At 73.4% G+C, this 109589-nt stretch carries 113 protein-coding genes, 3 pseudogenes and 1 riboswitch (2 of these 117 cut by a window edge); of the genes and pseudogenes, 83 read left to right on the top strand and 33 right to left on the bottom strand.

What is annotated here, in order from left to right:
* Window positions 1-1577, bottom strand: the 5' portion of a protein-coding gene (locus ACIA6B_RS22130; RefSeq protein WP_396775864.1) for a hypothetical protein. Its footprint begins 370 nt before the window's first position; only the first 1577 of its 1947 coding nucleotides appear in the window; its start codon is at window positions 1575-1577; its stop codon lies off the left edge, out of view.
* 211 nt (window positions 1578-1788) lie between these two features.
* Here ACIA6B_RS22130 and ACIA6B_RS22125 point away from each other — a divergent pair, with 211 nt between their 5' ends.
* From ACIA6B_RS22125 to ACIA6B_RS22075, 11 genes are all read left to right on the top strand, one after another.
* The gene (locus tag ACIA6B_RS22125) at window positions 1789-3774 is read left to right on the top strand and encodes a TIGR03960 family B12-binding radical SAM protein (RefSeq protein ID WP_396775861.1); all 1986 of its coding nucleotides are present in this window, start codon (window positions 1789-1791) and stop codon (window positions 3772-3774) included.
* A 167-nt stretch (window positions 3775-3941) separates the two neighbouring features.
* Window positions 3942-4379, top strand: a complete 438-nt coding sequence (locus tag ACIA6B_RS22120) for a hypothetical protein (RefSeq protein WP_396775858.1) — start codon at window positions 3942-3944, stop codon at window positions 4377-4379.
* A gap of 13 nt (window positions 4380-4392) precedes the next feature.
* Window positions 4393-5823, top strand: coding sequence for a hypothetical protein (locus ACIA6B_RS22115; protein ID WP_396775855.1), 1431 nt, complete (start codon window positions 4393-4395; stop codon window positions 5821-5823).
* A gap of 10 nt (window positions 5824-5833) precedes the next feature.
* Window positions 5834-7075 carry a type VII secretion-associated serine protease mycosin gene (gene mycP / locus ACIA6B_RS22110; protein WP_396775853.1) on the top strand — a complete coding sequence of 414 codons (1242 nt, stop codon included), beginning with the start codon at window positions 5834-5836 and terminating at the stop codon, window positions 7073-7075.
* 98 nt (window positions 7076-7173) lie between these two features.
* Window positions 7174-7953: a TIGR03936 family radical SAM-associated protein gene (locus ACIA6B_RS22105; protein WP_396775852.1), complete on the top strand. Its 780-nt coding sequence runs from the start codon at window positions 7174-7176 to the stop codon at window positions 7951-7953.
* Window positions 7954-8083: 130 nt separating this feature from the next.
* On the top strand, window positions 8084-11281 hold the full coding sequence (locus ACIA6B_RS22100; protein WP_396775850.1) for an Rne/Rng family ribonuclease: 3198 nt from the start codon (window positions 8084-8086) through the stop codon (window positions 11279-11281).
* 121 nt (window positions 11282-11402) lie between these two features.
* Entirely contained in the window at window positions 11403-11873 is a 471-nt protein-coding gene (locus tag ACIA6B_RS22095; RefSeq protein ID WP_396775848.1) for a hypothetical protein, read from the top strand.
* 186 nt (window positions 11874-12059) lie between these two features.
* The gene (gene rplU / locus ACIA6B_RS22090) at window positions 12060-12377 is read left to right on the top strand and encodes a 50S ribosomal protein L21 (RefSeq protein WP_091072401.1); all 318 of its coding nucleotides are present in this window, start codon (window positions 12060-12062) and stop codon (window positions 12375-12377) included.
* Window positions 12378-12387: 10 nt separating this feature from the next.
* Entirely contained in the window at window positions 12388-12642 is a 255-nt protein-coding gene (rpmA, locus tag ACIA6B_RS22085; protein ID WP_091072397.1) for a 50S ribosomal protein L27, read from the top strand.
* An 89-nt stretch (window positions 12643-12731) separates the two neighbouring features.
* Window positions 12732-14186 (top strand): GTPase ObgE, encoded by a 1455-nt coding sequence (gene obgE / locus ACIA6B_RS22080; RefSeq protein WP_396775845.1) that lies wholly within the window; start codon window positions 12732-12734, stop codon window positions 14184-14186.
* Window positions 14187-14256: 70 nt separating this feature from the next.
* Entirely contained in the window at window positions 14257-14706 is a 450-nt protein-coding gene (locus tag ACIA6B_RS22075; protein ID WP_396775843.1) for a GNAT family N-acetyltransferase, read from the top strand.
* A 28-nt stretch (window positions 14707-14734) separates the two neighbouring features.
* Here the strand turns inward: ACIA6B_RS22075 and ACIA6B_RS22070 are convergent, their stop codons facing one another.
* Window positions 14735-15394, bottom strand: coding sequence for a DUF6766 family protein (locus ACIA6B_RS22070; protein ID WP_396775842.1), 660 nt, complete (start codon window positions 15392-15394; stop codon window positions 14735-14737).
* 97 nt (window positions 15395-15491) lie between these two features.
* Window positions 15492-15968, bottom strand: a complete 477-nt coding sequence (locus ACIA6B_RS22065) for a DUF4383 domain-containing protein (protein WP_396775840.1) — start codon at window positions 15966-15968, stop codon at window positions 15492-15494.
* Between the two features lie 196 nt (window positions 15969-16164).
* Here ACIA6B_RS22065 and ACIA6B_RS22060 point away from each other — a divergent pair, with 196 nt between their 5' ends.
* From ACIA6B_RS22060 to ACIA6B_RS22050, 3 genes are read left to right on the top strand one after another with little or no spacing between them, the layout of a single operon-like run.
* A complete protein-coding gene (locus ACIA6B_RS22060) occupies window positions 16165-16947 on the top strand; it encodes a hypothetical protein (protein WP_396775839.1) in 783 nt (260 codons plus the stop codon).
* A gap of 31 nt (window positions 16948-16978) precedes the next feature.
* Window positions 16979-17431 (top strand): phage holin family protein, encoded by a 453-nt coding sequence (locus tag ACIA6B_RS22055; protein ID WP_107155680.1) that lies wholly within the window; start codon window positions 16979-16981, stop codon window positions 17429-17431.
* Complete coding sequence (locus ACIA6B_RS22050) at window positions 17428-18066, top strand: DUF3618 domain-containing protein (RefSeq protein WP_396775837.1); 639 nt, start codon at window positions 17428-17430, stop codon at window positions 18064-18066. The genes ACIA6B_RS22055 and ACIA6B_RS22050 overlap by 4 nt, the downstream gene beginning before the upstream one ends.
* A 42-nt stretch (window positions 18067-18108) precedes the next feature.
* Here the strand turns inward: ACIA6B_RS22050 and ACIA6B_RS22045 are convergent, their stop codons facing one another.
* On the bottom strand, window positions 18109-19191 hold the full coding sequence (locus ACIA6B_RS22045) for a glycosyltransferase (protein WP_396775835.1): 1083 nt from the start codon (window positions 19189-19191) through the stop codon (window positions 18109-18111).
* Between the two features lie 128 nt (window positions 19192-19319).
* Here ACIA6B_RS22045 and ACIA6B_RS22040 point away from each other — a divergent pair, with 128 nt between their 5' ends.
* The 5 genes from ACIA6B_RS22040 to ACIA6B_RS22020 are packed head-to-tail and all read left to right on the top strand — an operon-like array spanning window position 19320 to window position 24620.
* Window positions 19320-19958, top strand: coding sequence for a cyclase (locus ACIA6B_RS22040; protein WP_396775833.1), 639 nt, complete (start codon window positions 19320-19322; stop codon window positions 19956-19958).
* Window positions 19955-21133, top strand: coding sequence for a zinc-dependent alcohol dehydrogenase (locus tag ACIA6B_RS22035; RefSeq protein WP_396775831.1), 1179 nt, complete (start codon window positions 19955-19957; stop codon window positions 21131-21133). Before ACIA6B_RS22040 ends, ACIA6B_RS22035 begins: the two co-directional genes overlap by 4 nt.
* Before the next feature lie 48 nt (window positions 21134-21181).
* On the top strand, window positions 21182-21709 hold the full coding sequence (locus tag ACIA6B_RS22030; protein WP_396775829.1) for an HPP family protein: 528 nt from the start codon (window positions 21182-21184) through the stop codon (window positions 21707-21709).
* 3 nt (window positions 21710-21712) lie between these two features.
* Window positions 21713-24160, top strand: coding sequence for a molybdopterin oxidoreductase family protein (locus tag ACIA6B_RS22025; RefSeq protein WP_396775827.1), 2448 nt, complete (start codon window positions 21713-21715; stop codon window positions 24158-24160).
* Between the two features lies 1 nt (window position 24161).
* Entirely contained in the window at window positions 24162-24620 is a 459-nt protein-coding gene (locus tag ACIA6B_RS22020; RefSeq protein WP_396775826.1) for a hypothetical protein, read from the top strand.
* Between the two features lie 49 nt (window positions 24621-24669).
* Here the strand turns inward: ACIA6B_RS22020 and ACIA6B_RS22015 are convergent, their stop codons facing one another.
* Window positions 24670-25917: a cytochrome P450 gene (locus ACIA6B_RS22015; RefSeq protein WP_396775824.1), complete on the bottom strand. Its 1248-nt coding sequence runs from the start codon at window positions 25915-25917 to the stop codon at window positions 24670-24672.
* 271 nt (window positions 25918-26188) lie between these two features.
* Here ACIA6B_RS22015 and ACIA6B_RS22010 point away from each other — a divergent pair, with 271 nt between their 5' ends.
* Window positions 26189-26578 (top strand): hypothetical protein, encoded by a 390-nt coding sequence (locus tag ACIA6B_RS22010; protein ID WP_396775822.1) that lies wholly within the window; start codon window positions 26189-26191, stop codon window positions 26576-26578.
* Window positions 26579-26588: 10 nt separating this feature from the next.
* Here ACIA6B_RS22010 and ACIA6B_RS22005 read toward each other — a convergent pair whose 3' ends face one another.
* The gene (locus ACIA6B_RS22005; RefSeq protein ID WP_013287999.1) at window positions 26589-26807 is read right to left on the bottom strand and encodes a DUF397 domain-containing protein; all 219 of its coding nucleotides are present in this window, start codon (window positions 26805-26807) and stop codon (window positions 26589-26591) included.
* 66 nt (window positions 26808-26873) lie between these two features.
* Here ACIA6B_RS22005 and pepN point away from each other — a divergent pair, with 66 nt between their 5' ends.
* The 11 genes from pepN (at window position 26874) to ACIA6B_RS21950 (ending at window position 39159) form a co-directional block, all read left to right on the top strand.
* A complete protein-coding gene (pepN, locus tag ACIA6B_RS22000) occupies window positions 26874-29390 on the top strand; it encodes an aminopeptidase N (protein ID WP_396775820.1) in 2517 nt (838 codons plus the stop codon).
* A 105-nt stretch (window positions 29391-29495) separates the two neighbouring features.
* Window positions 29496-30092, top strand: a complete 597-nt coding sequence (gene nadD / locus ACIA6B_RS21995) for a nicotinate-nucleotide adenylyltransferase (RefSeq protein ID WP_107155686.1) — start codon at window positions 29496-29498, stop codon at window positions 30090-30092.
* 146 nt (window positions 30093-30238) lie between these two features.
* Window positions 30239-30610, top strand: coding sequence for a ribosome silencing factor (gene rsfS, locus ACIA6B_RS21990; RefSeq protein WP_107155880.1), 372 nt, complete (start codon window positions 30239-30241; stop codon window positions 30608-30610).
* Window positions 30607-31236 carry a histidine phosphatase family protein gene (locus tag ACIA6B_RS21985; protein WP_396775818.1) on the top strand — a complete coding sequence of 210 codons (630 nt, stop codon included), beginning with the start codon at window positions 30607-30609 and terminating at the stop codon, window positions 31234-31236. Before rsfS ends, ACIA6B_RS21985 begins: the two co-directional genes overlap by 4 nt.
* Before the next feature lie 48 nt (window positions 31237-31284).
* Window positions 31285-32136, top strand: coding sequence for a DegV family protein (locus tag ACIA6B_RS21980; protein ID WP_396775816.1), 852 nt, complete (start codon window positions 31285-31287; stop codon window positions 32134-32136).
* Between the two features lie 61 nt (window positions 32137-32197).
* Window positions 32198-32986, top strand: a complete 789-nt coding sequence (locus ACIA6B_RS21975; protein ID WP_396775815.1) for an SDR family NAD(P)-dependent oxidoreductase — start codon at window positions 32198-32200, stop codon at window positions 32984-32986.
* A 265-nt stretch (window positions 32987-33251) separates the two neighbouring features.
* The gene (locus ACIA6B_RS21970; protein ID WP_396775813.1) at window positions 33252-34265 is read left to right on the top strand and encodes a helix-hairpin-helix domain-containing protein; all 1014 of its coding nucleotides are present in this window, start codon (window positions 33252-33254) and stop codon (window positions 34263-34265) included.
* Window positions 34262-36637: a ComEC/Rec2 family competence protein gene (locus tag ACIA6B_RS21965; RefSeq protein ID WP_396775811.1), complete on the top strand. Its 2376-nt coding sequence runs from the start codon at window positions 34262-34264 to the stop codon at window positions 36635-36637. Before ACIA6B_RS21970 ends, ACIA6B_RS21965 begins: the two co-directional genes overlap by 4 nt.
* A 261-nt stretch (window positions 36638-36898) precedes the next feature.
* Window positions 36899-37261 (top strand): hypothetical protein, encoded by a 363-nt coding sequence (locus ACIA6B_RS21960; RefSeq protein WP_396775810.1) that lies wholly within the window; start codon window positions 36899-36901, stop codon window positions 37259-37261.
* 420 nt (window positions 37262-37681) lie between these two features.
* A complete protein-coding gene (holA, locus tag ACIA6B_RS21955; protein WP_396775808.1) occupies window positions 37682-38662 on the top strand; it encodes a DNA polymerase III subunit delta in 981 nt (326 codons plus the stop codon).
* Window positions 38659-39159, top strand: coding sequence for a hypothetical protein (locus ACIA6B_RS21950; RefSeq protein ID WP_396775806.1), 501 nt, complete (start codon window positions 38659-38661; stop codon window positions 39157-39159). Before holA ends, ACIA6B_RS21950 begins: the two co-directional genes overlap by 4 nt.
* A 274-nt stretch (window positions 39160-39433) precedes the next feature.
* Here the strand turns inward: ACIA6B_RS21950 and rpsT are convergent, their stop codons facing one another.
* Window positions 39434-39700, bottom strand: a complete 267-nt coding sequence (gene rpsT, locus ACIA6B_RS21945; RefSeq protein WP_089158054.1) for a 30S ribosomal protein S20 — start codon at window positions 39698-39700, stop codon at window positions 39434-39436.
* Window positions 39701-39867: 167 nt separating this feature from the next.
* Window positions 39868-40872, bottom strand: a complete 1005-nt coding sequence (locus ACIA6B_RS21940; RefSeq protein WP_396775805.1) for a phosphotransferase family protein — start codon at window positions 40870-40872, stop codon at window positions 39868-39870.
* A gap of 74 nt (window positions 40873-40946) precedes the next feature.
* Here ACIA6B_RS21940 and ACIA6B_RS21935 point away from each other — a divergent pair, with 74 nt between their 5' ends.
* The 7 genes from ACIA6B_RS21935 to ACIA6B_RS21905 all read left to right on the top strand — a co-directional run bounded on the left by ACIA6B_RS21935 (window position 40947) and on the right by ACIA6B_RS21905 (window position 47921).
* Window positions 40947-41483 (top strand): DUF4240 domain-containing protein, encoded by a 537-nt coding sequence (locus tag ACIA6B_RS21935; RefSeq protein WP_396775803.1) that lies wholly within the window; start codon window positions 40947-40949, stop codon window positions 41481-41483.
* A 173-nt stretch (window positions 41484-41656) separates the two neighbouring features.
* Window positions 41657-43534: a translation elongation factor 4 gene (lepA, locus tag ACIA6B_RS21930; RefSeq protein WP_281937223.1), complete on the top strand. Its 1878-nt coding sequence runs from the start codon at window positions 41657-41659 to the stop codon at window positions 43532-43534.
* Window positions 43535-43767: 233 nt separating this feature from the next.
* A complete protein-coding gene (locus ACIA6B_RS21925; RefSeq protein WP_396775800.1) occupies window positions 43768-44052 on the top strand; it encodes a GlsB/YeaQ/YmgE family stress response membrane protein in 285 nt (94 codons plus the stop codon).
* 259 nt (window positions 44053-44311) lie between these two features.
* A complete protein-coding gene (locus ACIA6B_RS21920; protein ID WP_107155698.1) occupies window positions 44312-44596 on the top strand; it encodes a GlsB/YeaQ/YmgE family stress response membrane protein in 285 nt (94 codons plus the stop codon).
* A gap of 219 nt (window positions 44597-44815) precedes the next feature.
* Entirely contained in the window at window positions 44816-46108 is a 1293-nt protein-coding gene (locus ACIA6B_RS21915; protein WP_396775797.1) for a sugar ABC transporter substrate-binding protein, read from the top strand.
* Window positions 46105-47094: a carbohydrate ABC transporter permease gene (locus tag ACIA6B_RS21910; RefSeq protein WP_396775795.1), complete on the top strand. Its 990-nt coding sequence runs from the start codon at window positions 46105-46107 to the stop codon at window positions 47092-47094. The genes ACIA6B_RS21915 and ACIA6B_RS21910 overlap by 4 nt, the downstream gene beginning before the upstream one ends.
* Complete coding sequence (locus ACIA6B_RS21905; RefSeq protein WP_396775794.1) at window positions 47091-47921, top strand: carbohydrate ABC transporter permease; 831 nt, start codon at window positions 47091-47093, stop codon at window positions 47919-47921. Before ACIA6B_RS21910 ends, ACIA6B_RS21905 begins: the two co-directional genes overlap by 4 nt.
* 122 nt (window positions 47922-48043) lie before the next feature.
* On the opposite strand, the gene ACIA6B_RS21900 is transcribed toward ACIA6B_RS21905, so the two are convergent.
* Complete coding sequence (locus tag ACIA6B_RS21900; RefSeq protein ID WP_396775793.1) at window positions 48044-48904, bottom strand: hypothetical protein; 861 nt, start codon at window positions 48902-48904, stop codon at window positions 48044-48046.
* 153 nt (window positions 48905-49057) lie between these two features.
* Window positions 49058-49843 (bottom strand): enoyl-CoA hydratase-related protein, encoded by a 786-nt coding sequence (locus tag ACIA6B_RS21895; protein WP_396775791.1) that lies wholly within the window; start codon window positions 49841-49843, stop codon window positions 49058-49060.
* Between the two features lie 19 nt (window positions 49844-49862).
* Between ACIA6B_RS21895 and hemW the strand changes: the two genes are divergently transcribed.
* A complete protein-coding gene (hemW, locus tag ACIA6B_RS21890) occupies window positions 49863-51086 on the top strand; it encodes a radical SAM family heme chaperone HemW (protein ID WP_396775906.1) in 1224 nt (407 codons plus the stop codon).
* Window positions 51087-51128: 42 nt separating this feature from the next.
* Here hemW and ACIA6B_RS21885 read toward each other — a convergent pair whose 3' ends face one another.
* Window positions 51129-51776 (bottom strand): DUF4870 domain-containing protein, encoded by a 648-nt coding sequence (locus ACIA6B_RS21885; protein WP_396775790.1) that lies wholly within the window; start codon window positions 51774-51776, stop codon window positions 51129-51131.
* 208 nt (window positions 51777-51984) lie between these two features.
* Here ACIA6B_RS21885 and hrcA point away from each other — a divergent pair, with 208 nt between their 5' ends.
* From hrcA to ACIA6B_RS21870, 3 genes are all read left to right on the top strand, one after another.
* Window positions 51985-53010, top strand: coding sequence for a heat-inducible transcriptional repressor HrcA (hrcA, locus tag ACIA6B_RS21880; protein ID WP_107155704.1), 1026 nt, complete (start codon window positions 51985-51987; stop codon window positions 53008-53010).
* A gap of 71 nt (window positions 53011-53081) precedes the next feature.
* On the top strand, window positions 53082-54224 hold the full coding sequence (gene dnaJ / locus ACIA6B_RS21875) for a molecular chaperone DnaJ (RefSeq protein ID WP_199199573.1): 1143 nt from the start codon (window positions 53082-53084) through the stop codon (window positions 54222-54224).
* Window position 54225: 1 nt separating this feature from the next.
* Window positions 54226-54960, top strand: a complete 735-nt coding sequence (locus ACIA6B_RS21870) for a 16S rRNA (uracil(1498)-N(3))-methyltransferase (protein WP_396775788.1) — start codon at window positions 54226-54228, stop codon at window positions 54958-54960.
* A 142-nt stretch (window positions 54961-55102) separates the two neighbouring features.
* Here ACIA6B_RS21870 and ACIA6B_RS21865 read toward each other — a convergent pair whose 3' ends face one another.
* Entirely contained in the window at window positions 55103-55864 is a 762-nt protein-coding gene (locus tag ACIA6B_RS21865) for an SDR family NAD(P)-dependent oxidoreductase (protein ID WP_396775786.1), read from the bottom strand.
* A gap of 37 nt (window positions 55865-55901) precedes the next feature.
* On the opposite strand from ACIA6B_RS21865, the gene ACIA6B_RS21860 reads away from it, so the two are divergent.
* From ACIA6B_RS21860 to ACIA6B_RS21815, 10 genes and pseudogenes are all read left to right on the top strand, one after another.
* Entirely contained in the window at window positions 55902-56246 is a 345-nt protein-coding gene (locus tag ACIA6B_RS21860) for a histidine triad nucleotide-binding protein (RefSeq protein WP_107155707.1), read from the top strand.
* A 3-nt stretch (window positions 56247-56249) separates the two neighbouring features.
* Window positions 56250-57626 (top strand): serine hydrolase domain-containing protein, encoded by a 1377-nt coding sequence (locus ACIA6B_RS21855; RefSeq protein ID WP_396775785.1) that lies wholly within the window; start codon window positions 56250-56252, stop codon window positions 57624-57626.
* Window positions 57627-57759: 133 nt separating this feature from the next.
* A pseudogene (locus tag ACIA6B_RS21850) lies at window positions 57760-58455 on the top strand (PhoH family protein); the annotation flags it as partial.
* Window positions 58444-59217 (top strand): annotated as a pseudogene (locus ACIA6B_RS21845) (LAGLIDADG family homing endonuclease); the annotation flags it as partial. The pseudogenes ACIA6B_RS21850 and ACIA6B_RS21845, both read left to right, overlap by 12 nt.
* Before the next feature lie 309 nt (window positions 59218-59526).
* Window positions 59527-59889: pseudogene (locus tag ACIA6B_RS21840) on the top strand (PhoH family protein); the annotation flags it as partial.
* A 17-nt stretch (window positions 59890-59906) separates the two neighbouring features.
* Window positions 59907-60380, top strand: a complete 474-nt coding sequence (gene ybeY, locus ACIA6B_RS21835) for an rRNA maturation RNase YbeY (protein WP_396775783.1) — start codon at window positions 59907-59909, stop codon at window positions 60378-60380.
* Window positions 60356-61762 (top strand): hemolysin family protein, encoded by a 1407-nt coding sequence (locus ACIA6B_RS21830; protein WP_396775904.1) that lies wholly within the window; start codon window positions 60356-60358, stop codon window positions 61760-61762. The genes ybeY and ACIA6B_RS21830 overlap by 25 nt, the downstream gene beginning before the upstream one ends.
* A complete protein-coding gene (locus tag ACIA6B_RS21825; protein ID WP_281937199.1) occupies window positions 61755-62141 on the top strand; it encodes a cytidine deaminase in 387 nt (128 codons plus the stop codon). Before ACIA6B_RS21830 ends, ACIA6B_RS21825 begins: the two co-directional genes overlap by 8 nt.
* Window positions 62138-63034 carry a GTPase Era gene (gene era, locus ACIA6B_RS21820; RefSeq protein WP_396775780.1) on the top strand — a complete coding sequence of 299 codons (897 nt, stop codon included), beginning with the start codon at window positions 62138-62140 and terminating at the stop codon, window positions 63032-63034. Before ACIA6B_RS21825 ends, era begins: the two co-directional genes overlap by 4 nt.
* A 120-nt stretch (window positions 63035-63154) precedes the next feature.
* The gene (locus tag ACIA6B_RS21815; protein WP_396775779.1) at window positions 63155-64387 is read left to right on the top strand and encodes an acyltransferase; all 1233 of its coding nucleotides are present in this window, start codon (window positions 63155-63157) and stop codon (window positions 64385-64387) included.
* Between the two features lie 81 nt (window positions 64388-64468).
* Here ACIA6B_RS21815 and ACIA6B_RS21810 read toward each other — a convergent pair whose 3' ends face one another.
* Complete coding sequence (locus ACIA6B_RS21810; protein ID WP_396775777.1) at window positions 64469-65272, bottom strand: DUF4097 family beta strand repeat-containing protein; 804 nt, start codon at window positions 65270-65272, stop codon at window positions 64469-64471.
* Window positions 65273-65374: 102 nt separating this feature from the next.
* On the opposite strand from ACIA6B_RS21810, the gene recO reads away from it, so the two are divergent.
* From recO to ACIA6B_RS21790, 4 genes are all read left to right on the top strand, one after another.
* Window positions 65375-66250 (top strand): DNA repair protein RecO, encoded by an 876-nt coding sequence (gene recO, locus ACIA6B_RS21805; protein WP_396775775.1) that lies wholly within the window; start codon window positions 65375-65377, stop codon window positions 66248-66250.
* A 32-nt stretch (window positions 66251-66282) separates the two neighbouring features.
* Window positions 66283-67059, top strand: coding sequence for an isoprenyl transferase (locus ACIA6B_RS21800; RefSeq protein ID WP_396775902.1), 777 nt, complete (start codon window positions 66283-66285; stop codon window positions 67057-67059).
* Window positions 67060-67126: 67 nt separating this feature from the next.
* A complete protein-coding gene (locus ACIA6B_RS21795; RefSeq protein ID WP_107155717.1) occupies window positions 67127-67312 on the top strand; it encodes a hypothetical protein in 186 nt (61 codons plus the stop codon).
* A 113-nt stretch (window positions 67313-67425) separates the two neighbouring features.
* Complete coding sequence (locus ACIA6B_RS21790; protein ID WP_396775774.1) at window positions 67426-67626, top strand: thioredoxin reductase; 201 nt, start codon at window positions 67426-67428, stop codon at window positions 67624-67626.
* A 78-nt stretch (window positions 67627-67704) separates the two neighbouring features.
* On the opposite strand, the gene gndA is transcribed toward ACIA6B_RS21790, so the two are convergent.
* Entirely contained in the window at window positions 67705-69147 is a 1443-nt protein-coding gene (gene gndA / locus ACIA6B_RS21785) for an NADP-dependent phosphogluconate dehydrogenase (protein WP_396775772.1), read from the bottom strand.
* A gap of 128 nt (window positions 69148-69275) precedes the next feature.
* Window positions 69276-69572 (bottom strand): MTH1187 family thiamine-binding protein, encoded by a 297-nt coding sequence (locus ACIA6B_RS21780; protein WP_107155720.1) that lies wholly within the window; start codon window positions 69570-69572, stop codon window positions 69276-69278.
* Window positions 69573-69847: 275 nt separating this feature from the next.
* Here ACIA6B_RS21780 and ACIA6B_RS21775 point away from each other — a divergent pair, with 275 nt between their 5' ends.
* Entirely contained in the window at window positions 69848-70186 is a 339-nt protein-coding gene (locus ACIA6B_RS21775; RefSeq protein WP_396775770.1) for a hypothetical protein, read from the top strand.
* 238 nt (window positions 70187-70424) lie between these two features.
* Here the strand turns inward: ACIA6B_RS21775 and ACIA6B_RS21770 are convergent, their stop codons facing one another.
* From ACIA6B_RS21770 to ACIA6B_RS21760, 3 genes are all read right to left on the bottom strand, one after another.
* Window positions 70425-71225 (bottom strand): energy-coupling factor transporter transmembrane component T family protein, encoded by an 801-nt coding sequence (locus ACIA6B_RS21770; protein ID WP_396775768.1) that lies wholly within the window; start codon window positions 71223-71225, stop codon window positions 70425-70427.
* Entirely contained in the window at window positions 71222-72820 is a 1599-nt protein-coding gene (locus ACIA6B_RS21765; RefSeq protein WP_396775766.1) for an ATP-binding cassette domain-containing protein, read from the bottom strand. Before ACIA6B_RS21765 ends, ACIA6B_RS21770 begins: the two co-directional genes overlap by 4 nt.
* A gap of 100 nt (window positions 72821-72920) precedes the next feature.
* Entirely contained in the window at window positions 72921-73511 is a 591-nt protein-coding gene (locus ACIA6B_RS21760; protein ID WP_396775764.1) for an ECF transporter S component, read from the bottom strand.
* 72 nt (window positions 73512-73583) lie between these two features.
* A riboswitch (TPP riboswitch) is annotated at window positions 73584-73690 on the bottom strand.
* Between the two features lie 76 nt (window positions 73691-73766).
* Between ACIA6B_RS21760 and ACIA6B_RS21755 the strand changes: the two genes are divergently transcribed.
* The 4 genes from ACIA6B_RS21755 (at window position 73767) to ACIA6B_RS21740 (ending at window position 78007) form a co-directional block, all read left to right on the top strand.
* Window positions 73767-74603, top strand: coding sequence for an alpha/beta fold hydrolase (locus tag ACIA6B_RS21755; protein ID WP_396775762.1), 837 nt, complete (start codon window positions 73767-73769; stop codon window positions 74601-74603).
* Complete coding sequence (locus tag ACIA6B_RS21750; protein WP_396775760.1) at window positions 74600-75349, top strand: sugar isomerase domain-containing protein; 750 nt, start codon at window positions 74600-74602, stop codon at window positions 75347-75349. The genes ACIA6B_RS21755 and ACIA6B_RS21750 overlap by 4 nt, the downstream gene beginning before the upstream one ends.
* A gap of 91 nt (window positions 75350-75440) precedes the next feature.
* Window positions 75441-75944, top strand: a complete 504-nt coding sequence (locus tag ACIA6B_RS21745) for a DUF6328 family protein (protein WP_107155726.1) — start codon at window positions 75441-75443, stop codon at window positions 75942-75944.
* 113 nt (window positions 75945-76057) lie between these two features.
* Window positions 76058-78007 (top strand): acyl-CoA dehydrogenase family protein, encoded by a 1950-nt coding sequence (locus tag ACIA6B_RS21740; RefSeq protein ID WP_396775758.1) that lies wholly within the window; start codon window positions 76058-76060, stop codon window positions 78005-78007.
* 58 nt (window positions 78008-78065) lie between these two features.
* Here ACIA6B_RS21740 and ACIA6B_RS21735 read toward each other — a convergent pair whose 3' ends face one another.
* The 8 genes from ACIA6B_RS21735 to ACIA6B_RS21700 all read right to left on the bottom strand — a co-directional run bounded on the left by ACIA6B_RS21735 (window position 78066) and on the right by ACIA6B_RS21700 (window position 82579).
* Window positions 78066-78236, bottom strand: a complete 171-nt coding sequence (locus tag ACIA6B_RS21735; RefSeq protein ID WP_199199561.1) for a hypothetical protein — start codon at window positions 78234-78236, stop codon at window positions 78066-78068.
* Window positions 78237-78245: 9 nt separating this feature from the next.
* A complete protein-coding gene (locus tag ACIA6B_RS21730; RefSeq protein ID WP_107155728.1) occupies window positions 78246-78851 on the bottom strand; it encodes a hypothetical protein in 606 nt (201 codons plus the stop codon).
* Window positions 78852-78896: 45 nt separating this feature from the next.
* The gene (locus ACIA6B_RS21725; RefSeq protein ID WP_107155729.1) at window positions 78897-79295 is read right to left on the bottom strand and encodes a Fur family transcriptional regulator; all 399 of its coding nucleotides are present in this window, start codon (window positions 79293-79295) and stop codon (window positions 78897-78899) included.
* Window positions 79292-79594 carry a metalloregulator ArsR/SmtB family transcription factor gene (locus ACIA6B_RS21720; RefSeq protein ID WP_107155730.1) on the bottom strand — a complete coding sequence of 101 codons (303 nt, stop codon included), beginning with the start codon at window positions 79592-79594 and terminating at the stop codon, window positions 79292-79294. The genes ACIA6B_RS21725 and ACIA6B_RS21720 overlap by 4 nt, the downstream gene beginning before the upstream one ends.
* Window positions 79595-79628: 34 nt before the next feature.
* Entirely contained in the window at window positions 79629-80507 is an 879-nt protein-coding gene (locus ACIA6B_RS21715) for a metal ABC transporter permease (protein WP_396775755.1), read from the bottom strand.
* A 1-nt stretch (window position 80508) separates the two neighbouring features.
* Window positions 80509-81276, bottom strand: coding sequence for a metal ABC transporter ATP-binding protein (locus tag ACIA6B_RS21710; protein WP_396775754.1), 768 nt, complete (start codon window positions 81274-81276; stop codon window positions 80509-80511).
* Window positions 81273-82232, bottom strand: a complete 960-nt coding sequence (locus ACIA6B_RS21705; RefSeq protein WP_396775752.1) for a metal ABC transporter substrate-binding protein — start codon at window positions 82230-82232, stop codon at window positions 81273-81275. The genes ACIA6B_RS21710 and ACIA6B_RS21705 overlap by 4 nt, the downstream gene beginning before the upstream one ends.
* 83 nt (window positions 82233-82315) lie before the next feature.
* A complete protein-coding gene (locus ACIA6B_RS21700; RefSeq protein ID WP_396775750.1) occupies window positions 82316-82579 on the bottom strand; it encodes a DUF6703 family protein in 264 nt (87 codons plus the stop codon).
* Between the two features lie 27 nt (window positions 82580-82606).
* Between ACIA6B_RS21700 and ACIA6B_RS21695 the strand changes: the two genes are divergently transcribed.
* From ACIA6B_RS21695 to dusB, 4 genes are all read left to right on the top strand, one after another.
* Window positions 82607-82948, top strand: a complete 342-nt coding sequence (locus ACIA6B_RS21695; protein WP_107155735.1) for an antibiotic biosynthesis monooxygenase — start codon at window positions 82607-82609, stop codon at window positions 82946-82948.
* A gap of 106 nt (window positions 82949-83054) precedes the next feature.
* Window positions 83055-83528, top strand: coding sequence for a hypothetical protein (locus tag ACIA6B_RS21690; protein WP_281938539.1), 474 nt, complete (start codon window positions 83055-83057; stop codon window positions 83526-83528).
* A 113-nt stretch (window positions 83529-83641) separates the two neighbouring features.
* Window positions 83642-85021, top strand: coding sequence for a glycine--tRNA ligase (locus ACIA6B_RS21685; RefSeq protein ID WP_396775749.1), 1380 nt, complete (start codon window positions 83642-83644; stop codon window positions 85019-85021).
* Between the two features lie 35 nt (window positions 85022-85056).
* Window positions 85057-86205, top strand: a complete 1149-nt coding sequence (gene dusB, locus ACIA6B_RS21680) for a tRNA dihydrouridine synthase DusB (protein ID WP_396775747.1) — start codon at window positions 85057-85059, stop codon at window positions 86203-86205.
* A 60-nt stretch (window positions 86206-86265) separates the two neighbouring features.
* Here the strand turns inward: dusB and ACIA6B_RS21675 are convergent, their stop codons facing one another.
* Together ACIA6B_RS21675 and ACIA6B_RS21670 are read right to left on the bottom strand one after the other, a co-directional pair.
* Window positions 86266-86910 (bottom strand): C39 family peptidase, encoded by a 645-nt coding sequence (locus ACIA6B_RS21675; RefSeq protein WP_396775746.1) that lies wholly within the window; start codon window positions 86908-86910, stop codon window positions 86266-86268.
* 438 nt (window positions 86911-87348) lie between these two features.
* A complete protein-coding gene (locus ACIA6B_RS21670; RefSeq protein ID WP_396775744.1) occupies window positions 87349-89115 on the bottom strand; it encodes a beta-N-acetylhexosaminidase in 1767 nt (588 codons plus the stop codon).
* A gap of 311 nt (window positions 89116-89426) precedes the next feature.
* Between ACIA6B_RS21670 and ppdK the strand changes: the two genes are divergently transcribed.
* The 9 genes from ppdK to ACIA6B_RS21625 all read left to right on the top strand — a co-directional run bounded on the left by ppdK (window position 89427) and on the right by ACIA6B_RS21625 (window position 99410).
* Complete coding sequence (ppdK, locus tag ACIA6B_RS21665; RefSeq protein ID WP_396775743.1) at window positions 89427-92162, top strand: pyruvate, phosphate dikinase; 2736 nt, start codon at window positions 89427-89429, stop codon at window positions 92160-92162.
* 114 nt (window positions 92163-92276) lie between these two features.
* Entirely contained in the window at window positions 92277-92624 is a 348-nt protein-coding gene (locus ACIA6B_RS21660) for a VOC family protein (RefSeq protein WP_357300882.1), read from the top strand.
* Window positions 92621-93850 (top strand): deoxyguanosinetriphosphate triphosphohydrolase, encoded by a 1230-nt coding sequence (locus tag ACIA6B_RS21655; RefSeq protein ID WP_396775742.1) that lies wholly within the window; start codon window positions 92621-92623, stop codon window positions 93848-93850. Before ACIA6B_RS21660 ends, ACIA6B_RS21655 begins: the two co-directional genes overlap by 4 nt.
* Before the next feature lie 44 nt (window positions 93851-93894).
* Window positions 93895-94728, top strand: a complete 834-nt coding sequence (locus ACIA6B_RS21650) for a siderophore-interacting protein (RefSeq protein ID WP_396775740.1) — start codon at window positions 93895-93897, stop codon at window positions 94726-94728.
* Between the two features lie 96 nt (window positions 94729-94824).
* Window positions 94825-95799 (top strand): ABC transporter ATP-binding protein, encoded by a 975-nt coding sequence (locus ACIA6B_RS21645; RefSeq protein WP_396775738.1) that lies wholly within the window; start codon window positions 94825-94827, stop codon window positions 95797-95799.
* The gene (locus ACIA6B_RS21640) at window positions 95796-96647 is read left to right on the top strand and encodes an ABC transporter permease (protein WP_396775737.1); all 852 of its coding nucleotides are present in this window, start codon (window positions 95796-95798) and stop codon (window positions 96645-96647) included. The genes ACIA6B_RS21645 and ACIA6B_RS21640 overlap by 4 nt, the downstream gene beginning before the upstream one ends.
* A 10-nt stretch (window positions 96648-96657) precedes the next feature.
* Window positions 96658-96909 carry a helix-turn-helix transcriptional regulator gene (locus tag ACIA6B_RS21635; RefSeq protein WP_091071236.1) on the top strand — a complete coding sequence of 84 codons (252 nt, stop codon included), beginning with the start codon at window positions 96658-96660 and terminating at the stop codon, window positions 96907-96909.
* A gap of 72 nt (window positions 96910-96981) precedes the next feature.
* Window positions 96982-98874: a DNA primase gene (dnaG, locus tag ACIA6B_RS21630; protein WP_396775901.1), complete on the top strand. Its 1893-nt coding sequence runs from the start codon at window positions 96982-96984 to the stop codon at window positions 98872-98874.
* On the top strand, window positions 98874-99410 hold the full coding sequence (locus ACIA6B_RS21625) for a hypothetical protein (protein WP_396775736.1): 537 nt from the start codon (window positions 98874-98876) through the stop codon (window positions 99408-99410). The genes dnaG and ACIA6B_RS21625 overlap by 1 nt, the downstream gene beginning before the upstream one ends.
* Window positions 99411-99482: 72 nt before the next feature.
* Here ACIA6B_RS21625 and ACIA6B_RS21620 read toward each other — a convergent pair whose 3' ends face one another.
* Both ACIA6B_RS21620 and ACIA6B_RS21615 read right to left on the bottom strand, forming a co-directional pair.
* Window positions 99483-99857: a type II toxin-antitoxin system VapC family toxin gene (locus ACIA6B_RS21620; protein WP_396775735.1), complete on the bottom strand. Its 375-nt coding sequence runs from the start codon at window positions 99855-99857 to the stop codon at window positions 99483-99485.
* On the bottom strand, window positions 99854-100108 hold the full coding sequence (locus ACIA6B_RS21615) for a type II toxin-antitoxin system Phd/YefM family antitoxin (RefSeq protein WP_396775734.1): 255 nt from the start codon (window positions 100106-100108) through the stop codon (window positions 99854-99856). Before ACIA6B_RS21615 ends, ACIA6B_RS21620 begins: the two co-directional genes overlap by 4 nt.
* A gap of 129 nt (window positions 100109-100237) precedes the next feature.
* Between ACIA6B_RS21615 and ACIA6B_RS21610 the strand changes: the two genes are divergently transcribed.
* Window positions 100238-100777, top strand: coding sequence for a GNAT family N-acetyltransferase (locus tag ACIA6B_RS21610; protein ID WP_396775733.1), 540 nt, complete (start codon window positions 100238-100240; stop codon window positions 100775-100777).
* 48 nt (window positions 100778-100825) lie between these two features.
* Here ACIA6B_RS21610 and ACIA6B_RS21605 read toward each other — a convergent pair whose 3' ends face one another.
* Genes ACIA6B_RS21605 through ACIA6B_RS21595 form a run of 3 tightly spaced genes read right to left on the bottom strand, consistent with a single transcriptional unit; the run spans window position 100826 to window position 101758 of the window.
* The gene (locus ACIA6B_RS21605; protein ID WP_396775732.1) at window positions 100826-101224 is read right to left on the bottom strand and encodes a PIN domain-containing protein; all 399 of its coding nucleotides are present in this window, start codon (window positions 101222-101224) and stop codon (window positions 100826-100828) included.
* Window positions 101209-101466, bottom strand: a complete 258-nt coding sequence (locus ACIA6B_RS21600) for a type II toxin-antitoxin system Phd/YefM family antitoxin (protein ID WP_396775730.1) — start codon at window positions 101464-101466, stop codon at window positions 101209-101211. The genes ACIA6B_RS21605 and ACIA6B_RS21600 overlap by 16 nt, the downstream gene beginning before the upstream one ends.
* A 46-nt stretch (window positions 101467-101512) precedes the next feature.
* Complete coding sequence (locus tag ACIA6B_RS21595) at window positions 101513-101758, bottom strand: flavin reductase (RefSeq protein ID WP_396775728.1); 246 nt, start codon at window positions 101756-101758, stop codon at window positions 101513-101515.
* 214 nt (window positions 101759-101972) lie between these two features.
* Between ACIA6B_RS21595 and ACIA6B_RS21590 the strand changes: the two genes are divergently transcribed.
* From ACIA6B_RS21590 to ACIA6B_RS21555, 8 genes are all read left to right on the top strand, one after another.
* The gene (locus ACIA6B_RS21590) at window positions 101973-102776 is read left to right on the top strand and encodes a Scr1 family TA system antitoxin-like transcriptional regulator (protein WP_396775726.1); all 804 of its coding nucleotides are present in this window, start codon (window positions 101973-101975) and stop codon (window positions 102774-102776) included.
* Window positions 102767-102955 (top strand): DUF397 domain-containing protein, encoded by a 189-nt coding sequence (locus ACIA6B_RS21585; RefSeq protein WP_396775725.1) that lies wholly within the window; start codon window positions 102767-102769, stop codon window positions 102953-102955. The genes ACIA6B_RS21590 and ACIA6B_RS21585 overlap by 10 nt, the downstream gene beginning before the upstream one ends.
* A gap of 165 nt (window positions 102956-103120) precedes the next feature.
* Window positions 103121-104137 carry a YihY/virulence factor BrkB family protein gene (locus ACIA6B_RS21580; RefSeq protein WP_396775724.1) on the top strand — a complete coding sequence of 339 codons (1017 nt, stop codon included), beginning with the start codon at window positions 103121-103123 and terminating at the stop codon, window positions 104135-104137.
* A 205-nt stretch (window positions 104138-104342) separates the two neighbouring features.
* Window positions 104343-105521, top strand: coding sequence for an ROK family protein (locus tag ACIA6B_RS21575; RefSeq protein WP_107155761.1), 1179 nt, complete (start codon window positions 104343-104345; stop codon window positions 105519-105521).
* Between the two features lie 71 nt (window positions 105522-105592).
* A complete protein-coding gene (locus tag ACIA6B_RS21570) occupies window positions 105593-107158 on the top strand; it encodes a sugar ABC transporter ATP-binding protein (RefSeq protein ID WP_396775899.1) in 1566 nt (521 codons plus the stop codon).
* On the top strand, window positions 107155-108240 hold the full coding sequence (locus ACIA6B_RS21565) for an ABC transporter permease (RefSeq protein WP_396775723.1): 1086 nt from the start codon (window positions 107155-107157) through the stop codon (window positions 108238-108240). The genes ACIA6B_RS21570 and ACIA6B_RS21565 overlap by 4 nt, the downstream gene beginning before the upstream one ends.
* An 89-nt stretch (window positions 108241-108329) precedes the next feature.
* Window positions 108330-109373 carry a substrate-binding domain-containing protein gene (locus ACIA6B_RS21560; protein WP_107155763.1) on the top strand — a complete coding sequence of 348 codons (1044 nt, stop codon included), beginning with the start codon at window positions 108330-108332 and terminating at the stop codon, window positions 109371-109373.
* Between the two features lie 56 nt (window positions 109374-109429).
* Window positions 109430-109589, top strand: partial view of a Gfo/Idh/MocA family protein gene (locus ACIA6B_RS21555; protein ID WP_396775898.1) — the beginning only. Its footprint extends 1037 nt past the window's final position; only the first 160 of its 1197 coding nucleotides appear in the window; it begins with the start codon at window positions 109430-109432; the stop codon falls past the right edge of the window.

The raw sequence follows: 109589 nt of genomic DNA, 5'->3' as shown, positions 1-109589 counted from the left end.
CTCTTCAGCTCCTCGGCGGCGGCCCGGCTGCGCTCGTCCTGACGCAACTGCATCGAGTCGAGCTGGTCCGGGAGGCTGGCGCTGGCCGGATACTGGCTGGACAGCGGCTGGACCCACCACAGCGGGACGCCGCAGCAGCAGGCCACGGAGAGCAGCAGCACCCAGGGCCAGCGGCGCCGCCGGCGTCGCGGAGCGTACCCCTTGGGCGCCTGCCACCCGGGCGGCGGCGCGACCGGCGGCGGAGTCCCGCCCCGACGTTGCTTCGGCGGCCGGGCCTGCTTCGGCGCCCGGGGGGCGACCACCGGGGCCGGCGGCGGGGTGTGCGCCGGCGGTGACACCGGGCGGGCGGCGGGTGACGCCGGGTACGGCGGCGTGTGCGCGGGTGGCGAGACCGGCCGGGCGGCCGGCGGCCCCGGGTACGGCGGGGCGGGCGCCGGCGGTGACACCGGCCGCGCGCCCGGCGGCGGGGCGGGGTGCGGCGCCGGGTGCGCCGGCCAGGGCGCGGTGTACGGCATGGTCGCCGGCGGTGCCGGCAGATCGGCCGAGTGGAGGTCCCAGCCGGTGGTGTCCACGCCCGCCCACGGATCGACCGGGGTGGCGTGCTCGGGGGAGGCGACCGGCGGTACCGGGGTCGGCTCGGCCGACTCGCCCCAGCCGCGCCGGCGCGGTTGCGGGGGCGGAACAGCGGCGGAGCCGCTCCAGCGCGGCGCGGGGGGCGGCTCGACGCGGGTCGGCGGTGGCCCGTTCTCGATCCGGGTGGCGTTCGGGCCGGTCTCCATGCGGGCGGCGTCCAGCCCGTTCTCGACCCGGGTCGCGTTCGGCCCCGTCTCGATGCGGGTGGCGTTCGGGCCGGTCTCGATGCGGGTGGCGTTCGGGCCGGTCTCCATGGGGACGGCGTCCGGCGCACTCTCGACGCGGGTGGGATGCGGCCCGTTCTCGACCCGGGTGGGGGGCGGTGCGGTGGCGCGGCCGGGCACGGCCGCGGAGCCGCGGGCCCGGCCGACCGGTACGACCGGTACGACCGGGGTGGCGTCGGCGCTGGTGTCGGTGTCGGTGGTCGGCGGCGCGTCGGGCTCCACCTCGGTCCCGACGGCGCTGGTTCCGACGGCGCTGGTTCCGACGACGCTGGTTCCGGCGGCGCTGGTTCCGACGACGCTGGTTCCGACGACGCTGGTTCCGGCGGCGCTGGTTCCGGCGGCGCTGGTTCCGGCGGCGTCGTTGTCGGCCGAGGCGTCCGAGGTTGCCGAGGCGCTCGATGCCTCCGACGGCGTCGAGGCGCCCGACGGGTCGGGGACCTGCGGGGTGGCTTCCGCGGTGACCGGCTCCCCGGCCTCGTCGGTGGGGGCCTCGTCGGATGCCGCCACCCGCGGCACTCCGGTCTCCGGCAGCCCGGTCTCCGGCACCCGGGTCTCCGGCACCCGGGTCTCCGACGCGACGGTCTCCGGCGCATCGGGTGGGGACGGCGGGCTGGTGGCCTCGGCGTCGGCCGGCGTCGGTACGGCGGTCGGCGGCTCGGTGACGGCTGGCCCATCGGCCCCGTCGGCCGGCCGGCCCGCCTCCGGCTGCGGCTGCGACATCGCGGCAATCTCCTCTCGCGCCCGTTGCGAGGTTAGTACCGCCCCGCCACCCCCGACGAATCCCCGCCTCCGCCCGCCAGCCCGTTGATCAAGGAGTTTGCGTCGGCCGGGGCCCGGATTCGCGCGCAAACTCCTTGATCAACAGGGTGGGGGCGGGGGAACCGTGCCGGTGGGGGAGGGCGGGGTGGGGCACGGCGTATCCTTGGGCATCATGAGTGCCCCGTCGACGACGCCGCGCCCGGTCGCGGCCAATTCCGTGTGGCCCCGGCTGGAGCCGCTGCTGCCCCAGGTGACCAAGCCCATCCAGTACGTCGGGGGCGAGTTGGGCGCGGTGGTCAAGGACTGGGACGCGGCGACCGTCCGCTGGGCGCTGATGTACCCGGACGCCTACGAGGTGGGCCTGCCCAACCAGGGCGTGCAGATCCTCTACGAGGTGCTCAACGAGCTGCCCGACGTGCTCGCCGAGCGGACGTACGCGGTCTGGCCGGACCTGGAGGCGCTGATGCGCGCCCACGGCGTCCCGCAGTTCACCGTCGACGCGCACCGCGCGGTACGCGACTTCGACGTGTTCGGCGTCTCGTTCTCCACCGAGCTGGGCTACACCAACCTGCTCACCGCGATCGACCTGGCCGGCATTCCGCTGCTCGCCGCCGACCGCACCGACGCCGACCCGGTGATCGTGGCCGGTGGGCACGCCGCGTTCAACCCGGAGCCGATCGCCGACTTCGTCGACGCCGCGGTGCTCGGCGACGGCGAGGAGGCGGTGCTGGAGATCACCGCCATCGTCCGGGAGTGGAAGGCCGAGGGCTCCCCGGGTGGCCGGGACGAGCTGCTGCTGCGGCTGGCCCGCACCGAGAGCGTCTACGTGCCGCGCTTCTACGACGTCGACTACCTGCCCGACGGCCGGATCCAGCGGGTCGTGCCGAACCGCCCGGACGTGCCGTTCCGGGTGCACAAGCGCACCACCATGGATCTGGACGCGTGGCCGTACCCGAAGAAGCCGCTGGTCCCGCTCGCCGAGACGGTCCACGAGCGGTACGCGGTGGAGATCTTCCGGGGCTGCACGCGCGGTTGCCGGTTCTGCCAGGCCGGCATGATCACCCGGCCGGTGCGGGAGCGCTCGATCACCACTGTCGGCCAGATGGTGCAGCAGGGGCTGGAGTTCTCCGGCTTCCACGAGGTGGGCCTGCTGTCGCTGTCGTCGGCCGACCACTCCGAGATCGGTGACATGTGCTCCGGCCTGGCCGAGCAGTACGCCGGCACCAACGTCTCGCTGTCGCTGCCGTCGACCCGGGTGGACGCGTTCAACATCGACCTCGCCCAGGAGTTGTCCCGTAACGGGCGGCGGACCGGCCTGACCTTCGCCCCGGAGGGCGGGTCGGAGCGGATCCGCAAGGTGATCAACAAGATGGTGTCGAAGGAAGACCTCATCCGCACCGTGGTCACCGCGTACACCAACGGCTGGCGGCAGGTGAAGCTCTACTTCATGTGCGGCCTGCCCACCGAGACGGACGAGGACGTCCTGGAGATCGCCGACATGGCGCACGAGGTGATCCGGGCCGGCCGTGCGGCCACCGGGTCCAAGGACATCCGCTGCACGGTCTCCATCGGCGGTTTCGTGCCGAAGCCGCACACCCCGTTCCAGTGGGCCTCGATGTCCACGCCCGAGGTCATCGACGGCCGGCTCAAGCTGCTCAAGCAGGCGATCAACAGTGACCGTTCGCTGGGCCGGGCGATCGGCTTCCGCTACCACGACGGCGAGCCGTCGCTGATCGAGGGCCTGCTGTCCCGGGGCGACCGCCGGGTCGGCGCGGTGATCCGCAGGGTCTGGGAGAACGGCGGCCGGTTCGACGGCTGGAGCGAGCACTTCTCGTACCAGCGCTGGGTGGACGCGGCGGCCGAGACGCTGCCGGCGTTCGGGGTGGACCTCGACTGGTACACCACCCGGGAACGTGAGGAGTTGGAGGTCCTGCCCTGGGACCACCTCGACTCCGGCCTGGACAAGGACTGGCTCTGGCAGGACTGGCAGGACTCGCTGTCCGAGTACGAGCAGGACGACTGCCGCTGGACGCCCTGCTTCGACTGCGGCGTGTGCCCGTCCATGGACACCGAGATCCAGATCGGCCCGACCGGGCGCAAGCTGCTGCCGCTGACGCCGGTCGGCGGGATGCGGTTGCCCGCGGCGGCCCAGGGCTGAGCCCACCGACACGTACCGGAGCGCGGGAACCCCTCGGGGCGCCCGCGCTCCGTCGTGTCGGGTGTCGACCGTCGGGTGGTCGGGGCGGGGCTGCCCCGGCTGGTGTTTCCTCGATACGCTGCGTCCGTATTGGACCGGCCGGGCCGGTAGCGGGGGAGGACAGCAACATGGGCATCACGCCGCCGGACACCGGCGACCTGCACGTCAGCGTCGAGGACCTGGACGCCGCCGCCGACTACGTCGAGCGCCTCAAGCAGTACGTCGACGACACCATCGGCTACGAGATGGAACGCATCAAGGAGCGGATGAAGGGCGACAGCAACAACGCCCAGGCGGTGCCCAACGGCACGCCGTTCGGCGCGTACGAGGACGCGCGGATGCAGTGGGCGGCGCTGACCCGGTCGACGGCCAACATGGAGGCCCACCTCAAGGCCATCTCCAGCAAGCTGGCCGGGCTGAAGAAGGGCACCGAGGACATCGCGAAGGCGTTCCGCGACGCCGAGGCCCGCAACGCCGCCAACGGCAAGCAGATCGAACGGCTGCTGGAGTCCGCGGCGCCGCCACCCGAGACGGGGCAGCAGCCCACGTACCCGTACCCGGCCTGAGGGAGAGGCGATCATGGCTGGAGGCACCTGGGAGCGCTGCGTCCGGGAGGTGACGCTCGCCGCGGATCCGGAGACGGTCGGGTCGGTCGGCGTCGGCTGGAGCAACCTCTCCGCCGGGCTCGGCCACCTGCGCGACGCGCTTGTCGGGCGCTCGTTCGTCGGCCCGATCGCGTCCGGTCAGGAACGCCCGCACAGCGGCGGTCTCCCCGGGCTGCTGGCCGGCTGGACGGGCAGCGGCGGTGACGCGTACCGCGAGCACCTGAGCGGCATCGGCAAGGACATCGAGGAGCTGATCATCCACGCCAGCGACGTCAGCGGCGCGCTGTCGCGGATCGAGGGTGACATCCGCAAGGCGGTGGCCAGCATCCCGATCCCGCTGATGGACGACTTCGGCTGGAACGAGTGGAGCCTGCCCGGCGGCACCGAGCTCGACGACGCCCGCGACGGCGAGAGCCAGTCCGGCTTCCTCGCCTCGCTGCGCAGCGACTACCAGCAGAACCAGTCGCTCTACGCCGACGGCGCGTTCCGCGACAAGGCCGACGACCTCGAGGCGACGATGAGGGTCGACGGCAACGCCGAAGACCAGAAGCGTGGCGGCTGGTGGGACACCAAGTCGCACCTGGACAACTGGTACCGGGACAACCAGGAGGCGGCCAACAGGGCGATGTCGCCGCTGCCCGCCGCGGTGGAGACCGAACGCCCGAAGCTGGTCGTGCCCCAGCCCTCGGCCACTGACACGCGTGACGGCTACACGCCCGACAACCGGGTCCCGCCGTCCGGTGTGCCCGACACCGGGTTGCCCGGCGGTGGTGGTGGCGGCGGTGGCAAGGTGCCCTCGCTGGGCAGCACCGGCATCGGTGGTGGCGGCGGTGGCTCGTACGGTGGCGGTTCGTTCTCACCGCCGCCCACCACGGGCGGCGTCGATCTCGGCGGCGGCCACACCGGCGGCGGGTCGTACGTCCCGCCGGTCACCGGTGGCGGCTACCCGGGCTCGGGTGACCACGACTACGGCACCGGCCTGGCCGGCGCGGGCGGGCCGGGCACGATCACGACCGGCGGTCCGGGCAGCGCGTTCGGTGGCGGCGGCGGTGGACCGGGCGCCGTCGGTGGTGGTGGCGGGTTCGGCGGCGGTGGCGGCGGCCTGGGCGCCGGTGGTGGTCTCGGCGGCGGTGGTCTCGGCGCGGCCGGCGGGATGGGCGTGGGTGCGCTGCCCGGCCTGGTCGGCGGCGGCAACGGCAAGGTCCCGCCGCTGACCAGCGCCGCCAGCGCGCTCCGCAACGCGACCGGCGCGGGTGCCGGCGGGGGCATGATGGGCGGCGGGATGATGGGCGGGCACGGCGGCGCCGGGCACGGCGGCGGCGGTGCCGAGCACTCGTCGTGGTTGACTGAGGACGACGATCCGTGGGGCGCCGGTGACAGTGCGTCCCCGGGCGTCCTGCGATGAGGACGGACGGATGAGGGTGCACGTCGCCGCGCTCCGGCCGGTGGCGGCCGGACTGCTGGCCGGCCTGATGGTGCTGGGCGCGGCCCAGCCGGCGCCGGCCGCGCCGCGCCGGGCCGAGCAGTGGTACCTCGACGAGCTGGGCATCGACCGGGCGCATCGGATCTCCACCGGGCGCGGGGTGGTGGTCGGCGTGGTGGACACCGGCGTCGACGCCACCCATCCGGCGCTGCGCGGTCGCGTGCTGCCCGGCGACCGCAGCTACGGCGCCCGGGGCGACGGCCGGGAGGACCCGGACGGTCACGGCACGCACATGGCCGGCATCATCTCGGCGGTGAACGTCGGCGACGGCGTGGACGGCATCGCGCCGGACGCCCGGATCCTGCCCATCAAGCAGGAGCCCGGCCCGGGAACCGTGCCCGACGGCGCGTCCGCCCTCGGCATCCGGATGGCGGTCGACGGTGGCGCGACGGTGCTCAACCTCTCCTTCGGCCGGGCCGGCGCGCCCGACCCGGACGAGGAGGAGGCGATCCGGTACGCGCTGGCGCGCGACGTCGTCGTGGTCGCCGCCGGCGGCAACCGCAAGGCGGGCGACGTGGACATCGCCTCGCCGGCCCGGATCCCCGGCGTGCTCGCGGTGACCGGCACCACCCGGGGCGGCGGCTTCTGGTCCGGCTCCGCCCAGGGCCCGGAGGCGGTCGTCGCCGCGCCGGCGGACGGGATCTACAACGCCGGCCGCGGCCACGGCTACGGCTGGGGTGACGGCACCTCCGACTCCAGCGCCATCGTCTCCGGCGTCGCGGCGTTGATCCGTGCGAAGTATCCGCAGCTCTCCGCGTCCGACGTGATCAACCGGATCATCCGCACCGCCCGGGACGCCGGCCCGTCCGGCCGGGACCCGCAGTTCGGCTTCGGCCTGATCGACCCGGTGGCGGCGCTCACCGCGGACGTGCCGTCGGTCCCGGCGAACCCGCTGCTCGACCCGGCCTCGGCGAGCGCGGCTGCGCCGCGGGCGGCCGAGGACGACGACTTCGACGTGACGAGGTACGGCGACCGTGGCGGCCCCACCGACCAGCAGGTGCTGGTGATCGGGGTCGGCATCGCGGTGGCCCTGGTGGTGCTGCTGGCGCTCGTGGTGTTCCTGATCTGGAACCGGCGCCGGCACCGACGTGAGCTGGCCCGGGTGGCGCAGCTCCCGGACGACGCGCTCGACCGGTTGGGCGGCCCCTCCCCGGCCGGCGACCGCCGCCCCTGACCCACCCCGCCGTAGCGGGGGTGGTGGGGGCGGGTGTGGGAGGCGGTGCGGGCTGCGCCAGGATGGGACGGACACGCGCAGGCACAGCCGAGGAGTTCATGATCGCCAGAAAGCCTCAACCCGAGGGCGGCCAGGCGCCCGTCGTCCAGCGGGTCCGCATCCGGTACGCCAAGCGTGGACCGCTGCGGTTCACCTCGCACCGGGACTTCGCCCGGGCCTTCGAGCGCGCGTTGCGCCGCGCCGGCGTGCCGATCGCGTTCTCCCAGGGCTTCACCCCGCACCCCAAGATCTCCTACGCCTCCGCGGCGCCGACCGGCGTGGCCAGCGAGGCCGAGTACCTGGAGATCGGCCTGCGTGAGCCGGTCGACCCGGAGCGCCTCCGCGCCGCTCTGGACGCCGCGCTCTCGCCCGGGCTCGACGTGCTCGACGCGGTCGAGGCGTCCGGCGGCAGCCTGGCCGACCGGATCGAGGCGTCGCACTGGCGGATCGAGCTGCCCGAGGTCGATCCGGCCGTGCTCCGGGCCGCCGTGGCGGCGTTCACCGCCGCCGAGGAGATCCAGGTCGAGCGGATGACCAAGCAGGGCCGGCGGACGTTCGACGCCCGTGCCGCCGTGATCGCCATCGATGCGCTGGTGCCGGCTGAGACGCCTTCCGGAGCGGCGACCGTACCGTGTGCGATACTCGAACTGGTCGTGCGGCAGGTCACCCCGTCCGTGCGACCCGATGACGTCCTTTCCGGCCTCCGCGTGGTGGCCGACCTGGAGCCGCCGGTCACCCCGAAGGTGATCCGGCTGGCGCAGGGCACGCTGACCGCGCAGGGCGAGATCGTCGATCCGTTGGACGCGGATCGCGACGGGGCAGCCATCGGAGGGCACTGACCGACGGTCAGCGCTCTGGCAGGCAGACTTCGGCGGTCGCGCACCTGCGCGCCCGGCGGAAACACCTTTGCGGCAACCCTGCGTGGCAGCGCTCAACCGCGCCCGGGGCAGCCAGAACTGGAGAACGTCCATGCTCGAGAACGAGCCCGAGGGCGGCGAACGGACCGGCGCCGAGCCGGCCGACGCGACCGCCACCAGCACCGACGGCGTCGCCGAGGTGAAGCCGCCGCCCCGTAAGCGGGCCAGCCGGCGCAAGGCCGCGCCGCTCAACCAGCCGGAGCAGACCGACGCGCCGGTCGAGGCGTCCGCCGCGGCCACCGGCAGCGGCGAGTCGCCGCAGGCCGAGGTGTTCGCGCCGGTGGCCGGTGAGTTGGAGGCCGCGCCGAAGACCACCCGCCGGCGCCGGAAGGCGACCCCGGCGAAGGCGGTCGAGGAGCCGGTGGCCGCTGCCGAGGTGCAGGCCACCTCGGACGAGGTGGTGCCGCCGGTCAAGGTCACCCGGACCCGCCGCCGCAAGGCCACCCCACCCGCCGCCGAGCCGATGCCGGCCGCCGAGCCGCCGACCGAGGCGCCCGCCGAGGCCGCCGGGCCGCCGACCGCGTCGACCGAGGCGCCCACCGGGCCGTCGGCCGCGCCGGTCGAGGCCACCGGGCTGTCGGGCGAGCCGGCCGCCGGGACCGGGACCGTGCCGTCGGGCGGTGCCGTGGTCGACGGACCGGTCTCGGTTCCGGGCGGCGCGGGCGAGATCGCCGAGGGTCGGGCCCCGCTCGACGAGGACGCGGTCGGCGAGGACGCCGTGGACGAGCCCACCCCGGGCGAGGGCGCCACCCGCTCCCGTGCCCGCGGGACCGCTGCCGAGGGTGGTGCGCGGTCGCGTGCCGGCGGGCGGCGCGCGTCCCGGCGTACCGACGAGGTCGACCTGGCCCGGGCCGGTGGGCCGGCGGACGCCACCGGCGTGGTGTCGACCGGCGCCGCGGTGCCGGGTGTGGCGGACGAGCCGGCGGACGAGGAGCGGCCGGCCACCGGCCGCCGGCGTCGCGCGGCGCTCTCCGCGCCCACCGTCCTGTTCATGCCCCCGCAGCCCGAGGAGGCCCCGGCGGTCCGGGTCACCTACCCGGCCGTCGAGGAGGCGGCGGAGGAGCCGGTCGAGACCGGCCGCCGTCGCCGTCGCGGCCGGCGGGAGGCCGAGCCGGTGGCGACCGAGGTCGAGCCCGAGGCCGTCGAGGAGGAGGAGCCGGCCGCCGAGGCGGACGAGTCCGCCGACGCCGAGGACGACGACGACACCGCCGAGGGCCGTCGCCGTCGCCGTCGTGGTCGCCGGGGCCGTGGCCGGGGCAAGGGCGGCGCGGACGAGGCCGACGAGGACGAGACCGGTACGGCCGAGCCGGCCGACGCGGAGGCCGAGGAGAGCGACGAGGAGGCCGAGGGCGACGGGATGACCCGTCGCCGCCGTCGGCGTCGTCGCCGGGGCGCGGGTGAGGCGGAGACCACCGCCGAGGACGGCGTGCCCACCGTCGTCAAGATCCGAGAGCCGCGCAAGGCGGTCGACGAGGTGCAGGGCGTCTCCGGATCGACCCGGCTGGAGGCCAAGCGGCAGCGCCGCCGGGACGGCCGCGAGCAGCGGCGCACCCGGCCGCCGATCCTGAGCGAGTCGGAGTTCCTGGCCCGCCGCGAGGCGGTCGACCGGACGATGGTGGTGCGCCAGCGCGGCGACCGTACCCAGATCGCGGTGCTCGAGGACGGCGTGCTGGTCGAGCACTACGTGACCCGCAACTCGTCCGGCACCATGGCCGGCAACGTCTACCTCGGCAAGGTGCAGAACGTCCTGCCGAGCATGGAGGCGGCCTTCGTCGACATCGGGCGCGGGCGCAACGCCGTCCTGTACGCCGGCGAGGTCAACTGGGACGCCACCGGGCTGGAGGGCCGGGCCCGCTCGATCGAGCAGGCGCTGCGCTCCGGCGACCCGGTGCTGGTGCAGGTCACCAAGGACCCGATCGGGCACAAGGGCGCGCGGCTCACCAGCCACGTCGCGCTCTCCGGCCGGCACCTGGTCTACGTGCCCAACGGCAACGCCTCCGGGATCAGCCGCAAGCTGCCGGACACCGAGCGCAAGCGGCTGCGGGACATCCTCAAGAAGCTGGTGCCGGACGGCGCCGGGGTGATCGTCCGGACCGCGGCGGAGGGCGCCAGCGAGGACGAGCTGGCCCGGGACGTCAAGCGGCTCCAGGCGCAGTGGGACGACATCCAGGCCAAGGCCGCCTCCGGCGGTGCCCCGGTGCTGCTCTACGAGGAGCCGGACCTGGTTATCCGGGTGGTCCGGGACCTCTTCAACGAAGACTTCCGCGAGCTGGTCATCGAGGGCGAGTCGGCGTACGACGTGGTCGAGTCGTACCTGTCGCACGTCTCGCCGGACCTGGTGGCGCGGCTGCGCCGGCACGCCGGCGTCACCGACGTGTTCGCCGAGTACCGGATCGACGAGCAGATCCTCAAGGGGCTGGACCGGAAGGTCTTCCTGCCCTCCGGCGGGTCGCTGGTGATCGACCGGACCGAGGCGATGACCGTCGTCGACGTCAACACCGGCAAGTACACCGGCTCCGGCGGCAACCTGGAGGAGACGGTCACCCGCAACAACCTGGAGGCGGCCGAGGAGATCGTGCGCCAGTTGCGGCTGCGCGACCTCGGCGGCATCGTGGTGATCGACTTCATCGACATGGTGTTGGAGTCGAACCGGGAGCTGGTGCTGCGCCGGCTCACCGAGTGCCTGGGTCGGGACCGCACCAAGCACCAGGTCACCGAGATCACCTCGCTGGGCCTGGTGCAGATGACCCGCAAGCGGATCGGCGCGGGCCTGCTGGAGGCGTTCAGCGAGACCTGCGAGTGCTGCAAGGGCCGGGGCGTGGTGATCCACACCGAGCCGGTGCCGGAGAAGCCGCGTGCCGGCGGCGCGGGGGAGAAGGTCAAGGCGGTCGCCTCGGCGGTCGCGCCGGCCGAGGAGAAGAGCCGTCGCCGGGGTCGCAAGGCCGCGGCGGAGAAGCCCGCCGTGGAGGCCGCGGCGGAGCCGCCGGCCGCCGCGCCGGAGCGGACCGTCGTCGAGGTGGCCGAGTCCGCCGACGACTACTACGACACCCAGGGCTATGACCTCTCCCGGTTCGAGACCGAGACGCCGGCCGCCCCGGCGGTCGCGGACAGCCAGGAGGGCGACTCGGCCCGACTCGCCGCGGCCGACGACCCGGACGCGATCGGCGACGGCGACGACGAGGGCGCCGACGGCGGCTCGTCGCGGCGGCGGTCCCGCCGTGGCGGCGCCCGGCGGCGTACCCGGCCGTGAGCCGCTGACCTGCGTGGCGTTTGACAGGGCCCCTGGTCCGGCAACAGAGTGCCGGGAGCAGGGGCCCTGCCGTTTCCCGTCGACCCCCGGTCGGGCCGGCCGCGCCCCGGAGGGAGGAGACATGCGCCGGGTGTTCGCGGTCACCGCGTTGACCGGACTGCTGCTGGCCGGGTCGGGCTGCGCCGAGCGGACCGACCCGTTCTCGGTGGGCTTCGCCTCACCGGCCCCGGCGGCCACGTCGCCCACGCCCGCCCCGACCGTCACCGGCGACGCGGGCGTCTGTGCCCGCGCGAAGCAGGCCGGATCCGTGGCCGTCCAGACGTACGTGCAGAAGCTGGCGGAGATGCTGCGGGCGGGCGGCACGGGGGACCGGGGCGCGGAGAAGGCCGCCCGGCGGGACGCGGAGGCCGCGCTGGCGGGCTGGCGGGACGTGCTGCGGGAGCAGTCCGGGCGGGCCACCGACCCGCGCCTGCGGACGCTGCTGGCGGACCTGGCCACCGAGGTGGGCGGGCTCGGCACCGACGTGCGGGCGATCGACGAGACCGCGTTCGACCGGCTCCAGCAGCGGCTCGACCAGCTCTGCCCGGCGTGACCGGCAGCCCGGTTTGGGCGGCGGACCGGGTATGGCGTACTCTTGCCTGCGGCGCACTTTGGTGTGCCTAGTTCCCGCGCGCCCGCGCCGCCGGTGTCACGGCTCCCGGCGAGACGCCGTGGGAACGACCCGCCGGCAACGGTGGGAAAGACGCCAGCAGCCTCAACGACAGGGAGTGCGCCTCCGATGTACGCGATCGTCAAGACCGGCGGCAAGCAGTACAAGGTCGCCGAGGGCGACGTGATCGAGGTCGAGAAGCTCACCGGTGCCCCCGGTGACGCGGTGAAGCTCACCGCGGTGCTCCTCGTCGACGGTGACGACCTGGTGACCGACGCGGCGAAGCTCGCCAAGGTCGCGGTGTCCGGCGAGATCGCCGCGCACACCAAGGGCCCGAAGATCCGGATCCACAAGTTCAAGAACAAGACCGGCTACCACAAGCGTCAGGGTCACCGGCAGCCGCTGACCCAGATCAAGGTGACCGGCATCTCCAACAGCGGGAAGTAGGTCGTCGGAAATGGCTCACAAAAAGGGTGCGTCCAGCTCGCGTAACGGTCGCGACTCCGCGGCCCAGCGGCTCGGCGTGAAGCGCTTCGGTGGTCAGGTCGTCAGCGCGGGTGAGATCCTCATCCGTCAGCGTGGCACCAAGTTCCACCCCGGTGACCTGGTCGGCCGTGGCGGCGACGACACGCTGTTCGCGCTGTCCGCCGGTTCGGTGCAGTTCGGCACCAAGCGCGGTCGCAAGACCGTCAGCATCGTGCCTCAGCAGTAGTTCGAAGCCGAAGCGGGCCGCGGACCTCGGGTCCCGGCCCGCTTCGGCTTTCCACGTGCGGGGCGGACCCCGCTGGAAGGATTGGCGTCGTGACGACGTTCGTTGACCGGGTCGTCCTGCACATGCAGGCCGGCGACGGCGGGCACGGCTGTGTCTCGATCCACCGGGAGAAGTTCAAGCCCTTCGGTGGCCCGGACGGCGGCAACGGCGGCCATGGCGGCAGCGTGTCGCTGGTGGTCGACCCGCAGGTCACCACGCTGCTCGACTTCCACTTCCGGCCGCACCTGAAGGCCGAGAACGGCAAGGGCGGGGCCGGCTCGAACCGGGACGGCGCCAACGGTCGCGACCTGGTGATCAAGGTGCCGAACGGCACCGTGGTGCAGACCCTGGACGGCGAGGTGCTGGCCGACCTGGTCGGGGTGGGCACCACCTTCGAGGCGGCCCGCGGTGGCCGGGCCGGTCGGGGCAACGCCTCGCTGGCCAACGCCCGCCGCAAGGCGCCCGGCTTCGCCGAACTGGGTGAGCCCGGCGACAAGCTCGACGTGGTGCTGGAGCTGAAGAGCGTCGCCGACGTCGGCCTGGTCGGGTTCCCGTCCGCCGGGAAGTCCTCGCTGATCTCGGTGATCTCGGCCGCCAAGCCGAAGATCGCCGACTACCCGTTCACCACGCTGGTGCCCAACCTGGGCGTGGTCCGGGTGGACAACCACACCTTCACCGTCGCGGACGTGCCCGGCCTGATCCCGGGCGCCGCCACCGGCAAGGGGCTGGGCCTGGAGTTCCTCCGCCACGTCGAGCGGTGTGCCGTGCTGGTGCACGTGGTCGACACCGCGACGCTGGAGCCGGGCCGCGACCCGCTCGCCGACATCGACGCCATCGAGTCGGAGCTGGCCCAGTACGGCGGGCTGGCCGACCGGCCCCGGCTGGTCGCGCTGAACAAGGTCGACGTGCCGGACGGGAAGGACCTCGCCGACATCGTCCGCCCCGACCTGGAGGCCCGTGGCTTCCGCGTCTTCGACGTCTCCAGCGCCACCCGCGAGGGCCTGCGCGAGCTGACGTACGCGATGGCCCAGTTGGTCGACGAGGGCCGCCGCGCCGTGCCGGAGGTGGAGCCGACCCGGATCGTGCTCCGCCCGAAGGCGGTCGACGACGCCGGGTTCACCATCGAGGCCGAGCCGGACGGGTCCTACACCGTCCGGGGCAGCCGACCGGAGCGCTGGGTGAAGCAGACGAACTTCGACAACGACGAGGCGGTGGGCTTCCTGGCCGACCGGCTGGCCCGGCTGGGCGTCGAGGAGAAGCTGGCCAAGGCCGGCGCGCAGGCCGGCGACCTGGTCCGGATCGGCGAGCGCGAGTTCGACTGGCAGCCGACGCTCTATGCGGGCGTCGACTTCGTGCCCGGCAACCGGGGCACCGACGTGCGGCTGGAGGACAAGTCGACACGCCCCTCCGCCGCCGACCGGCTGGAGGCCCGCAAGGCCCGCCGGCAGCGCCCGGAGGACGAGATCGAGGCGGGTCCGACGGCCGAGGACACGGACGACGACTAGTCCGGTCGTGTCCGTGTCGGGGACCTCGGCCGGAAACCTTCGCGAAATCCGGTCGACCTACCGTGACGGGATGCTGATCGAATGCCGGCCCGCCACCGATCCGGAGGTCGCCGCGCTCGTCGTGGCCCAGCAGCGTGAGCTGCGGGACGCCGACGGTGGGCTGGACGGGCAGGTCACCGTCACCCACTCCGACATTCGTTACCTGGCGGCCGTGGTCGGCGGCCGGGCGGTCGGCTGCGGCGGCCTCCAGGCGCTCGACGCCGACACCGGCGAGCTGAAGCGGATGTACGTCCGGCCGGCGTACCGGGGGCGCGGCATCGCCCGGCAGTTGCTGCTCGCGCTTGAGGAACTGGCCTTCCGGCAGGGGCACCGGACGGTGTGCCTGGAGACCGGCACCTACCTGCCGGCCGCCATCGGGCTCTACCGGTCCAGCGGCTACCAGCCGATCCCGGTGTACGGCGAGTACGTCGACAATCCGTACAGCGTCTGCTTCGCCAAACAGCTCCCGGTGGCAGCGTAGGGAGGGGCCCCTTCTCACCACACCCCGCTCAGGCGCTCGTCTGCGCGTGCGGGGCGGTCACCGGCTTGGACTCGGGGCTGGCGTGCTGGCGCAGCACGATGCTGAGCAGGATCAGCACGCCCACGGCGAGGAACTCGCTCTGCCAGTTCTGCATGGACTGGAACCAGAAGTCGCTGGTGCCGAGGAACTGCCAGGCGCTGATCGGGGCGGCGCCGCTCTCCAGCGCCTGCTCCTGGTTGTAGGCGGCGACGCCGCCGAAGAGGTGCCCCAGGAACGACCCGGCGAAGATCATCAGCAGCGCGATGGAGAGGCTGTTGCGGTAGACCACCAGCGGCAGCCCGCCGGCCCGTACCGGCCAGGGCGCGTCCGGGCCGGCGTGGTCGCGGTTGTCGTCGGGGCGGTCCGTCTCCCCCTCGGGCTTGGACTCGGCCGAACCCTTCTGCACCAGGTACGCGGTGAGCAGCACATAGCCGCCCATCTGGAGGAACTCGGACTCCCAGTTCTCGAACACCGCCTCGGCGAAGTGCCCGGTCCCCAGGTAGGCCCACCAGCTCAGCGGCGCGGCGCCGTACTGGCTGAGCTCCTCGTTGTGCACCTGCCAGCCGAACACGCTCTGCAGCAGCAGGAAGACCAGAAACGCGCCGAGCATGGCGACCGAGAGCGCGTTGCCCCGCAAAAACCGTGACATAGCCGGACCTCCTCGTCCCGCCCCGTTCACTGTGCGTACCGAGGGCTCCTGCCCCCGGGCACCCCGGGGCAAACGCCGCCCGGCGTGTCGTGGCTGGTCAGGGCCGGTCGATCGGGATGTCCGGTCGGCCGCCGGCGCCCACCTCGTTGTTCAGCAGCAGGCCCGCGGCGAGCATGCCGAAGCCGAGGAACAGGTGCAGCCAGTTGTCGGCGTCGTTGACCGGCACGAAGTTCGCCGTGCTCTCCCGGTCGATGGCGAAGCCGTACAGCCAGAGGACCAGGTAGAGCGCGCCGCCGCCGGCCAGGAACACCCGGGCGCCGGCCAGCCGCCGCGCGGCCAGCAGCCCGACCAGCCCGAAGAGCAGGTGCACCAGGTTGTGCAGCACCGACACCTGGAACACCCCGAGCAGCTTCGCCCCCGAGTGGTGCCCGGCGAACGCCAGCTCGCCGTAGTGGGTGGTGACACCGGGGACGAAGCCGAGCACGCCGATCAGGACGAAGACGGCCGCGACCGCGAGCGCGACCTTCTGCACCGTGGGCCGGGCGGACGGGCGTCCGCGCACCTCACGTGCCATCGCTGTCACCCCCCGTGGAGCCCACCCGGGGCGGGCCGGCCTCCCCATTCTGTGATCGGGACGGGCCGCTTCCGCAGAGAAATGACGAATCAGGCATGGACCCGACGGCCGAGGGTAGGGCAGTTGTCACGCGGAAAGCATTCGCGTGAACCCCCCCGAACACAACCGCTGGGAACGCACGAGCGGAAGGGACACCATGACTCAGGACTTTTCCTCCACGACCGCCACGTACGAGTCGACGAACGGCGGCGGCGTACGCGATCAGGCCCGCCAGGTCGGCTCCGACGCGGCAAGCGCGGGCGGCGCGGTCGCGCAGACCGCCAAGGAGCAGGGCCGGGAGGTGGTGGGCGAGGCCAAGCGGCAGGCCCGCGACCTCTACGGCGAGACCCGCAACCAGGTCACCGCGCAGGCCGGCCAGCAGCAGCAGCGGGCCGCCAGCGGCCTGCGGTCGCTGGCCGACGAGATGCGGTCGATGGCGCAGCAGGGTGGCGGCTCCGGGCCGGTCACCGAGCTGGCCCACCAGGCGGCCGAGCGGGTGCACGGCGTGGCCGGCTGGCTGGAGCAGCGCGAGCCGGGCGACCTGCTCAACGAGGTGAAGAGCTACGCCCGCCGTAACCCCGGCACGTTCCTGGTCGGCGCCGCCCTGCTGGGCGTGGTCGCCGGCCGGCTGACCCGGAACATCGCCGCCGTGGGCAACGACGACAGCGGCGTCCGCCCGGCCTACGACCCGGACCGGACCGCGGTCATCCCGACCACGCCGGCGGTGCCGACCCAGCCGGCCGGTGGCTACCTCGACCCGACGCCGGGCACCTACGCCGAGCCGGACCCGGGCTACTCCGCGCCGGGCGCGACCTACCCGGCCGGCGGCGCCCCGAACACCTGGGCCGACCCGGCCGGCGGCACCGGCCAGCCGCTGCCGCCGCCGAGCCAGACCGACCCGCTGCCGGGCGTGCCGTCGACCGGCGCTCCGCGCCCGTGAGCGGCCGGACCGGCAGAAGGGAGACCACGGCATGACCGTGCCGACGCAGGACCCCGGCTACCAGGCCGCGGGCGCGCCGCACCACGCCGACGAGGTACGCGGCAGCTCGATCGGGCAGTTGATGAGCCAGGTCACCGGCGACCTCTCCACGCTGATGCGCCAGGAGGTCGAGCTGGCCAAGGCCGAGATCCGCCAGGAGGGCAAGAAGGCGGGCAAGGCCGCCGGCCTCTACGGCGGCGCCGGCTTCGGCGGCTACATGGTGGCGCTCTTCGTCTCCGTCGCGGTGTGGCAGTTCCTCGACAACGTCATGGACTCCGGCCTGGCCGCGCTCATCGTGGCGGTGGTGTGGGCCGCGATCGCGGCGGTCCTCTACTCGAAGGCCAAGAAGAACGCCGAGCAGATCCGTGGCCTGAAGCAGACCAACGACAGCGTCCAGCGCATCCCGGACGCACTCAAGCCGCACCCGGAGGGAGTCACCCGATGAGCACCGATCCCGACCAGATCCGCCGGGAGATCGAAGCCACCCGCAACAACCTCAGCTCGGACGTGGACGCCCTGGCGTACAAGGTCAGCCCGAGCCGCATCGTCGACGACCGCAAGCAGCGCGTCCGCAGCGCGCTGACCAACGTGAAGGACAAGGTGATGGGAACCGCTTCCGACCTCGGCCACAGCACCGGCCACGCCGCGCACTCGGTGGGCGACCACGCCTCCTCGGCCGCGTCCACGGTGAGTGACAAGGCGCACTCCGCCGCCGCCACCGTGGGCGACGCCGCGCACCGGGCGCCGCAGGTCGTGCGGCAGAAGTCCCAGGGCAACCCGATCGCCGCCGGCGTGATCGCGTTCGGCGTCGGCATGCTGGTCTCCTCGCTGATCCCGGCCACCCGCCGCGAGCAGGAACTCGCCGCGCAGGTCAAGGAGAAGGCGACCGAGCACAGCGGCGTGGTGAAGGAGAAGCTGGGCGAGGTCGCGAACGAGCTGAAGGACGAGCTGCGCGAGCCGGCCCAGCACGCCGCCGAGTCGGTGCGCTCCACCGCGCAGGACGCCGTGCACGCGGTCAAGGACGACGGCCGCAGCGCCGCCCAGGACGTGCGGGAGAGCGCCCACCAGGCGCGCTCCTGACCGCGATCTGTCAGGCGGGGGCCCGCTGCTAACGCTCCGGCGTCAGCACGGGCCCCCGCCGTCGCATGTCTCGACCCAGCGGGTCAGCTCGTCGGGGCGGTGGCGGGTGGCCAGCCGCCGCAGGGCACGGGTGCTGTGGGCCGCCGTCCGCAGGCGGCTGCCCGCGTACGGCACCCCGCCGCGCAGTCGCCGGCCCACCGCCAGCCAGGCGCACACGCCGCGCTCCAGCACCCAGGCGGGCGCCGCGAGCGTGGTGTGCGCCGGGAAGACCCGGGCCCCGCCGGCCCGTCGCCGGCCCAGCTCCGCCACCGCGACCGTGACCAGTCCGGCCCGCACCAGCAGCCCCGGACGGCGGGCGACGAGCGCGACCGCCGTCGCCGGTAGCACCGCCAGCGCGGCCAGCAGCCACGCCGGCCGGGCCGTCTCGTCGTACGCCTGGCGCACCCGCTGCCCGAGGAAGTGCCCGGTGGTGGGCGGCAGTCGCCGCACGTACAGCCAGGCCGGGGTGGCCGTGCTGCCGCCGTACGCGCGGACGGTCCGGACCAGCTCCAGGTTCTCGAAGAGCACGTCCGGGTCGTAGCCGCCCATCGCCAGGAAGGTGCTCCGGCGCAGCGCCAGCGTGCCCGGCCAGTCCCCGCCGAACACCCGGGCGAGCAGCGTCCGTCCGGTGTCCCACCAGGCGTGCCAGGGCAGCGGGGCGAAGTGGTTCTGCGGCCGGACCAGGTCCACCCGGTCGAGCAGCTCGTGCACCGCGCGCAACCCCGACAGGTCGTACCGGACGTCGTCGTCGGCGATCACCACGTGCTCGTGCCGCGCCAGCGCGACGCCGGTGAGCACCCCGAGCACCTTGCCGTTGCGCCCGCGCAGCGCGGGATCCGGCGGGACGTGCCGGACCAGTCCCCGCCAGGCGTCCGCGTGCCGGGCGAACAGCTCCGGCGGCGAGCCGTCCACCACCACCACGTCCACCCAGCGGCGCAGCTCGCGCAGGTAGCCGGTCAGCTCGTCGAGACCGTGGTCGTCGGCGGCGCGCAGCGGCAGGACGTACGCCATCGGAAGCCGGTCCGGCGCGGGCGCCGCGACGGACCGGCCGGGGTGCGGCAGCGGTGGAACGGTCGCTCGGGTCACGTCGCCTCCGGTCGGCTCGGGTCCCGCGACTTGCCCGGAATGCGGCCCCTGAAACCGTTTCGGCCGCCGTGACCCGGGTAGCGCAGCCGAATACGGACGGGCCGAGCCGTCCGGCTGGAGGAGACGTGATGAGCAGCAACGGAACGAGGTGGGCGCTGGCCGGCGCCGCCGCGGTGACCGCGCTCGGGATCACCCGCACGGTGGCCCGGCGCCGGCGCCGGCACCAACCCGACCGGGAGGACGGCTGGTACGTGGTGCACCGCGGGATCACCGTGGACCGGCCGGTCGACGCGGTGATCGGCTTCTGGACCGACCGGGAGCGGCTCGACCGGGGCCTGGCCGAGTGGGCCACGCTGGAACAGCTCGACGACAACCGGTGGCGCTGCGTGGCCGCCGACCCGGCCGGCGGCGGCACCGGATGGCGGGCCGAGATCACCGTCGACGGTCCGGGCCGGCTGAGCTGGCGCACCACCGACGGGCCGGTGGCCCAGCGGGGCCGCGTCGAGCTGGTCGCCGCGCCGCAGGGCCGGGGCACCGAGATCCGCGCCGAGCTGCGCTGGCGTTCCGGCCCGCTGCGCCGGGCGGTCGGCCTGGCCGGCGGCGACGACCCGGACCTGGCGCTGCGGACCGCGCTGCGCCGGATCAAGTCGCTGATCGAGACCGGGCAGGTGCTGGACACCCGGCACGACCCGTCCGGCCGCAGCCCGCGCCAGGAACGGGCCACCGACAAGGTACGCGAGAAGCTGATCGTGGGAGGACGGCCGTGAGGGCGTTGTGCTGGGAGGGCGTCGGCAAGCTCGCCGTGCGCGACGTGCCGGAGCCGACCATCAGGTCGGCCGGCGACATCATCGTCAAGGTACGCGCGAGCAGCGTCTGCGGTTCCGACCTGCACCTGATCAACGGCTATCTGCCGGCGATGCGCGAGGGGGACGTGCTCGGCCACGAGTTCATGGGCGAGGTGGTGGAGACCGGCCCGGACGTCCGGCGGATCTCGGTCGGCGACCGGGTGGTGGTCGGCTCGGTGGTGGCCTGCGGCTCCTGCTGGTACTGCCGCACCGAGCAGTTCTCGCTCTGCGACAACTCCAACCCGCAGCCGGTCTTCACCGAGAAGCTGTGGGGCCACTCGCCGGCCGGCATCCTCGGCTACTCGCACGCGGCCGGCGGCTACTCCGGCAGCCACGCCGAGTACATCCGGGTGCCGTTCGGCGACGTCGGCGCGTTCACCGTGCCGGACGGCGTGCCGGACGACTCGGTGGTGTTCGCCTCCGACGCGATGCCGACCGGGTGGATGGCGGCCGACTTCTGCGCCCTGAAGGGCGGCGAGGTGGTGGCGGTCTGGGGCGCCGGTGGCGTCGGGCAGATGGCCGCCCGCTCCGCGCAGCTCCTCGGCGCCGAGCGGGTCGTGGTCATCGACCGGCTGCCGGACCGGCTCGCCACCGCGGCCGAGCGGCTCGGCGTGGAGACGATCAACTACGCGGAGACCGACGTGCTGGAGGCGCTGCGCGAACTGACCGCCGGGCGCGGCCCGGACGCCTGCATCGAGGCGGTCGGCATGGAGTCGCACGACGTCGGGCCGACCTACGCGTACGACAGGGCGAAGCAGAGCGTCCGGTTGCAGAGCGACCGGCCGACCTCGGTCCGGCAGGCGATCATGGCGTGCCGCAAGGGCGGCACGGTCAGCATCGTCGGCGTGTACGGCGGCCTGGTGGACAAGTTCCCGCTCGGCGCCGCCATGAACAAGGCGCTCGTGCTGCGGATGGGGCAGATGCACGCCCAGCGCTACATCCCGATGCTGCTGGACCGCGTCGCGGCCGGCGAGATCGACCCCGGCTACCTGGCCACCCACCCGATGTCGCTGGAGCAGGGCGCCCGGGGCTACGAGATCTTCGAGAAGAAGGAGGACGGCTGCCTGCGTACCGTGCTGCACCCGCAGGCGGTCTGACCGGGCCGGCGTCGGGTTCGGGGCGGTGGATCGGGGTAGGTCCAAGAGATGACCGCCGATACCGAACCGCCGCTGCGGCCCGCCGCCCGCGCCTTCGCCGGCAGCGCGGTGGCGCTGGTCGTGGCCGGCGCGATCGCGATGCTGACCCGGCAGCCCTGGCTGTTCCCCAGCCTCGGGCCGGCGATCATGCTGCACGTCGAGCGGCCCGACCGGCCGGAGTCCTCGCCCCGCAACACGGTGGTCGGGCATCTGGTGGCGTTGCTCGCCGGGTACGCCTTCCTGCTGGTCACCGGCCTCGCCGACCAGCCGTCGGCGGTGCAGGAGGGGGTGTCCGGAGCCCGAATCGCCGCCGCCGCCGGCTCGCTCGCGGTCACCGCGGCGGCGCTGGTGCTGCTGAACGCCCCGCACCCGCCGGCCGGCGCGACCACACTGATCGTGAGCCTCGGGTTACTGCACACCCCGGCCCAGCTCGTCGTCGCGTTCGCCTCGGTGCTGCTGGTGACCGCGCTGGACCTGCTGTTCAACCGGGCCACCGGACGGCCGATGCCGCTCTGGTCGGCGCCGAAGAAGGGATGAGCGATGGTGGACCGGATCGCCGACCCGTGGGGGCCGCGCACGCCGTACGGGCCGGGGGAGCGCTGGCCGGTGCGGGTGGACACGTTCCTCGCCGACGGGCACACCGCGGCGGACGTGCAGCGCTGGGTGCCGACCGCCTCGATCCTGCACTCCAACGGCGACGCGATGGACATCGCGGTGGTCGACGACCGGATCGTCGGCGTGCGCGGCCGGGCCGGGGACCGGGTCAACCACGGCCGGGTCGACCCGAAGGACCTGTACGGCTGGCAGGCCAACCACAGCCCGGACCGGCTGCGCCGCCCGCTGGTGCGTGACGGCGACCGGCTGGTGGAGACGGACTGGGACACCGCGATGGGGCGGATCGTGGCCCGCTCCCAGGAGCTGCGGGAGGGCCCCGGCGGGTGGGGGCACTTCGGCTTCTACACCAGCGGCCAGCTCTTCCTGGAGGAGTACTACACGCTCGGCGTGATCGGCAAGGCCGGGCTGGGCACGCCGCACATGGACGGCAACACCCGGCTCTGCACGGCCACCGCCGCGGCGGCGCTGAAGGCGTCCTTCGGCACCGACGGGCAGCCCGGCTCGTACACCGACGTGGACCACTGCGACGCGATCGCGCTCTGGGGGCACAACGTCGCGGAGACCCAGACCGTGCTCTGGATGCGGATGCTGGACCGGCGGCGCGGGCCGAACCCGCCGGCCATGCTCGCGGTCGACCCGCGGGCCACCCCGGTGGCCCGGGAGGCCGACGTGCACCTGGCGCTGCGCAACGGCACCAACATGGCGTTGCTCAACGGCCTGCTCCGGGAGCTGATCCACCGCGGCTGGCACGACGAGGCGTACGTCGCGGCGCACACCGTCGGCTTCGAGGAGCTGTGCCGGGTGGTGGACGACTACCCGGTCGCGAAGGTCGCGGAGATCTGCGACCTGCCGGCCCGGGACATCGAGCGGGCCGCCGAGCTGCTCGGCGGGTCGCAGCGGCTGCTGTCCACCGTGCTCCAGGGCTTCTACCAGTCCAACCAGGCCACCGCCGCGGCCTGCCAGGTCAACAACCTGCACCTGATCGGCGGCATGCTCGGCCGCCCCGGCGCCGGCCTCTACCAGATGAACGGGCAGCCCACCGCCCAGAACAACCGGGAGTGCGGCGCCGACGGCGACCTGCCCGGGCTGCGCAACTGGGAGAATCCCGCGCACGTCGCCGAGCTGGCCCGGCTCTGGAACGTCGACATCGACACCATCCCGCACTGGTCGCCGCCCACCCACGCGATGCAGATCTTCCGGTACGCCGAGCAGGGCTCGGTCAAGCTGCTCTGGATCTCGGCCACCAACCCGGCCGTGTCCCTGCCCGACCTGGCCCGGATCCGCCGCATCCTGGCCCGGCCGGAGCTGTTCGTGGTGGTGCAGGACCTCTTCCTGACCGAGACCGCGGAGCTGGCCGACGTGGTGCTGCCGGCCGCCACCTGGGGCGAGAAGACCGGCACGTTCACCAGTGTCGACCGCACCGTGCACATCTCCGACAAGGCGGTCGAGCCACCCGGCGAGGCCCGCCCCGACCTGGACATCTTCCTCGACTACGCGCGCCGGATGGACTTCCGCGACCGCGACGGGAACCCGTTGATCCCCTGGACCGGGCCGGAGGAGGTGTTCCGGGCGTGGCAGGAGTGCAGCCGGGGCCGGCCCTGCGACTACACCGGCATCACCTACGACCGCCTGCGTGCCGGGGGCATCCAGTGGCCGTGCGACGAGGCGCACCCGGACGGCACCGAACGGCTCTACACCGACGGCGTCTTCCACACCGACCCGGACTACTGCGAGACGTACGGCCACGACCTGGCGACCGGCGCGGAGCTGCTGGCGGAGGAGTACCGCGCGAAGGAGCCGGGCGGCCGGGCGTTCCTACACGCCACGCCGTACCAGCCGTCGCCGGAGGTGCCCGGCGACGACTATCCGCTGCTGCTGACCACCGGCCGTACCGTCTACCAGTTCCACACCCGCACCAAGACCGGCCGGTCCACCCAGCTCGACCACGCCGCGCCGGAGTCCTGGCTGGAGCTGAACCCGGCCGACGCGTCTCGGCTCGGCGTCGGCGAGGGTGACCTGGTCCGGGTCGAGTCGCCGCGCGGCCTGGTGCGGGCCCGGGCCCGGCTCTGCGGGGTCCGCCCCGGCCTGGTCTTCCTGCCGTTCCACTACGGCTACTGGGACACCGACGACGGCCCCGCCCCGGGTGCGGGACGGCACGACCGGGCGGCGAACGAGCTGACGATCACCGCCTGGGACCCGGTGTCCAAACAACCGATCTTCAAGGTGGCCGCCGTCCGGGTGGTCCGGGAGGCCGGCTCGGACGGCCGGCCCTCGCCCGCACCCACGGTCGGCGGGTCCGCCCCGCCGGCGGGCTCCGGCATCCCGGCCACCGTGGGCGGGCCGGCCGCCGAGGCGTCGTCGGAGGTGCAGTGAGATGCAGTTGGCGCACTACCTGGGGCTCCTGCACCGGGCGCAGGACCGCCTCGGCGACGCGTTCGCCGAGGTGGGCGCCGCGCACCGGGACGAGCCGGACGTCTTCCACACCTGCGAGCGGCTGGCCGCCCGGTCCCGCGCGCACGCGGCGGCGCTGGCGCCGTTCACCCGCCGGTACGCCGAGGACGCCCCCGCCGAACCGGACCGGCTGCACTCCGAGCTGTTCTCCGGCACCCGCACCGGGCCGCTGGGGTTGCTGCGCGACCTCCAGGACCTCTACCTGATGGCCGCCGAGTGCGACATCTGCTGGACCGTGGTGGGGCAGGCCGCGTACGGCGCGCGGGACGCGGAGCTGCTGGCCGTGGTGCACTCGTGCGAACGGGAGACCGCGACCCAGCTCAAGTGGCTGCGTACCCGGATGAAGCAGGCCGCGCCGCAGGCGCTGGTGGTGGCGTCCTGACCGGCCGGCCGTACGCCGTCGACCCGGCCGGCCGAGGTCCCGTCGACACTCAGCCGGCCGGCCGTACGCCGTCGATGACCAGCCGGCTGGGCGGCAGCGTCGGCATCCGGGTGAGGTCGAGCGCCAGGTCCTGCGGCGGGACGCGGTAGCTCATCGCGCCGGTCAGGTTGGCCACCGCCCGCTTCATCAGGTCGATCGTGATCCACTCGCCGGCGCAGCGGTGACCCGAGAAGTGGTCGCCGCCGCCCTGCGGGACCAGGCCGAACGGGTCGTCCCGCCAACCGGCGAACCGCTCCGGCCGGAACCGCTCCGGCTCCGGCCACAGCTCCGGGTGGTGGTTGGTGCCGTACAGGTCGAGCACCACCCGGCGGCCCTGCGGGAACGCGTACCCCCGCCACTCGAACGAGCGGCGCACCCGCGCGGCGGCCAGCGGGAAGAACGGGTAGTAGCGGCGGACCTCCTGCACGAACTGCTCGGTCGCGTCGTCGTCGCCGCGTACCCGGTCGCGCCAGTGCGGGTGGTCGTGCAGCGCCAGCGCGGCGAAGACCACGTACCGGTCCACCGCGACCGTGGGGCGCAGCACGTTGAGCAGCTCCACCGCGGCGATCCGGCGGGGCAGCGGCTGGCCGCGTTCGTCCCGGTGTTCGGCGACGATCCGCAGCGCGCTGCCCTCGGGCGCGGGCAGCGCGCCCGCGCGGACCCGCTCGACCAGCGCGCCGGCCCAGCGTTCGGCCCGACGGCGGCCGATCAGGCCGCGCCAGTGCTTCGGGCCCAGCACCGCCGGTCCCTCGATCATGGCGTGCATCTCGGCGGTGCGACGGCGCACGTCGGCCTCGGCCAGCGGCACCCCGGCCCAGGCCCAGACCGCGCGGGTCAGCAGCCGACCCATCTCGTCGTAGAGCACCACCGGCCCGTGTTCCGCCCAGACCGGGATCCGGGCCCGCCACTCGTCGTCGAAGAGCTGCCCGAGCCGCCGGACCGCGGCCGGCGTCATCATCGACATGAACATCGCCTTGCGGGCACGGTGCGCCGCCCCGTCGAGGCCCTGGACGCCACCCACCCCGGTCAGCGTGCGCTGGCCGCGCATCGGCGTGGCGCCCCGCCTGACGAACCGCTCCTCGTCGTAGAACAGCTCGGCGGCCTCCCGGCCGCGTAGGCAGATGGTCGGCTCCAGCATCAGCCGGATCTGCACGACGTCGGAGCCCAGCCGGTCGCAGCGGGCGCCGACGAAGCGGTAGCCCTCCCGGAAGTAGGCCAGCGTGCTGTCCGGGCTGCGGTCGCTCGGCATGGTGCTCATCTCGGTTGCTCCTGACCCGGCTCGGCGACCCTGCGCGATCTGCGCTTCCTGGACCCTGCGTGGTCTGCGCTACCTACCCGGGCCGGGGCGGCCGAATCCTCCGTTTCCGCAGATCCGCCCGCCCGGGGGAGGGCGGACCACCCACCCAGGCGCTGGCCCCTCCCGGGGCGCGGAAAAGCTGGTTGGCTCGTACCCGGACCGGCGGTGGCCGGTCCGGCCCCCGCCGGGCCCGGCGTCCGGCGGGCGGTCACCGGCGACGGGGGAGGCACGGATGCGCGACAACCGGGCGGCGCGGCGGTATCACCGCGACGGGACGGCCGGGCTGCGGGGCGGCGACCGGGCGGAGTCGCTGACCGGCGGGCCCCGGCGGGCCGGGGCCCGCCCGCCGGGGTTCTTCACCGTGCACCTCGGCTTCGTGGCCGCCGACCCCGCCGTCGCGCGGGAGCTGGCCGTCGCGTACGCGGAAGCGCTCGACCTGCTCCGCCCGGAGCTGGCGCTCGGCGCGGCGGCGCTGTCCCCGGCCGACGCCTGGCACCGCGCCGAGCGGCTGTTCTGCGGGGCGGCCGGTCCCGACGGCGAGCGGTGCGCCGACGTGACCGGCCATCCCGGCTTCCACCATGCGCCCGGGCCGGGCGGCCTCGGCTGGGGCGACGGTGACTGATCCGGCCGGCTCAGTCCAGGTCGAACTCCCCGTCCTGGGCGCCCGCCACGAACGCGTCCCACTCGGCCTGGGTGAAGACCAGGACCGGGCCGTCCGGCTCGGCCGAGTTGCGCATCCCGATCAGGTCGTCGACGAAAGCCACCTCGACGGCGCCCTCGGACGTGTCGCCCTCCGCTCGCTGCCAAACCGCCCGAGAAAGGTCGAAATCGCCCTTGGGGTGTTGACCCATCGTTTTCCCTCCATCGCCACGCGTCACGGGAAGGCCCGTGCGGACCTCATCGGGCAGGATAAGCGGATGCCGAGCCTGACCCGTGCAGAGGCGACCGCGCGTGGCGCGTCGATCACCGTCGAGTCCTATCAGGTGGACCTCGACGTGACCGGCGACGTCGAGCGGTTCCGCTCCACCACCACCATCCGGTTCCGGGCCACCCCCGGCGCCGAGACGTTCGTCGACGTCAAGCCCCGCCGACTCCTGCGGGTCCGCCTCAACGACCGGGACCTCGATCCGGCCCTGCTGGTCGACGGGCGACTGCCGCTCACCGGGCTGGTGGACACCAACGAGATCACCGTCGAGGCCGAGATGGCCTACTCCAACACCGGCGAGGGGTTGCACCGCTTCGTCGACCCGGCCGACGGCGAGACGTACCTGTACGCGATGTCCTTCCTGGACGACGGGCCGCGCATCTTCGCCGCCTTCGACCAGCCCGACCTGAAGGCCCCGGTCACGCTGGCGGTCACCGCGCCACCGGAGTGGACGGTGGCCGCGAACGGGCAGCTCGCCGACCGGCCGGCGCCGGGCCGGTGGGAGTTCGCCCCGACCGCACCGCTGGCCACCTACCTCGTCTCGCTGGTCGCCGGGCCCTGGCACGTGCTGCGCGCCGAGCACGACGGCATTCCGCTCGGGTTCTACTGCCGGCGTTCGCTCGCGGCGCACCTCGACGCCGACGCGGACGAGATCCTCACCGTCACCCGGCGGTGCCTCGACCGCTTCCACCAGCTCTTCGCCGAGCGCTACCCGTTCGGCAAGTACGACCAGGCGTTCGTGCCCGAGTTCAACGCCGGCGCGATGGAGAACCCGGGCCTGGTGACGCTGCGCGACGACTACGTCTTCCGCTCCGCGGTCACCGACAGCCAGCGGGAGTACCGCGCCACCGTGATCGCCCACGAGATGGCGCACATGTGGTTCGGCGACCTGGTCACCATGCGCTGGTGGGACGACCTGTGGCTGAACGAGTCGTTCGCGGAGTACCTCGGCACCCGGGTCACCGCCGAGGCCACCCGCTTCGACCAGGCCTGGACCACCTTCGCGCTGCGCCGCAAGGCGTGGGGATACGCCGCCGACCAGCGCCCCTCCACCCACCCGGTGGCGCCCGAGGAGGTAGCCGACGCGGCGGCGGGCCTGCTCAACTTCGACGGCATCTCGTACGCCAAGGGCGCCGGGGTGCTGCGCCAGCTCGTCGCCTGGCTCGGTGACGACGTGTTCCTCGCCGGTCTGAACGCGCACTTCGCCGCACACCGGTTCGGCAACGCCACCCTCGCCGACCTGCTCGACAGCCTCGCCTCGGCCGCCGGCCGGGACCTCGGCGGCTGGGCCGAGCGGTGGCTGCGCCGGGCGCAGGTCAACACGCTGCGGATGGAGACCGCGGTGGACGCCGACGGCCGGTGGACCGAGGTGGCGGTGACGCAGACCGCGCCGACGACCCATCCGGTGCTGCGACCGCACCGCATCGGCGTGGCCCACCACACCGCCGAGGGCCCGACGCGCCGGTTCGAGGTCGACCTCGACCCGGACGCCGACGGCGGCCGGACGCCGCTGCCCGAGCTGACCGGTCAGCCCGCCACCGGCCTGCTGCTGCCCAACGCGGGCGACCTCACGTTCGCCAAGATCCGGCTCGACGCGGCCTCCGCCGACGCGGTGCCGATGCTGCTCCCCGGCCTCGACGACCCGCTGGCCCGGGCGCTGCTCTGGGGGGAGGCGCTGGACGCCGCCACCGACGGCGAGCGGCCGGTCGCCGAGCTGGTCGCCCTGATCACCGCCGCGCTGCCGGCCGAGACCGAGGTGATCATCGCGGAGGACGTGCTCGCGCTCAGCCGCAACCTCGTCGACCGCTACCTGGAGCCGCTGGCCCGGGACGCGGCGCTGCTGCGGATCGCCGAGGCGTGCCGGGCGCTGCTGGTCGGCGCACCCGCCGGCGGTTCGCTCCAGCTCGCCGCCGTGCGGGGCCTGATCGGCGCCACCACTGATGCCGACCTGCTCCGCGGTTGGCTGGCCGGCGCGGACGTGCCGGAGGGGCTGGCGGTCGACGCCGACCTGCGCTGGGCGCTGCTGCACCGGCTGGTGGTGCTGGGTGGCGCCGGCGAGGCGGAGATCGCCGCCGAGTCGGCCGCCGACCGCAGCGCGACCGGCGCCGAGCGGGCGGCCGACTGCCGGGCGGCCCTGCCGGACGCCGACGCCAAGCGGGCGGCCTGGGAGATCATCGTCGACAACACCGAGCTGTCGAACCGGTTGGTGGAGGCCACCGCCGAGGGGTTCTGGCAGCCGGAGCAGGCCGAGCTGACCGCCGGGTACGTCGAGCGTTACTTCGCCGAGATGCCGGCGACCGCGCGTCTGCGTACCGCGTGGGTGGCCGACCGGGTGGCGGCCGTGGCGTTCCCGCGCTACGCCGTGACGCAGTCCACCCGGGAACTGGCCGCGGCGTTGCTGGCCCGCGACGACCTGACGCCGGGGCTGCGCCGGCGGGTCGTCGACCTGGACGACGACCTGCGCCGCGCGCTGGTGGCCCGGACGGCGGTGGCCGCCGTGGGCGCCTGACCGACGCCTCGCGCCGGGCGGCCGACCGCCCGCCCGGCGCGAGCCGGCGACCCCGGCCGACCGACCCCGGCCGACCGACACCGGGGCGCGGCCTAGGATCGCGGGGTGGAGGAAGACATCCGGCGGATCGGCATCATGGGTGGCACGTTCGACCCGATCCACCACGGTCACCTGGTGGCGGCGAGCGAGGTGGCCGACCGGTTCGGGCTGGACGAGGTGGTCTTCGTGCCGACCGGGCAACCATGGCAAAAGGCGGACGAACCGGTCAGCCCGGCCGAGGACCGTTACCTGATGACCGTGATCGCGACCGCCTCCAACCCCCGCTTCCAGGTGAGCCGCGTCGACATCGACCGCGGCGGCCCCACCTACACCGTCGACACGCTGCGCGACCTGCACGCCGAGTACGGCCCGAAGGCGCAGCTCTTCTTCATCACCGGCGCGGACGCGCTGGAGCGGATCCTCTCCTGGAAGGATCTGGACGACGTCCTGGAGTTGGCCCACTTCATCGGGGTGACCCGCCCCGGCTTCGAGTTGACCGACAAGCACCTGCCGGCCGACTCGGTCAGCCTGGTGCAGGTGCCCGCCATGGCCATCTCCTCGACCGACTGTCGGGCCCGGGTCGGCCGGGGCGAGCCGGTCTGGTACCTGGTACCGGACGGTGTGGTGCAGTACATCGCCAAACGGCGCCTCTACCAGCGATGATCTCGCCCGTTATCGCCCTGTTCATGCCGATAACCGGCCAGAACTGACAGGTCGTCACGCCGCCCGGTGTGAGAGGCTTGGAGAGTCGCACGGTTGATCGAAGGAGAACGGTGACCACCATTCCGGAACGCGCCTACGAGCTGGCGATGGCCGCTGCCCAGGCCGCGGCCGACAAGAAGGCACAGGACATCGTCATCATCGACGTGGGCGACCAGCTCGCGATCACCGACGCGTTCCTGGTGGCCTCCGCTCCGAACGAGCGTCAGGTCCTCGCCATCGTCGACGCCATCGAGGAGCGCCTGCTGGAGCTGCCGGAGAAGGCCAAGCCGGTCCGTCGCGAGGGTGAGCGGGGCGGTCGCTGGGTGCTGCTCGACTACGTCGACATCGTGGTGCACGTCCAGCACACCGAGGAGCGCGAGTTCTACGCGCTCGACCGGCTCTGGAAGGACTGCCCGCAGATCCCGTTCGTGGACCGCGACCTCGCCGACTCGGCCGCCGGCACCGCCACCGCCGAATGACCCGCCTGATCATCTGGCGGCACGGCAACACCGACTGGAACGCGCAGAGCCGCGTCCAGGGCCAGACCGACGTGCCGCTCAACGACCTCGGCCGGGAACAGGCCCGTGCCGCCGCGCCGGTGCTGGCCGCGCTGCGTCCGGACGCCATCGTCGCCAGCGACCTGCGCCGCGCGGCCGACACCGCCGCCGCGCTGGCCGCGGTGACCGGGCTGCCGGTCCGTTCCGACCCGCGGCTGCGCGAGCGGCACTTCGGCGAGTGGCAGGGCCTGGCCCTGACCGAGGCCGCCGAGCGGTTCCCCGACGAGTTCGCCCGCTGGCGGGCCGGCGACCCCGACCCCGGCGCCGGCATCGAGAGCCTGCACGATCTGGGCACGCGGCTCGGCGCCGCGTTCCGCGACGCGGCCGACCTGGCCGCCGGCGGAACCGTGGTGGTCGCCACCCACGGCGGCGGAGCCCGACAGGGCGTGGGCCACCTGCTCGGCTGGGATCACGCGGTGCTGCGCAGCGTCGGGTCGCTGGGCAACTGCCACTGGACCGAGCTGCGCCACGACGACGCCCGCGGCTGGCACCTGCGCGCGCACAATGTCGGGCTGATCACCCAGCCGGCGCTCACCGACGCGGTCTGAGCCGGTCGGCCCCGGCGCGGCGCCGCGACATCGGCTAGCGTGCCGGTCATGCCCGTAGCGGTCGTCACCGACTCCACCGCCTACCTGCCCCCCGATCTGGTCCGCGCGCACCGGCTCACCGTCGTCCCGCTGACCGTCGTGCTCAACGGCGCCGAAGGGCTGGAGGGCATCGAGACCTTCCCGGCGGACGCCACCCGCGCGCTGGGTGCCCGGCGCGTCTCGGTGAGCACCTCCCGGCCCGCGCCGGAACAGTTCGCGCAGGTCTACCGCGCGTTGCTCGCCGACGGCGCGGACGGCGTGGTCTCCGTGCACCTCTCCGCCGAGCTGTCCGGCACCGTCGACGCCGCCCGGCTCGCCGCCGCCGAGGTCGGCGACGACCGGGTCGCGGTGGTGGACAGCCGCTCCACCGGCATGGGGCTCGGCTTCCCGGCGCTCGCCGCGGCCTCGGCCGCCGCCGGGGGCGCCGACCTGACCGGGGTACGCGCGGCGGCGCTGGACGCGATCGACCGGACCACCATTTTCTTCTACGTCGACACGCTGGAGTTCATGCGTCGGGGCGGCCGGATCAACGCGGCCGAGGCGCTGCTCGGCACCGCGCTCTCGGTCAAGCCGATCATGCACATGCCGGACGGCGCGATCGTGGTGCGGGACAAGGTCCGCACCGCCAGCCGGGGCGTGGCGCGCCTGGTCGGCCTGGCCGTCGAGGCGGCCGGCGACCACGACGTCGACCTCGGCGTGCACCACCTCGCCGCCCCGCAGCGCGCCGAGGCGTTGCTGGCGGCGCTGACCGAGCGGCTGGGGGACCGGCTGCACGACACGTACGTCACCGAGGCCGGTGCGGTGGTCGCCGCGCACGCCGGTCCCGGGCTGGCCTGCGTGGTCGTCCACCGCCGCCCGTGACGGTTCCGGTGGCGGACGGTCACCGGGCACGCCGCGGTCGCCCGCACGCTACGTTGGCCGGATGAACGCGCGGTCGTACGTCGTCACCGGAGGCGGGCGGGGGGTCGGTCGGGCCGTCGTCGAACGGTTGGCCGCCGACGGTGGGGCGGTGGTCGTGGTCGAACGGGACGACAGCGCGCTCGACTGGCTGACCGGGCACCCGGCCGCCGACCGGCTGCACGCGGTCACCGGGGACGCCGCCGACGAGGCGGTCGCCGGCCGGGCCGCCGACCGCGCCGAGGCGTCCGCGCCGCTGGCCGGCTGGGTGAACAACGCCGCGGTCTTCCGCGACGGCGACCTGCACCGGGTGCCCGCGACCGAGGTGTTCGACCTGATCGCGGCCAATCTGCGCCCCGCCGTGGTGGGGGCCGGCACGGCGGTACGCCGGTTCCTGGCCGCCGGGAGCGGCGGCGCGATCGTCAACGTCTCCTCCCACCAGGCCCGCCGGGCGGTGCCGGGCGCCCTGCCGTACGCCACCGCGAAGGCCGCCGTGGAGGGGCTGACCCGGGCGCTCGCGGTCGACTACGGCCGGCACGGCATCCGCACCAACGCGGTCGCGCTCGGCTCGATCCACACCGAACGGCACGCCGCCTACCTGGCCGGGCTGGACCGGGCCGGGGTGGAGCACGTCGAGTCGGAGCTGGCCCGACTGCACCCGGTGGGCCGGATGGGGCGTACCGGGGAGGTGGCCGACGTGGTCGCGTTCCTGCTGTCGGCGGCGGCCTCGTTCGTCAACGGTGTGACGCTGCCGGTCGACGGCGGTCGGGCCGCGCTCGGGCTGGACCCGGAGGCCCGCGACGAGGAGGCGTAGCGGGGGATGTCCCTGCACACTTGATGGCGTAAGTGAGTCATCTCCTGAACCGTTCTCAGCATCACGTGCGTAGCTTGCGCCAGGGCCCCGGCCGTCCGCCCCGTTGGGGCGGAGCCCGCGGTCAACGGTCCCCAGCACCCGCGGCGGACGTATCGTTAGCACACCGGCGGCATGAGCGGGTGATTGTCCACAAGGGCACCGCCGTCCACAGGCGAGAGGTCGCGGACCGATCGACAGGCTCGCTGTCGTCGTAGCGTCCTGAGCCGTGCCAGACGACGAGGAAGCGACGGTACGGCGGCGGCTCGCCCGGTTGTTCGCGCCGGCGGGCAGGACGGTCGCCGTCCAGACTCCCGCCGGCAGTGCGCGAGATGTCGTCCGAGCGATAGCCCTCAAGCCGTCACCCGCGTATCCCCCTACCGAGCCGTGGGGTCTCCGGGATCCCGAAGCTCAGCCGGGCGAGCCGGGCCGTTCCGGGCGGCGACCCGGCCATGGGGAGCCTGATCGCGGACCGGACCATCCGTTCGGCGCGGACCGGGTGCCCACCGGCGATGACGACAGGTCTGCCGAAGATCCGCCCGAGGAGTCCCGAGCGACCGCAGGAGGCATGGCGGTCCGGCTGCCCGGGCCGGGCGCGTTCGACCCGGGTCGGCGGGGCGTCCGCGTCCTGGCCGTGGTGGCCGCGATCGTCGTCCTGGTGGCCGCCGTCTGGGCGTGGCGATCCCGGCCGAGCGCCGAACCGGTCCGGCCGTCCGCGCCGGTCGGCGAGCCGCCGACCGGCGCGGCGACGCGGGCGCCGGTCGGTGCGGGGACCGAAGCGACCGACCCGGCGGGTCCGTCCGGCCAGGTGGTCGTCACGGTCGCCGGCAAGGTCCGCCGCCCCGGGCTGGTCCGGCTCCCGGCCGGCGCCCGGCTGGCCGACGCCCTGACGGCGGCCGGGGGAGCGCTGCCCGGGATCGACGTGGCACTGCTCAACCCCGCCCGCAAGGTCACCGACGGTGAGCTGATCCTGGTCGGCGTCACCGCCCCGCCCGGACAGCCCGCACCGGGTCCGGCGGCCGGCGGCGGCGCGCCGGGTGGACCGGCGGCGGGGCCGGTCAACCTGAACACCGCCACGCTGGCCCAGCTCGACGCGCTGCCCGGCGTCGGCCCGGTGCTCGCCCAGCGGATCCTCGACCACCGGGACCAGCACGGCGGGTTCCGGTCCGTGGCCGACCTGCGTCAGGTCGACGGCATCGGGGACGCCCGCTACGAGCAGCTCAAGGAACTGGTGACGGTGTGAGCGCCGACGGTGGGGAGGCCGGGCCGGACCTGCGACTGGCCGGCTTCGCGGTGGCGGCCTGGCTCGCCGCGCTGGCCGGGCTGCACCTCCCCGTCCGGTGGACCGTCGGGCTGGCCGCCGTCGCCGCCGCGCTCGCGCTCGTCGCGGGCCTACACCTCGGCGGCGTGCTGGGTCACCCCGTCCGCCCGGCGCGCCGGTACGGCTGGATCGCCGTCACCGTCCTGCTCGGCGCGCTCTGCGGGGCGGCGGCCACCGGGGCACGGGTCGCGGTCCGCGACGCCGCCCCGGTCCGGGCGCTCGTCGCCGAACGCGCGCTTGTCACCGCCGACCTGGTGGTCCGGGACGACCCCCGCCCGGTGCGCGGCGCTCCCGGCCGCGCGGCCACCCTGCTGGTCCGGGTCGATCTGGTACGCCTCACCGGCGCCGACGGCGGTCAGGTCACCGGCCCACTGCGCGGTCTGGTGCTCGCCACCGACCCCGGCTGGCGGGGGCTGCTGCCGGGGCAACGGGTCACCACCCGGGGACGGCTCGGCGCGTCGCGCGGCGGCGACCTGACCGCGGCGGTGCTCTCGGCCACCGGGCCGCCCACCCGGCACGGCCCCGCGTCGTGGCCGCAGCGGGCGGCCGGCGCGTTGCGGGCCGGATTGCAGCGGGCCTGCGAGCCGTTGCCGGACGCCCCGGGCGGGCTGCTGCCCGGCCTGGTGGTGGGCGACACCAGCCGGCTGTTGCCCGAGGTGGAGGAGGACTTCCGGGCCACCGGGATGACGCACCTCAACGCGGTGTCGGGGTCCAACGTGGCCATCGTGGTGGGAGCGGTGCTGCTGCTGGCCCGTTGGGCGCGCGCCGGTCCGCGTACCGCCGTGGCGCTCTGCGGCCTGGCGCTTGTCGGCTTCGTCATCCTGGTGCGGCCCTCGCCGAGCGTGGTGCGGGCCGCGGCGATGGGTGCGATCGGGCTCGCCGCGCTGGCCGCCGGGCGGCCCCGGGCGGCGCTGCCCGCCCTGGCCGCGGCGGTCGCCGGGCTGGTGCTGCTGGACCCGGATCTGGCCGGCGATCCGGGCTTCGCGCTGTCGGTCTGTGCCACCGGCGGGCTGCTGCTGCTCGCGCCGGGCTGGCGGGACGCGCTGCGTCGTCGGGGCGTACCGCCGGGGTTGGCGGAGGCGTTGGCGGTGCCGGCTGCCGCACAGCTCGCCTGCGGCCCGGTGATCGCCGGGCTGTCGGCGACCGTCAGCCTGGTGGCGGTGCCGGCGAACCTGCTGGTGGTGCCCGCCGTTGCACCGGCCACGGTGCTGGGTGTGCTCGCCGCGGTGTTGTCGCCGGTGTGGCCGGCCGGCGCGGAGTTTCTCGCCTGGCTGGCGAGCTGGCCGGCGCGTTGGCTGGTGGCGGTGGCGACCCACGGGTCCGGGTTGCCGGCCGGGAACCTGCCCTGGCCGGGCGGGGTGACCGGCGGCCTGCTGCTGACCGCCGTGAGCGTGGCGCTGCTGCTCGCCACCCGGCGACGTCGGGCCCGCCGGCTGGTCGCGGTCGTGGCGCTCGCCGTGGTGCTGGGCGCGCTGCCGATCCGGTTGCTCGCCTCGGGGTGGCCGCCGCGTGACTGGTTGGTGGTGGCGTGCGCGGTGGGCCAGGGCGACGCCGTCGTGCTGTCGGTCACGCCCGGGCGGGTCGTGGTGGTCGACGCCGGCCCGGAGCCGTCCGGCGTGGATGCCTGTCTGCGCCGCCTGCGCGTACGCGAGGTGTCGTTGCTGGTGGTCAGCCACTTCCACGCCGACCACGTGGGCGGGGTGGCCGGGGTGTTCCGGGGCCGGCGGGTCGGCGCGGTGGTGGGTCCGCCCTGGTCCGAGCCGCCCTACGGGGTGGCCCAGGTGCGCGAGGCGGCCCGTCGGGGTGGCGCATCGCTCGCCCCGGCGTCGGCGGGTTGGCGCTGGCGGGCCGGCGCGGTGGAGCTGGTCGCGGTCGGGCCGCCGTACCCGTTGCGCGGCAGCCGCTCCGACCCGAACAACAACTCCCTGGTGCTGACCGCCACGGTGGCCGGTGTGCGGGTCCTGCTGGCCGGGGACGCCGAGACCGAGGAGCAGCGGGCGTTGCTGGAGACGGTGCCGGCCGGCGCGTTCCGGGCCGACGTGCTGAAGGTGGCGCATCACGGGTCCGCCTACCAGGACCCGGACTTCCTCGCCACGGTGCGCCCGGCGGTCGCGCTGGTCTGCGTCGGTGTCGACAACGACTACGGGCATCCCAACCCCGGTCTGCTGGGACGGTTGAGCAGGGGCGGCGCGCGGGTGATGCGTACCGACACCGACGGGGACGTGGCCGTCGTGAGGGTCGGGGCCGGCCTGGCGGTGGTGGCGCGTGGCACCGGGCCCGGACGGTCGCGGTGACGCTCCGCCCGCCACGCTGCCGCGGTCGCTGGCAGCGCCAACCGCCGGCTTGGCCTGCTGACGGCCAGACGGCCAACGACGGTCAGGCGGGGCAAAAGCCCTGGTCAGAGGATACTGCCATAGGTCAAACCTGATGAATGTCGATAGATTTGGCGTATCTGCAATTTAGCCGGTCATCTATGGATTTGATGCCCCAGAGTGGGTCAACCTGGGGCCACCGTACGGGCGACCATGTCTCGACAAGCGAAGGGAACTCCAGCCATGAAGAACAAGAAGCTCATCCTCGCCGGCGCGGGGGCGGCACTGGCCGGCGGCCTCCTGCTGGCCGTGCCCCTGACTGCCGCCGCCGACCCCGGCTCCACTGCGGCCGCCAAGTCGCAGGCGGCGATGGCTCCGACGTCCCAGCGGACCGGCACCTCGGTGTCGGTGTCGCCGGGGGCCAACGGGGTCGCCACCGTCACCTGTCCGGCCGGCACGATCGTGACCGGCGGTGGCGGCCAGACGTCCGCCTTCGACATCTTCATCACCGACTCCTTCGCCTCCGGCAACGGCTGGGCGGTGCGCGGCAGCAACCGGGGCGCGACGGTCCAGACCATCAGGGCCGTCGCCATCTGCATCGGCTAGTCGTGGCGACCAGGGGCCTCGTCGACGGCGTGACGGCCTGAGACCAGGCGAGACCTCCGGTGAGGCGTGCGGTGTCGACGCCCACGACCGGACCGGAGGTCTCCTGGTCGCCGACGGTCCGGGGTACTTCCCGGTCGGCACGTGCGCTGGTCGACCGGACGAGCGCGGTGCTGCTGGGCGCGGCAGAGCCGAGCGGTACCCCATCCGCCGCCGGGTGCCGCCGCTGTGCAGGCCGTCCAGGTCGGAGCCAGCCCAGCGGTGGCGGCGCGTGGTACCGGGCCCGGACGGTCGCGCTGAGCGCGTTGGGTTCTGTTGCTATAGATGCAGGATCAAGGGAAATGTCTGGATTTGCGCTGAGTGCGGGCCGGGCCGTCACAGTCCGCGATGAGCAGGCACGATCCGCCCCGAGGGCGTGCGAGTATGTGCGACGTGACCCCCGCCAGCCTGCCTCCCATTCTGCTCGTCCTCGGCGACGAGGAGCTGCTCGCCACGCGCGCGGTCTCCGACGCGGTCGCCCGGGCCCGCGCGGTGGACCCCGACGTGGACGTGCGGGAATACCAGGCCGGCTCGCTGGCGGTCGGTGAGATCGACGAGATGCTGAGCCCGTCCCTGTTCGGCGGTCGCCGGGTGCTGGTGCTCCGCTCCGGCCAGGACGCCCGCAAGGACCTGTCCGCCGCGCTGCTGGCGTACGCCAAGAACCCCGACCCGGACGTGCAACTCGTGGTGCTGCACGTGGGCGGCGCCAAGGGCAAGGCGTTCGCCGACGGCCTGCGATCGGCGGGCGCCACCGTGGTGCCGGCGGGCAAACTCAAGGGGCACCGTGAGCGGGTCGCCTTCGTCCGGGACGAGATCCGCCGCCATGGCGGAAAGTGTGCCGAGGACGCGGCCGAGGCGCTGATCGCGGCCGTCGGCAACGACCTGCGTGAGCTGGCCGCCGCCTGCTCACAGCTCGTCGCCGACACCGACGGTCGGATCGACGCCGAGACGGTCGCCCGCTACTACCGGGGCCGGGTCGAGGTGACCGGCTTCACCGTGGCCGACGCGACGATGGTCGGCGACGTGCCCGGCGCCCTGGAGGCGCTGCGCTGGGCGCTGCACGTCGGGGTCGATCCGGTGCCCATCGCGGACGCGCTCGCCGACGGCGTGCGGACCGTGGCCCGGGTCGCCTCGGCCGGACGGGGCAGCGCCTACCAGCTCGCCAGCAGCCTGGGCATGCCGGCGTGGAAGATCGAGCGGGCCCAACGCCAGGCTCGGGGCTGGACGCCGGAGGGCCTGGTCACGGCGATGCGGGCCGCCGCCGAGTGCAACGCGGCGGTCAAGGGCGGTGCCGACGACCGGGCGTACGCGTTGGAGCGGGCCGTCTTCTCGGTGGCCGCGGCCCGGCAGGGCGGCGGCCGGTGACCCGAGCGTGGTCGACCGTGCCGACGGACGAGGACCGTTACCGGCCCCTCTACGCCCGGGTGCTCGGCCTGCGCTTCGTCAACCCGGGCGGGGTGCTCTGCTTCCTCTTCTTCGAGGGCGCGGTGGCGCTGGCCGTGCTGCTCTCGCTCGCCGAGTTGGTGAGCTGGTGGGCGGTGCTGGTGCTGCCGACCGCCGTGGCGGCCATGGTCAAGCTCAACGACGTGGTGGCCGAGATCGTGATCCGCACTGCGGCTCAGGTGCCCGAGCAGGAGCGGGACCGCTTCCGCCGGCAGATGGAGCCGGTTGTCGGGCGGGCCCGGGTGCCGGCCACGGTCCGGGCGGTGCCCGGTGGCCTGAGCCTGACCGGCGATCGGAGTGCCACCCGCTCGGCGGCTCCCCACCACCCGGCGGGGCGTTCGGCGCTGCCGCTCGACCGGCCCGGGGAGCGGGGCCGGCGGACCGCCTCCGAGATCACCTGGCCCGATCCCTTCCGCTGACCGCCGCCCGCTCCGCCCAGCCGCGCCAGTCGGTGAGCAGCGCCACCCAGCCAGGCCACGACCGATGCGGTCCGGCCGTGCCGGTCCGGTCGGCCGTGCCGAGCCGGTCGGCCGTGCCGAGCCGGTCGGGCGGCGTCCTGTGCGGGTCGCGGCCCAGGCAGCTTGGCCAGCCGGACCGCGTGCGCATGCCCGACCTCGCCCCGGCGGAGAAACGCGGACAACCGGAAGCCCCGGGGCGGTGGCCCCGGGGCTTCCGGTCAGGTCTACGGTCTCGTCAGGCCGAGAACGAGGCGACGCGCTTGGCGATCGCCGACTTCCGGTTCGCCGCCTGGTTGGCGTGGATGACACCCTTGCTGGCGGCCTTGTCCAGCTTCCGGGTGGCCTCCTGCATGAGCACGGCGGCCTTCTCGGTGTCGCCCGCCTCGGCAGCCTCGTGGAACTTGCGGATGGCGGTCTTCAGCGACGACTTGACCGACTTGTTACGCAGCCGGCGCTTCTCGTTCTGCCGGTTGCGCTTGATCTGGGACTTGATGTTCGCCACGCGACAGCCTCGTCTTGATAGCTCGGGTTGGTCAGCTTGCGTGCGCGACGAGCATGCGTCATCGCCGCGCGAATGGTCAGGCTACCAGGTCGTTCCCGGACGAGCCAAAACGCCTCCCGGACGCACCGGTCAGCAGGGTGAGAAGGGGCCCTTCTCTACCGGAAACGTTAAGCGGGGGCCCCTCCTTCGCCCCGGGCCCAGCCGCGGCGGGCGGTGAGCCAGGTGAGGGCCTGCTCACCGCTCCACTGCTGGTGGGAGCGCAGGTGTGGGGAGGCGGTCGACGGGCCGGCGGCGGCGCCGGTGAGGAAGTAGCCGGCGAGTGCGGCGAGGCTCACGTCAAGCGTGTCCGGCGGCGCCGCGGCGGTCGCCGGGTGGCGGGCGAAGGCGGCGTCCGCGTCGAGGCCGCTGGCGTACCCGGTGAGCAGCAGGGCGGCCAGGTCGAACCAGGCGGGCCCGTGACAGAGCCAGGTCCAGTCGCAGAGCCAGGCGCGGCCGTCGGCGTCGATCAGGAGGTTGTCCACCCGCAGGTCACCGTGGGCCAGCCCGGGGGCGGCGTCGGCATAGCCGGGGAGGCGGGACTCCAGCGCGACCAGCTCCGCCAGCGGGACGCCCGCCGCCGCCGCGGGCAGCGGTTCGCGGCCGGCGGCCACCTCGCCCCACCACAGGATGTCGTCCCGGGCCAGGTCGGCCAGGCGCGGCAGCCCGAGCGCGACGAGGTCCCCGGGCGGTTCGGCGAGCGCGGCGGCCACCTCGGCGTACGTGGCGAGGGCCGCCGCCAGCTCGGCCGGGTCCCAGGGCAGCCGGGGAGTGTGCCCGTCGATCGCGTCGAGCGCGAGCGCGTACCAGCCGGACCCGGTCAACGCCCAGCGCGGCCGGGGCACCGGCAGGCCGGCGGGGAGCCGGGCCAGGATCGCGGCCTCGTGGGCGTACCAGTCGACCAGGTGCCGCTGCCCGGCCAGCGCCGCCGCCTTGACGAACACCCGGTCGCCGCCCGGGCCGGTCAGGACGGCGGCGAAGCCGCGCGTGAAGCCGCCGCCGGCCACCCGGACCTCGGCCGGTGGGCCGCCGAGCCGGGCTGTCAGCGCGTCGCGCAGCCCGTCCGGCAGTTCGGCCCAGCCGGGTCGTTCGGCCGTCTCCCCGTACGGAACGGGCGGTAGCGAGATCGCACGCACCGCTCCATGCTGCCGCACCGCCACCACCGCCGGGTGCGGGCGGCGCGTCGGTGGGCTCTGCCAGACTGCCGACCATGAGGACCGAGGACTTCTGGCAGTTGATCGACCAGGCCCGGGCCGGGGCCGGGGGAGAGGCCGACGCGGTCGCCGTGCGGGCGGTCGCGCTGCTCGCCGAGCGCGATCCGGAGGAGATCGTCGGATACGCCCACCACCAGCGGCGGGTGCTCGCCGCCTCCTACCGGGTCGACCTGTGGGGCGCGGCGTACCTGATCAACGGCGGCGCCTCGGACGACGGCTTCGAATACTTCCGGGGCTGGCTGATGACGCAGGGCCGGGCCGTCTTCGCGCGGGCGGTGACCGAGCCGGATTCGCTGGCCGAGCTGCCCCGGGTCCGCTCCGCCGCGCTCAGCGGCGAGGAGTTCGAGTGCGAGCGGATGCTGTCGGTGCCCTGGGAGGCGTACCGGCAGGCCACCGCGTCCGAGTTGCCGACCGACCGGGATCCGGTGAAGGTGCCGGACCTGAACGACTTCTGGGACTTCGACGACGAGGAGGAGGCCCGCCGCCGGCTGCCCCGGCTCGCCGCGCTCTTCGTCGAACCGCCGGCGGAGTGACCCCCCGCGCGGCGGGTCACGCGGCGACCGGTCGCGGCGGAGTGACGCCCCGCGCGGCGGCGGGTGGCCGGGCAGTGCCGGGGGAGCCCGGGCGCGCGCCGGACGACGTGGGAGCATAGAGGGGGCCGGCGGCGCGCCGGCCCGCTCACGTCAGCCGACCAGAACGGACCGCTGTGCCACCGAAGCTCGATCCCGGCGCGAACGCTCCTGGTGCCACCGACCCGGCGCGCATCCGGAACTTCTGCATCATCGCCCACATCGACCACGGGAAGTCGACCCTGGCCGACCGGATGCTGCAGCTCACCGGCGTGGTCGACCCCCGGCAGATGCGCGCGCAGTACCTGGACCGGATGGACATCGAGCGCGAGCGTGGCATCACCATCAAGAGCCAGGCCGTCCGGATGCCGTGGACGATCCGCGAGGGGGACCGGGCCGGCGAGACCGCCGTGCTCAACATGATCGACACCCCCGGCCACGTCGACTTCACCTACGAGGTGTCCCGCTCGCTGGCCGCCTGCGAGGGCGCGGTCCTGCTCGTCGACGCCGCGCAGGGCATCGAGGCGCAGACTCTCGCGAACCTCTACCTGGCGCTCGAGAACGACCTGCGCATCATCCCGGTGCTCAACAAGATCGACCTGCCGGCCGCCCAGCCGGAGAAGTACGCCGAGGAGTTGGCGCACCTGATCGGCGGTGACCCGGCGGACTGCATCCGGGTCTCCGGCAAGACCGGTGAGGGCGTGCCGTACCTGCTCGACGAGATCGTCCGGCAGTTCGTGCCGCCGGTCGGGGAGGCCGACGACCCGGCCCGCGCGATGATCTTCGACTCGGTCTACGACGTCTACCGCGGCGTGGTCACGTACGTCCGGGTGATCGACGGCCGCATCTCGGCCCGGGACCGGATCAAGATGATGTCCACCGGCGCGGTGCACGAGCTGCTGGAGATCGGCGTCATCTCGCCGGAGATGGTGAAGGCCGACGCGCTCGGCGTCGGCGAGGTGGGATACCTCATCACCGGCGTGAAGGACGTCCGCCAGTCGCGGGTCGGTGACACGGTCACCATCAACGGCAACCCGGCCAAGGAGGCGCTCGGCGGCTACAAGGACCCGAAGCCGATGGTCTACTCGGGTCTCTACCCGATCGACGGCTCGGACTACCCGAACCTGCGCGAGGCGCTGGACAAGCTCAAGCTCAACGACGCGGCGCTGGTCTACGAGCCGGAGACGTCCGGCGCGCTGGGGTTCGGCTTCCGCTGCGGCTTCCTCGGCCTGCTGCACCTGGAGATCATCCGGGAGCGGCTGGAGCGGGAGTTCAACCTCGACCTGATCTCCACCGCGCCGAACGTGGTCTACCGGGCCATCACGGAGGACGCCCAGGAGATCGTGGTGACCAACCCGAGCGAGTACCCGACCGGCAAGATCGCCGAGGTGTACGAGCCGACCGTGCGGGCCACCGTGCTGACGCCGAACGACTACGTCGGCGCGGTGATGGAGCTGTGCCAGGGCCGCCGGGGCAACCTGCTCGGCATGGACTACCTCTCCGCCGACCGGGTGGAGCTGCGCTACACGCTGCCGCTGGCCGAGATCATCTACGACTTCTTCGACCAGCTCAAGAGCCGCACCAAGGGGTACGCCTCGCTCGACTACGAGACCTCCGGCGAGCAGGCGTCCGACCTGGTGAAGGTGGACATCCTGCTGCACGGTGAGCCGGTGGACGCGTTCAGCGCCATCGTGCACAAGGACAAGGCGTACAACTACGGCACCACGATCGCGGCGAAGCTGCGCTCGCTGATCCCCCGTCAGCAGTTCGAGGTGCCGATCCAGGCGGCCATCGGCAGCCGGGTGATCGCCCGGGAGACGATCCGCGCGATCCGCAAGGACGTGCTCGCCAAGTGCTACGGCGGTGACATCAGCCGGAAGCGCAAGCTGCTGGAGAAGCAGAAGGAGGGCAAGAAGCGGATGAAGATGGTGGGCCGGGTGGAGGTTCCCCAGGAGGCCTTCATCGCGGCGCTCTCGTCCGACTCCGGCGACGGCAAGCCCGCCGGCAAGAAGTAGCCGAGCGGCCCACGAAACCGGCCGGCGCCCTCCGTCGAGGGTGCCGGCCGGTTCGCGTACCCAGGAAATTTTCAGCTTCCGGAACCGCTCCCACCTGCGGTTTTGGCTCGGCGGTCGGGCGACTTCCGGCGTGTCGCGGATTCGGTCGGTTTCGGTTTTTGATCGGTCGGGAACTTACCGGTCACGACAGCAACCGCACAGAACGTGCGAAACCGCTTATAGGAGGACCGACCGTGGAGTTCACCGTCTGGGGCATCATCACCGCGCTGGTCGTTGGTCTGATCGTCGGCGCGCTGGGCCGGCTGGTCGTGCCGGGCCGGCAGAACATGCCGATGTGGCTGCACATGCTGATCGGTGTGGGCGCCGCGCTGCTGGGCACGATCGTCGCCCGGGCGTCCGGCTTCGCCGACACCGCCGGCATCGACTGGCGCGAGCTGCTGCTGCAGGTGCTCTTCGCCGCCATCGCCGTGGCCCTGGTGGCCGGGGTCGGTCGTCGGCGGGGCGTCACCCACCACTGACCGCGTACCAACGCGCCGCGACGGGCGCCCGGCCGACCGGCCGGGCGCCCGTCGCCGTTTCGCATTGAAGCCGATCGGTTCGCCGACGGTGGGGGCGACGGCGGCCCAGGCCGGGATTTGGGCGGGAAACCCCAGCTCAGGGTAGGGATGAACAATTCGTCACCGGAGTCGGTTTGGATTTTTCGCGGGTCGGGAACTTAGCGGTCACGACAGAAACCACACGACATCGTGTGACTCGATCTGAAGGAGGAGGGCGACCATGGAGCTCACCGTTTGGGGCATCATCACGGCGCTGGTCGTTGGTCTGATCGTCGGCGCGCTGGGCCGCCTGGTCGTGCCGGGCCGGCAGAACATGCCGATGTGGCTGCACATGCTGATCGGTGTGGGCGCCGCGCTGCTGGGCACGATCGTCGCCCGGGCCTCCGGCTTCGCCGAGACCGCCGGCATCGACTGGCGCGAGCTGCTGCTGCAGGTGCTCTTCGCCGCCATCGGCGTCGCCCTGGTGGCCGGTGTCGGCCGTCGGCGGGGCGTCTCGCGCTACTGACCCCACCACGACGCTCGACGGGCGCCCGGCCACCGGCCGGGCGCCCGTCCGCGTACTCCCGCTCTGACCTGCCCGGACGGCACCCCTGCCGGCCGGGCCTTCGGCTGCGATACGGTCGCCTCGGTCGGCCGCCGGGCCCACCCCCTGTTGTAAAGGAAATTTTCCTACTAAGGTGCGGCGGAGAAGGTTAGTGCCAAACGGCCCTGAGGGAGATATGGCGTGAACAGGTGGAAGCGGCTGGCTCCGGTCACCGCCATCGTGGCGTCGGCCGCGCTGGTGCTGACCGGTTGCGGTGGCTCCGGCGACGATGACAAGGCCGCCGACAACAGCAAGCTGACGGTCTGGATGATGGGCGAGGGCGGCGACGCCCAGACCACGTTCCTCGACACGGTCGAGGCGGAGTTCAAGAAGAAGCACCCCGAGACCGACGTCGTGGTGCAGTACATTCCCTGGCTCGAGGCGCCGAAGAAGTTCCAGGCCGCGCTCGCCGGCGGCGAGGGCCCGGACGTCACCGAGCTGGGCAACACCGAGACCCAGGGGTGGGCCGCCCAGGAAGCCCTGGCCGACGTGACGGACAAGTTCAACGGCTGGTCCGAGGGCAAGGACATCCTGCCCGACCTGGTGAAGAACGCCCAGCTCGACGGCAAGCAGTACGGCGTGCCGTGGTACGCCGGCGTACGTGCCGTCTACTACCGCACCGACTGGTTCGCCGAGGCGGGTGTGAAGCCGCCGACGAACTGGGACGAGATGGTCGCCGCCGCCAAGGCCGTCCAGGCCAAGAAGCCCGGCACCTACGGCATCGCCCTGCCCGGCAACTCCGAGCTGCCGTTCTACTCCTTCCTCTGGGGTGCCGGCGGCGAGATCGCCACCAAGGACGGCGACAGCTGGAAGTCCGGCTACAACACGCCCGAGGCGCAGAAGGCGGTCAAGTTCTGGACCGACCTGGTGACCGTGCACAAGGTCGCCCCGCCGGCCGCCGCCGGCTGGAACGAGGTCGACGCCCGGACCCAGTTCGCCACCGGCAAGGCCGCCATGGCGTTCGCCGGTAGCTGGCAGGGCGGCGCGATGAAGAAGGACAACCCCGACATCGAGAAGGTCTGGGGCACGTTCCCGATCCCCGGCCCGGACGGCAAGGCCGCCCCGGCGTTCGCCGGCGGTTCCGACATCGCGGTCTGGAAGGACAGCGAGCGGCAGGCGCTGGCCTGGGACTACATGACCGTGCTGCTGAGCAAGCAGAAGGACCAGGAGTTCGCCAACAGCCTCGGCTTCTTCCCGGTCTACCAGGACCTGGTCAGCGGCGGGAACTACGCCAACGACAAGGTGATGGCCGCGTTCGCGACCGCCATCCAGAACACCAAGCTGACCCCGCTCACCCCGAAGTGGGTCGAGGTCAGCCGCACCAAGACGGTGACCCAGGCGATGAACAGCTCGGTCATCAAGGGTCAGAAGACGGTCGAGAAGGCAACCGCCGACGCGGCCACCGAGATGGAAAGCATTCTCAACGCCAAGTGACAACGCTGACCAAGGCCACCGGCGAGGCCGCCGCGCGGGAGCACCCCGCGCGGCGGCGCCGCCGAAAGGTGGACCGCCTCCCGTACCTGTTGCTCCTGCCCTGTCTGGCGATCATCGCCGTGCTCTTGCTCTGGCCGCTCGGCCAGGTCGTGATGATGTCCTTCTACAAGCTGGACAGCGTCCGGCAGCTCCGGGGGGACCGCGAGTGGCCCTGGGTCGGCCTGGCCAACTACGCGCAGATCCTCGGCGACCCGTTCTTCCGGACCGTGCTGCGCAACACCGTGCTCTTCGCGGTCGCCAACGTGGCGCTCACCATGGTGCTCGGCACGCTGGTCGGGCTGCTGCTCAACCGGCTCGGCAAGAAGATGGCCACGTTCGTGGCGAGCTGCGTGATGCTCGCCTGGGCCACCCCGGCGCTGACCGGCACCATCGTCTGGAAGTGGATCTTCGACGACACGAGCGGCCTGGTCACCTGGCTGTTCAACAAGCTGCCGGACGGCCTCTCCACGACGCTGTTCGGGCGTAGCGACTGGACCGGCTACGGCTGGTTCAACGACCCGCTGCTGTTCTTCGGCATCCTGACGCTGGTGGTGGTCTGGCACTCGTTCCCGTTCATCGCGGTGAGCGTGTTGGCCGGGCTCAAGAGCGTGCCCACCGAGTTGCAGGAGGCGGCCCGCGTCGACGGCGCCGGGCCGTGGCGCGTTTTCTGGTCGGTCACGTTCCCGATGCTCCGGCCGGTCTTCGGCATCCTGGTGGTGCTCTCCACGATCTGGGACTTCAAGGTCTTCACCCAGCAGTTCGTGCTGGCCGGCGGCACCCAGGACCGGTCGACGTTCATGCTGTCGATCTACTCGTACGCGGAGGCGTTCTCGCCGCCGCCCAAGTACGGCCTCGGCTCGGCGATCGCCGTCATCCTCACCGTGATCCTGCTCGCGGTGACCGCACTGTACGTCCGCATGGTGCTCAAGCAGGAGGACGAGTCGTGAAGAAGATCGCGCTCAACGGCGCCGGCCTGCTGGTCGCGCTCTTCGCCGCGTTCCCCGTCTACTGGATGGTCGCGACGTCGCTGAAGCCCAACCGGGAGATCTTCTCGGCCACGCCGCGCCCGGTGCCGGCGGAGCCCACCCTGGAGCACTACCGGGAGATCCTCACCGGCAACCTGATCCCCGGCGTGACGTTCCTCGACTTCTTCCTCAACAGCGTGCTGGTCGCGGTGGCCACCGTGCTGCTGAGCGGGCTGGTCGCGCTGCTCGCCGCGACCGCGGTGGCCCGGTTCCGGTTCAAGCTGCGCACCAGCTTCCTGATCCTGCTCCTGGTGGTGCAGATGATCCCGCTGGAGGCGCTGGTCATCCCGCTGTTCCTGATGATCCAGCGGCTCGGCCTCTACAACACGCTGCCCAGCCTGATCCTCACCTACCTCGGCTTCTCGCTGCCGTTCGCGGTCTGGATGCTGCGCGGCTTCGTCGCGGCGGTGCCGAAGGAGTTGGAGGAGGCCGCCGCGATCGACGGGGCCAGCCGGGCCCAGACGTTCCGCAAGGTGCTGTTCCCGTTGGTCGCGCCCGGCCTGGTGGCGACCAGCATCTTCTCCTTCATCACCGCCTGGAACGAGCTGATCTTCGCGTTGACGTTCATCAACGACCAGGAGCGGTACACGCTGCCGGTGGCGATGACGTTCTTCTTCGGCCGGGACGACACCGCGTGGGGCTCGGTGATGGCCGCGTCCACGCTGTTCACGCTGCCGGTGATCATCTTCTTCCTGCTGGTCCAGCGCCGGATGGTCTCCGGGCTGGTCGCCGGCGCGGTGAAGGGCTGATCCCCGGTCGACCTCGATGACGGGCCGCCGGCTGGGACGCCGGCGGCCCGTCGCCGGCCCAGGCACCGGGCTCAGGTGTTCGGCGCAGGCACGGGCGCAGGCATTCGGCTCAGGCACCGTGCTCAGGTGTCGGCGAAGACCTCGGCCAGCACCTGCGTCGCCGGGTCGCCCTTCACCCGCCCCCAGGTGCCCTGCTCCGCGGTCCACTCCAGGCTGCCGAAGCGGACCCGCTTCACGCCGTTGTCGTCGGCGTGGGAGACCAACCAGTGGGCGTAGCGCCAGCCGTCGCGGTCGTCACCGGCCGGCACGGTCAGGCCGGTCAGCGTCGTCGCCGCGGTCAGGCGGGGCAGGCCCCAGTCCAGGGTGAGACCCTCCAGCACCGCGCTGGCGGCGGCCGGGCCCCGTAGCGTCGGAGTCGACCCGACCGTGCAGGCCACCGCGCCGGTCGCCTGGCCGAGCAGCGCGCGGGTGAGGACCTCCGACTCGTCCGCCCACTTCTGGTACGCCTCGGGGTAGGCCGACCGCTGCACCCGCTGGGCGGCCTCGGTGACCCGCATCCGCTCCCAGCCCTTGACCTTCTTCAGCGCGGCGTAGAACTTCCGGGTCGCGTAGCGCGGGTCCTGGATCTCCTCCGGGGTGCCCCAGCCCTGGCTCGGGCGCTGCTGGAACAGGCCGAGCGAGTCCCGGTCGCCGTGCGCGATGTTGCGCAGGTGCGACTCCTGGTAGGCGGTCGCCAGCGCCACCACCACCGCGCGCTCGGGCATCCGGCGCTGGACGCCGATGGCGGCGATGGTGGCCGCGTTGGCCATCTGGTCGGCGCCCAGCACCACCTCGCCGTCGGCCTGGACGGTGCAGGTCCGGCTGGCCAGCGGCAGCCGCAGGTGGTGACCGAACTGTTTGGTCACGAACCAGATCGCGAGCAGGGCCAGCACGCACACCACCACACCAGATGCCACGATCGCCGGTCGCGTCCGCACCCGCACCCCCTGTCCTGACAGTCCGCCCAGCGTACGTCGCCCGTCCCACTTTCCGGCTCGGCCGACCGGCCTGCTCGCCGCCGCGTCACCGCCCCGTGACGGGTAGCCGTCAAGCGGGGGCCATACCTATGCCGGAGGCGTCAACCGGGGGCCCTCCTGCTATTCGCCGGCGGGCACCCACGCCGCCGGACGCTTCTCGCGGAACGCGAGCACCCCCTCCCGTCCCTCCTCGGAGAGGAAGTACCCGGTGGAGAGCGCCGCCAACGCGGCGATCTCCGCCCGCAGGTCGGTGGCGGCCGGGCGGCGCAGCAGCTCCTTCGCCCCGGCGAGGGCCTTCGGCGCGCCCTTCACCAGCGCCGCGCGGTAGCGCTCCACGGCGGCGTCCAGCCCGTCCGCCGGCACGGCGGCGGTGACCAAACCGATCTCGGCGGCCCGCCGGCCGTCGAACGTCTCCCCGGTCAGGTACAGCTCGGCGGCGGCCCGCGGGCTCAGCCGGGGCAGCACGGTCGCCGAGATCACCGCCGGGATCACGCCGATCCGGACCTCGGTGAACGCGAACGTCGCCTCCTCGGCGCAGACCACCAGGTCGGCGGCGGTGATCAGGCCCAACCCGCCGGCCCGGGCCGGCCCGGCCACCTTCGCCAGCACCGGCTTCGGGCACTCCCGCACGGCGACCAGCACGTCGCCGAGCATGCCGGCCGGCACGCTCCCGCTGGCGTACGCGGCGGCGGTCTCCTTCAGGTCGGCGCCGGAGCAGAAGACCGGGCCGGTGTGGTCCAGCACGATCGCCCGGACCGAGTCGTCGGCGACCGCCGCGGCCAGCCCGGCCAGCAGCTCGGTCATCAGCGGCGTGGAGAGCGCGTTGCGGTTGTGCGGGCTGTCCAGGGTGAGGGTGGTCACCCCACGGGCCGTGGCGACCCGCACGAGAGCGTCCGGAGAGGTCATGCCGGGCACACTAGTGGCCATGCCCGGCGTCCTTCCAGAAGGCGAACCCGTCCCGCGCGACGGGTCGCTGCCCGCCACCGCCCGCCGCGCCGTCGGCGCCCACGGCTTCGGCGTGTACGTGCACGTCCCGTTCTGCGCCAGCCGGTGCGGTTACTGCGACTTCAACACGTACACCGCCGCGGAGCTGGGCGGCGGGGTGAACCGGGAGACGTACGCCGACAGCGTGCTGGCCGAGCTGGCGCTCGCCGGCCGGGTGCTCGGCGACGCCCCGCCGCCCCGGGTGGACACCGTCTTCGTCGGCGGCGGCACACCCACCCTGCTGCCCGCCGACGACCTGGCCCGGATCCTGGACGCCGTCGACCGCACCTGGGGGCTGGCCGCCGACGCCGAGGTGACCACCGAGGCCAACCCCGAGTCGGTCACCCCGGAGTCGCTGAAGACGCTGCGGGCGGCCGGCTACACCCGGATCTCGCTGGGCATGCAGTCCGCCGCGCCGGGCGTGCTCGCCGTGCTCGACCGGCGGCACAGCGCGGGTCGGGCCACCGCCGCCGCCGCCGAGGCCCGCGACGCCGGGTTCGACCACGTCAACCTGGACCTGATCTACGGCACGCCGGGGGAGACCGCGGACGACTTCGCCGCCTCGCTGGCCCAGGTGGTCGACGCCGGCGTGGACCACGTCAGCGCGTACGCCCTGATCGTGGAGGACGGCACCCGGCTGGCCGCGCGGATGCGCCGGGGCGAGCTGCCGTACCCCTCCGACGACGTGGCGGCGGACCGCTACCTGGCCGCGGAGGCGGCGCTGCACGCGGCCGGTTTCTCCTGGTACGAGGTCTCCAACTGGGCCCGCTCGGAGGCGGCCCGGTGCCGGCACAACCTGCTCTACTGGACCGGCGCGGACTGGTGGGGCCTGGGCCCGGGGGCGCACAGCCACGTCGGCGGCGTGCGCTGGTGGAACGTCAAGCACCCGGCCGGGTACGCGGAACGGCTGGCCGGCGGCGCCTCGCCGGCGCTGGCCCGGGAACGGCTCACCGCTGACGAACAGCACATGGAGGACGTGATGCTGCGGCTGCGGCTCGACTCCGGGCTGCCGCTGGACGTGCTGGACGAGGCCGGCCGGGCCGGCGCCGAGCGGGCCCGGGCCGGCGGTCTGCTCGACGACGCGGCGTACGCGGGCGGACGTGCCGTGCTCACGCTGCGCGGTCGACTGCTGGCCGACGGCGTGGTCCGCGACCTGCTGCCCTGACCGGTCCGGCCGGCCCCGCCGCGCGGGACCGGCCGGCGGCTGTCACTTGATCAGGCTGGCCGACATCGGGTAGCGGTAGAGCTGTCCCTCGTTGGCCTTCACGCCGCCCAGGATGCCGAAGATGATGCCGACGATCATGGCGCCGAAGCCGACCACCAGGCCGATCAGGATGCAGGTGAGGATCCAGCCGACCAGCGCGATGATCGACCAGATGAGCTGGAAGTTCAGCGCGGCGACCGCGTGCGCCCGTACGGTCGGGGACTGGTTGCCCCGGGCCAGCAGCGCCACCAGCGGCGCGACCCAGCCCAGCACGCCGCCGCCGATCAGCATCCCGGCCGCGCCGCCGAAGTGCGCCACCAGGGCCCAGGTCTTGTCGTCGTTGTTGGCGTAGCCGGCCGGCGGGCCGTAGGAGCCACCGGCGGGGTAGCCGCCGCCCGGCGCGCCGTAGCCCGGCGTGTCACCACCGGGCGGGGGATAGCCGCCCGGCGGGGGGTAGCCACCCGGCGGAGGCTGGCCGCCCGGGGGCGGATAACCGCCGGGCGGGGGATAGCCGCCGCCGCCCGGCGCCCCGGACAGTGGTGCGGTGGGGGGCTCGTCGGCCGGCGAGGAGCCGTACGGCGCCGACGGCGGGAACGGGTCGGGCTGGGGGCCGGGGTCCCCCGCTCCGGGAGGGCGAGGAGGTTCAGTCATGGACGTCACGGTAGGTCCCGGGGGCAAGCGGCACCAGGGCTGTTCGGCCTCGACGCGCCGTACTGTGCGCCGGACCGCACCCGGGGTGCGGCGCTGATCATCGCGCCGACGGGGGTGCCGACGTAGACTGGCACTCGCTACAGTCGAGTGCCAGTTGCCCGGCGGATGCCGCGCGTCGCCCGGCCGAGGTGCGTCAGGAGGTGGGGAGATGGGTCTCGACGACCGCAAGCTCGCCGTGCTGCGCGCCATCGTCGAGGACTACGTGGCCACGCAGGAGCCGGTGGGCAGCAAGGCCCTGGTCGAGCGGCACCAGCTCGGCGTCTCACCGGCGACCGTGCGCAACGACATGGCGGTGCTGGAGGAGGAGGGCTACATCCGGCAGCCGCACACCAGCGCCGGCCGGGTGCCCACCGACCGCGGCTACCGCCTCTTCGTCGACCGGCTCTCCCGGGTCAAGCCGCTCAGCCCGGCCGAGCGCCGGGCGATCGAGCGCTTCCTGGTCGGCGCCGTCGACCTCGACGACGTGGTGCACCGCACGGTCCGGCTGCTGGCCCAGCTCACCCGGCAGGTGGCCGTGGTGCAGTACCCGAGCCTGGCCCGCTCCAAGGTGCGCCACCTGGAACTGGTGCCGATCTCCACCACCCGGCTGATGGTCGTCATGATCGCCGACACCGGGCGGGTCGAGCAGCGGCTGGTCGAGCTGCCCGCCCCGGTCCCCGCCGAACACGTGACCGACCTGCGCCGGCTGGTCAACGAGAAACTGGTCGGCAGCCAGCTCGCCGAGACGCCCCCGCTGGTGCAGGCGCTGGTCGAGGAGTCCGCGCCGCACCTGCGCCCGGCCATGACCACGCTCTCCACCGTGCTGCTGGAGACGCTCGTCGAGCGGCACGAGGAACGGATCGCGCTGGCCGGCACCGCCAACCTCACCCGGGGTGGCCTGCTCGACTTCCAGGGCTCGCTGCGCCCCATCCTGGAGGCGCTCGAAGAGGAGGTCGTGCTGCTCAAGCTGATCGGCGAGACCGAGCCGAGCAACACCACCCGGGTGCTCATCGGCGACGAGAACGAGATCGACAATCTGCGGGCCGCCTCGGTGGTCAGCACCGGTTACGGCCCGGGTGCCACGATCGTCGGTGGGCTCGGCGTGCTCGGGCCCACCCGGATGGACTACCCCGGCAATATCGCCATGGTGAGGGCCGTGGCACGCTACGTGGGCGAACTGCTGGCCCAGAACTGACCAGTCAGGGCCGACGGCCGGAAACGGCCGGCGACCGGCGACGCGAGACGAACATGAGGACACCAGACGCAGTGGCCAGGGACTACTACGGAATTCTCGGCGTGAGCCGGGACGCCTCCGACGACGACATCAAGCGTGCCTACCGGAAGTTGGCGCGGCAGTACCACCCGGACGTCAATCCGGACCCGGAGGCACAGGAGAAGTTCAAGGACATCAACGCCGCGTACGAGGTCCTCTCGGACGACCGGAAACGGCAGATCGTCGACCTGGGTGGCGACCCGCTCGCCCCGGGTGGCGGCGGCGCGGGCGCGGGTGGCCCGGGCGGCGCCGGCCCGTTCGTCGGCTTCCAGGACATCATGGACGCGTTCTTCGGCGGCGCGGCGGGCGGCAGCCGGGGTCCCCGGCCGCGTACCCGGCCGGGCGCGGACGCGATCCTGCGGCTGGAGCTGGACCTCAACGAGACCGCGTTCGGCGTCGAGGCGCCGATCACGGTCGACACCGCGGTGCTCTGCACCACCTGCTCCGGCGCCGGCACCGCCGCCGGCACCCACCTGGCCACCTGCGAGGCGTGCGGCGGCCGGGGCGAGGTGCAGTCGGTGCAGCGGACGTTCCTCGGCCAGGTGGTCTCCGCCCGGCCGTGCACCGTCTGCCAGGGCTACGGCACCACGATCCCGCACCCCTGCCCGACCTGCGCCGGCGACGGGCGGGTGCGGACCCGCCGCTCGCTGACCGTCAAGATCCCGGCCGGCGTCGAGGACGGCATGCGGATCCGGCTGGCCCAGCAGGGCGAGGTCGGCCCGGGTGGCGGCACCGCCGGCGACCTCTACGTCGAGATCCACGAGCGGACCCACGACGTCTACTCGCGCAAGGGCGACGACCTGCACTGCCGGGTGACGGTGCCGATGACCGCCGCCGCGCTCGGCACCCGGCTGACCATCAAGACGCTGGACAGCGAGGAGATCGTCGACGTCAAGGCCGGCACCCAGCCCGGCAGCACGATGCGGTTGCGCGCCCGCGGCGTGCCGCACCTGCGCGGCACCGGCCGGGGCGACCTCTACGTCCACCTGGACGTGCGGACCCCGACCAAGCTCGACGCCGACCAGGAGCGGATGCTGCGCGACTTCGCCAAGACCCGCGGCGAGGAGGTCGCCGAGCTGACCAAGCAGGGCGGCTTCTTCTCCCGGATGCGCGACGCGTTCAACGGGCACGCCTGAGGTGTCGGCGCCGCTGTTCCTGGTCGAGGCGCTGCCCGCCGGTGACACGGTGACGCTGGACGGCCCGGAGGGCCACCACGCGGCCACCGTGCAGCGGCTGCGCGTCGGCGAGGAGCTGCTGCTCGCCGACGGCCGGGGCGGCACCGCCGCCGCCGTGGTCACCGCCGTCGGCCGGGGCGCGCTCGACCTGCGGATCACCTCCCGGGGGTACGCCGACGCGTGCGTCCCCCGGCTGGTGGTGGTGCAGGGGATCGCCAAGGGCGAGCGGGGTGAGCTGGCCGTGCAGGCGATGACCGAGGTCGGGGTGGACGAGATCGTGCCCTGGGCGGCGTCCCGTTCGGTCGCCCAGTGGCGCGGCGACCGGGGCGTCCGGGCCCGGGAAAAGTGGGTGGCCACCGCCCGGGAGGCCGCCAAGCAGGCCCGCCGCCCGTGGCTGCCGGTGGTGGCCGGCGCCCCGGACGAGTCCACCGCCACGGTGGCCCGCCGGATCGCCGGCGCCGACGCCGCCTTCGTGCTGCACGAGGAGGCCGACGAGCGGCTGACCACCGTCGCGCTGCCGTCGACCGGCGAGATCGTCCTGGTGGTCGGCCCCGAGGGCGGCATCGCCGAGCCGGAGCTGGCCGCGTTCCGCGAGGCCGGTGCCCGCCCGGTCCGCCTGGGCCCCTCGGTCCTGCGCACCTCCACCGCCGGCGTGGCCGCCCTCGCCGTCCTCTCCACCCGCCTCCCCCGCTGGTAACCCCCACCCCCGCCCCCTCACCCCTCTTGCCGCGCAGTTTCACGGAAAGAGGGGCTATTCGCGGCTGGACAGGCACTCTTTCCGTGAAACTGCGCGCGGTGGGGGCGGGGGTGGGGGTGGGGGAGGGGCGGGGTGGGTGGCGTCAGGTGCGGAGGTAGGAGGCGCCGTTCAGGTCGACGATGGTGCCGGACGCCCACTCCGCGTCGGGGCTGGCCAGCCAGTGGACGGCGGCGGCGATCTCCTCGGGGCGGGCCACCCGGTGGAACGGCGACTGCGCCCGGACCGCCTCGCCGCGCTCGCTCTTCAGGTGCTCGTTGGTCATGTCGGTCTCGACGAAGCCCGGGGCCACGCAGGCCACCCCGATGCCGTACGGCGCCAGCGCCACCGCGAGCGACTGCGCCATCGCGTTCATCCCCGCCTTGCTGGCCCCGTACGCCGGATTGGCAGGTTCGCCCCGGAACGCGCCCCGGGAGGAGACGTTCACGATCCGACCGCCCCGCTCCCGCATGTGCTGGGCGGCGCACCAGGCGGCGTTGGCGGCGCCGACGAGGTTGGTGTCCAGCACCTCGCGCCAGCGCGCCCGCCACTGCTCGTAGCTGCTCTCGAAGACCGGGTGCGGCGGGTCGGCCGGCCCGAACACCCCGGCGTTGTTGACCAGCACGTCGAGACCGCCGAGCAGCCGGGCCGCCTCGTCCACCATGGCCCGTACGGCGTCCGGGTCCGCCAGGTCGGCGCGGACCACCACGTGGCCGTCGCCGGGCAGTTCGGCGCGCAACGCCTCGGCCAGCCCGCCCGAGTCCCGGTGGTGGACCGCCACCCGGTCGCCGCCGGCCGCGAACGCCCGCGCCACCGCCCGCCCGATGCCCCGCGAGGCTCCCGTCACCAGTACCGCCCGTCCCGCCATGTCGGCCATCCTGCCGGACGTTCCCTACACTGCTGCGATGGACTGTCTGTTCTGCCGGATCGTCGCCGGGGAGATCCCCGCCACCATCGTCCGCGAGACCGCCACCACCCTCGCCTTCCGGGACATCGACCCGAAGGCCCCCACCCACGTGCTGGTGATCCCGAAGGAGCACTACGCGGACGTGGCCACCCTCGCCCAGGGCGATCCCACGTTGGCCGGTGAGGTGCTCCACACCGCCGCCCTGGTGGCCGAGGAGGAGGGCCTGACCGTGGACGGCTTCCGCCTCATGTTCAACACCGGCCCGTACGGCGGCCAGGAGGTCTTCCACGTGCACGCCCACCTGCTGGGTGGCGCGCCACTCGGCCCGATGCTCTGCCGCTGAGGCATGACCTCGATCTCCGACCGGCTCGACCGGATGGCCCGGCGGGCCCAGGCGAACGGGCGGGTCCCGGCGCTGTCGGCGGCGTTGCACCGGGCCGACCGGCCGCTCTGGGCCTGCGCGGTGGGCGGCACCGGCAACGACACCGTGCTCGATCCGGAGAGCGTCTTCCGGATCGGCTCGGTCACCAAGACGTTCACCGCGGTGCTGGTCATGCAGTGCCGCGACGACGGGCTGCTCGACCTGGACGACCCGATCGGGCGGCACCTTGACCTGCCCGCGCACCGCGAGCTGACCGTCCGTCGGCTGCTGTCGCACACCGCCGGCCTGCAACGCGAGCCGTACGGCGACGTGTGGGACACGCTGCGTGCCCCGTCCGTCGACGAGCTGCTGGCCGACCTGGCCCGGGTGGAGCGGGTGCTGCCCACCGGCCGTCGCTTCCACTACTCCAACCTCGGTCTGGCGCTGCTCGGCGAGGCGGTCGCCCGGCGGCGCGGCGGCACCTGGGCCGAGGTGCTCGCCGAGCGGGTGCTCGCCCCGCTGGGGTTGACCGCCACCGGCGTCACGCCGGGGGAGCGGGCCGTCACCGGTTTCCTGGTGGACGCGTACTCCGACGAGGCGCACCCGGAGCCGCCCGTCGACTTCGGCGCGGTGGCGCCGGCCGCCCAGCTCTGGAGCACCGCGCCGGACATGGCCCGCTGGGCGGCGTTCCTGGCCGACCCGGCCGCGCTGGACCCGGCCGGCGCGGTGCTCGCCCCGGCCACCGTCGAGGAGATGCGCTGGCCGCTCACCACCACCGACGAGTCGCTCTGGACGGCCGGTTTCGGGCTCGGGCTGATCCTGGTGCCCCGACCGGGCCGGGTGACCCACGTCGGGCACGACGGCGCGATGCCGGGCTTCCTGGCCGCCGTCTACGGTCGCCGTGGCGGCGAGGGCACCGCCGGAGCGATGGGCTGCGCGGTGCTCGGCTCGTCCGGCACCGGCGTCGAGGTGCTCGACCTGACGCACGAGCTGCTCGCCGCCGCCGCCGAGCACGACCCGGCGGAGATCAAGCCGTGGCGTCCCGGCCCGCCCGCCCCGGAACACCTGCGCGGCATGCTGGGCCGCTGGTGGGGCGAGGGGTTCGAGTCCGTCTTCTCCTGGCACGACGGCGCGCTGCGGGCCCGGGGCGCGGACGACCCGGCCGGCAAGCCGCCGTCGGTGTTCGCGCCGCTGCCGGACCGGCCGGACGTGTTCCGCACGGTCTCCGGCCGGGAGGCGGGTGAGCTGCTCCGGCTCACCCGGGACGAGCGGGGCGCGGTGGTCCGGATGCACTGGGCGACCTACCGCTTCACCCGGCGGCAGGAGGCGTTCGACGGGTACGACTTCCGCGCCGGCGGCTGACCGCCGGGCACCGGAAATGGGCGCGGTGCGTACGGTGCCGACCCGATACGATGGAGGCCACCGTACGCCGCGCCAGCAGGGCCCGGCGCCGAGATCGGAGAGCAGGTGGCGCAGGGCCCGACGGGCCCGACCTATGACCGGCACCCCACCTCCCGACCCGCCCCGGGTGCAGACCAGGATCACGGTCGGAGACCAGAAGATCATGGTGAACCTGCTCGGCGCGGGCGACGAGATCCTGCGTCTCGTCGAACGCTCGGTCAGCAGCGACGTCCACGTGCGCGGCAACGAGATCACCATCACCGGTGCGCCCGCCGACAACGCCCTCGCCGAGCGTCTCTTCAGTGAGCTCCTCGAACTGATCGAGAAAGGCGAGACCCTGACCACAGACGCCGTTCGGCGTACCGTCGGCATGCTCGAGCAGGGCGGCGCCGAGCGGCCCGCCGAGGTCCTGACGCTCAACATCCTCTCCCGGCGCGGTCGCACCATCCGTCCCAAGACGCTCGGGCAGAAGCGCTACGTCGACGCGATCGACTCGCACACCATCGTGTTCGGCATCGGCCCGGCCGGCACCGGCAAGACCTACCTGGCCATGGCGAAGGCGGTCCAGGCGCTCCAGGCCAAGCAGGTCAACCGGATCATCCTGACCCGGCCGGCGGTCGAGGCGGGCGAACGGCTGGGGTTCCTGCCCGGCACGCTGAACGAGAAGATCGACCCCTACCTGCGCCCGCTCTACGACGCGCTGCACGACATGCTCGACCCGGAGTCCATCCCGAAGCTGATGGCCGCCGGCACGATCGAGGTCGCGCCGCTGGCATACATGAGGGGCCGGGCGCAGCCGCACCACGCCCGGGTGCTGACCCCGGAGGGGTTCCGGCCGTTCGGCTCGCTCCAGGTCGGTGACCTGGTAATCGGGTCGAACGGGACGCCCACGCCGGTGATCGGCATCTACCCGCAGGGCCCGAAGCAGGTCTATCGGGTCACCACGCAGGACGGGGCGTCCACGCTCTGCTGCGGCGAGCACCTGTGGACCGTCGCCACGCCGGACGACAAGCGGCGTGGCCGGCGGCGCACCATCGAGACGCAGGAGATGATCGGCAAGGAGTGGCGGGGCCGCACCCGCCGCTACGAGCTGCCGCTTGTCGAACCGGTGCAGATGGCGTCGCGTGCGGTTCCGCTCGACCCGTACGCGGTCGGGCTGTTGCTCGGCGACGGCGCTTTCTCCACTCATGCGACGCCGGCCTTCTGCACCGCCGACCCCGAGTTGGCGGTCGCGCTGGAGGAGGCGCTTGTCGACATCGAGCTGGTCCGCAAGAACGACTACGACTACGTCCTCCGGCACGTCAACGGGCGTCGAGGTGGGGTGATCGTGGTCAACCCGGTGACGGCGGCGCTCCGCGAGCTGGGCCTCGCCGGAGCGAAGTCGGGCACGAAGTTCGTCCCCGAGGACTACCTGAACAACAGCGTCGGTGTCCGGCTGGCGGTGCTCCAGGGGCTGCTGGACACCGACGGTGGGCCGGTGGTCCAGTCCGGGCGCACCTGCCGGGTGCAGTACACGACCACGTCCGCACAGTTGGCGGACGACGTGGTCCACCTGGTCGAGTCACTCGGCGGGGTGGCCACGGCGCGGGTCCGTCCGGCCGAGGGTCGTAAGCCCGGCCTGGCGAACGGCCGCCCGGTTCCCTACCGGTCCGACGCCTATGTCGTGGAGATCCGTCTTCCGGCCGGTGTCGCGCCGTTCCGCCTGTCGCGCAAGCGCAGGCTGTACGACGAGCACGGCGGTGGCCGGCCGATGCGGTTCATCGACTCGATCATCCCGGCCGGGGTGCAGGAGACGATGTGCATCCAGGTCGCGGCAGAGGACTCGCTTTACGTCACCGACGACTTCCTGGTCACCCACAACACGCTCAACGACGCGTTCATCATCTTGGACGAGGCGCAGAACACCACGCCCGAGCAGATGAAGATGTTCCTCACCCGGCTCGGCTTCAACTCCAAGATCGTGGTCACCGGCGACATCACCCAGGTGGACCTTCCCGGCGGGACGAGCAGCGGCCTGCGGGTGGTCCGGGAGATCCTGAACAACGTCGAGGACGTGCACTTCGCCCAGCTCTCCAGCTCCGACGTGGTCCGCCACAAGTTGGTCGGTGAGATCGTCGACGCGTACGCCCGCTGGGACGCCGAGCGGGAGAACCAGCAGGCGCAGAGCGTGCACGCCGTGCCGGGGCGGACCGCCCAGGGCGGCCGGGCCGGTCGGCGCCGCTAACCACCAGAGGAAGACAGTTGTCCATCGAGATCGCCAACGAGTCGGGTGTCGACGTCGACACCGACGCCGTGCTCGCCGTCGCCCGGCACGCCCTCGACGAGATGGGGGTCAACCCGCTCGCCGAGCTGTCCGTGCTGCTGGTCGACATCGAATACATGTCGGAGCTGAACCACCGCTGGATGGGCGGTGACGGCCCGACCGACGTGCTCGCGTTCCCGATGGACGAGGGAAGCGTCGACCACGGCCCGGGCGAGAGCAGCCCGGCCGGCGGCGAGCCGGCCCTGCTCGGCGACATCGTGCTCTGCCCGGAGGTGGCCGCCAAGCAGGCGGCCACCGCCGGGCACTCCGCCGCCGACGAGCTGCACCTGCTCACCGTGCACGGCGTGCTGCACCTGCTCGGCTACGACCACGCCGAGCCCGAGGAGGAGCGGGAGATGTTCGGTCTCCAGGCCCGGCTGCTGGCCAGCTGGCGGTCGACCCGGCCCCGGTGATGGTCACTCTCGCGGCGGCGGACCCGGCCGGCCTGCCCGATCTTCAGCTCCTGTTCTTCGGGGCCGGGCTGGTGGTGCTCGCCGGTCTGATCGCGATGACCGAGGCGGCGCTGGCGGCGGTCTCCCCGGCGCGTGCGGCCGAGCTGGCCCGCGACGGGGCGCGCGGCGCGCGTGCCCTCCAGGCGGTCGCCGGCGACGTGGTCCGCCATCTCAACCTGCTGCTCCTGCTCCGCCTGCTGGCCGAGTTGACCGCCACCACGCTCGTCGCGCTGGTGGCGGTGGACACGTTCGGCGCCGGCTGGCGGGCGGCCCTGGTCACCGCCGGGGCGATGACGGTGGTCAGCTTCGTGGTGGTCGGTGTCGCGCCGCGCACGCTGGGCCGGCAGCACGCCTACGCGGTCGGTCGGGCGGTCGCGCCGCTGGTGCGCTGGTTGGGGCGGGCGCTCAACCCACTGGCGTCGCTGCTGATCCTGATCGGCAACGCGGTGACTCCGGGCAAGGGCTTCCGCGAGGGGCCGTTCGCCACCCAGGTGGAGCTGCGTGAGCTGGTCGACCTGGCCGAGCAGCGCGGCGTGGTGGAGCACGGCGAGCGTCAGATGATCCACTCGGTCTTCGCGCTCGGCGACACGATCGCCCGTGAGGTGATGGTGCCGCGTACCGAGATGGTGTGGATAGAGGAACGTAAGACGCTCGCGCAGGCGTTGGCGCTCTTCCTGCGGTCCGGGTTCTCCCGCATCCCGGTGATCGGCGAGAACGTCGACGACGTGCTCGGCGTGCTCTACCTGAAGGATCTGATCCGGCGGACCCAGGGTGACCGGGGGGCGCGGCAGATGCCGGTGGCCGAGCTGATGCGCCCGGCGACGTTCGTGCCGGAGTCCAAGCCGGTGGACGACCTGCTCTCCGAGATGCAGGCGGCCCGGAACCACCTGGTCATCGTGGTCGACGAGTACGGCGGCACCGGCGGGCTGGTCACCATCGAGGACATCCTGGAGGAGATCGTCGGTGAGATCACCGACGAGTACGATGTCGAGCGCCCACCGGTGGAGCATCTGCCGGACGGGGCCGTGCGGGTGACCGCCCGGTTGCCGGTGGAGAATCTGGGCGAGCTGTTCGACACCGACCTGCCCACCGACGAGGTGGAGACGGTCGGTGGCCTGCTCGCCCAGGCGCTCGGCCGGGTGCCCATCCCGGGCGCCGAGGCCGAGGTGGCCGGCCTGCGGCTGATCGCCGAGGGCACCACCGGCCGACGGAACCGGATCGACACCGTGCTGGTGAGCCGGTCCGAGCCGGGTTCCGCGCCGGACGGCGCGGGGCGGCCCGATCCGACCGAGTCCCGTGGCAACCACAACCGTTCCGAGGAGAGGCAACCCGCCGATGCCTGAGTCACCCGCCGTGCCGGCCGCCCGGCCCACCCCCGCCGATCCGGCCGAGCTGAGCGCCGAGGACGGCAAGCTGGTCGTGCTGGCCCGGGGCGCCCGGGGTCGGGTGGGCGCCGTGGAGGGCGCGGCGGTCCGCGACCAGGACGGCCGGACGTACGCGGCGGCCAGCGTGGCGCTGCCGTCGCTGACCCTGACCGCGCTCCAGTTGGCGGTCGCCTCGGCGGTGGCCGCGGGCGCGAGCCGGCTGGAGGCCGCGGTGGTGGTGACCGAGGCGTCGACGCTGGACGGGGCCGGCCACGCCGCGGTGCGTGACCTCTCCGCCGACGCGCCGATCCACGTGGCCGCGCCGGACGGCTCGGTGCTCGGCACGGTGGTCGAGTGACGACCCCCGAGGACCGCCCGTACCGGGCGGGTTTCGCCTGTTTCGTCGGCCGGCCGAACGCCGGCAAGTCGACGCTCACCAACGCGATCGTCGGCACCAAGATCGCCATCACGTCGAGCAAGCCGCAGACCACGCGGCACGTCATCCGGGCGGTGCTGCACCGGCCGGAGTCGCAGCTCGTGCTGGTCGACACGCCCGGCCTGCACCGTCCCCGCACGCTGCTCGGCGAGCGCCTCAACGACCTGGTCCGGGAGACCTGGAGCGAGGTCGACGTGATCGGGCTCTGCGTGCCGGCGAACGAGCCGGTCGGCCGGGGCGACCGGTTCATCACCGGCGAGCTGGCCAGTCTCAAGGCGACCGTGCTGGCCGTGGTCACCAAGACCGACCTGGTGGACAAGAAGCGCCTGGCCGAGCAACTGCTCGCGGTGAGCGAGCTGGGTGAGTTCGCTGCCGTGGTGCCGGTGAGCGCGGTCTCCGGCCATCAGGTCGACACGCTCGTCGACGTGATGACCGGCTACCTGCCGGAGTCGCCCCAGCTCTACCCGGACGACATGCTCACCGAGGACCCGGAACAGGTGCTCGTCGCCGAGCTGGTCCGGGAGGCGGCGCTGGAGGGGGTCCGGGACGAGCTGCCGCACTCCATCGCCGTGGTGGTGGAGGAGATGATCCCGGAGGGCAACCTCACGAAGATCTACGCGGATCTCTACGTGGAGCGGTCCAGCCAGAAGGCGATCGTCATCGGTCACCGGGGCAGCCGGCTCAAGCACGTCGGCACCACCGCGCGCCGGCAGATCGAGGAGCTGCTGGGCACCCGGGTCTACCTGGACCTGCACGTGCGGGTGGCGAAGGACTGGCAGCGCGACCCGAAGCAGTTGCGCAAGCTCGGCTTCTGAGGGCCGGATCAGTCAGTCTTATGGGGCATCTCACGTTGCGTGGGCGTTCTTACACGTTTCACCGGCGGCGGGAGCAGGGTAGGGACTTCTGTCCCTGCCCCCGGACCCCGCTGCGAGCTGATGCGAAACCGCTACCTCGACCTGCTCCGCTTCCTGGCCATCCTGCGCGTCGTCACCTACCACGTCACCGGCTACGCCACGCTCACGCTGGTGTTCCCGGCGATGGCGGTGATGTTCGCCCTGGCCGGGTCGCTGATGGCCGCGTCGCTGGACCGCGGCGGGGTGTCCGCCGTGGGGCGCCGGCTGCGTCGGCTGCTGCCCTCGCTCTGGGTGGCGGCGGCGGTCTTCGTGCCGGCGATGCTGCTCACCGGGCTGGCGTTCGAGCCGAAGGTGCTGCTCTGGCTCTTCCCGATCAGTGACCCGCCGGCCAACTACTGGGGCGGGCTGGCGCTCAGCCCGATCTGGTACCTGCGGGACTACCTCTGGTTCGTGCTCGCCTCGCCGGTGGCGCTGTGGCTGTTCCGCCGCGCGCCGCTGCCCACGCTTGTCGCCCCGTACGCGCTGCTCGCCGCCATCGAGTTCGGCATCCTGCTGAACCCGCCGACGGTGCTGCGCGAGTTCGGCCTCTACTTCGGCGCGTGGCTGCTCGGCTTCGCCCACCACGACGGCCTGCTGCGCCGGATGCGCAACCGGGTGCTGCTGCCGGTCGCCGGTGTGCTCGGCGCGGCCGGTCTGGCCTGGATCGTCACCCATCCCGGGCCGCGCGGCTACGACATCAACGACATCCCGCTGGGCAACGCGCTCTGGGCGACCGCGTTCATCCTGGTGGCGATCGGCCGGGCGCCCGCGGGCGCGGCGTGGGTCGACCGGTTCCCTGTGTTCGGCCGGGCGGTGACCGTGGTGAACCGGCGGGCGCTCACCGTCTACCTCTGGCACATGCCGTTCGTGGTGGCGCTCACCCCGCTGGTCGGCCTGGTCGGTTGGTCGCCACGGGACCCGGTCGGCCTGTGGCTGCGGGTGGGGTTGGTCTTCGTGCTCGTCGGCGTGGTGACGTTGCTGGTCGGCTGGGTCGAGGACGTGGCTGCCCGGCGTACCCCCGAACTGGTGCCCGGCCGGCCACGGCGGACCGTGTCGGCGCGGGCGGCGGACGCCCCGGCCAGCCCGGCCCCGGCCGGCGCGGCCGGCCGACTGGTCGGCGCCGGGGCCCGGGTGCCGGCGCCCCGCCGTGCTCCCGGACCGACGACCGGCCGATCCGACGGGCCGCCCGCCGACGCCGACGCGCCCCGGGACCGGGCCGCCGGGTCGTCCCCGGGCCGCGCCGCCGGATCATCCGGCGTCCGCGCCGCCGACTGAGCGGCGTCCGCGCCGCCGACTGAGCGGCGTCCGCGCCGCCGACTGAGCGGCGTCCGCGCCGCCGACTGAGCGGCGGCCGGCTCAGCGGCTGCTGACGGTGACGTCGCCGCTGGTGGCCGTCACGTCGAGCAGCAGGGACGCGCCGGGGTCGTTCGGCACCCGCACGTCGGCGTCGCCGGACTTCGCGTCGGCCCGTACGCGGTACCGGCCGGCCGGCACGGCGAGGTCGATGTTCCCGCTGGTGACGTGCAGTCGGACCGGGGCCGGCTGGTCCAGCTCGACGGTCAGGTTGCCCGGGGCCGCTTCCGCGTCGACCGCGGAGGCGAGCCGGCGGGCCTCGATGTCGCCCGAGCCGGTCCGTAGCCGGACCGGACCAGCCACCTCGGTCAGCCGGATGTTGCCCGAGGCGGTGGAGGCGCGGACCTCGCCGCCGGCTCCGCTGACGGTCAGGTCGCCGGAGCTGAGCGTGAACTCCACCGCCCCGACCTCGGTGAGGTCGACGTTGCCCGAGCCGGTGCCGCCCCGGACCGCCACGCCGGGCGGCGCGGTCACCTCCCAGGAGATGCTGCACCGCTGCCCGCAGTCGGTGGGCAGCACCAACTCGTCGCCCCTGATCTCGTACCGGCTGTCCGGCTCGCCGCCCTGGTAGCGGACCACGCGCTTGATCTGCACCTGGTCGACCGGGCCGGTGCCGCGCACCACCACGTCCCCGGAGCCGTCGCCGTCGCCGTCCACGGTGATCCGGGTGATCTTCGCGCGTTCGGTCTGGTCGTAGTCGAGCCGGCGGAACGAGAGGGTGTCACACCCGGCGAGCACGATGAGCGCGGCGGTCGCGGTCGCCGCCACCACCGCACGCGGCCGGAGCGCCGTTCGGAGCGAAGCCATGGCCAGCACACTAGGGCCGGCCGGGTGACCGCCACATCCGGGATCGCCCGCCGGTCCACCCCGAGCCGACCCTGAGATCGCACCCCGAGAGAGAATGGACCGATGGCCGGGTACCGCCGACAGCTCTACCGCGACGACGCGGTGGTGCTGCGCGTGCAGAAACTGGGCGAGTCCGACCGGATCATCACGCTGTTCACCCGCCGGCACGGCCGGTTGCGCGCGGTGGCTCGGGGCGTCCGGCGCACCACCAGCAGGTTCGGCGCCCGGCTGGAGCCGTTCGGCCACGTCGACCTCCAACTCGCCGGCGACCCCAAGGGCAACCAGGGCAGCTCGCTGCACACCGTGAGCCAGGTCGAGGCGATCGAGCTGTACGGCAAGCGGTTCCTCGGCGACTACCCCCGCTACACGGCGGCCAGCGCGATCGCCGAGACCGCCGAACGGCTGACCCCGATCGAGCGGGAGCCGTCGCTGCGGCTGTTCCAGCTCACCCTCGGCGCGATGAAGTCCCTGGCCCGCGGCGACCACGCCACCACGCTGGTGCTCGACGCGTACCTGCTGCGCGGCATGGCGTTCGCCGGCTGGGCGCCGGCGCTGGCCGCCTGCGCGGTCTGCGGCGAGCCGGGTCCGCACCGCGCGTTCTCGGTGCCGGCCGGCGGCGCCGTCTGCCCGGACTGCCGGCCGCCCGGCGCTGCCCATCCCGCGCCGGCCACGTTCGTGCTGATGTCCGCGCTGACCACCGGCGACTGGGCGTACGCCGACGCCGCCGAGAACGGCGTACGCCGGGAGTGCAGTGGGCTGGTCGCGGCGCACCTCCAGTGGCATCTGGAGCGCGCGCTACGCTCGCTGCCGCTGGTCGACCGGGGTGCCCCGGCGCCCGGCGCGGTCCCGCCGCCCGGCGGCGCGGGCCCGGGTGTGGTCCCGCCGCGCACCGGCGCCGGGCCCGCCGTCGCTGGTGTGAACAGGGAGATGACCGAGTGATCCGATCGACGAGGGCGCACCGCCGTGAGCCGGTGCCGCCGACCCCGCACCCGTCCGGTGCCCGGCCGCCGGCGTTGCCGCCCGCCGCGGTGCCCCGGCACGTCGCCATCGTGATGGACGGCAACGGCCGCTGGGCCAAGGAACGGGGGCTGCCCCGCACCAAGGGGCACGAGCAGGGCGAGCACAGCCTGTTCGACACCGTCGAGGGCGCGATCGAGATGGGCATCCCCTACCTGTCCGCGTACGCGTTCTCCACCGAGAACTGGCGTCGTTCGCCGGACGAGGTCCGCTTCCTGATGGGCTTCAACCGCGACGTCATCCGCCGTCGCCGGGACCAGCTCGTCGACCTGGGCGTCCGGGTGGTGTGGTCGGGCCGGGCCGGGCGGCTCTGGAAGAGCGTCATCTCCGAGTTGCAGACCGCCGAGGAGATGTCGCGGGACAACTCGACGCTGACGCTCCAGTTCTGCGTCAACTACGGCGGCCAGGCGGAGATCGCCGACGCCGCCGCCGCGATCGCCCGGGACGTCGCCGCCGGCAGGCTGCATCCGGACAAGGTCACCGAGAAGACGGTGGCGCGTTACCTCTACCACCCCGAGGTGCCCGAGGTGGACATGTTCCTGCGTCCCTCCGGCGAGCAGCGCATCTCGAACTTCCTGCTCTGGCAGACCGCGTACGCGGAGCTGGTCTACCTGGACACGCTCTGGCCCGACTTCGACCGCCGTCATCTCTGGTACGCCTGCGAGCTGTACGCCCAGCGGGACCGCCGCTTCGGCGGCGCGCTGCCCAACCCGGTGGCCCCGGGAGTCTGAGCTCACGCTTACCGACGCGACGCGCTGGGTACCGGTAGGGACAACAGCAAACGCGGAGGTGAACCACATGATTCAGAAGCGGATCGGGCAGTGGGCGGTCATGGCGGTCGCCGTGCCGCTGGCGGCGGCCGGCGCCCGCCGGCTCAGCCACACGCTGGAGGCCCGTCGCGGGCCGACCGGGGTGAGCCGCCTGCTGACCAAGGGCGCGGACCTGCTCCGGCCGCAGAAGGCCAAGCGGCGTCGGTTCTTCTGACCTGCCGGCCGGCGTCGGCCGGCCATCGGCGGAACGCCCCGCATCCGTAAGGCGTTCCGCCTTACCATCGGCGCAGGGCGCGCCGCCGGGACGCGCCGCCACGGGGGTGGAAGATGCGCGATCTCCGGTACGAGATGACGGCCGCCCTGGCCGCCGCCGACCTGGTGGAGCCGAGCCGCCGGGAGTCCGTCGCCGAGCTGTGCGCCGGCGTCGCGGAGCGGTGGTGCGCCGACCTCGGGCACACCCCCACCGTCCGGTCCGGCGAGATCGGCGAGCTGGCCGCCGGTGAGCCGGCGGCGGACTGGGCCCGGTGACCCGGCGACGGCCCCGACCCGACGCGATCGACGCCGCGCCGTGGACCCGGGCCGCCCGCCGGGTGAGCGTGGTGGGGCTCAGTCCTCCACTTCGGAGCGGTCCCCGGCCCAGCGGGTGTGGAACGCGCCGTCCCGGTCCACCCGGTGGTAGGTGTGCGCGCCGAAGTTGTCCCGCAGCCCCTGGATCAGCGCGGCCGGCAGCCGCTGCGCCCGCAGCGCGTCGAAGTAGGCCAGCGACGACGCGAAGGCCGGGGTCGGCACGCCCGCCCGGGCCGCGTCGGCCACCACCCGTCGCCAGGCCGGGACACCGGCGCTGACCCGGTCGGCGAACCACGGCGCGACGAGCAGCGTCGCCAGCTCCGGCTCGCCGTCGTACGCCTCCCGGATGCGGTCCAGGAAGCGGGCCCGGATGATGCAGCCGCCCCGCCAGATGGTGGCCGTGCCGCCCAGGTCGATGTTCCAGTCGTACTCCCGGCTGCCGGCCCGGATGTGGTCGAAGCCCTGCGCGTACGCGACGATCTTGCTGGCCAGCAGCGCGCGGCGCACGTCCTCGACGAACGTGTCCCGGTCCTCCACCTGCCACTTCTCGCCGGCGTCGGCGAACACGCGGCGGGCCGCCTCACGCTGGTCCGCGTGGCCGGACAGCGAGCGGGCGAACGTGGCCTCGGCGATGCCGGTGATCGGGATGCCCAGGTCCAGCGCGCTCTGCACGGTCCAGCGGCCGGTGCCCTTCTGCTCGGCCTGGTCGAGCACCACGTCCACGAACGCGTGGCCGGTCGCCGCGTCGGTGTGCCCGAGCACCTCCGCGGTGATCTCGATCAGGAACGACTCCAGCTCGCCGCCGTTCCACTCCCGGAAGATGTCCGCGATCTCCGCCGGGCTCGCCGACAGGCCGGCCCGCAACAGGTCGTACGCCTCGGCGATGAGCTGCATGTCGGCGTACTCGATGCCGTTGTGCACCATCTTCACGAAGTGGCCGGCGCCGTCCGGGCCGACGTGCCGGCAGCAGGGCGCGCCCTCGACCTGCGCGGCGATCTTCTCGAAGATCGGCCCGAGTTTCTGGTAGGACTCCGCCGAGCCGCCCGGCATGATGCTCGGGCCGCGCAGCGCGCCCTCCTCGCCGCCGGAGACGCCGGTGCCGACGAAGTGCAGCCCGTGCTCGCGCAGCGCCTCCTCGCGGCGGCGGGTGTCGGCGAAGTGCGCGTTGCCGCAGTCGACGACGATGTCCCCCTCCTCCAGCAGCGGGATCAGCTCGTCGATCACGGCGTCGGTCGGCGCGCCGGCCTTCACCATCACGATCACCGCGCGGGGCCGCTCCAGCGAGGCGACGAAGTCGGCGAGCGACTCGGACGGCACGAACGTGCCCTCGTCACCGTGCTCGGCGACCAGGCTGCGGGTGCGCTCCGGCGACCGGTTGTGCACCGCCACGGCGAAGCCGTTGCGGGCCAGGTTCCGGGCCAGGTTGCGACCCATCACGGCCAGACCGGTGACCCCGATCTGCGCCGTCGCCTGCTCTGCCATGCGTACCGCCACCTCTCGTCCGCGCCGCTGACCGCGGCCGTCCTCGTTACCGTCCTGCGACCGTATCGCGGTCGTGGCGTGAGGGGATCACACCGCGACGAGGGGTGAGGAGGCGGTGGCGGCGCGTCTCATCCCTCGGCGAGACGCGCCTCGATGTGCGCCACCTTCGCGGTCAACGCGTCGGTCACGCCGGGGCGCAGGTCGGCCTTGAGCACCAGGCTGACCCGGGGCGCCTGGGCCGCGACGGTGTCGACGGCCCGCTTCACCACCGCCATCACCTCGTCCCACTCACCCTCGACGGTGGTGAACATGGCATCGGTCCGGTTCGGCAGGCCGGACTCGCGGACCACCCGGACGGCGTCGGCGACCGGGTCGCCCACGGACTCACCCACGCCGAGCGGGGTGATGGAGAACGCGACAAGCATGCCGACGATGGTGTCAGCAATTCGGGTGCGGGTGTCGGTGGCGTCGGGTTAGCGTGTCGGCATGCGCAACTGACGCCCTTCCTCCGAGCCGGTCCGCCGCCGTAGCTGCCGCGGACCCGTCCTGCTCCGGGCGTCCCGCATCCCGTCCCGCCGCCGTTGTTCGTGGTGTCTGTCGCGGTCGGATCGCACCGGATCGCACCCGCTCGGCGCGCCCCCGTACGGCGTGCCCCCGGCGCGACCGTGGTCGGCGCGCCCGACAGACAGGAGGCCCGCGGATGCCCGCGAAGCGCAACCCGAAGAAGTCCCGCAAGCCGTCGTCGTCCCCGCTGGGGCTGACGCCGACGGATCTCGACGCGCTCTCCGCGTCCCCGTCGACACCGGTGATCCTGCCCGTTGCGACGCCCGGTTCGGCGTTTGTCGATCCGGTGTCGGCTGGTTCAGCGCCGATCGAGCCGGAGCCGGCTGGTTCGACGTCGGTTGGTTCGACGTCGGTTGGTTCGACGTCGGCTCGCTCGGCACCGAAGGCCGGCCCGTCCGCCGGCCGCGACGCCCGGTTGGCCGGCCGAAGCCAGCGAGCCGGCCAGAACCGGTTCTACGCCTACCGGCGCGGCTGATCCTCACCCGTTTCCGGTCTCTGCGCACCCTGTCACGGGGTGCGCAGAGGCCGCGATAGATCGTGGAAGCTCCCGGCCCTCCAAGGGCCCTTTCCTTCCAAGATCGCCCCGCAACGCGTCGATCATGAGGTTGGCGGCGACAGAACGGACAGGAAATGCCGCCAGCTTCATGATCGCCGGGCCGGGGCCGGGGCCGGGGCCGGGGCGGGAGGGGGGCGGAGGAGGGCAGGGGCGGGGGTCAGCCGATCAGGGGGCGGAAGGTGCCGAGGAGGACGCTGGTGGTCAGGGCGGCGCCGGCCAGCAGCGCGGCGGCGAGCACGAGCAGGGCGTCCGCGCGGGTGAAGCGCTGTCGGCGGGCGACCGTACGCGGGGTGCCCGCGTCGAAGCCGCGGGCGTCCATCGCCACGGCCAGCCGAGTGCCGCGCCGGATCGCGCCGACCAGCAGCGTGAACGCGGTGGACGCGAAGAGCCGCAGCTTGGCCACCGGGTTGCGGCCGGCGTCCACGCCCCGGGCCCGGCGGGCCATGCTGATCATCCGCCACTCCTGTTCCAGGAGCGGCACCAGCCGGAACGCGGCCAGCGCGCCGATGGCGAACCGGGCTGGCGCCTTCGCGTTCTGGATCAGCGCGTCGGCCAGTTCGGTCGGGTCCGTGGTGGCGAACACGATGATGCCGGGCAGCGCCACCGCGAGCATGCGCAGCACCAGCCCCAGCGCGGTGACCAGGACGCCCTGGGTGACCAGCACCGGCCCGGCCTCGACCAGCACCGGCCCGGACCGGTCGGCGGCGAAGAGCACCAGCGTGACCAGGATGCCGACGGCGGCGGCCAGCAGCGGCCACGCCCGGCGGGCCAGCACCCGGTAGCGGACCCCGAACAACGGCAGCACGGCCAGCTCGACCGCGATGGCGATGGCCGGCGCGACCGGGTCCAGCGTCGCCACCAGCACGAGGGTGAACACCATCGCGGCGGCCAGCTTCGCCACCGGGTTGCGCCGGGCCAGCGGGGCGCCCGGCGTCGCCACCGGCTCCATGTCGATCACGGCGCACCCGCCCCTGGGTCGGGCGGTGACGGACGCCGCTCCGAACCGGGACGGCCCGGCGGTGACGGCCGCCGCTCCGAAGCGGGACCGCCCGGCGGTGACGGCCGCCGCTCCGAAGCGGGACCGCCCGGCGGTGACGGACGCCGCGGAGAACCGGGCCGGACCGGTTCGTCGGACCCGGCCGGGCGGTCCAGGGTGAGCGTCCGGTCGGCCAGCGCGGCGACGAAGTCGGCGTCGTGGGTCACCGTGACCACGCCGTGGCCGGCGTCGCGCAGCTCGGCGAGCAGGTCGACCAGTTCCCGCCAGGTGCGCCGGTCCTGGCCGAACGTGGGCTCGTCGCAGATCAGCAGGCGGGGCGCGGTGGCCAGGGCGGTCGCCACGCTCAGCCGCCGCGCCTCGCCGCCGGAGAGGGTGTACGGGTTGGCGCCGGCCAGCCGGTCCAGTCGCAGCCGGTGCAGCAGCGCGTCCACGGTGGCGGTGACCGCCGCCTCGGACTGCCCGGTCCGGCGCGGGCCGAGCGCCAGTTCGTCGCGGACCGTGCCGGTGACGAACTGGTGCTCCGGGTCCTGGAAGACCGAGCCGATCCGGCGGGCCAGCGCCGGCGCCCGCCAGCGGTGCGGGGGAGTGCGCGCGTCCCGCCCGGCCAGTTCCGTGGCCGCGGTGACCGTGCCGGTGTCGGGGCGCAGCAGGCCGCCGAGGAGCAGCGCCAGCGTGGACTTGCCGGCGCCGTTCGGGCCGAGGACGGCGAGCGCCTCGCCGGCGCGTACCCGGAGGTCGGTGGGGGCCAGCCGGGGCGGCAGGCCGAGCCGGTCGGCGGTGAGCAGCACGTCGCCGGCCGGCGCGGTGGCGGGTCGCGGCGGCACGGTGTGCCCGGGCACCCAGACCCCGGCGGCGGCCAGCGCCTCGCCGTGCGCGGCGAAGACCGCGTCGGGCGGCCCGTCGGCGCGCACCCCGCCACCCGGTTCCAGCACCACCACCCGGTCGACGAGCGGCAGCGCCTCGGCGACCCGGTGCTCCACCAGGATCAGCGTGGTGTCCGGGTCGAGCGCGTCCGCGACCGCCCGGCGGATCAGCGCGGCGCCGGCCGGGTCGAGGTTGGCGGTCGGCTCGTCGAGCAGCAGCAGGCCGGGACGCAGCGCGAGCGCCCCGGCGAGGGCCAGCCGTTGCTGCTCGCCGCCGCTGAGCGCGGCGGTCGGGCGGTCCCGGTGGTAGGGGAAGCCGACCCGGCGCAACGCCTCGTCGACCCGGGGCCAGATCTCCTCGGCCGGCACGCCGCGGTTCTCCAGCCCGAACGCGACGTCGTCGCCGGAGCGGGCCATCACGAGCTGGGTCTCCGGGTCCTGGAACAGCACGCCGACGCGTTCGCGGGCCTTGCGCGGGTCCAGCCCGTCGATCTCGACGGTGCCCTCCTGCTCGCCGGAGTCCTCCGGCAGCAGCCCGGCCAGCGCCGCCAGCAGCGTGCTCTTCCCCGCCCCTGACGCCCCCAGCAGCAGCACCCGCTCCCCGCCCTCGACACGCAGATCAACCCCGCGCACCGCCCACGCCCGGCGTCCCCCGTGCCGCCACCCGAACCCCCGCAGAACCACCCCGCTCACCGCGCCACCCCCTCCCCAGCCTCGTTGATCAAGGAGTTTGCGTCAGGAAAACCCGCCCATGGTTGACGCAAACTCCTTGATCAACAGGGGGAGGGGGCCGTCAGACCAGGGCGCGGTCGCGGCCGGCGGGGAAGCGGTCCAGGACGCCGGTGTTGGCCAGGGCGCGGGTGAGCACCCACGCGCCGAAGCCGGCGACGATCGTGGCGCTGACGATCGTGATGAGCGCGTACGGGAGGCGGTAGGAGGTCAGCTCGTACGCCTTGTTCCAGTAGACGAAGTCGAAGATCGCCGCGCCCAGGCCGGTCAGCGCGCCGGCCAGCACCGCCACCGGCAGCTTGAACGAGCGGTAGCGGAACGCGGCGAACGCCAACTCCGCGCCGATGCCCTGCATCAGGCCCTGGAGGATCACGATGCCCGCCCACTGGCTGCCCAGCAGCGCGGAGACGATCGCGGCCACCGTCTCGCAGTAGAGCGCGGCGCCCGGCTTGCGGATGATCAGGCCGGCGAGCACCGCCGGGATCAGCCACACGCCGTAGAGCACCGCCTGCGCGGGCGGAAAGAACGCGAACGCCGCGTCGGTGGCGCTCCAGAGCAGGCCCCAGGCCCAGAAGACGACGCCGAAGGCGACGGCGATGACCGAGGCGACGACGATGTCGACGGTACGCCAGCGGTTGCTGTCGGTGTGGTTCACGGTGGCTCCCAGTTCGTGGTGAGGAACCAGGAGAAGACGCACGCCGCGCCCGGAATGCCGGACGTCGACGCGGCTGGAGGTCGACCGAACTCCCTGCGCTGGCATTACCCAGATCAGGTTCGAGGGTCTGCGGGCACCGGCCCGCACTCTCAGCGCTGTGCGCTCCCCTGTCGGATGTGAAGTTGTCTCGTCGCAGACGCTAGCACCGACGTCGGGGCCGGGCCCAGCAGGGCGACTGTCGGTAGGCTGGCGATCATGCGGGTCGAGACGCGAAATCTGACGTTCGAGGTACGCACCGGCGGCCCCGAGGGCGGCGACCCCGTCCTGCTGCTGCACGGCTTTCCGCAGCACGCCGGCGAGTGGGACGCGGTGACGCCCGCGCTGCACGCCGCCGGGCTGCGCACGTACGCGCTCGACCAGCGCGGCTACTCGCCCGGCGCGCGGCCGGCGGCGGTCGAGGCGTACCGGATCCCGGAGCTGGTGGCCGACGCGGCGGCCGTGCTGGACGCGCTCGGGGTGACCGCCGCGCACCTGGTCGGCCACGACTGGGGCGCGATCGTGGCCTGGGGCCTGGCGGCGGCGCACCCGGATCGGGTGCGGACGCTGACCGCGGTGTCGGTGCCGCACCCGGCCGCGATGGGCCACGCGCTCGCCAACGATCCCCGGCAGAAGGCCAAGTCCGCCTACATGGCGCTGTTCCGGATGCCGGGCAAGGCGGAGAAGGTGCTGCTGGCGCTGCACGGCGCCGTGCTGCGCCGGATGCTGCGCGGCGTCGGCGACGCGGCAACCGTCGCCCGGTACGCCGACCCGATGCGGGAGCCGGGAGCGCTCACCGCGGCGCTGAACTGGTACCGCGCGATGAGCGGGTCGGACATGAAGGCGGTCGGCCCGGTGGCGGTGCCGACCACGTACGTCTGGAGCGACAAGGACGTGGCGATCGGCCGGACCGCCGCCGAGGCGTGCGCGGGACACGTCACCGGTGACTACCGGTTCGTGACCCTGTCCGGCGTCAGCCACTGGATTCCCGACGAGGCTCCGGGCCCGCTGGCCGAGGCGGTCCTGGCCCGGATCCGAGGGACGGAGGAGGCATGACGGTGAGCGCCGAGGCGTACCTGGAGACGGTCACGTCGACGATGCGGCGGGTGGCCACCGAGCAGCGGGCGAACGTGGCGGAGGCGGCCGATCTGATCGTGGCGGCGCTGCGTGCCGACGGGGTGGTGCACGCGTTCGGCACCGGGCACTCCGAGGCGCTCGCCATGGAGATCGCCGGCCGTGCCGGCGGGCTGGTGCCCACCAACCGCATCGCGCTGCGCGACCTGGTCCTGCACGGTGGCGAGCCGGCCGACGTGCTCGGCCCGAAGCTGGAACGCGAGCCGGCGGTGGCGCACCGGCTCTACGAGCTGGCCCCGGTCCGGCCGCCGGACGTGTTCGTGCTCGCCTCCAACTCGGGCGTGAACGGGGCGATGGTCGAGTTCGCGTCGATCGTGAAGGAGCGCGGGCACGGGCTGGTGGCGATCACCTCGGCGCGGCACTCGGCGCGGATGACCTCGCGGCACCCGTCCGGGCGGAAGCTGGCCGACTTCGCCGACGTGGTGCTGGACAACGGCGCCCCGTACGGCGACGCCACGCTGCCGTTGCCCGGCGGCGGCGCGGTCGGCGCGGTCTCGTCGATCACCGCCGCGCTGCTGGCCCAGCAGATCACCGTCGAGGTGGTGGCCCGGCTGGTGACGGCGGGGGAGCGACCGCCGGTCTACCTGTCCGCCAACATCACCGGCGGCGACGAGCACAACGCCGAGCTGGAGGCCCGGTACGCAGGGCGGATCCGCCGGGGATCGTGAGCCGGTTTCGCGAGCGCCCGAATCGGGCACAGGCGCTGCTGCCGGCGGGTGTTCACCCGCCGGCCGTGCCGTCTTCACCGGAGGTTCGCGAGTGTCCAAGGAATCCGAGAAGCAGCGCTGGCAGCGCAACTTCGCCGATCTGTTGCAGGAGTTGCGCGTGGCGCAGACCGGCGTGCAGATCCTCTTCGCCTTCTTGCTGACCCTGCCGTTCAGCAACGGGTTCACCCGGACCACCGAGTTCCAGCGTGACGTCTACATCGTGGCGTTGCTGGCCGCCGCCGCGGCCACCGCGATGATCATCTCGCCGGTCGCGTTCCACCGGGCGCTGTTCCGCCAGGGCCGCAAGCCGGAGTTGGTCCGCTTCGCCCACCGGATGGCCACCGGCGGGCTGTTCTTCATGCTGATCGCGATGGTCAGCGCCGTGCTGCTGATCACCGACTTCGTGCTGCCCCGGCCGATCGCGTTCGTGCTCAGCGCCGTCACCGCGCTCTGGTTCCTGACGTTCTGGGCGATCCTGCCGTTCGCGCGGCGCAACTGGGGTGAGGACGACATCGACGACGATGACGACGACCCGCAGACGCTGGCCGGCGACTGACGGTCCGCCAAATCGGACGTGCACGCGACGCTACCCCTGGGTAACACCCGGGGGTAGCGTCGTTTTCGTCGAGCGCGTCGACCGCAGCCGGACCGACCATCCAGGAGGCAGCCGTGACCACGACACAGAACAACGCCGACGGGGTGGGACCGCTGCCCACCGAGGCCGGCCAGGTCTCCGAGAAGGAGGCCCGCCAGGTCGCCGAGGCGGCCCGCGAGGCGTCCTGGGACCGGCCCAGTTTCGGCAAGGAACTCTTCCTCGGCCGGTTCCGGCTCGACCTGATCAACCCGTGGCCCCGGTCCGACCCGGCCGACGTGGCCCGCGCGCAGGAGTTCCTCGACGCGTTCGGGGCGTACCTGGGCGCCGAGGTGGACGGCGCGGCGATCGAGCGCGACGCGCGGATCCCGGACGACGTGTTCCACGGCATGGCCCGGCTCGGCGCGTTCGGCATGAAGATCGACCGGAAGTACGGCGGCCTCGGGCTCAGCAACCTGCACTACTGCCGGGCGTTGATGCTCGCCGGTTCGGTGAGCCCGGCGATCGGCGCGCTGCTCTCCGCGCACCAGTCGATCGGCGTGCCGCAGCCGCTGAAGATGTTCGGCACGCCCGAGCAGAAGGACCGCTTCCTGCCCCGGCTGGCCGCCGGCGAGGTCTCCGCGTTCCTGCTCACCGAGCCGGACGTCGGCTCCGACCCGGCGCGGCTGGCCACCACCGCCGAGCCCACCTCCGACGGCGCCGGCTACCGGCTCAACGGGGTGAAGCTCTGGGCCACCAACGGCACGGTCGCCACCCTGCTGGTGGTGATGGCCCGGGTGCCGGCCACCGAGGGGCGGCGCGGCGGGATCACCGCGTTCGTGGTCGAGGGCGACAGCGAGGGCATCACGGTGGAACGGCGCAACTCCTTCGTCGGGCTGCGCGGCCTGGAGAACAGCCTCACCCGGTTCCACGACGTGTTCGTGCCGGCCGAGAACGTGATCGGCGGCGAGGGTAAGGGCCTGAAGATCGCGCTCACCACGCTGAACACCGGCCGGCTGTCGCTGCCGGCGATGTGCGTGGGCGCCGGCAAGTGGGCGCTGAACGTGGCCCGGGAGTGGGCCGCCGACCGGGTCCAGTGGGGCCGGCCGGTCGGCGAGCACGAGGCGGTGGCGAAGAAGCTGTCGTTCATCGCCGCCACCACGTACGGCATGGAGTCCATGCTGGACCTGTCCTGCCTGCTCGCCGACGACGACCGCAACGACATCCGGATCGAGGCGGCGCTGGTCAAGCTCTACGCCAGCGAGATGGCGTGGCGGATCGCCGACGAGCTGATCCAGATCCGGGGCGGGCGCGGCTACGAGACGGCCGACTCGCTCGAAGCCCGGGGCGAACGACCGGCCGCGGTGGAGCAGCTCCTGCGGGACCTGCGGATCAACCGGATCTTCGAGGGGTCCACCGAGATCATGCACCTGCTGATCGCCCGCGAGGCGGTCGACGCGCACCTCTCGGTGGCCGGCGACATCATCGACCCGGACGCCGGGCTGGGCCGCAAGGCCGCCGCCGGTGCGCGGGCCGGCGCCTTCTACGCGAAGTGGCTGCCCACGCTCGCGGTCGGCAAGGGGCAGGCGCCCGGGGCGTACCAGGAGTTCGGGCCGCTGGCCGGGCACCTGCGGCACGTCGAGCGGACCTCCCGCAAGCTGGCCCGGTCGACGTTCTACGCGATGTCCCGCTGGCAGGGGAAGATGGAGCGCAAGCAGGCGTTCCTCGGCCGGGTGGTGGACATCGGCGCGGAGCTGTTCGCGATGTCCGCGGTCTGCGTCCGGGCGTACGCCGAGCGGCTCGAACACCCGGAGAACATCGAGCTGGCCGACCTGTTCTGCCGCCAGGCGCGACTGCGCGTCGACGACCTGTTCACCGGCCTCTGGTCGAACACCGACTCGGTCGACGTGGCCGCCGCGAAGCGGATCGTGGCCGGCCGGTACGCCTCCGTGGAGGCCGGCGTGGTCACCCCACCGGCTGACCTCCCCTGGGTGGCCCCCTGGACGCCGGGCCCCTCCACCGCCGACGACGTCCGCCGCCGCCTGTGAAAGGAGGGCCCCCGGGTCAACGCCTCCGGTAGAGGAGGGGCCCCCTTTTGACAGCCGCTCAGCGGCGGGCGATGGCCCAGGCGATCACCGCGGCGAGGATCAGCCCGTTGAGGGCGGCCAGCACCAGGTAGGCCGCCGGCGGGATCTTGCGGCCCTTGCGGACGAAACTCACCAGCACGCCCGCGTAGGCCAGCAGCAGCACGGCCACGACGATCAGGAAGTACAGCACCGGGACACCCTACCGGCCGGTGCGCAACCCCAGTCCGCGCAGCTCCAGCGCGGCGAGCGCGTCGACGGTGGCGTCGTCGCCGCGCCGCCACGCCTCGGCCACGTCCGGTGCGATCCGCTGGAGCTTCGACAGCGGCTGACCGGCGAGCGCGCGCAACGCCAGCAGGTCCCGGCCGGCGGGCGCGGCGGACATGGCCTTCGCCGCGCCGGCCCGGCGCATCCAGCGCACCCGCAGCGGCAGCCAGCCGAACAGCACCAGGCCGAGCGGGAACACCAGCACCGCCACGGTCAACGCGAGCGCCAACTGGCCGACCAGCTCCTGCTGGTCCCGGCCGGCCTCGGCCATCGCGCGGGCGGCGTCGGCGGCCCGGGTGAAGGGCGCGGTCAGCTCGTCGCCGACCAGCGGCACCCGGCCCACCTTGCCGCCGGCGTCGGCCAGGTTGTCGGCGAGGCCGCCGCCGGCGCCCTCCAGCTTCTGCCCGGGTACGGCGAGCTTCTCGACCAGGTCGTGCAGCCAGCGTGCGAAGCGGATCGCCGCGTACACCCAGACGACCACGAGCAGGTCGGTCAGGAGCTGGCGGAGGGCGGTCGGAAAACGGTCGGCGTAGATCTTCACGCCGGACAGCCTGCCACGGCGTGGCCCCGGCGGCACCGGTCGGAATTACCGGCCGGCGCAGGCCGGGCAGGTCCCGAAGATCTCCAGGGTGTGGCTGACCTCGGTGAAGCCGTGCTCGGCGGAGATGCGGTCCGCCCACTTCTCCACCGCCGGCCCGGCCACCTCGACGGTACGACCGCAGCCCCGGCAGACCAGGTGGTGGTGGTGCCCGTCGTCGCTGCACCGCCGGTAGAGGTGCTCGCCACCCGGCGGGCGCATCACGTCGATCTCGCCGGCGTCGGCGAGCACCTGCAACGTCCGGTAGACCGTGGTCAGCCCGATCCGGTCGCCCCGTCGGCGCAGCATGGCGTGCAGGTCCTGGGCGCTGTGGAAGCCCTCGACCTCGTCCAGCAGCGCGCTCACCGCGCTGCGCTGCCGGGTGGTACGCGGCGTGCCGGTGCTCATGCCGGTCCCTCCCCGGCGTGGCTGACCGCGTCCGCCACGATGTGCGCGACGTGCTCGTCGACGAGCGCGTACGCGATCTCCCGACCGCGTCGCGAGCCGCGCACCACCCCGGCGCCGCGCAACACGCGCAGGTGCTGGGAGACCAGCGGCTGCGGGGCGCCGAGCGTCTCGACCAGCTCGTGCACGCAGCGCTCGCCCTCGGCCAGCTCGCTGACGATGGCGAGCCGGATCGGGGCCGAGAGGGCACGGAGCAGCTCGCCCGCGCCCTCGAAGGCGTCGTACCCGTTGGTCCCGGTCACCCCGTAACGATAACCACTGCCGGTTGGGGCGCTCTCAACCGAGCAGCACCTCGTGCTCGGCCGGCTCGACCGGCGCGGGAGTCGGCGTCGACCGGCCCCGGCGCCGCCGCAGCGCCCGCCCGCCGGCCGCCAGCAGCGCCACCACCAGGAACGAGCCGATCGCCACCAGCACCACCGAGGCGCCCGGCGCGGTGTCGGCCGTGGCGGCCACCCACACCCCGGCCCCGGCCGCGAACAGGCCCAACGCCATGGCCGCCGTCATGGTGGACCGGAAACCGCGGGTCACCTGCTGGGCGGTGGCCACCGGCACCACCATCAACGCGCTGATCAGCAGCACGCCGACCGCCCGCATGGCGATGGTCACGGTCACCGCGGTGCCCACCGCGACGAGCAGGTTCAGCGCCCGCACCGGCAGGCCGGAGACGCGGGCGTACTCCTCGTCGTGGCAGACCGCGAACAGCGCCGGGCGCAGCACCAGCATGGTCACCAGCAGCACCGCGCCGAGCACGCCGATGGTGACCAGGTCGCCCTGCGACGTGGTGGTCAGCGACCCGAAGAGGTACGCGTTGAGCGACCCGCTGCTGGCGTCGGAGAGGCCGACGAGCATCACGCCGCCGGCGATGCCGCCGTAGAACAGCAACGCCAGCGCGAGGTCGCCGGAGGTGCGCCCGTACGCGCGGACCAGCTCGATGACGACCGCGCCGAGCGTGGCGGCGAGCACCGCCACCAGCACCGGGGAGCGGTTGAGCAGCAGCCCGGCGCCGACGCCGGTGAGCGCCACGTGCCCGATGCCGTCGCCGATCAACGCCAGCCGGCGCTGCACCAGGTAGATGCCGAGCGCCGGCGCGGCCAGGCCGATGACCAGCGCGCCGACCAGGGCACGGAGCATGAAGTCGTACTGGAAGAGGTCCATCTCAGATGCTCCTCCAGAGCCCGGCGGGCTCCTCGTCGCAGTGCGGGTGCACGTGCTCGTGGTCCGGGTCGGCGTGGTGGCCGGCCGGCTCGGGCACCGCGCCGTCGTGGGCGATCCCGCCCTGGTGCACCACCACGGCCCGGCTGATCAGCGGGCGCAGCGGCCCCAGCTCGTGGGCGACCAGCAGCACCGTGCCGCCGCCGTCGCGGAAGCCGCGCAGCGCCCCGGCGAACGCCTCCTGGCTGGCCGCGTCCACGCCGGCGGTCGGCTCGTCCAGCACCAGCAGCTCCGGGCCGCCGGCGAGCGCGCGGGCGATCAGGGCGCGCTGCTGCTGGCCGCCGGAGAGCGTGGCGACCGGGTCGCCGGCCCGGTCGGCGAGCCCGACCGCGCGCAGCGCCGCCGTCACCGCCTCCCGGTCGGCCCGCCCCGCCGGCCGGAGCACGCCCCGGCGGGCCAGCCGCCCGGACGCCACCACCTCGGCCACCGTGGCGGGCACCCCGCCGCCGGCGCCGAGCCGTTGCGGGACGTACCCGATGCGGTGCCACTGCCGGAAGCGGCGCTGCGGCGTGCCGAACAGGGTGACCGACCCGGCGCCGAGCGGCACCAGGCCGAGCGCGGCGCGGACCAGCGTCGACTTGCCGGAGCCGTTGGCGCCGAGCACGGCGACCACCTCGCCGGCGGTCAGCGTCAGCGAGACGTCCCGCAGCACCGGCCGGCCGTCGTAGCCGACGGTGGCGTGCGCGATGTCGATCACGGGTGATGAGGTCATGAGCAGTCCAGGGCGGTTCGCAGGGTCTGGAGGTTGGCGCGCATGGCCGACAGGTAGTCGCCCTCAGCGGGCGGGCCCTCGATCGGATCCAGGACCGCGGTCTTCGCCCCGACCTCCCGGGCGATCGTCTCGGCGACCTTCGGGCTGACCAGCGTCTCGAAGAAGATCGTACCGGCCTGGTGCTCCCGGGCCTCCCGCGCGACCTCGGCGAGCCGCTGCGGGGAGGGCTCGGACTCCGGGGTGAGGCCGGTGATGCCGATCTGCTCCAGCTTGTAGTGCTCGGCCAGGTAGCCGAACGCGGTGTGGCTGGTCACGATCTCGCGGCGCTGGCAGGTGCGCAGGCCCTCGGCGTACTCGGTGTCGAGCTTCGTCAGCTCGGCGCGCAGCGCGCCGGCCCGGGCGGTGTAGTCGGCGGCGTGGCCCGGGTCGACCGCGCCGAGGCGTTCGGCGAGCCGGTCGCCGACGGTGGCCAGCCGGGTCGGGTCGAGCCAGAGGTGCGGGTCCTTGCCGCCGCCCTCCTCGTGGCCGGCCTCGCCCTCGTGCCCCGCCTCGCCCTCGTGCTCGTGGTCGCCGGCGGCGGCGTCGAGCAGCGGGGCGACACCGGCCACGTCGAACGCGCGGTCGCCGCCGTTCTGCTCGACCGCCTCGTCCACCGCCGGCTGGAAGCCGGTCAGGTAGACGATCAGCTCGGCGTCGACCACCTGGCCGACCTGGCGGGGATTCAGCTCCAGGTCGTGCGGCTCCGCGCCGGGCTTGGTCAGGTTGCCGACCACGACCCGGTCGCCGCCGATGCGCTCGGTCAGGAACTGGAGCGGGTAGAACGCGGCCACCACGTCGACCCGGCCCGGGTCCTTGCCGCCGCCGCCGTCGCCGTCCGAGCAGGCGCTGAGCCCGCCCAGGGCGAGCAGGGCGGCGGTGGCGGCGGTCAGGACGCGGGGGGTGGCACGGGCGGTCATGGAGCAACTGTCCGCGATAACGAAAATTATTGTCAAAAACGCATGCTTGCATGTCAGCGCGGGTCGGCCCGACCCGGAACGGCTCAGCCGACCGTCAGCTTCGCCAGCGCCACCGCGATCAACAGGGTGAGCATCAGCAGCCGCAGCACCCGGGTCGCCGGCCGCTGCACCGGCCAGGTGACCGACATCAACCCGACCAGCCCGGCCGCCAGCACCAACAGCAGGACGCCGCCGGCCGGGCCGGGCGCGAAGAGGCCGACCAGCACCAGCACCAGCGCGGCGAGGAACACCGTCGTCGGGTTGAGCCGGGCCAACCGGGACAGCACGGGACTCTGCGTACGCTGCATGCCACAAACTCTACGAGGAGGAACGCCGTGCTGGTCACCAACCGGTTCGTGGTGGACGCCGAAACGGCTGACGAGTTCACCCGGGAGGCGCACGCCGCGCTGGCCGCGCTCGCCGCCCGCCCCGGCTACCTGCGCGGCGAACTGCTCCGAGCGCTGGATGACCCGGCCCACTGGTGCCTGCTCACCGAGTGGGAGTCGGTCGGGGCGTACCGGCGGGCGCTGGGCGGGTTCGACGTCAAGGTCACCGCCGTGCCGCTGCTCGCCCGGTCGGTGGACGAGCCGTCGGCGTACGAGACGCTCGCCAACGCCGCCCCGCAGGGCGAGATCGTCGTCGTCGCCAGTGATCGTGCCGCAGGCCCGTACCGCTGAGTCCGGGGGCACTACCCTGGCGCGTATGACCGCTCCCGGACCGGCCGCGCCGCCCCCGCCACCCGTGCCGCCCGGCACGCCGCCGGCCGCCCCGGCGGAGCCGGGCGTGCCCGCGCCGCCGCCCGGTCCCGGCGTCGCGCCGCCGTTCGCCGCCCCGCCCACCGAGGGCGGGCGGGCCCGGCTCTGGCTCGGCCTCGGCGTCGGCGCGCTGGCCGTGGTGCTCTGCTGCGGCGGGGGCGGCGCGGCAGTGGTCGGGCTGGCGGTGAGCAACGTGCAGGCGGTCGGCGAGCAGGGCCGGGCCGTCACCGACGACTACTACCAGGCGCTTGTCGCCCGGGAGTGGTCCAAGGCGTACGACCGGCTCTGTGACGACGCCCGGCGACGCGAGTCCCGGCCGGAGTTCGCCCGGCGGGCCGCCACCGAGCCGCAGATCTCCGGCTACCGGGTGGGCAAGGTCGACACCGCCACGCTGACCGTGCCGGTGGACGTCACGCTGGCCGGTGGGCGGCGCGAGGCGCAGACCGTCACGCTGGCGCCCGACCGGCAGACCGGCGGCATGGAGGTCTGCGGGGTGAGCTGACCGGCCCCCGGTATTCTGCTGGGCTCGGGGCAGCGGCGGTCGTACCGTGGTCCCGAACAGCCCGGTTCCATCCATCTCGACCGCGCCGACCGCCAGCCGGCGTAGGAGGAAACATGCCAGCCGACCGTATCGACGCCGTCGTCAGCCTCGCCAAGCGCCGGGGCTTCGTCTTCCCCTCCAGTGAGATCTACGGGGGCACCCGGTCGGCGTGGGACTACGGTCCGCTCGGCGTCGAGCTGAAGGAGAACGTCCGCCGGCAGTGGTGGCGGACCATGGTCCAGCAGCGCGACGACGTGGTCGGCCTCGACTCGGCGGTCATCCTGGCCCGCAAGGTCTGGGAGGCCAGCGGCCACATCGCCGAGTTCGTCGACCCGCTGACCGAGTGTCAGTCCTGTCACAAGCGGTTCCGGGCCGACCACCTGGAAGAGGCGTACGAGGCCAAGCACGGCAAGCCGCTGACCTCGCTGACGGAGCTGAACTGCCCCAACTGCGGCAACAAGGGCACCTTCACCGAGCCGAAGATGTTCAACGGCCTGATGAAGACCTACCTGGGCCCGGTGGAGAGCGACGAGGGCCTGCACTACCTGCGCCCGGAGACCGCCCAGGGCATCTTCGTCAACTACAAGAACGTGGAGACGGTCGCCCGCAAGAAGCCGCCGTTCGGCATCGCGCAGACCGGCAAGTCGTTCCGCAACGAGATCACCCCGGGCAACTTCATCTTCCGCACCCGCGAGTTCGAGCAGATGGAGATGGAGTTCTTCGTCGAGCCGGGCACCGACGAGCAGTGGCACGAATACTGGCTCTCCGAGCGCTGGAACTGGTACCTCGACCTCGGCCTGTCCGAGGAGAACCTGCGCTTCTACGAGCACCCCAAGGACAAGCTCTCCCACTACTCGAAGCGCACCGTCGACATCGAGTACAAGTTCCGTTTCGGCGGCACCGAGTTCGCGGAGCTGGAGGGCATCGCCAACCGCACCGACTTCGACCTCTCCACGCACAGCAAGCACTCCGGCGTCGACCTGTCGTACTTCGACCAGACGAAGCAGGAACGCTGGATGCCGTACGTGATCGAGCCGGCCGCCGGCCTCACCCGCGCGGTGCTGGCGTTCCTGCTGGAGGCGTACGACGAGGACGAGGCCCCGAACACCAAGGGCGGCGTGGACAAGCGCACCGTGATGCGGTTCGACCCGCGACTGGCCCCGGTGAAGGTGGCGGTGCTGCCGCTGTCCCGCAACGAGGCGCTCTCGCCCAAGGCCAAGCAGCTCGCCGCCGACCTGCGTAAGCGCTGGGTGGTCGAGTTCGACGACTCGCAGGCGATCGGCCGCCGCTACCGCCGCCAGGACGAGATCGGCACGCCGTTCTGCGTCACCGTCGACTTCGACACGCTCGACGACAACGCGGTGACGGTCCGGAACCGGGACACCATGGCCCAGGAGCGCGTCGCCCTGGACCAGGTGGAGCGCTACCTGATCGAGCGCCTCCCCGGCTGCTGACGGTGTAGGCGGGGGCACCTCCTTACACTTGGGCGGTGAGTGAGCTGAAGATCGGGCCGTATGCGGTGTGGCCGCCGGTGGTGCTCGCGCCGATGGCCGGGATCACCAACGCCGGCTTCCGGCGGCTCTGCCGCGAGCAGGGCGGTGGCATCTACGTCTGCGAGATGATCACCACCCGCGCGCTGGTCGAGCGGAACCCGAAGACGCTGCGCATGATCGCCTTCGGCGCCGACGAGCACCCGCGCAGCCTCCAGCTCTACGGCACCGACCCGGAGATCACCGCCGCCGCCGTGCGGATCGTGGTCGAGCGGGACCTCGCCGACCACATCGACCTGAACTTCGGCTGCCCGGTCCCGAAGGTCACCCGCCGGGGCGGCGGCTCGGCCCTGCCGTGGCGGCGCCGGCTCTTCGCCCGGCTGGTCAGGGCCGCGGTGGACGCCGCGTCACCCGCCGGGGTGCCGGTCACGGTCAAGATGCGCAAGGGCATCGACGACGACCACCTGACGTACGTCGAGGCCGGGCTCGCCGCCCAGGACGCGGGTGTCGCGGCGGTCGCCCTGCACGGGCGTACGGCGGCGCAGCGCTACTCGGGCACCGCCGACTGGGACGCGATCGCCACGCTCAAGGCGGCGCTTGATGTGCCGGTGCTCGGCAACGGCGACATCTGGGAGGGCGACGACGCGTTGCGGATGGTCGCCCACACCGGCGTGGACGGCGTGGTGGTGGGGCGTGGCTGTCTGGGCCGGCCGTGGCTCTTCGCCGACCTGGAGGCCGCGTTCGAGGGGCGCACCGACCGGCGGCTGCCGACGCTCGGCGAGGTGGCGGTGACCATGCGGCGGCATGCCGAGCTGCTGGTGGAGCAGTTCGTCGCCGGGGCCCGCAACCCGGCCCGCGGTGAACGGGACGGCTGCACCGACTTCCGCAAGCACGTGGCCTGGTACCTGAAGGGCTTCCCGATCGGCGGTGAGCTGCGCCGCTCGCTCGCCATGATCGAGAGCTTGGCCCAGCTCGACGACCTGCTCGGCAAGCTCGACCCGGAGGTCCCCTTCCCGGTCGAGACGCTCGGCCAGCCACGTGGCCGGACCAACTCCCCGGGCAAGGTCTTCCTGCCCGACGGCTGGCTGGCCAGCCGCGACGACGACACCCCGCCGGAGGGCGCCGAGCTGGACGACTCCGGCGGCTGATCCCGGTACGCCGAAGGGCCCGACCCCGGACGGGGTCGGGCCCTTCGTCATGTCCTGCGATCAGGAGCTGTAGCCGCGGCTGGCGATCCAGTGCGCCAGGGCGTCCACGTCCATCCGGTAGGAGGCCTGGTCCGGGTTCGCCGAGTCGGCGATCGTCACGACCTTCCCGCCGTCGCGGTAGCCCACCACGCTGATGTAGTGGCCACCCTCGAAGGAGTGCGCGGTGCCGTCGGTGTCGGTGGCGGTCCCGGCGATGTTGGCCACCACGGCCCGGCCGTCGTCCACCGCGCGCACGACGTCGGCACGCAGCTTGTCGGCCTTCTCACCGGCCTTGTCGACCGGGATCTCGGTGGACTTGTAGACGTCCTTGCCGGTCTCCTTGTTCAGCACCGGGGTGATGTCGTTGATGGAGTTGGTGCCGGCCTCGGTGGTGCCCATCTCCTTGGCCATGGCGGCCACGTCGATGTTCTTGCCCTGCACGCTGAGCGCGTTGCGGGCCGCGGCCGGGCCGCAGAAGTAGAAGTTGGGCTGGGCCTCGTAGCGCACGCCCAGCTCACGCTCACCGCTCTTGCGGTCGGCGACCACCGCGGCGGCGCGCTCGGCGGGGGTGGCCTGGGCGGCGATGGCGGGGCCGGCGATGCCACCGGCGGTGGCGGCGATACCGGCGGCGGTCAGCACGGTCTTGCGCAGCAGAGTGGTAGCCATGATCAGTTGCCTCTCTGTCGGGGGGTGCGCGGCGATCGGGGGATGCCGCGGAAGTGTGGTGGCCGGCGCGGGCGGCCAGGGGCCTGCTCCGGCGGCTCGGGGGTGTAACGACCGGCGGCCCGGGGCCATTCCCCGGCGTTCGCGGCGGGGTCGGCGGGCGGGTGCGGCGCGGTCAGCCAGGTATAACGCCCCCGCCCCGGGGTCGATTCCACGGTGGCGGTGGCGTCCGCCACCCACCCGGAACGGACATGTCGCCGGCGGAGCACCGGAACGTGACGGGGTACGGCCCGGGTGGTCGGGCGCGTGCCTACGAACCTGATGGCGTGGACGGGTCAGACCCGGGTGAGTCATTCACGCCATCAGGTTGACAGGCCGTCGGGACCGCACCCGTGGCCCCGCCCGGAGCGCCGATGACCGGTATGTCGGGTTTCGGGAAGATCACGCCACGGTGTCGGTGTGGCCGTGCGCGGGCTGGCGCGGGATGCCGGCGGTCGCGGAGTGCGGCCAGGGGATCTCCGGGGAGGGGTGGAAGGTGATGCCGGCGGCGGTCCAGCGCGGGCCGTGGCCGGCGAGCCGTTCCCGGAACCCGGCCCAGTCGTGCGTCGACCGGGGTGACCAGCCCAGCTCGGCGACGGCGGGCAGGCGGGGGAACATCATGAACTCGATCTCGGCGCGGGTGGTGACCGACTCGGTCCACAGCGGCGCCTCCACCCCCAGCACGGCCTCGACCGGTACGCCGTGGACGTGGCTGCCGGGGTCCCAGTCGTACGCGCGCCGCACGTCGACGAGGCCCGCCCAGTCGTGCCCGATCGGGGTGTCCGGGGCGTACTTCATGTCCAGGTAGGCGTGGTTGCCGGGGGAGAGGATCAGCCGCGCGCCACGGCGTACCGCGTCGGCGGTCCCGGGGTCGTCGCCGTTCGTGCCCCACCACTGGAGGACGCGCCCGTCGACGTGTGCGGCCGGGGCGAGCTGGTGCCAGCCGACGACCGTCTTGCCGGTGGCCGCGACCAGGGTCTGGGCCCGCTCGACGAAGGCGCGGTAGCGCTCCGCCGGCACCTTGAACGCCTCGTCGCCGCCGAGGTGCAGCCACGGGCCGGGGGTCAGCGCGGCCAGCTCGCCGAACACGTCGGCGACGAAGGCGTACGTCCGCTCGTCGGTGGGGTCGACGAAGCTGAACCCGACGTCGGTGCCGGTGTACGGCGGTGGCGCGGTCTTGCCCGGGGCCAGTTCGGGGTACGCGACGAGCGCCGCGTTGGTGTGCCCCGGCAGGTCGATCTCGGGCACCACCGTCACGTGCCGGCGGGCGGCGTACGCGACGATCCGCCGGTAGTCGTCGGGGGTGTACCAGCCGCCGGGGCCGCCGCCGACGCCGGTGGCGCCGCCGACCTCGGCGAGTCGGGGCCAGGAGTCGACGGCGATCCGCCACCCCTGGTCGTCGGTGAGGTGCAGGTGCAGGTGGTTGAGCTTGTACCGGGCCAGGTGGTCGACCACCCGCAGCACCTCCTCGACGCCGAAGAAGTGCCGGGCGACGTCGAGCATGGCGCCCCGGTAGGGGAAGCGCGGCCGGTCGACGATGATGCCGCCGGGCACCGCCCAGCGTTCGGCGACCGGGGTGACGCTCTCGATCGCCGGGGGCAGGAGCTGCCGCAGCGTCTGCGCGCCGTGGAACAGCCCGGCCGGCGTGTCGGCCGTGATCCGGACTCCGGTGGCGGTGACGTCGAGCCGGTAGCCCTCCTCCCCGAGCGCCACGCGGTCGGCCGGCCCGGCGTCCCCGGCCGGCGAGCCGTCGGCCGGTGCGTCCCCGGCCCGCGCGGGTGGGGCCGGCGACAGGGTGAGCGTCAGCGGGGCGTCCGGCCCCGGCTCGGCGTGGTCGGTCACCGGGAGCGGGAAGCCGGTGGCCGGGCGCAGCCAGGCGGCGAGTTGCTCGGCCACGTGCCGACCGGCGGCGCTGACCCGCAGCACGGCGTCCGGCGGCAGCGTGAAGTCGCCGGTCGGATCGGGCCGCACCTGCGCGGGCGCCGGCACCACGTCGTGGAGGCGGACCGGCGCGGGCGGGGCGAGCTGCCCGGCGGCCCGGTCGGCGGCGACGCGGGCCAGTTCGGCGGCGGTGGCCGGCGCGGCGGGCAGGCCGACGCCGGGCGGCGGGACGGGCGCGTCGGCGCGTGGCTGCGGCCCGGTCTCGGGTGCTGTGGGGGTGGTCGACACGGCGACGGCTCCGAGGGGTGTATTCGCGTGGGATATGGCAAAGGTCAGGTTCGGCGATATCCGGTGCCGTCAAGGGTACGAGGGGAATCGGAATTGCGTGATCGTGCGCGTGGAAGCGTTCCCAAAAACCGGTACGGACGTGGGCAGTGGTGACTCTTGTGCCGATCGTCACCGAACGGTCCCAGGTCCTGCGAAGTTCGCTTAACCTTCGCCCACCGATCGCTGACGAGCCGGGATTGCCGGTGGTGGCTCCCGGGGTATGTCCGAACTGAACCTTCGTTAAGTGTCAATGGCGCGCGTGGGAGGCTCTGGTGGCAACGCAGGAAACGGTCGAACACAAGTACGTCTACGATTTCGCCGAGGGCAACAAGGACCTCAAGGACCTGCTCGGTGGCAAGGGCGCCAACCTGGCCGAGATGACCAACCTCGGCCTGCCCGTCCCACCCGGCTTCACCATCACCACCGAGGCCTGCCAGGCGTACCTGACGACCGGGCGCGAGCCGGACGGGCTGGCCGGCCAGATCGAGGCGCACCTGGAGTCCCTGGAACGCGAGATGGGCCGCCGCCTCGGCGACCCGGACGACCCGCTGCTGGTCTCGGTACGCTCCGGCGCCAAGTTCTCCATGCCCGGCATGATGGAGACCGTCCTCAACGTCGGCCTCAACGACCGCAGCGTCGAAGGACTCGCCCGACAGGCCGGCGGCAGTGCCGACCGGGCCGCCTCCGGCGGCGCGGACAGGTTCGCCTGGGACTCCTACCGTCGGCTGATCCAGATGTTCGGCAAGACCGTCTGCGAGGTGCCGGGCGAGGAGTTCGAGCACGCGCTGGACGAGGCCAAGCACGCCAAGGGCACCCGGAACGACCTCGACCTGGACGCCGACGACCTGCGCGGGCTGGTCGACGCGTACAAGAAGATCTTCGCCAAGCACACCGGGCGGGAGTTCCCGCAGGAGCCGCGCGAGCAGCTCGACCTGGCCATCCGGGCGGTCTTCGACTCGTGGAACGCGGAGCGGGCCATCCTCTACCGCCGGCAGGAGCGCATCCCGGCCGACCTGGGCACCGCGGTCAACGTGGTGAGCATGGTGTTCGGCAACCTCGGCCCCGACTCCGGCACCGGCGTCGCGTTCACCCGCGACCCGGGCAGCGGCGCGCAGGGCATCTACGGCGACTACCTGGCCAACGCCCAGGGTGAGGACGTGGTGGCCGGCATCCGCAACACCGTGCCGTTGCAGGAGCTGGAGCAGCTCGACAAGCGCTCCTACGACGAGCTGCTCGGCATCATGGCCCGGCTGGAGGAGCACTACAAGGACCTCTGCGACATCGAGTTCACCATCGAGCGCGGCAAGCTCTGGATGCTCCAGACCCGGGTCGGCAAGCGCACCGCCGCCGCCGCGTTCGTCATCGCCGGGCAGCTCGTCGACGAGGGCCTGATCGACCTGGACGAGGCGCTGCACCGGGTCAACGGCGCGCAGCTCGCCCAGTTGATGTTCCCGCGCTTCCAGCTCGACCACGACTTCCCGCCGGTCGCCAAGGGCATCGGCGCGTCCCCGGGCGCCGCCTCCGGCAAGGTCGTCTTCACCTCGGCCCGCGCGGTCGAGCTGGCCGCCGAGGGGGAGTCGGTGATCCTGGTCCGCCGGGAGACCAACCCGGACGACCTCAACGGCATGATCGCCGCCAAGGGCATCCTCACCTCGCGCGGCGGCAAGACCAGCCACGCCGCGGTGGTGGCCCGGGGCATGGGCAAGACCTGTGTCTCCGGCGCCGACGAGCTGGAGGTGAACGTCCCGGCGAAGAAGTTCACCGTCGGCGGGCACACCGTCGGCGAGGGCGACGTGGTCTCGATCGACGGCACCACCGGCAAGGTCTACCTCGGCGAGGTGCCGGTCATGCCGTCCGAGGTGGTGCAGTACTTCGAAGGCAGCCTCGACCCGGAGCACGTCGACAACCCGCTGGTCCGCGCCGTACACCGGATCATGACGCACGCCGACGCGGCGCGGCGGCTGCGCGTGCGGACGAACGCCGACACCGGCGCGGACGCGGCGCGGGCCCGGCGCTTCGGCGCCGAGGGCATCGGCCTGTGCCGCACCGAGCACATGTTCCTCGGCGACCGCCGGGAGCTGGTCGAGCGGCTCATCCTCGCCGCCGGCGAGCGGGAGCGGGAGGACGCGCTCGCCGCGCTGCTGCCGCTCCAGCGGGCCGACTTCGTGGAGATCTTCCGGGAGATGGACGGCCTGCCGGTCACGGTGCGGCTGATCGACCCGCCGCTGCACGAGTTCCTGCCCCCGCTGGAGCAGCTCGCGGTCAACGTCGCGGTCGCCCAGGAACGCGGCGAGGACGTGGCCAAGGAGGAGGCGCTGCTCTCCGCCGTCCGGCGGATGCACGAGGAGAACCCGATGCTGGGCCTGCGCGGCGTCCGGCTCGGCCTGGTCATCCCCGGCCTGTTCGCGATGCAGGTCCGCGCGATCGCGGAGGCCGCCGTCGCGGTCACCCGCGACGGCGGCACGGCCTGTCCGGAGATCATGGTGCCGCTGGTCGGCGCGGTCCAGGAGCTGGAGACGGTACGCGCGGAGGCCGAGAAGATCATCGCCGAGGTGGTCGGCGACAGCGGCGTCGAGGTGCTGATCGGCACCATGATCGAGGTGCCCCGGGCGGCGCTGACCGCCGGGCAGATCGCCGAGGCGGCCGAGTTCTTCTCCTTCGGCACGAACGACCTGACGCAGATGGGCTGGGGCTTCTCCCGCGACGACGTGGAGGGCGCATTCTTCTGGCGCTACCTGGAACTGGGCATCTTCGGCATCTCCCCGTTCGAGTCGATCGACGCCGACGGCGTCGGCCGGCTGGTCCGGATCGCCGCCGAGGAGGGCCGGGCGGCCCGCCCCGGGCTGAAGCTCGGCGTCTGCGGCGAGCACGGCGGCGACCCGGACTCGGTGCACTTCTTCCACGAGGTGGGACTGGACTACGTCTCCTGCTCGCCGTTCCGGGTGCCGGTGGCCCGGTTGGAGGCCGGCCGCGCGGCCGTCAGCACCACCGGTTCCGACTCCCGCTGAACACGTCCCGGGCGGGCCCGCCGATGACCACCGGCGGCCCCGCCCGGCGCGCCGTTCCGGCCACCCGGGCGTAACCTGAGCTTCCGCCACGTGTCGATCAGGAGGGGTGGCCGCATGACCGCCGTCTGGGAGAACCTGACCGTCGACGCCCGGGATCCGTCCCGGCTCGCCCGCTGGTGGGCCGAGGCGCTCGGCTACCAGGTGATCGCCGACAAGCCGGACGAGGTGGAGATCCGCCGCACGCCCGACACGCTCCCCGGCCTCGTCTTCGTCCCGGTCTCCGGGCCGAAGCAGGGCAAGAACCGGCTGCACGTCGACCTGCGCCCGACCGACCTGGAGGCCGAGGTGGAACGGCTCGTCGACATGGGCGCGCGGCACGTCGACGTCGGGCAGGGCGAGGCGGGGTGGACGGTGCTCGCCGATCCGGAGGGCAACGAGTTCTGCGTTCTCCCACCGCGTTGACCGACGACGCGGCGCGGCTGGTCGCCGAGGCGCCGAAGGACACCGGGTACGGTCGGTCGCCGTTCGAGCGGGACCGGGCCCGGGTGCTGCACTGCGCGGCGTTCCGCCGGCTCGCCGCGAAGACCCAGGTGCACGCCGCCGGCACCGACGACTTCCTGCGTACCCGGCTGACCCACTCGCTGGAGGTCGCGCAGATCGCCCGCGAGATGGGCGCCCGGCTCGGCTGCGACCCGGACGTGGTGGACACCGCCGGGCTGGCCCACGACCTGGGGCACCCGCCGTTCGGGCACAACGGCGAGGACGCGCTCGACGCGCTGGCCGCCGGCTGCGGCGGCTTCGAGGGCAACGCGCAGACGTTGCGGGTGCTCACCCGGCTGGAGGCGAAGGTGCTCACCCCGGACGGGCGGTCCGCCGGGCTGAACCTGACCCGGGCCGCGCTCGACGCGGTCGGCAAGTACCCGTGGCCGCGCCGCCCCGGCCAGCGCAAGTTCGGCGTGTACGCCGACGACCGCCCGGTCTTCGACTGGCTGCGCGCCGGCGCCCCGCCCGGCGACCGGCGCTGCCTGGAGGCCCAGGTGATGGACTGGGCCGACGACGTGGCGTACTCGGTGCACGACGTCGAGGACGGCATCCACGGCGGGTACGTCGACCTGCGCCCGCTGCTGGCCGAGGAGGACGAGCGGCGGGCGCTCTGCGCCGACGTGGCGACGGCCTACTCCGGCGAGGCCCCGGAGGACCTGGGTGGGGTGCTGGCCGAGCTGCTCGCCGATCCGGTGCTCGCCCCGCTCGCCGCGTACGACGGCAGCCACCGGGCGCTCGCCGCGTTGAAGGCCACCACCAGCGTGCTCACCGGCCGGTTCGTGTCGAGCGTGGTGGCCGCCACCGAGGCGCGTCACGGCCCCGGCCCGCACCGCCGCTACGCCGCCGACCTGGTGGTGCCGCGCCGGATCCGGGCGCAGTGCGCGCTGCTCAAGGGCATCGCGTTGCGGTACGTGATGCGCCGGCCGGGCGCCAGTGGCCGCTACGACCGGCAGCGGGAACTCCTCGCCGAGCTGGTCGCCGCGTTGCTCGACCGGGCGCCGGACGCGCTCGACGAGGTTTTCGCGCCGCTCTGGCGGGCCGCCCCGGACGACGCCGCGCGGCTGCGTGTGGTGATCGACCAGGTCGCCTCGCTCACCGATCCGGCCGCGCTGGCCTGGCACGCCCGGTTGGTGTCGGCGAGCTGACCGCCCGCCCGGCCCGGCGGGCAGGTGAGGGTAGCCTAAGCGGTATGACGGATCGCCCGAAGACGCTCACCGCCGCCACGGTCGTCCGGACCACGCGGCCCACCCCGCACCTGATCCGGCTCGTGTTCGGCGGTGACGAGCTGACCGGCCTGCCGGTGGGCGCGTACACCGACCACTACGTGAAGTTCGTCTTCCCGCCGGCCGGGGTGACCTACCCGCACCCCACCGACCTGGCCGCCATCAAACGCGAGTTCCCGGCGGCGCAGTGGCCGCGGCTGCGCGCGTACACGGTGCGGGCGTTCGACCCGGTCGCCGGTGAGCTGACCGTGGACGTGGTCCACCACGGCGAGGAGGGGCTGGCCGGCCCGTGGGCGGCCGGGCTGCGCCCCGGCGACCGGGTGCTGTTCACCCGGCCCGGCGGCGCGTACGCGCCGGACCCGACCGCCGACTGGCACCTGCTGGCCGGTGACGAGAGCGCGCTGCCGGCCATCGCCGCCGCGCTGGAACGGCTGCCGGCCGGCGCGCCGGCCCGGGTCTTCGTCGAGGTCGAGGGGCCGGCCGACGAACTGCCGCTGGCCGGCGCCGGCGCGGTCGAGTTGCGCTGGCTGCACCGGGCCGGCCGCCCGGCCGGGGAGGCGCTGGTCGAGGCGGTCCGGGCGCTGGTCTTCCCGCCCGGCCGGGTGCACGCGTTCGTGCACGGCGAAGCCGGCGCGGTCAAGGAGCTGCGCCGGCTGCTGCGGGTCGAGCGCGGCGTGCCCCGGGCCGACCTGTCCATCTCCGGCTACTGGCGGCGCGGCCTGGACGACGAGGGCTGGCGCTCCACCAAGTCGGCCTGGAACGCCGAGGTCGAGGCCGAGGAGGCCGCCGTCCCCGCCTGACCGGGCTTCCTGCACGTTCCACCGCCAGCGGCTCCATCGCCCCCGCGAGTGAGTGGGTCTCCCTCGGAATGTAGTAGGAGTGCTACATTCCGAGGCATGACTGCGGTCGAACTCCCGGGGGCGGTTGCGGCCCCCCGGCCTCCCGACGAGGATCTGGTCCTCGACGTCCGCGACCTGCGCATGCGGTACGGCGCCGTCGACGTGCTGCACGGCGTCGACCTCACCGCCCGGCGCGGCGAGGTGGTCGCGCTGCTCGGGCCCAACGGCGCCGGCAAGACCACCACCATCGAGATCCTGGAGGGCTTCCGGCTGCCCTCCGCCGGCACGGTCCGGGTGCTCGGCGTCGACCCGGCCCGCGGCGACGAGCGCTGGCGTGCCCGGCTCGGCGTGGTGCTCCAGTCCTGGCGCGACCACGGCAAGTGGCGGGTCCGGGAGCTGCTCACCCACCTCGGCGACTTCTACGCGCCGTACGCGACCGACCGGACGCCGCGGCCCTGGCCGGTCGACGACCTGCTGGCCACCGTGGGGCTGACCGGGCACGCCGACACCCGGGTGGCCCGGCTCTCCGGCGGGCAGCGCCGCCGGCTCGACGTGGCGGTCGGCATCGTCGGCCGGCCGGAGCTGCTGTTCCTGGACGAGCCGACGGTCGGCTTCGACCCGGCGGCCCGGCGCGAGTTCCACGAGCTGGTGCACCGCCTCACCGACCTCGACGAGACCACCATCGTGCTGACCACGCACGACCTGGCCGAGGCGGAGAAGCTGGCCGACCGCATCCTCATCCTGGCCGGCGGCCGGATCGTCGCCGAGGGGTCACCGGACCAGTTGGCCCGCCGCGTCGCCTCCGACGCCGAGATCCGCTGGACCCGCGACGGCGAGCGGTACGTGCACGCCACCGCCGACGCCACCGCGTTCCTGCGCGACCTGCTCCGCGAGCACGGCGACCGGGTCCGGGAGCTGGAGGTGCGCCGGGCCAGCCTGGAGGACGCGTACCTGGCGTTGGTGCACGAGGAGGAGACCGGCATCCGCACCGGCCGGGCCGAGCAGGTGTGGCAGCAGGAGGCGACGCGATGACCCCGACCACCAGCGCGCTCCGGGCCGGGCTGCGGCGCGGCCTGATCGAGCTGCGCGCCACGTTCACCAACGGCCAGGACCTGTGGAACTACTTCTTCCCCACGGCGGTGCTGCTGGTCGCCATGTTCTTCATGCGCGGCTCGACCGTGCCCGGCACCGACTTCTCGCTCGGCGCCCGGACACTGCCCAGCGCGCTCGGCATGGGCCTGCTCTTCGGCGGCCTGCTCGGGCTGGCCCAGCAGCTCATCGTCGACCGGGAGGACGGCACGCTGCTGCGGGCCAAGGCGATCCCCAACGGGATGCTCGGCTACCTCGTCGGCAAGCTGGTGCTGATCTCGGCGATCTCGCTGATCGGTGTGGTCATCCAGCTCGTGCCCGGTCTGTTCTTCCTGGACGGGCTGCGGCTCGGCGACCCCGGCGCCTGGCTCACCCTGGCCTGGGTGGTGCCGCTCGGGCTGGTGGCGACGCTGCCGCTGGGCGCGGTGATCGGCTCGGTGATCGAGAACCCGCGCAACATGGGCCTGGTGGTCCTGCCGATCTTCGGCCTGATCGCGCTCTCCGGCATCTTCTACCCGATCAACGGCCTGCCCGGCTGGCTCCAGGGCGTCGCCCAGGTCTTCCCGCTCTACTGGCTAGGCTTGGGCATGCGCTCGGCGCTGCTCCCGGCCGACCTGGCGGCGGTCGAGCTGGGCGGCTCCTGGCGGCACCTGGAGACGCTGGGCGTGCTCGGCGCCTGGGCGGTGCTCGGGCTGGTGCTGGCCCCGGTGGTGCTGCGCCGGATGGCCCGCCGGGAGTCCGGCTCGCGGGTCGCGGCCCGGCGGGAGCGGGCCATGCAGCGGGTCGGATGAGAGGGCGGCGATGAGCGAGACCGTGCACAACCGGATCGCGGTGCTGCGCGCCGAACGGGGCGTCTCCCGACGGCAGCTCGCCGACGCGCTCGGGGTGCACTACCAGACCGTCGGCTACCTGGAACGCGGTGAGTTCCGGCCCAGCCTGCACCTGGCGCTGCGCATCGCCGCGTACTTCGAGGTGCCGGTCGAGGTGGTCTTCTCCATCGAACCGTTCCCGCGGATCGGCGACGCCGCGGCCGGGGCCGGCCGTTCGGCGTGAGCCGGCGGGACGGGCGGCGTCCGCCACATGTCCGTCCCCCCGGCCGCCGGATCGTCGGTCCGGCAGGGCAGGATGTACGCCGAGGAGGTGGCGGTCATGGCGGGGCGGATCCGGGACGAGGACATCGCGTTGGTCCGCGAGCGCACCGCTATCGCGGACGTCATCTCCGAGGTGGTGACGCTCAAGTCGGCCGGCGGTGGCAACCTCAAGGGGCTCTGCCCGTTCCACGACGAGAAGAGTCCCTCGTTCAACGTGTCGCCCGCCCGCAACGTGTTCTACTGCTTCGGCTGCGGGGTCGGCGGTGACGCGATCAAGTTCCTGATGGACGCCGAGCACCTCGGCTTCATCGAGTCGGTCGAGAGCCTCGCCGCCCGCGCCGGCATCCAGCTCCGCTACGTCGAGGACGACCGGTCCACCCCACGCGCCCGGCCGCAGCAGGGGCAGCGGCAGCGCCTGGTGGCCGCGCACGCCGCCGCCGTCGAGTTCTACCGGGCCCAGCTCACCACCGCCGGCGCCCGCCCGGCCCGCGAGTTCCTGGCCCGGCGGGGCTTCGACCGGGCCGCCGCCGAGCGCTACGGCTGCGGCTTCGCCCCCGACGGGTGGGACCTGCTCACCCGGCACCTGCGCCAGCAGGGCTTCAGCCACGACGAGCTGGTCACCGGCGGCCTCTCCCGCCCGGCCCGGTCGGGCTCGCTGATCGACAGGTTCCGCCGCCGGCTGATGTGGCCGATCCGGGACATCACCGGCGACGTGATCGGCTTCGGCGCCCGCAAGCTGTTCGACGACGACGACGGCCCGAAATACCTCAACACCCCCGAGACGCCGATCTACAAGAAGTCGCACGTCCTCTACGGCATCGACCAGGCCAAACGGGAGATCGCCAAGCAGGGCAAGGTGGTGGTGGTCGAGGGCTACACCGACGTGATGGCCTGCCACCTCGCCGACGTCCCGACCGCGGTGGCGACGTGCGGCACGGCGTTCGGCGGCGACCACATCTCGGTGCTGCGCCGGGTGCTCTTCGACAGCGACGAGCGGGCCGGGGAGATCATCTTCACGTTCGACGGCGACGCCGCCGGCCAGAAGGCCGCGCTGCGCGCGTTCGAGGACGACCAACGCTTCGTCGGGCGCACGTTCATCGCGGTCAGCCCGGACAACATGGACCCGTGCGACCTGCGGCTGGCCAAGGGCGACCTGGCCGTCCGCGACCTGGTGGCCCGCCGCGAGCCACTCGTCGACTTCGCGCTCCGGCACGTCATCAACCGGTTCGACCTCGACACCGTCGACGGCCGGGTCGAGGCGATGCGCCGCGCCGCGCCGCTGGTCGCGAAAATCAAGGACCGGGAGAAACGCCCGGAGTACGTCCGCAAGCTCGCCGGTGACCTCGGCATGGAGATCGAGCCGGTACAGCGCGCCGTGCTGACCGCCGGCAACGCGCAGCCGGCGAACGGTCGGCCCGCGCCGACCCGCCCCGGCCCCGCCACGCCGGCCGTGGACAGTCCCCGTTCCATGGTGGAGCGGGAGGCGCTGAAGCTGGCGTTGCAGGAGCCGGTGCTGGCCGGCCCGATGTTCGACGCGGTCGAGGCCGGCGACTACCAACATCCGGTGCACGCCGCGGTGCGCGTCGCCGTCGCCGAGGCCGGCGGTGCGGCCGGCGCCACCGGCGGCGCGGTCTGGATCGAGCGGGTCCGCGACGCCTGCGCCGACCTGGCGGCCCAGGCCCTGGTGGGGGAGCTGGCGGTGGAGCCGTTGCGCATCGACGGCGAGCCCGACCCGAGGTACGTCTCGGTGACCATGGCCCGGTTGCAGTGGAGTTCGGTCACCGGCCGGATCCGCGATCTCAAGTCGAAGATCCAGCGGGTCAACCCGGTGAGCAACAAGGACGAATACTTCGCCCTGTTCGGGGAGTTGCTCTCGCTCGAACAACACGCGCGGGCCCTGCGCGAGCAGGCCGCCGGAGGACTGTGATGGGACTCTTCCGCCGCCGCTCGAAGCTGCCGCCGGCCGACCGTCCGCCGCTCGCCGCCGACGAGCGGGTGCTTGCCTGGGCCGCGGCCGGCAACGGGGAGGGCGACGGCGTGGTGGTCGCCAGCAACCGGGGGCTCTGGCTGCCCGGCCGGGGCGAGCGCCTCGGCTGGCACGACGTCCTCAAGGCGGTGTGGTCCGGCCGGGAACTCACCGTCACGCCGGCCGAGCCGGTCACCGAGCGGGACGGCTACCTCGTGGTCGCCGACGCCCCGGCCGAGACGTATTTGCTGCTCGATCCCGGGGAGCTGCCGCACCAGGTGCGTACCCGGGTCACCGGCTCGGTGGCGTACACCGCGCACCACCCGGTGCCCGGCGGCGCGGGGCGGATCGCGGCCCGGCGGGTGCCCGGCGTGGATGGTCTGACCTGGACGGTCCGCTACGACCCGGGGACGCCGGCCGACGACGAGGCGGTGGTCGTCGAGACCGGCCGCCTGGTGGCCGAGGCCCGCGCCGCCACCACGCCCGCCGACGCCTGACCGCGACCGGCGCGGTTCGCGTGGATGGGCCTGAGCCTCTTTCGGGCATCACGTGTGGACCGAAGCGTCCGCTCACACCTTGAGGACGTCCACGTCGTACAGCGCTATCGACGCGTCGCGGGAGGCGAGGGTCAGCCCTTCGGTGATTGCCTGGGCCACCAGCATGCGGTCGAAGGGATCGCGGTGATGCGATGGCAGCCGGCCGGCGGCGATGGCGTGGGCGTGGGTCACCGGGAGTTCCCGGAAACCCATGTCTCTTACCCGCGCGGCAAGGTCAGGAGGGCCGGCGAGCTTGCCGATGCTCTGTTTGATGGTGATCTCCCACAGGGTGACCGGGGAGAGGAAGATGTCCGGCTCGTGGCGTAGTTGGTCGAGCAACTCGGTGCCGAGGGTCGGGTCGCCGGTGATGGCCCAGAGCGCGACGTGAGTGTCCAGCAGCAGATTCATGCGCCGATGCCGAAGTCGTCGGCGATCTCGGCGTTTGTCTGCGGCGAGTCCCAGTCACCGGAGAGGTCCAGTTGGCCGGCGAGAGAGCCGACCGCGGTGCGGTTGGCCCGCCGAACCAGCGGTACCACCTTCGCCACCGGGGTGCCCGCCCGGTCGATGATGATCTCCTCGCCGTGTTCCACCCGTTCGATGATGCGCGACAGGTGGGTCTTGGCATCATGCATGTTGTAGTGCACGGCCTCAGCCGACATGGCGCAACCTCCTGGCTTAGCTAAGGAGCTAGTTTAGCCTGCTCAGCCGCATGAGCGCCGCATTCGTGGCGGGAGCGGGTCACCGGTAATCCGGTCGTGGGGTTCGAAACTGGCTGTTAGCGTCGCGGGATGTTCGCCACCGACCGGGTCCGGTTGCGCCCGCCCACGCCCGACGACGCGCCGAACATCTTCCGGCTCGACGCCGACCCCGAGCTGCACCTGCTCACCGACGACGCGCCGTTCCTGCCGCGCCACGTCGGCCAGGTCCGGGCCCGGCTGGAGAAGCAGGTCACCGAGCCGCCCGAGGGCCACACCTCGGTGTCGTTCCTGGCCGAGACGGTCGCCGACGGCACGTACCTCGGCGGCTGCTCGCTGTGGGGGATCAGCGCGTTCGAGCGGTTCGCCCACCTCGGCATCTCGCTGGTGCCCGAGGCGCGTGGCCAGGGCTACGGGACCGAGGTCATCCGACTGCTCTGCCGGTACGGCTTCCGCAGCCGGAACCTTCGCCGGCTGGAGTTGGAGACGCTGGCCGGCAACACCGCCATGCGGCGCACCGCCGAGGCGTGCGGCTTCGTCCACGAGGGCACCCAGCGGGAGCGCGCGTACGACGGCGACGGCTTCTCGGACCTGGTGTTCTACGGCCTGCTCCGGCGCGACTGGACGCCGTAACGTCGTACGCGTGGTCCCGCGACGACGGGCGCTGTCAGCGCCGGCCGCTCAGACCTCCGCTGCCGAGACGTTGGGCAGGTCGCCGAAGCGGGCTTTCGCGTCTCGGCTCAGCACGGTCCGTCCGCTTTCGGCCGCATGAGCGGCGATGATCAGATCGTGGGCGCCGCGTGGTGTCCCGGAGCGGCGTACGTGCGCGATGAGTCGGGCGTGGTGAGCGGCCGTCGCCTCGGTGTAGTCGAGGACGTCAACCGCGCTGACGATCGCCGCCAGGGCTCGCGCCCGGTCGGCCGCGCGTGTGACGGTGTCGGCCAGTTCGATACCGACCCGGTATTCGGCGACGGTGACGGCGGCGATCGCGAGTTCGTCCTGGTCGAGGGAGTCGCGGTCGAGTGTGCCGCGTTCGTATGCGATGAGGACGTTGGTGTCGAGGATCAGGCGTCGGCCCATGGATCCGTCCGTTCGCTCGTCACGTAGCCGAGGGCGTCGGCGATGTCCCGCTCGAAGTGATCATCGGGCGACGGGACGTCCGTCAGCGCGGCTCGAAGGTCTCGACCGGTGCGACGGTGGGCTGGATGGATCTCCGCGATCGGGCGGTTTCCGCGCGTGACGATGACGCTCTCGCCGCGCTCGATCGCATCGAGGAGGTCGGAGAATCTCCGCGAGGCTTCGGTGGCCGAGATGGTACGCATGGCGTCAGTGTATCTGATAATCAGACTGTGCCGTCCCATGTCGTTGTCAACGGGCCCGCGCCCAGCCGACGAAGCGCTGCCACAGGCCCTGAGCGGTGGTGCCGTCCCGGTCGGCGGCCAGGTCGGCGGTGGCCTCGCACAGCAGCGTGCCGAGATGCACCAGCAGCGCGATCCGGTCCTCGCGGTACGCACCGAGCAGCGCCAGCCGGGCCGGCGAGCACGGCCACGCCGCACCGCAGATCCGGCAACGCCAGGACGGGCGGGCCGCGACGTGCGGGCGGTACCGGGGCATCTGTGAACCTCCGTCGCGGTGGGGAGGGGGCGTCGACGGACCTCGTCGTGCGCCGACGCCCCCGGCCTGGTTCCGCCCGCCGTCCGATCCCGTGAGCGGTTCCGCTGCGTGACAGTTTGGTGACGGGGCGACTACGGTGGGGCGTCCGGCACGGCGACGACCAGCGCGTCCGGCGGCCGGGCCCGGGTGTGTCGAGGATGTACGGAGGCTGTCCGTGGAACTGTCGTCCATGCTGGAGCACTTCGCGGAGGAGTTACGGCTCGCCCGCGCGGCCAACGGCATGTCCCAGACGTCGTTGGCCGAGGCGCTGACGTATTCCGGCGCGCTGGTGGCCAAGGTGGAGACCTGTGAGCGCCGCCCGAGCCTGGACTTCGCCCGCCGCTGCGACACGGTGCTCGGCACCGACGGGCGCTTCGAACGCATCCAGCGGCGGATCGGCCGGGAGGCCGTGGTGCCGTGGTTCCGCGACTGGCCCGGCATCGAGGCGGAGGCCACCGCGCTGCGCTCGTTCGAGCCGATCTGCGTGCCGGGCCTGCTCCAGACCGAGGGGTACGCCCGCGCGCTGCTCTCCGGCAGCGGGCTGTTCGCGCCGGACGAGGTGGAGCAGCAGGTGACGACGCGGCTGGACCGCCAACCGCTGCTCACCCGGGAACGGCCGCCGCTGCTCACCTTCGTCGTCGACGAGCACGTGCTGCGCCGGCGCGTCGGCGGGCCGGAGGTGATGCGCGAGCAGGTGCGCCACCTGGTGAAGGTCGGCTCGGGGCTGCCCCGGGTGCGCATCCACGTCGTGCCGCTCACCGCCGGGGGCTACGTCGGCGTCAACGGCCCGTTCGTGATCGCCACCCCGCCGCACGGCGAGGACGTCGTCTACCAGGAGGGCCAGCTCCACGCGCAGGTGATCGACCGCGCCGAGCACGTGCGGCGGATGGTCGAGGTGTGGGAGTCGGTCCGCGGTGAGGCACTATCGCACCAGCAGTCCCTCGAATTCCTGACGGAGGTGGCGGAGACATGGACCTGAGCAACGCCCGGTGGCGCACGAGCAGCCGGAGCAACGGCCAGGGTGGCAACTGCGTGGAGGTGGCGGATGCCCGGCCCGGTGGGGTCGCGGTGCGCGACTCCAAGGACCCCGCCGGCCCGGTGCTGGCCTTCGCGCCCGACGCCTGGCGCGCGTTCGTCGACCGGCTCCCCGCCCGCTGACCCGAAGCCGGGGCCGGTGTGACGGGGCTGACCCCGGCCCGGCCGCCCCGCTCGTGCGGCCCCGCCCGTTCCGGCGGACCGGCAGGTTGTCTGGGAGGTGGCTGGTTATCCGACCCGACCTCGGGGCAAGTCGTGCAGTGACGACATGACGACGAGGGAGGTGCGATGGCCAGCGACGAGTCTTCCGCCCGCGAGGGGCGCGAGCGCACCGGGCCGGTGGGGCCGGACGACGGTCCGGACAGCCCGACCGACCTGCCGGGTCCGGGCTGGGTGGCGACGCTCAAGCGGACCGTCCGGGAGTTCCAGGACGACAGCCTGACCGACTGGGCCGCCGCGCTCACCTACTACGGGGTGCTCTCGATCTTCCCCGGCGTGCTGGTGCTGATCTCCGTGCTCGGCCTGCTCGGCGAGCGGGCCACCAACGGCGTCCGGGACACGGTCGGCCAGGCGGTGCCGGAGGAGAACATTCGGAAGATCATCGAGAGCGCGATCGACCAGGCCGGCCAGTCCGGCGGGCTGGCGAGCATCGCGGCGGTGATCGGTCTGGTCGCCGCGTTCTGGTCGGCGTCCGGCTACGTCGCCGCGTTCATGCGCGCCTCGAACAGCATCTACGACGTGCCGGAGGGCCGGCCGATCTGGAAGACGCTGCCGATCCGGCTCGGGGTGACCGCGGTGATCGGCGTGATGCTGCTGATCAGCGCCGTGATCGTGGTGTTCACCGGCGGGCTGGCCGAGCAGGCCGGCAACGCCATCGGGCTCGGCTCCACCGCGGTCACGGTGTGGAACATCGCCAAGTGGCCGGTGCTGTTGCTGCTGGTCAGCCTGATGTTCGCGATCCTCTACTGGGCCTCGCCCAACGCCCGGCACGGCGGCTTCCGCTGGGTCAGCCCGGGCGGAATCCTCGCCGTGGTGCTCTGGCTGGTGGTGTCCGGTCTGTTCGCGCTCTACGTGAGCAACTTCGGCTCGTACAACAAGACGTACGGCGCGGTGGCCGGCGTGATTATCTTCCTGGTCTGGCTTTGGCTGAGCAACGTGGCCATCCTGCTCGGCGCCGAGTTCGACGCCGAGCTGGAGCGCAGCCGTGCCATCGCCGCCGGCCTCCCCGAGGACAAGGAGCCCTACGTCGAGCTGCGCGACGACCGCAAGCTGCGGAAGAAGCGCAACGCGCCCGCACCACGCTGACCTCGAACGCCGCCGCCCCGCCCGGTCGAACCGGGCGGGGCGGCGCGTTTTCATGATCCGGAAGGCGCTTTTGTTCATACGGACAGAAGTTTTCGCCAAATGCGCTGAAGCTATGGACACGCGACCCGGAAGGCTCCTACTGTGTCGGACACAACACCTCGGCATTGCGTCGATGTGAACGACTCCGATGCGGAGGTGACTGCCGGTGCGGACGGTCGATCCCCTGCACGTACGGCTCCTGCGACTGCTCCGGGACCAGGGCGCGATCTCCCGCGCCGAGCTCGGTGACCGCCTCCAGATGCCCCGCCCGCGGCTGCTCGCCGAGCTGGAGCGGCTGGTCTCCCTCGGCTACGTGGCCGAGGCCGGGTTGGCCGCCTCCCGGGGCGGACGCCGCTCCACCCTGGTCGAGCTGAGCCCGCACCTGCGCTTCGCCTCGGTCGACCTGGGCGCCAGCTCGATCGACGTCGAGGTGGTCAACGGCCGGCTGGAGCCGGTGACCGCGTACACCGAACCGGCCGACATCCGCTCCGGCCCCAAGGTGACCCTGCAACGGGTCAACGACCTGCTGCACAAGGCCAAGGTGGACGGCGCGTACGAGCGGCTCGACGCGATCGGCATCGGCGTGCCCGGCCCGGTGAGCTTCCGCGACGGGGTGCCGGTCTCGCCACCGATCATGCCGGGCTGGGACCGCTTCCCGGTCCGCGAGCTGCTGACCCGCGAGCACGGCTGCCCGGCCGTGGTCGACAACGACGTCAACATCATGGCGATCGGCGAGCGGCACGGCGGCGTCGCCCACTCCGTCGACGACTTCCTCTTCATCAAGATCGGCACCGGCATCGGCTGCGGCATCTACCTGCACGGCGAGGTCTACCGGGGCACCGACGGCTGCGCCGGCGACATCGGCCACATCCAGGTCGACCCGAACGGCCCGATGTGCTCCTGCGGCAACCTCGGCTGCCTGGAGGCGGTGTTCAGCGGCGCGGCGCTGGCCCGGGAGGCGACCGCCGCGGCCCGCGCCGAGGTCTCACCGGCCCTGGTCGAGCGGCTCACCGCCCGGGGCGCGGTCACCGCGCTGGACGTGGCGCAGGGCGCGATCGAGGGCGACGTCACCTGCATCCAGCTCATCCGCGACGGCGGCCGGCGGGTCGGCAGCGTGCTGGCCGGGCTGGTCAGTTTCACCAACCCGTCCATGATCGTCATCGGTGGCGGGCTCGCCCAGCTCGGCCACATCCTGCTCGCCGAGATCCGCAGCGTGGTCTACCGCCGCTCGCTGCCGCTGGCCACCGGCAACCTGCCGGTCGTCCTCTCCGAGCTGGGCCCGCGCGCCGGCGTCGCCGGCGCGGCCGTGCTCGCCAGCGACGTCGCGTTCGGGGAAGCCGCATGAGCGAACGCACCGAGCGGAGCGAGGGCCGTGAGGGCATGCCCAGCCAGCACCGCATGACCGAGGGGGTGAAGATGTCCGGGAAGGAACCGCTGGTCGAGGCGCCCGCCGACGCCGTCGCGGGCGAGGTGGTGCTGCGCCTCACCGACGTGGTGAAGACGTTCCCCGGCGTACGCGCGCTGGACGGCGTGCAGTTGGAGGTGCGGGCCGGCGAGGTGCACTGCCTGCTGGGGCAGAACGGCGCCGGCAAGTCCACCCTGATCAAGGTGCTCGCCGGCGTGCACCGGCCGGACTCCGGCGAGGTGGTGTGGCGCGGCGAACCGGCCGCGTTCGCCAACCCGCAGGCCGCCATGCGCGCCGGCATCGCCACCATCTACCAGGAACTCGACCTGGTCGACGACCTGTCGGTGGCGGAGAACGCGTTCCTCGGCCACGAACCGCGCCGGCTCGGCTTCGTCCGGCGCGGGCAGATGGCCCGGCGTACCCGGCAGATCCTGGCCCGGCTCGGCCACCCGGAGATCCCGCCCGGGCGGCTGGTGCGGCACCTGCCGGCGGCCGGCAAGCAGATCGTCAGCATGGCCCGGGCGCTGTCCCACGAGGCCCGGCTGATCATCATGGACGAGCCGAGCGCGGTGCTGGCCCACGACGAGGTGGGCAACCTGTTCCGGATCATCCGGGAACTCACCGCGCAGGGCATCGCGGTCATCTACATCTCGCACCGGATGGAGGAGATCCGCGAGATCGGCGACCGGGTGACCGTACTCAAGGACGGCCGGACCACGGCGGCGAGCCTGCCGGCGCGTGACACCCCGACCCGCGACCTGGTCGCCCGGATGACCGGGCGGACCATCGAGTACGTCTTCCCGCAGCGCCCGGCCGACGACGGGGCCGGCGCGGAGCTGCTCCGGGTGGACGGGCTGACCCGGCACGGCGAGTTCGCCGACGTCTCGCTCGGCGTCCGCGCCGGGGAGATCGTCGGGATCGCCGGGCTGGTCGGCTCCGGCCGCTCCGAGCTGCTGGAGACCATCTTCGGGGCTCGCCGGGCGCACGCCGGGACGGTCCGGCTGGGCGGTCGGACGCTGCGCCCGGGCAGCGTGGGCGCGGCGGTCCGGGCCGGCATGGGCATGGCGCCCGAGGAGCGCAAGAGTCAGGCGCTGCTGCTCGGCGAGCCGATCTACCGCAACGTCACGCTCGCCACGTTCGGCAGGTACGCCCGCCTGGGCTTCACCGACGCCGGGCGGGAACGGGCCGAGGCGGACCGGATCGCCGCCGCGCTGGAGCTGCGCCCCCGGAACGTCCGCCGGCCGGTGCGCACGCTGTCCGGCGGCAACCAGCAGAAGGTGGTGGTCGGCCGGTGGCTGCTCGGGGACACCCGGCTGCTGCTGCTCGACGAACCGACCCGGGGCGTGGACGTGGGCGCCCGCGCCGAGCTGTACCAGGTGATCCGCGACCTGGCCGCCCGGGGCGTCGGGGTGCTGCTGGTCTCCAGCGAGGTGCCCGAGGTGCTGGGCCTGGCCGACCGGGTGCTGGTGATGCGGGAGGGCCGGGTGGTCCGCGAGGCCCCGGCCGGCGAACTCGACGAGAACACCGTGCTCGACCTCGTGATGGCGGGGTCCCTCATGGAAGGCGCACCGGCATGAGCGATACCCACACCACGCTCCCCGCGCAGTCGCCGCCGGTGGACCGGGCGGAGACCGCCAAGGTCGACGCGCCGGCCCGGCTCTCCTGGTGGCGCGGCGACGGCGGGGAGGGCGCGAAGCGCAATCTCGGCCTGCTGGCCACGCTCGTGGTGCTGGTGGTCATCGGCATCCTGACCCGCCCCGACCTGTACGGCGACCCGAACTGGGTGTGGGGCAACACGCTCACCATCCTCAAGCTCGCCTCGGTGGTCGGCGTGGTCACCGTCGGCATGACCTTCGTGATCATCGGCGGCGGCATCGACCTGTCGGTCGGCGCGATCGTGGCGCTGGCCGGCGTCTGGTCCACCACGCTCGCCACCCAGAGCTACGGCGCCGGCGGCATGATCTTCAGCGCGCTCACCGTCGGGCTGGCCGTCGGCGTGGTCAACGGCCTGCTCATCTCGTACGGGCGGCTGGTGCCGTTCATCGCCACGCTGGCCATGCTGGTGGCCGCCCGAGGGCTGGCGGCGGAGATCTCCGACAAGCAGACCCAGGTCTCCACCAGCTCGTTCATCAACGGCATCGCCACCACCAACGTGCTCGGCATCCCGCTGCTGGTCTACATCCTGATCGCGGTGGTGGCAGCCGGGTGGGTGCTGCTCAACCGGACCACGTTCGGCCGCCGCACGGTGGCGGTCGGCGGCAACCCGGAGGCGGCCCGGCTCGCCGGCATCAACGTACGCCGGCACACCGTGCTGCTCTACGCGCTCTCCGGCCTCTGCTGCGGCATCGCCGCGGTGATGCTGACCGCGCAGGCCACCTCCGCCCAGGCGGCGATGGCCAACCTCTACGAGCTGGACGCGATCGCCGCCGCGATCATCGGCGGCACGCTGCTCAGCGGCGGGCGGGGCACCATCATCGGCTCCCTGCTCGGGGTGGTCATCTTCTCCACGATCACCAACCTGTTCGCCATCAACAACCTCTCCGCCGAGGCCCAGAACATGGTCAAGGGCGGCATCATCGTCGCCGCCGTCCTGGTCCAGCAGGTGCAGTTCCGCAGCCTGACCCAGTTCCTCGCCCGCAACCGGGCCACCACCACCTGACCCACCGCACCGCCAGGCCGCCGTCGCGCAGACGGTGGCCCGGCCCACCACACCCGAAACCACTCCCACCACCTCATCAGGAGGCCGTCATGCCCAGTGACCTGTCACGCCGTCGGTTGCTCTTCGGCGGGGCCGCCGTCTCCGCCGGGGTGCTGCTCGCCGGCTGCACGAGCAACGAGCAGTCCCCGACCGAGGCGCAGACCAAGGCCGCCTCGACCGGCGGCGCCGCCGAACCGGGCAAGAAGGTGACCATCGGCTTCTCCGCCCCGGCCGCCGACCACGGCTGGATCGCCGCCATCACGAACAACGCCAAGGCGCAGGCCGGGGCGTACTCCGACGTGGAGCTGAAGTCGGTGGAGGCCGGCGCGGACGCGGCGGCCCAGCGGGCGGCGCTGTCCACGCTGATCTCCCAGAAGCCGGACGTCATCGTGCTGCTGCCGCACGACGGCAAGGAACTCAACGCGTTCGGCCTGGAGGCGATGAAGGCCGGCATCCCGGTGGTCAACCTGGACCGGGCGTTCCCCGACGCGCGGGCCTACCGGCTCCAGATCAAGGGCGACAACTACGGCATGGGGGTGGCCGCCGCCACCTACATCGCCGAGCAGCTCAAGGCGAAGGGCGTCAGCAACCCGGTGATCGGCGAGATCCCCGGCATCGAGTCGCTGGAGCTGACCCAGGAACGCTCCAAGGGCTTCGCCGACACGCTCGCCTCGTACGGGCTGAAGGTGGCCAACCGCCGGCCGGCCGAGTTCACCGTGGACTCCGGCCAGCAGGCCGCCACCGGGCTGTTCCAGGCGCTGCCGAAGATCGACGCGGTCTGGAACCACGACGACGACCAGGGCATCGGCGTGCTCGCCGCCGTCACCCAGGCCAACCGCAAGGAGTTCTTCATGGTCGGCGGCGCCGGCTCGAAGAAGGCCATGGAGGACATCGCCGCCGACAACACGGTGCTGAAGGCCACCGTCACCTACAGCCCGTCGATGGCCTCCTCGGCCATCTCCCTGGCCCGGCTGATCGGGCAGGGCAAGGGCATGTCCGACCTGGTGGAACTCCAGGTACCGAAGGAGATCGTGCTCTCCTCCGAGACGATCACCAAGGAGAACTCGGGCGACTACCTGAAGCTCGGGTTCTGACACACACGGGGGGGAGACCCAGCTTGTCCAGTCACGACAGCATCCTGCGGGTCGGCATGGTCGGCTACGCGTTCATGGGCGCCGCGCACTCGCAGGCGTGGCGCACCGTGAACCGCGTGTTCGACCTGCCGGCGCGGGTGCGGATGGCGCTCGTCTGCGGCCGGGACGAACCGAAGGTGGCCGAGGCCGCCGACCGGCTCGGCTGGGACGGGTACA

It is taken from the genome of Micromonospora sp. NPDC051141 (assembly GCF_044455765.1).
Lineage (GTDB): Bacteria > Actinomycetota > Actinomycetes > Mycobacteriales > Micromonosporaceae > Micromonospora.
This window is presented reverse-complemented; position numbering and strand designations above follow the sequence as displayed.

What these genes read in the sequence shown, in the direction of transcription:
- ACIA6B_RS21675 (WP_396775746.1), bottom strand. Translation starts at nt 86,910, where the DNA reads ATGGCTACCACTCTGCTGCGCAAGACCGTGCTGACCGCCGCCGGTATC.
- ACIA6B_RS21615 (WP_396775734.1), bottom strand. Translation starts at nt 100,108, where the DNA reads ATGTCGGCTGAGGCCGTGCACTACAACATGCATGATGCCAAGACCCAC.
- ACIA6B_RS21625 (WP_396775736.1), top strand. Translation starts at nt 98,874, where the DNA reads ATGGGACTCTTCCGCCGCCGCTCGAAGCTGCCGCCGGCCGACCGTCCG.
- ACIA6B_RS21975 (WP_396775815.1), top strand. Translation starts at nt 32,198, where the DNA reads ATGAACGCGCGGTCGTACGTCGTCACCGGAGGCGGGCGGGGGGTCGGT.
- ACIA6B_RS22125 (WP_396775861.1), top strand. Translation starts at nt 1,789, where the DNA reads ATGAGTGCCCCGTCGACGACGCCGCGCCCGGTCGCGGCCAATTCCGTG.
- ACIA6B_RS22065 (WP_396775840.1), bottom strand. Translation starts at nt 15,968, where the DNA reads ATGGCACGTGAGGTGCGCGGACGCCCGTCCGCCCGGCCCACGGTGCAG.
- ACIA6B_RS21685 (WP_396775749.1), top strand. Translation starts at nt 83,642, where the DNA reads ATGCCAGCCGACCGTATCGACGCCGTCGTCAGCCTCGCCAAGCGCCGG.
- ACIA6B_RS21580 (WP_396775724.1), top strand. Translation starts at nt 103,121, where the DNA reads ATGGCCAGCGACGAGTCTTCCGCCCGCGAGGGGCGCGAGCGCACCGGG.
- ACIA6B_RS21570 (WP_396775899.1), top strand. Translation starts at nt 105,593, where the DNA reads ATGTCCGGGAAGGAACCGCTGGTCGAGGCGCCCGCCGACGCCGTCGCG.
- ACIA6B_RS22100 (WP_396775850.1), top strand. Translation starts at nt 8,084, where the DNA reads ATGCTCGAGAACGAGCCCGAGGGCGGCGAACGGACCGGCGCCGAGCCG.
- ACIA6B_RS21810 (WP_396775777.1), bottom strand. Translation starts at nt 65,272, where the DNA reads ATGGCTTCGCTCCGAACGGCGCTCCGGCCGCGTGCGGTGGTGGCGGCG.
- ACIA6B_RS21960 (WP_396775810.1), top strand. Translation starts at nt 36,899, where the DNA reads ATGAAGAACAAGAAGCTCATCCTCGCCGGCGCGGGGGCGGCACTGGCC.
- mycP (WP_396775853.1), top strand. Translation starts at nt 5,834, where the DNA reads ATGAGGGTGCACGTCGCCGCGCTCCGGCCGGTGGCGGCCGGACTGCTG.
- ACIA6B_RS21600 (WP_396775730.1), bottom strand. Translation starts at nt 101,466, where the DNA reads ATGCGTACCATCTCGGCCACCGAAGCCTCGCGGAGATTCTCCGACCTC.
- ACIA6B_RS22120 (WP_396775858.1), top strand. Translation starts at nt 3,942, where the DNA reads ATGGGCATCACGCCGCCGGACACCGGCGACCTGCACGTCAGCGTCGAG.
- ACIA6B_RS22060 (WP_396775839.1), top strand. Translation starts at nt 16,165, where the DNA reads ATGACTCAGGACTTTTCCTCCACGACCGCCACGTACGAGTCGACGAAC.
- ACIA6B_RS22020 (WP_396775826.1), top strand. Translation starts at nt 24,162, where the DNA reads ATGCAGTTGGCGCACTACCTGGGGCTCCTGCACCGGGCGCAGGACCGC.
- ACIA6B_RS21640 (WP_396775737.1), top strand. Translation starts at nt 95,796, where the DNA reads ATGACCCCGACCACCAGCGCGCTCCGGGCCGGGCTGCGGCGCGGCCTG.
- gndA (WP_396775772.1), bottom strand. Translation starts at nt 69,147, where the DNA reads ATGGCAGAGCAGGCGACGGCGCAGATCGGGGTCACCGGTCTGGCCGTG.
- ACIA6B_RS21935 (WP_396775803.1), top strand. Translation starts at nt 40,947, where the DNA reads ATGAGGACCGAGGACTTCTGGCAGTTGATCGACCAGGCCCGGGCCGGG.
- ACIA6B_RS22115 (WP_396775855.1), top strand. Translation starts at nt 4,393, where the DNA reads ATGGCTGGAGGCACCTGGGAGCGCTGCGTCCGGGAGGTGACGCTCGCC.
- ACIA6B_RS21645 (WP_396775738.1), top strand. Translation starts at nt 94,825, where the DNA reads ATGACTGCGGTCGAACTCCCGGGGGCGGTTGCGGCCCCCCGGCCTCCC.
- ACIA6B_RS21920 (WP_107155698.1), top strand. Translation starts at nt 44,312, where the DNA reads ATGGAGCTCACCGTTTGGGGCATCATCACGGCGCTGGTCGTTGGTCTG.
- ACIA6B_RS21895 (WP_396775791.1), bottom strand. Translation starts at nt 49,843, where the DNA reads ATGACCTCTCCGGACGCTCTCGTGCGGGTCGCCACGGCCCGTGGGGTG.
- ACIA6B_RS22015 (WP_396775824.1), bottom strand. Translation starts at nt 25,917, where the DNA reads ATGAGCACCATGCCGAGCGACCGCAGCCCGGACAGCACGCTGGCCTAC.
- ACIA6B_RS22105 (WP_396775852.1), top strand. Translation starts at nt 7,174, where the DNA reads ATGATCGCCAGAAAGCCTCAACCCGAGGGCGGCCAGGCGCCCGTCGTC.
- ACIA6B_RS21865 (WP_396775786.1), bottom strand. Translation starts at nt 55,864, where the DNA reads ATGGCGGGACGGGCGGTACTGGTGACGGGAGCCTCGCGGGGCATCGGG.
- ACIA6B_RS21585 (WP_396775725.1), top strand. Translation starts at nt 102,767, where the DNA reads ATGGACCTGAGCAACGCCCGGTGGCGCACGAGCAGCCGGAGCAACGGC.
- ACIA6B_RS21610 (WP_396775733.1), top strand. Translation starts at nt 100,238, where the DNA reads ATGTTCGCCACCGACCGGGTCCGGTTGCGCCCGCCCACGCCCGACGAC.
- holA (WP_396775808.1), top strand. Translation starts at nt 37,682, where the DNA reads ATGTGCGACGTGACCCCCGCCAGCCTGCCTCCCATTCTGCTCGTCCTC.
- ACIA6B_RS21790 (WP_396775774.1), top strand. Translation starts at nt 67,426, where the DNA reads ATGCGCGATCTCCGGTACGAGATGACGGCCGCCCTGGCCGCCGCCGAC.
- ACIA6B_RS21560 (WP_107155763.1), top strand. Translation starts at nt 108,330, where the DNA reads ATGCCCAGTGACCTGTCACGCCGTCGGTTGCTCTTCGGCGGGGCCGCC.
- pepN (WP_396775820.1), top strand. Translation starts at nt 26,874, where the DNA reads ATGCCGAGCCTGACCCGTGCAGAGGCGACCGCGCGTGGCGCGTCGATC.
- ACIA6B_RS21885 (WP_396775790.1), bottom strand. Translation starts at nt 51,776, where the DNA reads ATGACTGAACCTCCTCGCCCTCCCGGAGCGGGGGACCCCGGCCCCCAG.
- ACIA6B_RS21715 (WP_396775755.1), bottom strand. Translation starts at nt 80,507, where the DNA reads ATGGACCTCTTCCAGTACGACTTCATGCTCCGTGCCCTGGTCGGCGCG.
- rsfS (WP_107155880.1), top strand. Translation starts at nt 30,239, where the DNA reads ATGGCCGCTGCCCAGGCCGCGGCCGACAAGAAGGCACAGGACATCGTC.
- ACIA6B_RS22030 (WP_396775829.1), top strand. Translation starts at nt 21,182, where the DNA reads ATGACCGCCGATACCGAACCGCCGCTGCGGCCCGCCGCCCGCGCCTTC.
- ACIA6B_RS21825 (WP_281937199.1), top strand. Translation starts at nt 61,755, where the DNA reads ATGCCTGAGTCACCCGCCGTGCCGGCCGCCCGGCCCACCCCCGCCGAT.
- ACIA6B_RS21700 (WP_396775750.1), bottom strand. Translation starts at nt 82,579, where the DNA reads ATGCAGCGTACGCAGAGTCCCGTGCTGTCCCGGTTGGCCCGGCTCAAC.
- ACIA6B_RS21775 (WP_396775770.1), top strand. Translation starts at nt 69,848, where the DNA reads ATGCCCGCGAAGCGCAACCCGAAGAAGTCCCGCAAGCCGTCGTCGTCC.
- ACIA6B_RS21795 (WP_107155717.1), top strand. Translation starts at nt 67,127, where the DNA reads ATGATTCAGAAGCGGATCGGGCAGTGGGCGGTCATGGCGGTCGCCGTG.
- ACIA6B_RS21985 (WP_396775818.1), top strand. Translation starts at nt 30,607, where the DNA reads ATGACCCGCCTGATCATCTGGCGGCACGGCAACACCGACTGGAACGCG.
- ACIA6B_RS21725 (WP_107155729.1), bottom strand. Translation starts at nt 79,295, where the DNA reads ATGAGCACCGGCACGCCGCGTACCACCCGGCAGCGCAGCGCGGTGAGC.
- rplU (WP_091072401.1), top strand. Translation starts at nt 12,060, where the DNA reads ATGTACGCGATCGTCAAGACCGGCGGCAAGCAGTACAAGGTCGCCGAG.
- ACIA6B_RS21755 (WP_396775762.1), top strand. Translation starts at nt 73,767, where the DNA reads ATGCGGGTCGAGACGCGAAATCTGACGTTCGAGGTACGCACCGGCGGC.
- ACIA6B_RS21635 (WP_091071236.1), top strand. Translation starts at nt 96,658, where the DNA reads ATGAGCGAGACCGTGCACAACCGGATCGCGGTGCTGCGCGCCGAACGG.
- ACIA6B_RS22005 (WP_013287999.1), bottom strand. Translation starts at nt 26,807, where the DNA reads ATGGGTCAACACCCCAAGGGCGATTTCGACCTTTCTCGGGCGGTTTGG.
- ACIA6B_RS21815 (WP_396775779.1), top strand. Translation starts at nt 63,155, where the DNA reads ATGCGAAACCGCTACCTCGACCTGCTCCGCTTCCTGGCCATCCTGCGC.
- ACIA6B_RS22075 (WP_396775843.1), top strand. Translation starts at nt 14,257, where the DNA reads ATGCTGATCGAATGCCGGCCCGCCACCGATCCGGAGGTCGCCGCGCTC.
- ACIA6B_RS22095 (WP_396775848.1), top strand. Translation starts at nt 11,403, where the DNA reads ATGCGCCGGGTGTTCGCGGTCACCGCGTTGACCGGACTGCTGCTGGCC.
- ACIA6B_RS22010 (WP_396775822.1), top strand. Translation starts at nt 26,189, where the DNA reads ATGCGCGACAACCGGGCGGCGCGGCGGTATCACCGCGACGGGACGGCC.
- ACIA6B_RS21595 (WP_396775728.1), bottom strand. Translation starts at nt 101,758, where the DNA reads ATGCCCCGGTACCGCCCGCACGTCGCGGCCCGCCCGTCCTGGCGTTGC.
- ACIA6B_RS21660 (WP_357300882.1), top strand. Translation starts at nt 92,277, where the DNA reads ATGACCGCCGTCTGGGAGAACCTGACCGTCGACGCCCGGGATCCGTCC.
- ACIA6B_RS21705 (WP_396775752.1), bottom strand. Translation starts at nt 82,232, where the DNA reads ATGACCGCCCGTGCCACCCCCCGCGTCCTGACCGCCGCCACCGCCGCC.
- ACIA6B_RS21780 (WP_107155720.1), bottom strand. Translation starts at nt 69,572, where the DNA reads ATGCTTGTCGCGTTCTCCATCACCCCGCTCGGCGTGGGTGAGTCCGTG.
- dnaG (WP_396775901.1), top strand. Translation starts at nt 96,982, where the DNA reads ATGTACGCCGAGGAGGTGGCGGTCATGGCGGGGCGGATCCGGGACGAG.
- hemW (WP_396775906.1), top strand. Translation starts at nt 49,863, where the DNA reads ATGCCCGGCGTCCTTCCAGAAGGCGAACCCGTCCCGCGCGACGGGTCG.
- ACIA6B_RS21860 (WP_107155707.1), top strand. Translation starts at nt 55,902, where the DNA reads ATGGACTGTCTGTTCTGCCGGATCGTCGCCGGGGAGATCCCCGCCACC.
- hrcA (WP_107155704.1), top strand. Translation starts at nt 51,985, where the DNA reads ATGGGTCTCGACGACCGCAAGCTCGCCGTGCTGCGCGCCATCGTCGAG.
- rpmA (WP_091072397.1), top strand. Translation starts at nt 12,388, where the DNA reads ATGGCTCACAAAAAGGGTGCGTCCAGCTCGCGTAACGGTCGCGACTCC.
- ACIA6B_RS21565 (WP_396775723.1), top strand. Translation starts at nt 107,155, where the DNA reads ATGAGCGATACCCACACCACGCTCCCCGCGCAGTCGCCGCCGGTGGAC.
- ACIA6B_RS22070 (WP_396775842.1), bottom strand. Translation starts at nt 15,394, where the DNA reads ATGTCACGGTTTTTGCGGGGCAACGCGCTCTCGGTCGCCATGCTCGGC.
- ACIA6B_RS21980 (WP_396775816.1), top strand. Translation starts at nt 31,285, where the DNA reads ATGCCCGTAGCGGTCGTCACCGACTCCACCGCCTACCTGCCCCCCGAT.
- ACIA6B_RS21750 (WP_396775760.1), top strand. Translation starts at nt 74,600, where the DNA reads ATGACGGTGAGCGCCGAGGCGTACCTGGAGACGGTCACGTCGACGATG.
- ACIA6B_RS21650 (WP_396775740.1), top strand. Translation starts at nt 93,895, where the DNA reads ATGACGGATCGCCCGAAGACGCTCACCGCCGCCACGGTCGTCCGGACC.
- recO (WP_396775775.1), top strand. Translation starts at nt 65,375, where the DNA reads ATGGCCGGGTACCGCCGACAGCTCTACCGCGACGACGCGGTGGTGCTG.
- ACIA6B_RS22040 (WP_396775833.1), top strand. Translation starts at nt 19,320, where the DNA reads ATGAGCAGCAACGGAACGAGGTGGGCGCTGGCCGGCGCCGCCGCGGTG.
- ACIA6B_RS21620 (WP_396775735.1), bottom strand. Translation starts at nt 99,857, where the DNA reads ATGAATCTGCTGCTGGACACTCACGTCGCGCTCTGGGCCATCACCGGC.
- ACIA6B_RS22055 (WP_107155680.1), top strand. Translation starts at nt 16,979, where the DNA reads ATGACCGTGCCGACGCAGGACCCCGGCTACCAGGCCGCGGGCGCGCCG.
- ACIA6B_RS21855 (WP_396775785.1), top strand. Translation starts at nt 56,250, where the DNA reads ATGACCTCGATCTCCGACCGGCTCGACCGGATGGCCCGGCGGGCCCAG.
- ACIA6B_RS21605 (WP_396775732.1), bottom strand. Translation starts at nt 101,224, where the DNA reads ATGGGCCGACGCCTGATCCTCGACACCAACGTCCTCATCGCATACGAA.
- ACIA6B_RS22025 (WP_396775827.1), top strand. Translation starts at nt 21,713, where the DNA reads ATGGTGGACCGGATCGCCGACCCGTGGGGGCCGCGCACGCCGTACGGG.
- ACIA6B_RS22050 (WP_396775837.1), top strand. Translation starts at nt 17,428, where the DNA reads ATGAGCACCGATCCCGACCAGATCCGCCGGGAGATCGAAGCCACCCGC.
- ACIA6B_RS21710 (WP_396775754.1), bottom strand. Translation starts at nt 81,276, where the DNA reads ATGACCTCATCACCCGTGATCGACATCGCGCACGCCACCGTCGGCTAC.